The organism is Bacillus sp. S/N-304-OC-R1 (assembly GCF_019749375.1).
Taxonomy (GTDB): Bacteria; Bacillota; Bacilli; order Bacillales; family Cytobacillaceae; genus Cytobacillus.
Map to the genome: position 1 here is coordinate 57,672 of NZ_JACWFE010000022.1, position 108,612 is coordinate 166,283.

The following is a 108,612-nucleotide window of genomic DNA, read 5'->3' on the forward strand; positions in this document are numbered from 1 at the left end:
AGGAAACAAGGCAACATAAGTTCCGAAGTCAACCCAATTCCGCTGGGCTCTAGCACTTCCTCTATATACGTCAATAATGTAGGACATAGATTGAAACGTATAGAAAGATATTCCGATGGGGAGAGGCAGTTCTGTTGAATGAATATGTGTTCCGAGCAATGCGTTGACATTCTGTATAAGAAAATCCACGTATTTGAAATACGACAGAATCCCTAGGTTAGCGATAATGGATAATGTAACGATGAGCTTGCGCTTCCGGGGAGAAAGCTTCGGTCTATCGAGCAACAGACCGAAACTGTAATCCAGCATAGTGGATATCATCATAAGTACGATGTAAGCTGGTTCTCCCCACGCATAAAAGAGTAGGCTAGTTATAAATAAAATAAAATTTCGAAACCGGCGCGGCAAACAATAGTAAAGCACTAAAACAACCGGCAGAAACCAAAATAAAAAGATTAAGCTGCTAAATACCATGATCGTTTACTTTTGATCAAAGAAGCTATCGTAAACTTTCACAAGCTCGTCTGCTTCCTCTGAAATAACTAATAAAATATAATTTCCTTTCGTGATGAGCTTATAGTTTTTGGCATTCTCATATTGATCTGGCAGATACATTTCGAATTGCTTTTTCACATCTTCCGCTCTTTGTTTCACTGCTGATTCAACTTCAAGAACATCCTTCGCATCTTTCACTTTCAAAATGGCGATTTCATTGGTCTTGACGTTCATCATCGGAAATCTAATTTCATATTCCTCAAGCTTCGCCGGGTCTAAATGATAGAATGTTTTCACTTCATCAGCTTTCAATTCTATTTGAGCAGGCTGCGGCACCTTCTTCACCATCTGCTCCACCATTTCTTTCACAGGCAGCTTCGACTCGATCGCAGCCTCCTTATTGCTGGAACAGGCTGTCACTACAACGCCTAATACGATCGTTAACATAAGAACGATTATTCCTTTTTTCATAGTTATGTACTCTCCCTCTTCTAGTTGAAATTTCAAGTATACTGACGAGAGGTTATTTAATAATGTTACATAAATTTTTACGCAGTAAGGTCAGCGCGATTATTCAAAAAAGGGCTGAAGTACAAAACTCTTAAAATATTAATGATATTTCATTTCGGAATTATAATGGTTTCGCCTGATATTCTGAAGCAGCCATACTATTTTTATGACTCCAATAGTAATAAAAGAAAGTAGAGTAATGAGCAGTACACTAACTAAATCTGCCTGCACAAAGAACAAATATCCCCATGACGGTATTCCAAGCCATTTTGGTGCTGCAATTAATATTGAAACCGGCAAGAATAATTGTAATCCTGTTGAGATGACAAACCATTTTGTAATCGAAACGTGCGTTGCCTTTCTCTTTTTCAACTTAACAATATACAAAATAAAACTTGCTATTATGAGAGCTACAATTACATCAAAAATCATATAGTATTGTTCAAAACCTTGCTCCTCCCTATTCATAGGTTCTTTACCTATTAACAAGGAAATGACACCTTCTGTACTAATATGGGAGTCTCCAGGAGCAAAATTGCCGTTATTCGTATTAGATAAAACTATAACCCCCATTTCTTGCTCTGGAAGTATATACATATCCGTTCTTGCAGCAGAAAATAAATCGCCTGAATGACCGATTATTTTTGTTCCCTGAACCGTTCTCTCCCACCAGCCCATTGCATAGTTGCCAAAATATTGACCATCTAGAACCATTTTCGCTACTTTAGCCGGTGTCTGCAAAGTTTGAATACCTTTATCAGATAGAATCGATTGTCCTTGAAATTCCCCTTTATTCATATACATTAATAAGTATTTCCCCATATCCTCAGCGCTTGATATCATATATCCGCTTGCAAGAAAGTTCGGTAAATCACTTATCATTGTCCTCGTTGGTACTAGCATGCCGAACCATGAGGTGAAGTCTTTCGAAAGTCCATGTTTCCTTGCTTCCTCAACAGATGTGTAGGAATTATTCATTTGTAAAGGTGACAAAATTTCTGTTTGGATATAATCAGCAAGAGATTTACCTGTTACATGCTCAACAACTAAGCCCAAACTAACATAGTTCAAATTAGAGTACTCGAATTCTGTTCCAACTGGGTGAGATAGCCCGACCCTTTTCATCAATCTTACCGTTTCCTCTTGTGACTTGTTTAGTAGCTCAGTCCCCAAGACCAACTCTCCGTCAGATTGGATACCACTTGTTTGATTTAATAGATGCCTAATCGTTATGCCCTTTGATAAATCATTGTCTTTTAGTTGGAACCACGGTATATAGTTTCGCACTGGTGCATCTAGATCAATTTTCCCTTGATCAACTAATTGCATGACTGCTAATGCTGTAAAGGATTTGCTTAAAGACGCAAGTTTCATTGGTGTTTGAACAGACAATTCTGTCCCAATATCCGCCTTCCCAAAAGCCTTTGAGTGAACTATTTTATCTCCTTGAACGATTACATAAGCTAAACCAGCTATAGCTTGCTTATCCATCTGATCTTCTAAATAAGAATCAATGCGCTCAAAATTTATCGTTTTATTCTTCGCTACCACATTTATATTTACTCCGCTGATAAAAAATATAATCATGCATAAACATAATACTTTGAATTGCTTCACATGAATCCTTCCCCTTTACATATCGTCTAGCAAATTATCCGATATATATTGGGTTCAGAGTAGTGACTGCAGTCATAACATAAGGGCATTAAGAATGTTTGTGACTGCAGTCATACCATCCCTTCATCTACTGCTTTTCTAGCTACTTTTAAGCGGTCATGTAAGTCAAGCTTTGCATAGATGTTCGAGATGTAATTCTTAACAGTTCCTTCAGATAAGAATAAATGAGAAGAAATCTCTGCATTATTCATTCCTTCTGCCAAACAGCGCAATACTTCTGTTTCTCTTTCTGTCAAACCGTATCTTTTAGCTGCATTTTCTTCGGTCATTTTCCTTTTGCTTGGTTGATTCATCTGATCAATTAATAAATTGGCTATTTCCTTTGAGATGAATGTCCCGCCATAAGAAATCAGTTTAACCCCGGATATCAAGTCCATTGGATCAATAGCCTTTAGAAGATAACCCTCCGCTCCTGCTTTTAATGCTTCCGTCACAAATTGAATTTCTTGGAACGTTGTTAAGATTATTATTTTAATATGTGGCCACCTGTTTTTAATGATCTTCGTTGCCTCAACTCCATTCAAAACTGGCATACGAACGTCCATTAACAAAGTATCCGGATGTTCTTTCTCACAAAATTGGATAGCCTGTTCACCATTCTCTGCTAAACCAACAACCTGAATGTCTTCATCTAATAGAAAGATATCTTGTAGTCCTTCACGAATGATAGCTTGGTCATCCACGATTAGTAATTTAATCTTATTCATTAGAAATCCCCTTGAATTGGTATTTTGCATGTAACTTCCAAGCCAGAACCGGATGCGGCAGCAATATGTAAATAGCCATTTAACGAATGTAGTCTTTGTTTCATGCCATTTAATCCAAAACCTAATTCGATGTCCTCGCCCCCTTTTCCGTCATCTCGAATTGTTAAAGCTATCGATTCATTTCCATATTCTAATGTGACATATATGTTTTGAGCTTCTCCATGCCTTTTAGCATTCGTCAGACCTTCTTGCAGACAGCGCATCATTGTATGCTGCGCATGATAACTAGGATCCCGCTCTTGTCCATAGCACTTGAAATGAACGATTGTACCTGTATGTACTTCAAAATCATTTGCCAATGATGTCAATCTGCAAAGTAATGATTCTTCCTCTTCAGAGCCTGGCATCATGTGAATCGTTTTCCTAATTTCATCAAGACCTTTTCTAGTCAAATCTCTTAATATCTGCAGCTTATTCAATGCCTTTTCAGTATCTGAAAGCTTCAGATTAGCAATAATGCCATCAATCCCTACAATAACAGAAGTAAAAGTATGGCCAGTTGTATCATGCAGCTCACTAGCCATCCGGTTCCGTTCCTCTAACAGTGTTAAACTTTCAACCTTTTTTGCATACTGTTCCAAAACCGCCTTCTGATCTCTTATTAATAAATATTGCTTCTGATTTTCCCTTAATAGAAAGTAAATTCTATTAAATGCATAACCAACTCCTAATGCAATGATATTGTTTAATATATGTGTAAAAAGCACGATCAACGATTCACTTTGCAAATAAAAGCCGGCAAACGGGATCATCATTAAAAGTCCGGTCACAGCCAGCCATATTAAACTGCGAGAAAAATATAATCCAAGACTAATAAAGGGGATTAATATTAAAGAAGAGTCCGACCCGACAATTAATAATAAATAAACGTAAAGACTTCCTGATAAAAAAAACTCTAATAAGTAGTAAGTTAAGTATGATCGCGCAGCAGGCAACAAAAATATTTGGGGTAAAATATAGGAGAGTGTTAACCATAATAACAAAAATTCAAATGGGATCACTGTTTCGTGAAATACTCCATTAGAAGCAAAAATGATAATCCACAATAACACCCACATTACCCGTATTCCACTAAATACTTTATCAATCCAATTCAAATCTTTCAGTTTATCTTCCATACCTTCCTCCATGTCTTTCATGGTTTCTTTTTATTTATCTTAATCCTATTTCTGGATAATGACTAGGTCCTAATACTCTTATTCATAGAATATAAAATGAATAGCCCCTGGCTAAATATCATAGTTTCAATGCTAAATAATAATCTGATAAAATAAATAAAGGATTATATTTGAATTTTCGTGGGTGATAATATGAAAATTTCAGTAGAAGAAATAAGCAAAGAGCTTGGAGAAGAAATCCTCATTAGGTGTCATGAGGTAGATGAAGAAATATATGAAATCGTCAACAAGCTAAAAACCGAGGACCTCAATATACTCGGATATCAAAATGATAAAGTTCATCGTATTAAACTTAGTGATATCTATTATTTCGAGGCAGTTGACGGTAAGGTTTTTAGTTACTGCAAGGACAGCGTTTTTGAGGTCAAACAAAAGCTTTATGAGCTAGAGAAATTACTCAAGGAAAAAAACTGTTTTCGTGCATCGAAATCAACGATTTTGAACATAGCCAAGATCTCGTCTATTTATCCTTCCTTAAGCGGCCGATTCGAAGCAGTGCTTGATAACGGGGAACGTGCTGTTGTATCCAGACAGTATGTACCTGTACTGAAAAAAATGCTTGGATTGTAAAAGGAGGGATACTTATGAACCTGACTGAATTTGTACAAAAGACTATGAAGAATTTCTTAATCATCTTCGCATCGATCATCATAATCATGACAGTTTTGCGGCAAATGTATTATCCCGATTTGCCCTTTGATTTGAAGTCGATTTATATCATTATGGCATTTGCATTTTTAGGTGCATTGACAGGATTTATTTTGTATTCCCCTCATGATGAAACTAAGAAGAAAATGCGTATTAAAATGGCCATTCATTTTTTTACACTGGAGATTTTATTGATTTCCCTTGGCAGCATTTTCGGTATTGTGAACAATGCATTAGAGGCAAGCATTCTGACACTGCAAATTGCCGTAATTTATTTCCTAGTTCGCCTGCTGTCATGGCAAAAAGATAAAAAGGAAGCCCAAATCATCAACGAAAAATTAAAGGCATTGAAGAAAGATGCGTAAGATGCAGTCAATTAAATCATAAAGCTGAAGGTGTTCGGAACAAATAATTAGGCGGTGCTTACCGCCTTTTTTGCATCTTATTTGCTTATAGCTACAACTTACCGTTTTTCTATATACATCCTTTCTCCTTTTTTTTATGATAATTTCACAAACATAATTCAAAAGAGAAGGTGCATTACATTGGGAACTATACTATTAGTTATCACGTTGATTTTAGAGATTGCTTTTTCTGCCTATTGTCTCGGAACGAAGCAAAACCATAAAAAAATGAAAAATTGGATAAGAATTGCTATATTTATAGCATTTATCCTGCTTACCCTTACATCCGTGGTTGAGTGGAGCTTCCGCTGGATATTGCTGGCTGGGCTGCTTTTCATATTAGCGGTCATAGCGACGGTTTCTCTTATCCGTAACAAAACAAATACAAAAACATTCAAAGCTTCTAAAGTTGTTTGGAAATCTATCATGATGATATTCGTATTCGTGTTTGCACTCACTCCTGCTATTGTATTTCCTCAGCACAAGTCACCAAAAGTGACAGGTGAATATGAAGTTGGAACGGCTGCTTACACTTATACCGATAAAAACCGTATCGAAGAATTTACCGACAACGGTGACAACAGATTTGTAAATGTAGAATTTTGGTATCCTAAAAACGCTCATGAAACATATCCTCTACTCGTGTTCTCTCATGGGGCATCTGGGATTAAGACAAGCAATACCTCTACTTATACAGAGCTTGCAAGCCATGGCTATGTAGTCGTTTCAATCGATCACCCTTATCATTCCTTCTATACCGCTTCAGAGGACGGAAAGACGGCTTTGATGAATGACGAGTATAAAAGTGAAGTCGCCAATGCCAACAAAGACGGTGTGTACACGAACGAAGAAGTGTATGGACTTATTCAAAAATGGATGAAGCTGCGAACAGATGATATGAATTTTGTGATTGATACGATTCTTACAAAAGCCAAAAGTGACAACGACCCTATTTATCAGCTTATCAATACTGAGAAAATTGGTGTATTCGGGCACTCAATGGGCGGCGCTGCAAGTGTTTGGCTAGGCAGACAGCGCAGTGATATCGATGCTGTTGTCAATATTGATGCTCCGTTCTTTAGTGACCTTGTTTATAAGAAAGACATCAATGATTTTGTTGCGAGAGATGAAGATTTCAAGACACCTCTTTTTAACATTTATTCAGACGATGTTTGGGACCAGCTCGATAGCAACTCTACTTATGTAGCGAACAAAGCTGATAATGAACACTTCAAGGATGCTTATACAGTACATTTTAAAGGAGCAAAACATTTAAGCTTAACAGATTTACCGCTTTTCTCTCCTATCCTTGCAAACGTTATTCAAGGCGGAAAAGCAGACATTGAGCAATATTATTGCATTGAAACGGAAAATGAACTTATTCTTCAATTCTTTGACTATGAATTAAAGGGTATTGGCCATTTTGCTCCTGAAAAGACATATTGATTTTAATCTAGTAGTTATTAAGTAAAGCTTCATTCAGTGGGGGCGCCTTCATCCCCCGCTGTTTGTTGCATGTAATCCAAGCTGGTGTAAGTACTCAACCCCGCTTGTCGTAATTTTTGTACCGGATCTTCCCCGACCTTTCGTAATGAGGCCTTTAGATTCAAGGTAATCCAATCGTCTGCGAACTTGCTGTGGCGATAAGAAAGGACCCTCTTCCTCGGTAACCATTGAAATATGCTGTCGACTTGCCGGTTTACCATTATCATTACAATGTTTAATTGTTTCGAGGATTAATTTATATTCATGTATTTCTAATAAATTATTAGGAAGTGAATAGCACGTTACGCTCTCTTGTTTCTTACTTTTTTGAAGGCGATTGTGAGGAATATCTTTCAGTTCAATCTTATTTCCATCACAGATGGTGAGCATATAATCAATCGTGCTTTTTAATTCACGGATATTGCCTAACCATTCATGTTTTTTCAGCTGTTCTAGGAGATTCTCTTCAACCTTAACCCATTTCCCACTTTTCGTGATAAAGTGATTGACCAATAACGGAATATCTGTTATTCGAGCTCGAAGCGGAGGGACAGAAAGTGTAAGAACGTTCAAGCGGTAAAATAAATCTGAACGAAATGAGCCCTCTTCTGATTTTTGTTGAATGTCCTTATTTGTTGCTGCAATTACTCGAACATTTACGGGTATGACTTTACTTCCACCGATTCGCCGTAATTCTTTCTCCTGAAGAACTCGCAATAAATGGGATTGGACAGTAAAGCTAATATCGCCAATTTCATCCAAAAAAATCGTTCCATTATCCGCTAATTCGAATAAGCCCTTTTTTCCTCCTCTTTGCGCACCGGTAAAAGCCCCTTCCTCGTAGCCGAACAATTCACTTTCAAGTAAATTTTCACTTAAGGCGCTACAGTTAATAGCAATAAATGGTCCGTTTTTTCGCATTGAATGAAGATGGATTGAGTGAGCGAATAATTCTTTTCCCGTTCCTGTCTCCCCTTGAATTAATATGGGGTGCTCAGAGAGTGCTAGTTTTTTGGCAATTTGTTTCGTTTCTATGAGGAGCGGGTGTATCCCAATGATGTCATCAAAGTCGTATTTGGCGTAAAAGCCTTTGTTTTTCAATTCTCTTTGAGCCATTTTTCCAACTTCAAAAGCTTGATGAATACTTTTAAACGTTGCCACAATGGTGCTTTCCATTTCCATTTGATGACGGAAAACAACAAGATCCACTCCGTAAATCGTAAAAAATTTACTTTTTTCCTTACCATATAAGATAAAGTCGATAAGCTCTTGTTGAACGAACACTTCCTTCAATTGCTTATTGATGGCTTCATCTACAGGAAGCTGAAACAAGGCTCCTAAGCGCCGGTTAAAAACGGTGACTTGATGTTGTTTATTGATCGCTAAAATGCCGTCATCGACAGTGTTGACAACGTTTTGAATATGCAGCTTTATTTGCTTTGCATTTTGTTCCGCAAATAATAGCTCCCTCTGTAAATCAATGATGTTACGAATATATCTTTCTGAAATCATTGACGAGATTTTTTCACCTAAACAAAAATACTCTACTACTTTTAAAATGGTTGCCATATCAAATAGCCGAACTCCAATATCAATTACATTATTAATAGATGGCGGACAAAGATGAGTTTCACCAGGAGAGATGGCAATATCGATATTTTCATAAAAAATCTGGTCCTTCTTAAATGGGATGAACCGTAAATGATCAATGCCTAGCTGATAAAGCGATTCAATCACTTCAATCGTAGCGGAATCATCATCATTGACAATAAGAACTTCGGAATTTACCGGGATTTTTAACAGCTGGCCGATAAATCGGTGATGGATTGTCCGTTTTCCAACCATTATTTCTTTACCAGTCATCTGACACGCCTCATTCGCTTCTAGTCTTGTCACCTCGGATGAGAATAAAAAGAAATCATCTGACAATTGCGTGGGGAGTCCTTCATCAGAGGAGTAGGCTTCAATTTGGACATAATCTCCTAATAACTGATGCAGCTGTTCATGTAAAACTCGTTTTGTTTGCTTGCTTCCTGTGATTAAGGTGAGTGATTGTTTAATGATAGAGCCCCCCTTTTAGTTGCTTTTGGTTCTATTATCTTACCAAAATAGACCAAAAAAGACCAATAGTGGCTTTGTGATAATTAAATATTCTGAATTTATTAGATTTATAAATTGGCACACTATTTGCATATTAATAAAATGTACAAAAAAATTAAAAAAGGAGATGGTTTAATGAGTCAAGTGAACAAGGAGCTGGAACCTCTTGCCGCACCTAAAAAGAAGCCGTTACAAATCAATGCCTTTGCATTATTATTCGGAGTAGTTGTAATAGCGATGATTTTAACGTGGGTTTTGCCAGCGGGGGAATACACCAGAGTAGAAGTGGATGGCAGAACAACGGTCCTAGCGGATTCATTCACATGGACAGAATCTTCACCAGTTAATCCATTTGATATGATAAAAGCCATTCATAAAGGGATGGTGGAAGCCGGCGGTATTATTTTCTTTGTATTAATCATTGGCGGATTTTTTGGTGTATTTAGTGCAACTGGGACCATTGATGTCTTAATTGCGACAATGGCGCAAAAACTTGCGAAGCGGGAGAAACTGTTAATTCCTATTATGATGCTGTTCTTTGCAGCCGGCGGATCATTAATGGGGATGGCGGAAGAGGGGTTAGCCTATATACCTTTATTAATTCCGCTCGCCATCGCCCTTGGTTTTGATACGATCACAGGGATGGCGATTGTGCTCCTCGGTGCGGCAGCAGGTTTTACAACAGCTGTAATGAATCCATTTACAGTAGGAATTGCGCAGGGGATTGCGGAACTGCCATTATTCTCAGGGATTGGCTTACGCTTAATTTTATTTGTTGTTGTTTATCTTGTTTCTGTAATTTTTGTTTATCGTTATGCAATGAAAGTAAAACGAAATCCTGAATTAGGTTTTTATGGGAACTACGATAAGTCAGCTGCCGACAAGCTGCTGCAATCAAAAGTGAATTTAACAACAAAGCACAAGCTTATTCTTAGTGCATTTCTATTAACCTATGTAGTACTCGCCTATGGAGTTATCAAATACGAGTGGTATTTATCCGAGATTGCGGCATTATTTATTATTTTAACGATTGTGATTGGTATTATTGGCAGACTTTCTATTGATAATCTTGTGAAAAACTTTATGAGCGGTTCAGCTGCTTTAATAACGGGTGCGTTAATTATTGGGGTATCGCGTGCTACGTTAGTTGTCTTAAACCAAGGACATATTGTCGACCCGATGCTTCACGGTGTTTCAGAAGCGATTAAGCATGTACCGGGAACATTCAGTGTTATGGGCATGTATAGTTTCCAAACGGTCATTCACTTTATTTTAGCATCAGGAAGCGGCCATGCAATGTTAACGATGCCAATCATGACACCGCTCGCTGATTTGCTTGATATTACAAGACAGACAGCTGTTCTATCGTTTTCATTTGCTGATGGAATCGGAAATATTATCTTCCCAACTGCCGGGACTTTAATGGCTGGATTAGCCATCGCCGGGATTCCATGGACGAAATGGGCAAAATGGGTTCTGCCATTAGTCATTATTCAATTTATTATTGGCTTAATTGCAGTCGTTGTAGCACATTTTATCAATTATGGTCCGTTTTAAGATGTGTTCATCTAGAGTGTAACGTAGGAGGAGATTATCATGATTACTTTAATTAAAAATGGGGAAGTGTATGCACCTCATTATTTAGGCACGAAAGATCTTTTACTAGTTGATAGTAAAATCGGTTATATAAGAGAGCTGATTGAACAGCCCGACAATTTCGTTCCGATTACGGTTATCGATGCTACGGATAAAATCGTTGTTCCCGGATTTATCGATGCCCACGTTCATATCATTGGGGGAGGCGGCGAGGGCGGCTTCAAAACCCGTACACCGGAGTTGATGTTAACAGATGTAACCACTGCGGGCATTACGACGGTTGTCGGTCTTCTTGGTACAGACGGGACGACAAGAAGAATGGAAAGCCTGCTAGCAAAAGCAAACGGCTTAGAGGAAGAAGGCGTGACATGTTATATTCATTCAGGTTCATACCAGCTTCCAGTAAGAACAATCACGAACAAGATCGAAGAAGATCTCATTTTTATTGACAAAATTATCGGGGTAGGCGAAATTGCCATTGCCGATCATCGGTCTTCTGAACCAACGGTCGATGAAATCGCAAAAATTGCTACCGCTGCCCGAAATGGCGGATTATTATCAGGCAAGGCCGGCCTTGTTGAAATTCATGTCGGGGATGGGAAAGACATGCTTTCTTTACTCGAAGAAGTGGTTGAGAAGACGAATATTCCCATTTCGCATTTTCATCCAACCCATATTAACCGGAATGAAGAACTGTTTGAGGCAGGCATTCAATATGCCAAAAACGGTGGTTACGTTGATCTAACAACGAGTTCCGTCCCGCAGTTTTTTGAAGAAGGGGAAGTGAAATGCAGCAAGGGGCTGAAGCAAATGCTTGATGCCGGTGTGCCACTAGAGAATATTACTTTTTCGTCTGATGGCCAAGGCAGTCTGCCGTCTTTTAACAAAAGGGGAGAATTAGTTGGTCTTCAGGTAGCAGAAGTCTCCTCTTTATTTAAGGAAGTAAGAGATGCTGTCATCCAAGAGGGGATTTCGTTAGAAACGGCACTGCAAGTCATTACATTAAACCCAGCGAATGTGCTTAAGCTTTCAAACAAAGGCCGCATCGAGGAAGGAACAGATGCTGACATCGTTTTACTAGATAAAGAGACTCTCGAAATTAATACGGTCATCGCCAAAGGGAAAGTAATGGTCGAGAATAAAGTGCCGGTTGTAAAAGGGACATTTGAATAGGGATTTTACACAAAAAAGTGAGTGTCATCACTCACTTTTTTATCCTATTTACGAAGTGCTTCAAGTACTTCCTGAACATCATAGCCAACTTGAAAATCGTATAATTCACTAGTTTTTCCATCAATCGCCTTTATAAACTCATTAATTAATTCATTCCAAAAATGGTTATTTTCAATTTTAACCTCTAGGAACTCTTCGCCAGTCTTTCCAGCTTTCAATCTCATTAAGTCAATAAGAGATAATGTACCTTCCGTACCATAGGCTGTAAGATTTAGATGCTGTTCTTCTACACCTGCTGTCCCACTAATGCCATTGAACATGATTGGAACTCCATTTTCTAAGCGCATAGTTGATATGATTCCCGTTTCAGGAAGATGAGGATCTTCGGGAAATTCCAGTTCACTCTTTACATCTTTAATTGGACCGAAAAACCGTTGAATCAGTTGAATAAAATGTCCTGCTACTTCGAATACAAAGCCACCTTGTTCACGGGTGTTAATCCAACTATTTTCTTGCCAATGTCTTGGCCATGTTGGAAACTTCATTTGAAGATCAACTTTACGCAACTGCCCTATATATCCGTCGAGCAACAACTCCTCAAACTTACGTGTATTATGTAAATAATTTAGAGGAAAATTCATTGCATGAACTATATTGTATTCTTTTGCTAAGCGTAACATATTTTCTGCTTCATCCAATGAGTTTGCTAACGGCTTTTCGCATAAAATATGTTTTCCGGCGCGAATGACATCTACTGCAATATCATGATGCCATTTTGGCGGAACGGCAACATACACCATGTCAATATCTGTCTGTTCCAATAATTCCAGATGATTCGTGAATCCTTCAACATGAAAAAGAGAAGCGCATTGATCAACTTTTTCCGAATTAATATCACAAATAGCAACAAGTTCTACCAATGGGTGCTCCGCAAAGACTTTCACTATACCTTTTCCTAAAGCCCCAATTCCAATGATAGCTGCCTTTTTCTTACTCATCCTTGATTCACTAACTCCTTGCTTCGAAAAAAATTAGCCCAGTAATTTAAGTTATTTTCATTTGAAACTTGGGCAAGCCTGCAGACAGTTAATGCAAAGTCAACATAGTCCTCGCCTTTTGCGGTTACAATATGGCCATCAACGACTACACCTTCATCCACAAACTTACCGCCTTCAAATGTATTAAATAATTCCAAATCTGACGTTACCGTTGTAGTAAACTTTCTTTCTTTTAAAATTCCGGATTCCCCCAACAATAGTGGGCCATAGCAAATAGCACCTATTAATATATTTTTCTCGTCCAGCTTTTTTAGCAGCTCTTGCAGTTTCTCATTTCCAAGAATAGAAGGAGAATCGCCCCCCGGAACGATAAACGCATCTACATCGTTGGCATCGACTTCATCAATCGTAACATGAGGTTTCATAATAAAGCCCTCTGCGCTATGAATCTCTTGACCACCCAAAGAAACAGTCACTAGCTTGTCAGAACGGCCTTTCATCCATCCAATTAAATCTGCTTCAAAGTGAGCATATCCATCATAAATCAATACATATAAGTTCATTTCTTTTATCCCCTTTAAAAAATAAATTCTTTCTAAAGTTTAAATAAAGTTTGGATACCAAAAAAGACCCAATTTGTTATAATTTTACTAGCCCAATTTTTTAACAAAGAGAGAGGTTTTTCTATGGATCTATTTTCAACCTTAGATATCGAAAATAGTAAGTATCCATATAAATATCAAACCATCTATCATTTTTTAAAAGGATTGATTCTAGATGGGAAGGTAGAAGTAGGGATGAAGCTTCCTTCGAGCAGGGAAATGGCGAAAAGATATAGTGTTAACCGAAATACGATAAAACAGGTTTATGAAATGCTTTTTGCAGATGGATATGTCTCTTCTATTGAAGGAAGTGGAACATTTGTCGCTTATTCTCCAAAAAAATTGCGTTTAATGGAAAAATCGAATAAGAGTTTCCGCCTTTCAGATTGGGGATTACGGATTCCTACCGATGAAAGAAGGCCCTCAAAAAAAGGGGAAATAAATTTTAGTGGCTCAGGTTTTTCGCCAGATATAAGCCTGTTTCCAGTAGAAGAATGGAAAAATGCACTTTACCAGGCAACGCGAGACGTCGATTTCTTAATGAAGTCTGAGGATTATCATATACAAGGCTTGCTCACACTGCGAGAGGCGATCGCTGCTTATCTATATCGTACGCGCGGAATGTCCTCAAACCCAAGGGATATTGTGATTATTAACGGAGTCATGCAAGGGATCGGGATATTATCCCAATTATTAATAAATCCAGGCGATCAGGTCATTGTTGAAGATCCTTCCTTTCAATCGATTCAAGCGAATTTTATTGCTGCCGGTGCTTCCTTGATTCACGTACCAATTGAGCCAAAAGGAATGATGGTAAGTGATTGGAACAGCCGGATGGTTTATGTGACCCCTAGTCATCAATTTCCAACAGGGCATATCATGAAGTTAGAGGAACGCTTAAAGCTGCTGCAATGGGCCAAAGAAAACAACGCCATTATTATTGAGGATGATTATGATAGTGAGTTTCAAAGAAAAGGCCGGCCTATTGAGCCCTTAAAAGTATTAGATTACGAAGACCGAGTTGTTTATTTAGGAACCTTTGCGAAAAATATTCTTCCTTCATTAAGAATTGGATATGCGATCCTCCCTTCCGATCTTGTTCCTGAATTTTTAAAGGCCCGTAATTTATTCGGAGAGTACACAACCTCGATAATCGAGCAAATGGCGGCTGCCAATTTTATTAAAACAGGAAGGCTTGAACGCCATCTGCGCAAATTGAATCGTTCCTATACTCAAAAATACGAGGTTTTCAAACATTCATTAGCACACTACCAGTTTGATGCGTTTGATTGGATAGACACCCACGCCGGACTGCACTTATTCGGCAGCTGGAAGCATTCGCAAACTGAATATCAGCAATTTGAAATGGAATGTGCAAACGAGGGAGTAACTTGGGAACGTGCTGATTACTATTACAATCTGCCTCCCTCTCAATCAAAAGTAATCTTCGGATTCTCTCATCTAAGCGAGGATGACATCCAAATGGGAATTCGAACGATGAGCGAAGTTTTTGGGAAAATACGTAAATAGTTGAACTTAAAGTTAGGATTCATTTCATGCTATACTGAGACTAATATTTGTATAAAAATCCGATTACTGGCTGAACTATATAAATATAAATTGTGTATAGTTAGCCTTTATTTTTTTCGAGATAACCAATCAAAGCCAACATACTTAATTATGGTTGTGCAACATTCTTAAAATAAAGTATAGTTAATTAATCTAATAAACAATCCTCTATTAAGGTTGTGATCATATGCGTATTAATAAATATATAAGCGATTCTGGCGTAGCCTCTAGACGGGGTGCAGATAAATTAGTTGCCGAAGGAAGAGTAACGATAAACGGCAAACGTGCAACAATCGGCAGCCAAGTAAATCCCGGAGATCATGTTGTTGTTAACGGCAATCCCATCCGGGTAGCAAGGAATCATGTCTATATTGCTTTAAATAAACCTGTAGGCATTACGAGTACAACAGAAAAAGGCGTAAAGGGCAATATCGTTGATTTGGTCAACCATCCATTAAGAATATTTAATATTGGCCGCCTTGATAAAGACTCAGAGGGCTTAATACTTCTTACGAACGATGGCGACATTGTTAACGAGATTCTTCGTTCAGAAGGTAAGCATGAGAAGGAATATGTTGTTTCTGTAGACAAGCCCATTACTCCTGAATTCGTAAAGAAAATGTCAGAGGGCGTCAAAATTTTAGGGACAAAAACACTTCCTTGCAAAGTAACACAATTATCTAAATTTGATTTCCAAATCATTTTAACTCAAGGTCTAAATCGTCAAATTCGCCGCATGTGCGCTGAATTAGGCTACGAAGTTTACAGACTGCAAAGAATCCGAATCATGAATATTCATCTAGGCAACCTCCCTCCTGGACAATGGAGAGATTTATCTAAAAAAGAGAAAACTCAATTATTTAGAGAATTAAACTATGAACCGCAGGAATGGTAAAAACTAGGTAACATAAAGATTTAAAAGAATTATAATTGAATTCTTTTACGAGAAAAAAATAAATTAAGTGCTTCTTTCCAAGAGAGAAGCACTTAATTTATTTTAAATCAAATACTGGATCAATCTCTGCTCATTTTCTCTCGCATCGTCCAAATGAAATGTGTGAGAGGATTTATCCGACCATAGCAGCCTTTTTCCTTTTGGAGCATCGAGTTGTTCGAAATATTGCTTGATCAGTTCTGGCATGACATGTTTTTCTTTACTTCCGTGGATAAACATGACGGGCACTTGTAATGACGGGACTCCTGCAAAGAAGTCGAACGTATTAATATCGTTCAACATCTCTTCCGTATACGAAAGCTTAAATCCTCGAACAAGAGAATTGTAGATGTCCATTAGAGAATAGTCCTGTGACCGCAGCATAATTTTAAGACCTGAAAAAAACGTAGTGGACTTTTTATCTCCTGCGTCATGGAACATTGTTTTGTATTTTAATTGCCATTTTCGGATAACAGCCCATTGCTCAAAGCTTTCCAAATATGGAGGCTCTCCAACGGCAATTAGCTCCTGTAACGCTTTTTGATTATTCTTCTCCCTTGCTTTTTCCAGCAGCCACTTGTAACTCAGCTTGTCATTTTCAACCCAGTTCGTAATTTGTGAGAAACCGGTATAAGTATAGTATTTCTCAGGATACAATGATGCGAGCGACAGTCCGATCACACTCCCCCACGAATGGGCTGCAAGGTGGACTTTGTCTTGGTTAAACCGATTCCTTAAATAATCCGTAACCTCATTACCATCTTGAATGAATTGCTTCAAGTTCATCGTATTGTCGGGAATATCCTTAGAGTAGGATTTTCCTGTTCCACGCTGATCCCAGAAAACAACCGTAAAATGTTTAACCAATTCTTTTGTCGTCATGACCAAAGCGTAATCAGATCCTCGGTTGGATACACCAGGAACAGGCATGCTTGGACCCCCGTGAATAAAGAACAAAATAGGCGATCCGGGCTTCTCTGTCTGTATCAATAGACTTTGTTTTATCCCGCCAATATCAATGCTCTCCAAACTGCTTATTCCTTGCTTTGTTATCTCAAAATCCTTGCTGTGAAATAATTTCATAAGCCACCTCTAAATTATTTTTTAATCTTATGAAAGAAAAATAAAACGTGATCCTGCAATTGTTTTTCTATGCTTGAAGTGTCCCGTCCATCGAATTGCATGATTTGATACTGCGTAATGAGCGAAAAAACGGGATATTGATATTCAACAGCAAGTAGCCTAGCAGGATGATTATGGATATAGCCCAACTCTATAAATTTTGTAAACACAATTTCTAGAAATTTAATGTTTTGCTCATAGAGATCATCCAAGATAATCGTGCGTGCTCTAGGATGACTAAACTGCAAGGTGCTGATAATACGCGAGATTTTGGAAACTTTGGGACTGTCACATATATATGATTTGAACTTTTGCAAGCCTTGCTGTAAAAAAATCTCCGGAGGCGTTATAGCAAGAAGGTGATCCAGCACTTCAATCGGAGGGCATACCTTTTGAATTTCTTCTTGATAGATGTCAAAAATACAGTTCAATAGTTCTTCTTTACTCCTAAAATGATAGTATAAAGAGCTTTCTTTTATTCCTACTGCTTGTGTAATGTCCCGAATCGAAGCAGAGCTATAACTTGAATGAGAAAATAAATCAATTGCCGTATCCAATATTTTTTCTTTTGTTGAATTTGATTTTTTCATCGTTCCATCTCCTTGAGTAAGATTCTAACGAACGTTAGGTAAAATGTCAATAGTTGTAATACCAAAAGTGAAACCGGATATCCGTTAACCTTTTGCTTCAAATGATTCACCATCAGTATCATAAAATACAATAATGGGAATTATGGTAAAAAACGAATATAATTCTGAAAGGAGAACTACTCTATGATGTATGATGTAGTGATTATCGGTGGAGGACCTTGCGGTTTATCCGCTGGCCTTGCTCTGAAAGAAAAAGGCATTAGTTATGTCATTATTGAAAAAGAAGCAATCGTTAATTCCATAGTTAACTGTCCAACCGATATACGCTTCTATAGTACTTCTGATCGATTAGAGATTGGCGATATTCCATTCTTGTCCCAAGAAGTACGGCCAACACGAACAGAACTGCTTAAGTATTACCGGCTTGTAACAGAACGGCAAGATATTAATATTAATTGTTTTCAAAAGGTAGAAAGTATCACAAAGGATAATAACTCCTTTACAATAAATGCCACTGATCGTAAGGGGACCATTATTTCCTATCAAGCCAAGAAGATTATTATTGCTACAGGAATTTACGACCATCCGAAAAAAATGGGGGTTGAAGGAGAAGGATTACCTAAAGTAATGCATTACTACAAAGAAGGACATTACTATTACGGCCAGCAGGTAACCGTAGTTGGAGGAAAGAATTCTGCCATCGAGGCAGCAATTGATCTGTATCGTAATGGGGCACAAGTCACGCTTGTCCATCGCGGAGAGTCTGTTTATCAAGGAATTAAGCCATCTTTACTATTAGATATTCGGAATTTCATTGAAAAAGAAAAAATTAAATTTTATCCTAATTCAAGCGTTGCGAAAATCGATGAGTTAACTATTAGTCTACATACTCCAGAAGGAAATATTACTATACCAAATGACTATGTATTCTCACTGATTGGGTACCAGCCAGATTTAAATATGCTTCAAAGCCTTGGAATCCAAATGGATCCTTCCTCCTTCGTTCCAGCTTTTAATTCAGATACGTATGAAACGAACGTTCCAAATGTCTATTTAGCTGGTGTTGTAACGGGAGGGGTTACCAATCGTGTATTTATTGAAGATGGCCGTTTTCACGGGTTAAAAATTGCTGAAGACATTGAAAGGCGCTTGAATGCGTAATAGAGTTTTCTTTGAGAATAGACGCACGTTAGATACGTCTATTCTCATTTTCAAATTCAATGTGTTAAGAACATAATCCTGTGTTACAAAGGGCGGAGAGAACAAAGCATAAAGTTCTAATCTACATAAGCTAAGATTATCCGATTGTTACATTTTATTGTGCCCCCTAACGATCCAGAGGGGAATATCCGAGTCTATGAAAAGCTAATGCCATTTGATAATATCCCCTATTATTAGGATGAACTCCTCCCCTTGCTAGAAACTCTTTTTCATTCCCTTTAAAGACACTATAGATATCAGCTACTTCAGTATATTTATCCTGACCAAAACGGCTAATCATCGAATTAAACGCTTCAATCCCCTTCTCTGCTATAGAAATTTCAGGAAAGGGATTATATAAATTCATTATTCTTATAATATATTGGTCTTGTTTATCTATTTGGTGGATTCTTTCTAATATTTTGGCGTAATGAATTCGTGATTGTTCAAGAGTCTGAGAAAAAGTGTCTTCATTTTTATTTTTTAGAAATCCAAATGCTGCATTTATTAAATCATCCCCTCCAGCTGTTATCGTGATAATATTTGCAAATTTTAAAGCTTCTGTAACAGGCGGAGAACTAATCATTGTTAGTACATCCCCAGTTGTTGCTCCCGACTTTGCAAATTTGCAATATGGAATGGACGTATTTAAAGTTTCTTGACTTAGACAACTGTAATATTCAACAAAACCGGGGTCAAAAAGCGGGACACCTACACCAACTGTAAGGGAGTCACCCAACGCTAGATAACGTAAATGATTGTAACCCATAGGTCACCTCAATTTCATAAATAAATATATTGTTATCGTATTCACGTCATCCTACAAGTGAAATAAAAATGATTAAGATATATTTAATTTCGAACGTATCAGCCACTATTTCTTTTAAATAGATGTTGATTAATCAGCTATTTGTTATATCCGCCGTTCCTCTAGAAATGTACAAACATAAATTAATCAATATGATCCAAATAAGCAGATGTGAAAGCGGTGATAACACTTGTATCAAAAAGTGGGAAAACTAGAACAGTACAGACTATTAAACACTAGCCAACTAACCACCCGATGCCTTCCAACTACTGCTGAATATTCACTGAAAAATTTGGAGCTATTCTTATCAAAATTTGACGTCATCTACATTAAACACGATACTTCCGGCCAAGGCAGAGGGGTTTTCAAGGTCACTAAGGGGCAAAATAAATTTCATACACTAAAAGGTTTTTCGATGCAGGGAAAGGCGGTTAACCAAAAGCTCACAATTGAACAGATTCATAAGTTAATACAACCATTTGAAAGGTTGGGAAAATTTAATCCTTATATCATTCAGGAAGGGATCCAAAGTGTTCTAAAAAGTGGGCAGCCTTTCAGTGTTCGTGTTCATGTTCAATTTGTCAATGGCCAGTGGAGGGTTGCCGGCATGTATGCAATGATTAGTACTGAACAGCTAAAAGAAAATGGTATAGCGAATAACTATCGAGGTTCGAAGGTTTTCACTACTCAAGAACTGATGCAGCACTATCTTAAGTTAAAACCGACAAAAGAAAGAGAGCTATTAGCAAAAATAAGGGGAATTTCCATTCGCGCTTCTGAGGCAATGGCAAAAACATACCCTTCCAGAGAGTATGGAATAGATGTTGGGCTGAATGAATATCTAAACCCTATGATCTTCGAGGTGAATACTACGCCAAGTATTCGAGGATTTTATCATATAGATCCAGAACTTTGGCGCGATATTGTAAAAGTTCGAAAAAGCCTCTGATTCTGTCATTTGTTTATACCCCACCTTTCCCTTGTACTGCAGATTAAGAGTAAATCTCTACCAGGATCTACAAAAAGAGGATGTCCCAAAAGAATGACTTTTAGGGTCAGCCCCTTTTTAAGTTCCCAATAAAATCAATCATTTTTCATAAAGTTCTGCTTCTCCAAGTAATTCAGTACTGTTTGTGAAAACTCGATGTGGGATTCTTGCGTATATTTAGCAATCGAATAGACCTGAGCTAGATTCTGTAATCCCAATCGTTCTGTCATTTCCTTTAGTCTAGGAATGTCCATATAGCGTTTCCAACCCTTTTCATTTCTTTCTTTGTAGATTTCTAGAATTTCCTCATCTGAATAATCACGATACTGATCATAGTGAACAACTCCATGCCTTGGCAATCGATCACGCGGAGCAGGGTTTTCTGCGGGATATCCTAATGAATAACCCACAACTGGTACAACATTTGGCGGTAAGTTTAGTAGTTCACCAATCTGATCACAATTGGCAAGCGTTGAGCCCATATAACAAATACCTAGCCCAGCATTCTCTGCTGCTAAAGCACAGTTCTGTGCCACCAAAGTAGCATCAATAGCCCCTATCATAAAGCTCATAAAGTTATCAAAATGTACAGGTGCATCATTGAGCGAAAGCCATTTTCTCATTCTATTAAAGTCAGCACAAAAAGTTAATAGTACTGGTGCATCAACAACCATAGATTGTTCCATATGAGGGGCGTAAAGCTTCTGCTTAAGCTCTTTGTCTTTTGTGACGATAATCGAATACGTTTGCATATTCCCACTTGATGAAGCGCGGATGCCTGCATCTAATATTTGCCCTAAAAGCTCTTGACTTACTTCCCTATCTTCATATTCCCGAATGGATCTGTGTCCAAATATAACATCATTTAATTCCAAAGCAATCTCTCCTTATTAATCACGCATGTAAGAGCTTGTACAATTTTTTGCATAAAAAGTTCAATTCTATTCATTTGGTTTATACCGTCTCCTACTTCTGATATAGAAATATAAATAGACTCTAACTACTATTATAACATGGATTCTAAATTATCTGACAATACCTTAAAAGGAGTGTATTGGGAGGTGTCTGTAGGTTGAAGGCTAACGGGGCTGACTCGCAGTACAATAACAGTTTCAAATGAGGTTCCTGCCCCCTGATTGGTTAACGCTTGAATATTAGGGAGCAGGCAAAAATCAAAAATGTTCTTTAGCATTTTTCATATCTTAAAGACAGCCTTGCCCACCACTTTACGTGAATTGATTCTTTCGAAGGCATCTTCAAATTCTTCAAGTAAGAATGTTGAATCGATTGTTGGCCGAATATCAGCTTGCTTAGCCAACTTGAAAAGCTGAGCTAACGATTCACTTATGGCTTCATTAGAGTATTCCCAAAGATTAAATCCTGTCAACGTTGCCTGTTTGATGACAAGGTTAATAAGATTAATGTTTGCTTCATTTCCTGCAGAAAAGCTAATGGATACAACCCGGCCATAGGGTGCAACTGAAAGAAGCAATTGATTTGTCATTTCCCCGCCAATTGTATCAAGGATAAGATCGGCTCCATGGTCTCCAGTTATTCGGGCAATACCATCCTTAAGGTTCTCCTTCGATAAATCCACAACATGATTTTCGGTTGCATCTTTTATTTTTTCTGCTTTTTCTGTTGAAGAAACAATCGCAATTGGTTTTGCCCCTAGCGCTTTGGAAATTTGTATCGCAGCATAACCAACAGATCCAGCCGCCCCAGGGACTGCAATCCATTCTCCTCCCATTATCTTGCCCGCTCTTGTTAGAGCTAAGTATGCTGTCACATAAGAACTTGGGAAAGAAGCTCCTTCCTCAAAGCTAAAGTCATCTGGAAGCCTGAACAAATACGACTCTGGAACGACAATATATTCTTGGTATGTGCCATCTTTTCCCCTGCCTAAATTGTCACCAAATATCATGACACGACTTCCTTTTGGGAAAGTCGTTCCCGATTCAACAATACCGGCGCCTTCATTGCCTAGAACAAGTGGTAGCTCTTTCATGAATGGAGAACCCTCTGTCGCCATTTTAAGTGCAAAAGGATATAGCGGAGCAGCATGAATTCGTACGAGTGCTTCACCCTGTTTAGGAACAGGGATATCTATATTTTCAACAGTGATGGTTGGATTATCACCATATTCTTTTAAGACTAATGCTTTCATCTAATGGACCCCTTAGTGGAAAAATTTTTTAATCAAACGAAAATTTCTTAGCATTTGTTATTTATCATATCCATGAATTAATTACTCCCATACACTGGGGTCAATTACGAACTATTTACATTGTCTCCATCTAGCACTTTAAATAAGTTTCTAATGAAAAATTGTATAAATTTTGAAAGTAAACTAGAATATTAATGTTCAGAAACTTACATAAAAGGGGAAAGTTATGAAATTATTAATGGGGATTGGTTTATATGTTGTAATAGCATTGGTCGCTATTATTTTATTACTGCTCCTTCTCAGGGCATTTAAGCAATATCAGATTAATAGGGAATCTAAAGAGAATATTCAAAATGGAGGGATCAGTGAAATTAGGAAATTACCCATTGGTGGAATATCTCAATATATTTTAGTAGACGGACAAAGTAAAGAGAATCCATTCATCATTTTTCTACATGGAGGTCCAGGACAGCCATTTCCATTTGGGGTAAGTTCACGAAATCAATTCCCAATCATTACTGAGAAATTTAATGTCGTCTATTTTGACCAAAGAGGTTCAGGGAAAAGTTTTGATAAACATATTGATATGAAGACAATGAATGTTGAACAATTCATCTCTGATGCGAATGAGGTTATTGATTTTGTTCGTAAGGAATACAAACAGGACAAGGTGTACTTGGTTGGAATGTCCTGGGGGAGTATTATCGGATTGCAATTAGCAAATCGCCATCCGGAAAAATTCTATAGTTACATTGGAATGGACCAAATAGTAAATATTAAAGAAGGTCAAGTTCTAGGGAAGCAATGGCTGAAGGATATGGCGAAAGACGATAAGAAGCTTCTAGACCAAATAGAGTCCTTTGGAGAACCACCCTATTATGGGGAGCTAGAGTCCAAATATAGTGACATCGTTAATAAATATAATGGATTTAACTACAAGGATGAACATACGAAAGGTGCAAATCTTATTAAATTAGCTGGAAGATCGCTTGTTTCTCCCGACTATAGTTTGAGAGATATTTATGCAAGTTTTATTTCTGGGGCAACCTTTAGCTTAATAAAAAGCAAGGAATTGCAAAAGGAAATTATTAATACGGACTTTAATGAATTGACAATTTTTAAAACTCCAGTTTATATAATTCAGGGAAAACACGATAAGGTAGCAAACTTTGATTTAGCAAAAGGTTACTTTGATCGGCTTGATGCTCCGAAGAAAAAATTTATCTCTCTGGAAAACTCAGCACATATGCCAAATGAAGAAGACTTTGAAGTTTTAATCCAATCTATACTCCAGTTAAACGAACATTAATGTTACTGAACTACGCTTGTAAACATCCTTATAGGGATCATAAAACACAAAAGGGAAACCCACTCATAAAAAAGTGGGTTCTTTTTCCTGTTTATATTTTATATGAGCGACCTAGTACTCGGAGCCATTTTCTTCAATTCGTAAAACAATCTTTCCCAATTGCTTAGCTTACTCCAATTCTTCATAGGCTTCCTTGTATTTAAAAAACCACTTATTTAATCTGCAATTTTTTTCCTATTTAAACTTCAAAATAGATATAATTTTATTTTTTTAAAACTATGTCCGGTTGTTTTTATAAAACAAGGACAAAATATCCATGACAATCACAAATAATAGAGGTTCCTATGGAGGAAGAATGTACATAATGTTTAAATTCATCAGGAGGTAACATATGCGATATGGTATTTCAATTTTAGGTATTCTCGTTGTATTGTTTTTGGCTTGGTTGGCTAGCTCTAATCGAAAACAGATAAAATTTAAACCAATTATCATGATGCTTGTTATCCAAATTATTTTTTCAATATTACTGTTAAATACGGAATATGGCCTCATCACCATTAAGGGAATATCTGCTTTTTTTAACACACTGCTCGAATATGCAAGCGAAGGGGTTTCCTTTGTGTTTGGCGGTATGGCGAACAAGGGAGAGTCTCCATTCTTTTTAAATGTATTGCTGCCAATTATATTTATTTCTGTCTTAATTGGCATTCTTCAATACCTGAAAATTCTGCCGTTCCTCATGAAGGGAATAGGATTTCTATTAAGTAAAGTGAATGGAATGGGTAGACTTGAATCATATAATGCTGTTGCTTCGTTGATGGTCGGACAATCGGAGATCTTCCTTGCTTTAAAAAAACAACTAGGGCTGCTTTCAAAACAGCGTTTGTATACGCTATGTGCTTCGGCGATGTCGACCGTATCCATATCCATAGTTGGTGCTTATATGACGATGCTAGAGCCAAAATATGTGGTCACCGCTTTAGTTTTAAATTTATTTGGAGGTTTTATTATAGCTTCGATTATTAATCCGTACGAGGTCAAACCAAGTGAGGATATATTTGAAATACAGGGGCAAGAAAGACAATCTTTTTTTGAAATGTTGGGAGAATATATCATTGATGGATTTAAGGTTGCGATTATCGTCGGGGCTATGCTGATTGGGTTCATTGCTTTAATGACAGCCATCAATCATTTGTTTGCGTCAATATTTAGTATTTCCTTTCAGCAGCTCTTAGGTTATCTTTTTGCTCCATTTGCCCTTATTATGGGGATTCCATTATCAGAGGCGGTTCGGGCCGGGGGGATTATGGCGACTAAACTGGTGACCAATGAATTTGTTGCAATGTTGGATTTGTCAGGAGGCACTCATCACTTTAGTGCCCGTACACATGGAATTCTTTCTGTATTCTTAGTTTCCTTCGCCAACTTCTCATCTATTGGTATTATTACTGGGGCGGTCAAAAGTCTAAATGAAGAACAGGGGAATGTCGTCGCAAGGTTTGGGCTGAAACTCTTATATGGCGCTACGCTTGTGAGTATACTTTCAGGGATCATCGTTAGTTTTGTTTTATAATTTAAATGCATCTACAAAAGGGAAAACCCACTCCTTCTAAAATGAGTGGGTTCCTTGCTTAGTAATAGGAAACTGACACAGATGACTTAATAACCATTTACAAAGTCGGTGATGGTTAGCCTTTCGTCATCTGTAAGTTCCCTTTTTACGTAATTTTTGTATTCCTCAACTATTTTCTGCTCATCACCACCGCACATTTCTGTATACTTCGCAATGGTTCTAAGCATGGCCACTTCCTGATTATATTCCTCTTTTGATATCGGCTTTTGATGTGAAGGTATATATGTATCTGCATCAAATAATTCTAATTCATCTAACAGTCGAAGTGTTTCCTTGATGGTATAGTTTTCTTTTTCAGAAAAAATATCAGGATAAATGCAGTCACCGAGAAAGAGAATCTTTTCTTCTTTGATATATACGACTACTGAATCTGCAGCGTGATCCCCTCCAACGTGTTGTACGATACAGGTTACGCCACCAAGGTCAATTTCCACTCGTTTTTCAATCGTTATATCTGGCAAGACAATCTTGATATCTCGGTGATCGGTAAATTCCTGCTTAATGGCCTTCGCACAAAATTCAATTTCTGTTCCTTCTTTCACGCGTGCATCAATAGCCTCGTCTGACCATGAAAGCGGGATAAGCTTCTCCATTGCTTTTTTTGTTTCTTTGGAAGCAATCGAAACGGAATTAGATAACGCTGAAAGACCAAAGATATGATCCCAATGCCAATGAGTAAGAACAACTATATCGGGATTTGGAACTCCCTTTTTTAAAAGTTCATTTACAAAATAATCGGCATGGTCTTCCGAGTTGCCTGCATCAATCATTAATGTCTTGTTATTGCCCACTACCATTCCTAAAATGGGCCGGTCGGTCTCCGATATGGGAGTGATATACCAAAACCTCTTACCTATTTTGTTAATTGAGTGCATAATGGGATGCCTCCTTTCTTTATACTATTTTTAGTTGAATAGCGGTTATTTACTCATAGGGGGCATTTTAGATTTCATATTAATGTTTCTTGTTTACTTGTAATCATTTTTTGGTCCTTTATCCATTAAGACCTCTACCATATTTGAAGACCCCATCTTAAGTTTTGGCCTAAGCTCTGAGTTTGGCTTACTATATAGTTCTAATGGACTTATAATAACTCCATCTGGCGTATTATGAAGGATTCCAGGTACGCATGTATAAATTCGATCATTATTATTTGCATTCTTGGAGGAGATCGTAACGGAGGTTCCGTTATGATTATCAATACTCATGGATACCTTGTATCTGTAGAATGAGCCTGTTCCATTTGACTGAGCAGAATAAACAACAGGAACCACTGCGAGAATATCATTCGTTAATCTTAATTTAATGATTTCTGTCTTCGTTGATCCACCGCTTCTCCCAATATCCCCCATATGTTCCACTGCTCCGTTCCCATACCGGTAGAGAGGAGGTGTTCCTTTAGCTCCAAACGTAGCTACATCTATCTGCTTACCGTCCTTTGTATAGACTAAAGCATAAATATCATAATCTGTCCCAGTCTTCCAAGATACTGTGGCCGTAATTTCTGGTGTCTTCTCAATGATAACTGGCTTTTGACCTTTTTCGAGACTTACTTTTCCCTTTACTTTTTCAAGGCTTATCGTTGACAACGTGTTTTGCCTATTACTATTTCCAGGAACAGTTTTGGCCATCTCAGGTTCTTTTAGAGTTTGTTGTTGAATAGTTTTAGGTGCTGAGGGCTTGCTTTGCTCGTCAGGTTCAACCTCAACACCGTAATTTTTACATAACCCTTCAAGCCCGGAATCAAATCCGCGCCAGATGGATCTTACCTTTGTTTGGCCATTCCTTAGATATAATTCCAATACGACAATTCCATTTTCATTTTTGAAGCTAGATGGGGTTAACTGGATAATATTATGATCTGTACAGATCTCTGCCTTTAAATTCTTTACATTTGAAAAACCCGTGCTATTATCCTCAGTAAGCGTAATTGCTATTTTTGTAATGCCGACAGGGACTTTACTCATATCAAAGTCCATTTTATGAACTCTTGTATTTCCCACTGTTACAGCTGGTATTAGGGTAGCCACTCCAGAAGAACTTGTTGGTTGATTATAAAATATAATGCCGCTATCTCCTTGTACCTTATCTGAATCCGTTAAAAGGAAAGCGGTTAAGGAAATATCTATCGTATTAGAAATTTCGTAGCTAACAGTAACATTCCCTTTTGGAGAACTTAAAACAGTGTTTGCTCCCATCTGAAGAAATTGACTCATTTAAATCACTCCCTGCTCCTCTATCCATCTATCATCTAACAATGTTTTATTAACGTATCACTACTTATTAGCTTCATGTACCTTCAACTGCTTGCCTTTGATTGTTGTGCTCTTCATCTTTTTCAACACAATCGGACCTTTATCATTTAAAATTTCAACATATGAAACATTATCTAATATTGTAATGATACCAATATCCTCCACTGTTACTCCGTCGATTTTTGCAATCGTTCCAACAAAATCTACGGCTCTAAGCTTCTTTTTCTTCCCGCCATTAAAGTATAACTTCATGATTCCCTTGTTTAATTTATCACTTTTTGCTTGTTTAATTGTTGGTTCCACATCCATTTTTGATTCAAAGGCGGGCTTCTTATTTGAAACTTCCTCTTTTGAAGGAGCGGCCATTTTTGGAATCTCAAAACCAATATATTCTTCAATTTCACTTAAAAACCGATCTTCAAATGGTGTTACAAAAGTGATGGCTTTCCCTTTTTGACCAGCCCGTCCTGTTCTTCCCGTACGGTGGACATAGCTCTCTTTCTCTAACGGAAGGTCATAGTTGATGACATGTGTGATGTTATCAATATCAATTCCTCTAGCGGCTACATCTGTAGCAATCAAATAGCGAAATTCTCCTCTTCTAAAGTCATTCATCACGTCAAGCCGATCCTCTTGTATCATGCCTCCGTGAATTTTATCACAGCTATAGCCTAAATCGTCTAACTCATCACACAAAGTATCTACTCGGTCTTTTGTTCGACAGAAGATGATACAGCTATCTGGGTTTTCAACAATCGTTACATCTTTAAGCATAGAAAATTTATCGTCTTCTGCCACTTCAAAAAGAGAATGATCAATTTTTTCAGTCGTAAGTCCCGTCGCCTTAATTTCAATATCAATAGGTGTTTTCATATAGTTAAGTGAGAGGTTTTTAACCTCCTCTGGTAAAGTAGCTGAAAATAGCATGGTCACTCGTTTTCGAGGTAACTCTTTGATAATGGCTTCTACTTGTTCAATGAACCCCATGTTTAACATTTCGTCAGCTTCATCGATAACAAGATATTGAATCTGATCTAAGGCAAGAGTCCCTCTTTCAATATGATCTAACACACGGCCAGGTGTACCAACGACTACATGCGTTTTTTGCTTTAAATCTGTTTTTTGGATGGCGAAAGGTTGTTTTCCATAAACAGCTGTTGCTTTTATCCGTTTAAATCTGCCTATATTTATGAAATCCTCTTTCACTTGCACAGCCAGTTCTCTAGTTGGTGTCAAAATTAGCGCTTGAGGTTTATTTTCTTGCCAATGGATTAATTCACAAATGGGAATCCCGTATGAAGCCGTCTTCCCACTTCCTGTTTGTGATTTCACGACAAGATCTATTTTCTCTAACACAAGAGGGATTACTTTACTTTGAACGGCAGTTGGATTTACATATTCTAAGCTATCCAGCGCGTTTACTATTTCCTTACTTAATTGATAATCTTTAAAACTTTCTTTACACATAACGTAGCCTCATTTATTTTGGATTATTTACCTTATTATTTCCGTAGTGATTATTACCTTATTCAAACTACCATTATACGCGAACTTCGCTTTGTATAGGAGTTCTTGCTAAAATAGATTCTTTTGGCAGGTCAAGTGCTTCGTATTAAATTGATAAGAAGTCTTGTGCTTATAGTAATAAGCGAAAGAAAAATAAGCGGAGGTTTTCCGGTTAGATATGGAATGGAGCTCTTTTCGGGGTAAATAAGGGGAGGTTTTCCGGTTATGTAAGGTAATATCCACCTTTTTCACTTTTATTGAGTCAATAGACGGAATCACTCCGTCTATTTAAGCAATTTTTTATTTTATTTACTAAATAAGCGAAGGTTTTCCGTCTATTTATCAAATCGGGTGCTTAACCTGATCCCCTATCCGATAAGAGCGGATTCTCTTAATCCCAGATGCGGGAACCAACATCTTTTTATCGACTAATTGAGAAAGCACCTTTTTTATCGTCTTGTCACTTAGCTTCAAATACTTCTCGACTTCTATTGGGGATATGGCTTCTCCTTTTCGAATCGCTAGCCGAAGGACTTCTTTTTCGACAAGGGACAAAGAGGTATGGTCCAGTTCATCACCTAGCCATTGGCCAATTACTTGCTGAACAATCTGTTGGCATCGACGAGGCTTCTCTTTCACTTGGTCATAAGAAAAGCGTATCACGGTCCATCCGTCAATCACCAACTGATTTTGACGTTCCAGATTGTCGGAAAATTGCCATCTGCTTATATTCCTTAGGTGCGGGCCATACCCGTCAATCTCGAGGCAAATCCGGATGGCGGGACGAATATAAGCAAAATCCAAAAACCTTTTGCCATCCTTGAAATCATCGACTTCATATTCAGGATGAAGGTACTTGAAATGGTGAAATAATGGCCACCAAACTTGCTTCAAAAACAATCCTTCAGCCTGATTGTGACCTTCTTGTAAGCGCCGCAACCGTTCACCGGTTCTTGCCTGCAAGTGAGCGTTTAAAAAGGCCTGGTATTCTTCTTCAAAGCCCATAGCACCACCCTCTTCTTAATCAATGGTCATATCATTAAAACAAAATTCAGTGGATGAACGTTTACAAATTGGGAAACCTTTCTTTCCTCAATTTCTTCTACTATCAAATTTTGCATATATACTATCCAAACATAATTTAGTTCACTAAACTTAGGAAAAATTATTTAGATCATTAATGTGCGAGGAAAAATAGAGGTTTAATGTGGCTTCAATGGCAGAAATAGACTTGCGGAGGAGCTAATTAATATAGAATTTTTAGAGAAGAATTTGAGGTTAAACTATTTTAAGTTTAGTAGAATTCTTAAATTTGTCAATCATTTTTAAATATTCACAATATAATTTCTATTCCCTTTAAGAAAACTGTTCTAGTCTTCTCGACCTTACGTAGAGGCATTTGTCTAAAAACCTCATTCATGGTATGGTTCAACTTATCATTACTAACAAACATCTGAAACAAACTATCCCTTTTCATTTAGATTTTCCGCTTTTTGTTGATATTCAAGAATTTCACAAAAAACACCTTCAAAAAAGGATGTGAAAGAAGCATTCTTCACATCCTTAACTTATTATTGCAATCTTTCTAACTCTTGATAGTCTTTCATAAATCGACCATTATCCGCTACGGCTGAATGGTACAGCGCTTTAATGGCTAAATTTTTCTCTAAACCCATTTCTACTTTTATCTTCTTTAGCTCATCATGCAATTCGCGGTGCTCATTGATTAATTTCGTCATAATTATTTTATTATATTTCATATTGTCACATCCCTAGTGCATGATTTTAATAAACACGACTTTTAAATAGTTAAATTCAGGAAAATTATGCGGAACAGTAAAATCTTCTGGTAACTGATGCTCTTCTAAAATTTTGTAGCGTGTATTTGTTTCGGTAAAAGCTTTATCAATAAAGCTTTTAAACTTTTTCATGTTAAAGCTGGCATTATTGGTTGATGCAATAATGATCCCGCCATCATTCGTTATTTTTAGCGCATCTTTTAACAGCTTAGGATAGTCCTTGGCTGTACTGAATGTCATTTTTTTCGTACGTGCAAAGCTAGGTGGATCCAATACAACAACATCAAATTTCAAATCATGACGTGCCGCATAGCTAAAATAATCAAAGACATTCATCACTTTGATGTCCTGTGATTCATAATCGATCCCGTTGACCGCAAATTGTTCAATCGTTTTTGGCAGGCTACGCTTTGCTAAATCAACACTCGTTGTCCCTATAGAACCGCCAAGAGCGGCAGCTACAGAAAACGCACCTGTATAAGAAAACGTATTTAGCACCGTTTTCCCTTCTGAATACTTATCACGTAATGCTTTTCGAACATTGCGTTGATCTAAGAAAATTCCTGTCATGGCCCCGTCATTTAAATCCACTGCAAAGTTCATCCCATTTTCCAAAACGATTAATGGGAATTCACCTTTTTCACCTGACACGTAATCATCTTGCTCCACATATTGACCATTTGTATCAAAGCGTAATTTCTCATAAACGCCGCGCGTATTCACTACTTTGTCTAGTGCATTATATATGTCTTCACGGAAAGAATAAACCCCTTCACTATACCAGCTCACCATATAAAAGCCGTTAAAGAAATCAATGGTTAAGCCACCGATCCCATCTCCTTCACCGTTAAAAACGCGGAAAGCAGTTGTATCTTCAGATGCATAAAGATTAGCCCGTTTCTGTGCTGCCTCACTAATTTTTTTCACAAAAAACTTCATGTCGATTTTTTCTTTTTCTTTACGAGTTAAAACCCAGCCGATTCCTTTATTTTGCACTCCGTAATAACCCGTTGCGATATATCCACCATTTTTATCGACTAGGCGTAATAAGCTTCCTTCTTCAATCGTCGCATCAAACGTTTCAATCGCATCTTTTAAAATTAACGGATAGCCATTTGTAATATCTTTAATTGAGGTCGATTTTATTTGTATATCTACTAACTGTCTCATTTAGTCATCCTTACTATTAGTTAATCTATTCATTATGCCATTTTTCATCGGAATAAGCGAAAAAAGAGTGGGCAACTATTTAAATAATTTACCCACTCTCTTTATAAGTAATGTCTGCTTTACTATTATTTATGATAAGGTTATCTCCTCTTATCTCATTCAAGTTTTACGCAATGCCTAAGTAATCCAAGGTTCTTAATTTATTTTTTTCCTACTTGTAATGAAATTTCTCTAAAGATATCCGGCCAGCTATCTACATTTCCCATCGATTTACCCGTTCGTAAAATGACAATATTATTTTCTGGAGACATATATAGGAATTGACCATACTTTCCCATTGCAAAAAAGTCTAAACCACCTTTATTATTCGGTGTACTATACCACATGTATTTATATCCTATATTTTTATTTTCTAAAAATGATCCTTTATATTCATCCCTATTTAACGGGAAGTCGCTTAATGTTGACTGTTTTATCCAATTTTCATTTACTACATGCTGTCCATTCCACTTTCCATTATGAAGTAACATGCTTCCAATCTTCACAAAATCAATTGCATTAAAATTAATACCGCTCTCCATCTTTTCAAAACGAGTTTCTTCACTGTCTAGACTCCATGAAGCATTATGTTCAGCTCCGATTTTGTTCCAAATTTTCTGTTCAAAATATTCCGCTACAGATTTTCCCGTACTTCGCTCCAGGATGATTCCAAGTAATAAAGGGTGATAATTGTTATAATGAAACTTACCTTGGTATTTTTCCGTTAAATTGTTATGAGTCAACGCTAAATGACGTAAATCAGGCATATAATACGTCTTAGCATCGTCGCCAAACCAGATATTACCTTCCTCGTAGCTAATATTTGAACGCATCGAAAGTAAATCCTTAATTGTAATACTTTCCATACCTGTTCCTTTTAACTCGCTTATATAATCGGCAATAGACTGATTTACACTTTTAATAAAACCATCTTCAATCGCCATTCCAATTAATAGCGAATCTATTGATTTGGCCATTGAGAATGATGTATTAACCGTATCCTTGGCATATCCGTTGAAATATTCTTCAAGCACTACCATGTCATTATGGACAATGATAAAAGAAGTCGTGTTTGTTTCCTGCAAAAAAACTTCCAATGATTTTAATCTCCGTTCACCTCGATACATATAGTCAATGGACATAGATTTTAGCGATTCTTCTAAATTGTATTTGTAATAATAGGGCTGAGAGCTTTTTGGGATAATCCGCTCTGGAAATACTTTGTAATCCATTACATCAGAATTTCCATTTACAATCGTTCGAAAAACATATTGTGGAGAAAATATTAATGAGGAAACTATTACAAGAAGTACGGAACCTATCAGGGAAATTGTAAAAAAAATAAGTAATAGCTTGATAGTTTTCTTCTTCATTTTACCTCCTTATTATCAAAAAATAATGTGTTGAAAAGTTATTATCTAATTCATTTTATTAAAAAAGGGGACAATATCTTCACATCGGAAAATATTGCCCTCATAAGTAAAATATATTATTAACTTTAAGTTAAATATGCAATTGGACTTGATTATAAAATAAATAAACTTATTTACTTTTGATAAGGTTCATTGCACTAGTTTAACCGTCAGTTTTTTCACAAAACTTTACCCTATGCAATGAAATGAGACACAAGAATCATCCCCTTGTTTCCGTGACAGATCGCTGTTTTCGATGATAAAATACAGGTGTGATTTGATTATAAGGGATGGTTGTTCTGATGGAGATATTAGCAAAAACCGCAGCGTGTGAAAATGATTTGGAGCAACAATTTATCGAATGTAATGAGAACCTATTATTCGAGCGAATTAAGCATGTTTCCTACATGCTCATCTTCACCTATCCCTGTTTTTTTATTGTAGATTTTATCCTTTTGGCTAAACTGAACAACCCGATTTATAAATATATCCTTTCAACCGTTCATATCATAGGGCTATTGATCTCCTTTATCTTTTTTTTCCTCTATCGCCGTAGCAGGGACAACGCCAAAAGGCCGATCATTCTCACCTATTTATTTCTATATTTGTTTCTAGGCGCCGTCTCTTCGATCAACAGTCAGCTTAATAACGGTAATATCTATGCATATATTATTATTCTCTTAGCAGCTGCTGTTATTTTCCCGATTCAGCCGCGGCACCAGGCTGGCCTCATCACAGGAATTCATCTGCTTTTTATTACAGGGTTGTTCCTGCTTGAAAAAAATCACTTTTCGTTCCTATTTAAGATGGTGAATTCTACAGGTGCAGCTGTCATTTCATTTACGATTGCGTATGCTTTCTTTACATTTCGGAAAAGTAATTTTACAAACGAATGGAAGTTAAAGAAGAATGAAGAGAGCTTTCGCAGATTATTTCACATGAATCCTAATCCGTTGGTCCTTTTCAACCTTAAAACTGGCAACATTTTGCTCCTGAATCAGCAGGCCATCGAATACTTTCATTTGAAAAATAAAGACAGGACAAAGCTTGATGGATGGTTCATGCTAACTACGCCAGAGGAAAAACAAACGATAGTAAAATCACTCGAAGAACACCAGAGTTTAAAAAATTATATGGTCAAACATAAACAAAAATGGTCAATGCTCAATTTTGAACTGGTCAACTACTTAGGGGAGCGCTGTGTACTGATTGGAAGCACTGACATTACAGATTTGAAGGAAACGGAAGAAGAGCTTTATCATCATGCATCGCTTGACCCGCTTACCGGGGTCCTCAACAGAAGGCGAGGAATGGAAATCCTATCACAACACCTCATGGACGGAGCATCAGAATTCATCGTCTGCTATATTGATATAAACAATTTAAAAATGGTAAATGACAGGTACGGACATTCTGCAGGCGATGACCTGATTAATGCCTGCTGCCAAACAATCAAAATCCATATCAGAGAGAAGGATGTCCTTTTCCGCCTTGGCGGTGATGAATTTATCATTCTATTTTTCGAACAACAAATGGACGTTGCACAGGCAATCTGGTCCAGCATTCAAAGTGACTTTCAGAATGTGGTTATAACTGGCGAAAGGCCCTATCCAATCTCTGCCAGCCACGGTTTGTATCAATATAAACCTGGAACCAACTTTAGCCCTGAAGAAATCCTTGAACTGGCGGACCAGGAAATGTATAAAGAAAAGTCTAAGCACAGAATAAACTAAATGGCCATAACTAGACAGTCACAGCCAGAAAAGTCCCTCACTAAAACAGAAAAGTAGTGAGGGACTTTTTCTTCTTTATAAATTTATACTACTTGCACAACAATACCTTTTATATTTCCCTAGTTTCTTCCCTTAGCCATGCTCTCTCTTCTTCATTTAAATAAGGAGCTAGCTTTGTGTATACCTCTTGATGATAATTGTTTAACCATTGTTTTTCACTGTTTGTTAACATTTCTTTACTAATACCTGCTAAATCAATCGGACAATATGTGATTGCTTCAAACTTCATAAATTGACCAAACTCTGTTTTCTCGTCTTCAACTACTACCATCATATTTTCTATTCTAATTCCATATTTTCCTTCAAGGTATATTCCTGGTTCATTCGTAATAATCATGCCTTTTTCTAATTTTACATGATTATTATTCCGTATGCTTTGTGGCCCTTCATGAACATTCAAGAAAAAACCTACCCCATGTCCTGTCCCGCATTTATAGTCCAGACCATACTGCCAAATTGGCTGTCTTGCTAAAACATCTAAGTTAGAACCTGTTGCTCCGTATAAATATTTTACTGAGCTTAATGCAATAAATCCTTTTAACACCAAAGTAAAATCTCTTTTTTGTTCATCGGTAAGTTTTCCTAAAACTATCGTTCGTGTAATATCTGTTGTTCCATCATAATACTGTCCGCCTGAATCTATTAAAAAAAGACCTTCATTCTTAAGGGTATATTGCGTTGCTTTATTGGCCTTATAATGCATCATCGCAGCATGTTCTTTATAACCTGCTATCGTATCAAAGCTAGGACCAACAAATCCTTCCTGCTCTCTTCTGAAATCTTCTAATCTTTCTTCTGCCGTAATCTCTGTAATTTCTTCTTTATCTACAAAATTTTTTAGCCATTTTATAAATTTCACCATGGCTAAACCATCTTTTATTTCACACCATTTTAAATTTTTTATCTCTACTTCATTTTTAATAGCTTTTAAATTAGTCGTGATTTCAGGACTTTCAATTTTCTCTGTATGACTGTTAATGGCATTATATAAGCTGATATTTGTTTTATTCGCATCTAAAATAACTGCCTCTCCTCTTGGAAGATTTTCTAAGAAGGTTTTTATTTCTTGATGCTCTTTTAACTCGATTCCTTCAGCCTCTAGTTCTAATTTAACAAAAGAGGGAACCTTGCTAGAATCAATAAATAAATAACATTTATGCTCTGCTACGATTACATTAACTATTGCAACTGGATTGTTAGGCACATCGGCCCCTCTTATATTCAAAAGCCATGCAATGTCATCAAGGGAAGATAAAATATAATAATTTGCTCCCTTATTTTTCATTTCTTCTCTTACTTCATTTAATTTTTCTACTCGTGATTTGCCTGCATATTTTACGTCATGAGTAAAAATCGGTCCTTTAGGGATCTCCGGTCTATCTTCCCACAGATCACCAATTAAATCTTGGTTCATTTTTAATCCGATTCTCTTTCCCTTTAGATCTTCTTCTATCTTTTTAACCATATTGATTGAAAAAACATTTCCATCAAAGCCCACAATGCTTCCTTCTTTAAGAACATCTGCTAGCCATTCTGAATAAAATGGTACCCCTGGATCCGCCATTCTAAATAATCTGATTCCTGAATTCTCAAGCTGCTTTTCTGCTTGAATATAATATCTGCCATCTGTCCATAACCCAGCATCCTCTAATGTAATAACGACAGTACCCGCAGACCCTGTAAACCCTGATATCCATTGTCTACTTTTCCAATGTTCCGCTACATATTCACTCTGATGTGCATCAAAACTGGGAATGATATAAGCATCCATTTGATTTTCTTTCATTAGCTGTCTTAACTTTTCGACCCTATCCTTGATATTCATTACTAATACCTCCATTTTCCTTAAAACTAAATTCTTTAATTTCACGACCATATAGCCATATGGCTAATACTATACTAAAAATATTTTATGGTATGATGTTTAGGTTGTATATATACTATTTAACACAATTAAGAAAAGAGGTATTTATGCACCCTACAACATTATCCAAGCAACATTGGCTGCTCATCTTCACACTTTCATTATTAACGTTTGTTCTGGGAACAAGTGAATTTGTTATTGTTGGCATTTTAACAGATATTTCTTCAAGCCTTCATATTACAAATGCTAAAGCAGGCACGCTCGTTTCTGCGTTTGCCATTACGTTCGCCATCGCTACGCCACTAGTGATGTCCGCAACAAGCCATTTTCCAAAGCGTAAATGGATGTTGTTTTTAATAGGAACTTTTATCGTCTTGAATGCTTTGTGCGTAATTTCGACAAGCTACATCATGCTCCTTGGACTTCGGATTTTGAAGGCAATTGTAACAGGAGTATTAATCTCTCTAGCTATGATTGTTGCAAGTGAAACGATGCCGATTGAAAAAAGAGGACTTGCTATATCATTCGTTTTTGGTGGTTTCACACTTGCCAATGTTGTTGGTGTGCCAATTGGTACTGTCCTCGCTGGATGGTACGGCTGGAATGCCACTTTCATGCTAACTACTCTCCTAGGTGTTTTGGCATTTTGGGCATCCTTTTTCATGTTGCCTACTAAACTTAGCCAAATTCGTAGTTCGATACAGGATCAGTTTTCTTTATTAACCAATCCTAGAATTTTGATGGCATTTTTCATCCCCGCACTTGGTTTTGGTGCAACTTATACTGTCTTTACGTATCTTGTTCCTATCTTGAAGGGAATTGGCGCACCAAATCAATCAATCAGTATTATTTTATTTGGTTACGGATTTATCTCGATTTTCAGCAACATCCTTGCTGGAAAAATTGCCAGCTACAATGCTATCGGTCGTCTTCGTTTTGTTTTTCTCATTCAGGCAGTTGTTCTGACAAGTTTATTTTGGACGACAAATCATTTCATTTTAGGACTAATAAATATTGGCTTCATGTCATTAATGGCCATTCTCTTAACAACATCTACTCAGCTTTACTTAATAGACCTTGCCGGAATTTATCAGCCTAAAGCTACAGGACTCGCTGCTTCACTTATGCCAGTGGCAAGTAACGTAGGTATCGCCTTTGGTTCTGCTTTAGGTGGAATTGTATACCATCAAGGAAATTTAATGAATGTAGCATGGGTCGGTGGTTCAGTTGCTGTCTGTGCAAGTCTGCTAACTTTCTACAGTTATTTTTTAGACCAAAAAAAGAAATCAGCAGAAAAATAATAGGAGCAATTATAGATTCTTTAGTTGAAATACAATTGAAAAAAAGAAGTATCAAGGACGTTTAGTTAGTCTTTGATACTTCTTTAATAAAGTAGACTATTTGCTTTCTATAAGTAATACCTCATATGAATCCCATTACTTATACTAAATCTAAAGCTATTTCCACCATCTTTGTAAAAGAAGTTTGTCTCTCTTCTTGTGTTGTTTGTTCATGTGTAATCATATGGTCACTTACTGTTAAGATTGTTAATGCTTTAGCTCCAGCACTAGCAGCATTTAAATATAAACTTGTCGTTTCCATTTCTTCCGCTAATATTCCCATCTTAGCCCACTTTTCTGTTGCAGTTACATCAGCATTATAGAAAACATCACTAGATAGTACATTTCCTACATGAGCCTTATAATTCTTTTCATCAGCTATTTTCTTAGCTTTCTCTAATAATTCATAAGAGGCTGTAATTGGAAATTGACCTGGAAGATTAAATTGATGTGCAAAATTTGAATTTGTTGCTGCTCCCATAGCAAGAATAATATCATATAACTTAATATCATTTTGCATAGCCCCACATGAACCTATACGAATTAAATTTTTTACTCCAAAAATATTAATTAGTTCCCATGAATAAATCGCCATGCTTGGCGCCCCCATACCGGTACCCATAACAGAAACATTCTTTCCTTTATATTCGCCTGTGTATCCCAGCATGCCTCTAATTTCATTAAAAAGAACAGGTTTTTCTAAAAAGTTTTCAGCTATAAACTTTGCACGAAGTGGATCTCCTGGTAAAAGTATAGTTTCTGCTATTTCTACTCCATTTGGCTTAATATGTGGTGTTTCTTTTAATTCATTTTTCATTTGATTCTCTCCTTAACATCTTTATATTATTGTTAAACTATATCTTTTGTAATTTAAGGATTTTATATTTATATGTGACTTTTCTTTATTTAAATTTATGGTCTAGACATTGATAGCTCCCTGCTATAAGAGCAATTTACTTTAATTAGAAACATATCTCCAACGTCAAAGTAAAGCGCAGGTTGAAACAAAAGGACTTATCCCCCAAATTAGAGGAGAAGCTCCCTTGCTCTTGTCTATTTTTGCTCTTTTTCAATTCTATACAGTCTTAGATTAAGGTCAATGACGGCAGATACATCATAATAGGACATATGGTATAATCAAATCCGAGAATTCTGAATAACGAAAAAAAGAGGAGGAAGGCATGATTAAAAATGCAATTTATATTGTGTTCGCACTGGGAATCTTAAGTGGCTGCACAGCAACGACAGTGGAAAATAAAAATAAATCAGAAGAGGCTGTCGAATCCGTTAAAAATGGAATAGTAGATGGAAAAATACCAGAAAAATTAGAGTCCTATTGGCCAACAACGGATTGGAGAACGAGTTTACCTGAACAACAAGGAATTAGCTCAAGCAAACTTGCAGATTTATTTGAAAGTCTGGAAAAGAAAACAAATCTCTTAGCTGGATTGATTATTATTAGGAATGGTTATATTGTTGCAGAGCATTATCCGAACCCTGCATATAAGCAAGATACTAAACATGAAATTAATTCAGTCACGAAGAGTATCATGTCTGCTGTGACGGGAGTTGCTATTAATGAAGGGTACATTAAAAGCGTGGATGATCGGATATTTGATTACTTTCCTAACCGAACAGTGGCAAATATGGACGAACATAAAAAAAACTTAACGGTAAAGGATTTTTTAATGATGACGTCTGGTTTGGATTGGGGAGAGCTTGATAAGGAGAGATACAAACAACTTTGGGCTGATTTTGAATCCACTAAAGATACTGTACAATTTGTGCTTGATAAACCTACGGATCCAAAGTTAATTGATAAGTTTGATTACAACACTGGTTTATCACATATATTATCAGCTATTGTTCAACAAACCACAGGTAAGAAAACAGCTGAATATGCCCAAGAGAAAATCTTTAACAAAATTGGTATAACAACTGCGGTATGGCGTGAAACGCAAGGTGTGAATAAAGGTGGATATAGCATGGAAATGACTCCTCGAGATATGGCTAGATTTGGATATTTATATATGAATGAAGGTGAATGGGATGGTGAGCAAATCATTCCGAAAGAGTGGGTTCAGACGTCCATGAGTGAATTAGTTCCTACAGGAGTCACTGGAGGGGAACATTATGGCTATTATTTCTGGATTACTACAACTAAAGATGGTTATAAAGAAATATCAGCCATGGGAGATAGAGGGCAATATATTATTATGGTTCCTGAACTAGATCTACTTGTCATTCAAACATCAGGAGCTTATCTAAATACTGATATTTACGAAGATTATATCTACCCAGCCGTAGTGGCTTCAGAACCGATTCCCGTCGATGCAGAAGGAAATAAACGCTTGAAAAAATCAATGAAAAATAGTTTTTAATAAAGGATTACAGGGTATAGCATTCTTTAAAACTGCTGATTTTTTGAAGCAAAAAGACAAACCGGAGCCATCTGCGGGTGAATAAGGGTAAAGGGCTGTAAGGAAGCGACCTGATTTCATTTCCTATAGGTTCAAACGAAAGAAAAATAAAGGGAAGGTTCTCGATTCAAAACACGAGAACATCTCCCTTTCGCCAACATAACTTATCATGTTATGGTCTTAATAAAATTTTCCCTGTGCTTTTGCGGCTTTCTAGAAAACGATGCGCTTTGCCGCCATCTCGCAGTGCAAATACCGTAGGCTCAGATACCGTTACTTTCCCCTCTTCCATCCAGCGGAATAACTCGGCTGAACGTGCTGCCCGTTCCTCACGGGAAGTAAGGACATTCCAAAGATCCCCACCAGTCAAAGTCTTTGACGAATCCATCAACATTCTTGGGTCAACTGGAGAAGGGTCGCCCCCTGCCATTCCAAAAAATACGACCGTTCCCCCAATGCGAGTTGCTGCAAAACTGTCTTCGAGCGTGGAACCTACTGAGTCATAGACTACATCCACACCTTTTCCGCTTGTCGCCTCTAGAACCTTTCTCTTCCAATCATCCGAGTACAAGAAAACCTGATCCGCTCCTGCTTTCTTAGCTGCAGACGCCTTCTCAATAGAGGAGGTTAAACCAATGACCCTTCCACCGAGGAGCTTTGCAATTTGGACGAGCAGCTGACCAACGCCCCCTGCTGCCGCATGAACCAGAATTGTATCATCCTCCTTAACCGCATAACTATCTTTTGTTAAATAGTGGGCAGTCAAGCCTTGCAGCAAAACGGAAGCCGCCTCTTCAAATGAAATGGTCTCTGGAAGAGGAATAGCCTTTTCCATCGGAACAGCCACTAGTTCTGCGTTAGCATATGGGACATCAGCAAATGCAACAGGGTCGCCAACACTGATTCCTTGGACATTTGCTCCAGTCCTTTCAACGACTCCCGCACCTTCATAACCTAAAATAAATGGGGGATTCCCAGCTAGATGATAGTTCCCTTTTCTTCTATAAATATCTGCAAAATTCAATCCAATTGCTTTCATTCTTACTAATATTTCATCCGGCCCGATAATCGGATCCGCAATTTCAAGATATTCTAGTACTTCCGGTCCTCCGAATGTATTAAATACTAGTGCTTTCAAATGGACGACCCCCTCTTATATATTTTTTCGATACATTTTAATATAATTTAATTACGATTGAAAATGCAAATCAGTCTCTCTCCTTTTGGAAGGATAGGGTGATTGATAAAAACCTCATTTACTTATGATACGGTTCACCGCACCTACTATACCAGCGGTTTTTTTATCAACTGCTGAAAAACATATTAAAAATTCATGATTAATAATGAATTTTTATGACCATTTATACATTAATGGTTATTCTACTTCTCGTAACAGAAGGGCTTCCTTCGCCATAACCGCAAATTCAATTGTTTCAAGTGTTTTGCAATAATTATTTAAAATCTCCCCGTTGAAATTTGCTTCTTCATGAATATAATCCAGAACATGCCAATCCTCAAACCAGTCTCCACTCTTCGTTTCTTCATGGGGGGTTTTCGGCCAGGCATATTTTAAAGACGGACTGTACAGCCGATTAGCGCCCTCTTTTATCAAACAATTCTTGATCCGTCTTTTATAGAGGGAACGGGGTAAAGATTCATTTACATCATTAAACAAATCAGGACAATAATCTTTCCTTGAGCCGGTATGAGGGCATTTATGTGCCCATTTCAAGACCCCCGCCAGAATTTCTTCGCGCTGAAAAAGAATGGAATATAAATTTTTACCGAATAAAATTCTTTCGTGGAGCGAAGTGAAATGCCGTGCAGTGGCGCCGACAAGTGAAGTTTTCTCTATTTTTTCCCCCGCATAGTAGGGAAAAAGAATGTTATTCATTCGCAAAAAATCATACATTTTGAAACTAACCGAACCGGTTACGGTTTTTTTGAAATGATTATTTTGAATCAAATTGTTTTCCAAATAGCTTTGTTCGTTTATCACCAACGCAATTGCCAACGTATAGCTATCCCCGCTGCGCCAAAAATAACGCCATATCGTCTCCATGAAGGTAGAAGTATTAAAAAAAGGTAAAAGGTGAAACATTTCTTTGCTCCCCCTCACACTCAAATCATAAACCGAAAATTGAGGATATACATCTTGAAATATCAACCAACTGCCGCGTTCCAAAAAGGAAAAAAAAGCTTGCTGATCTCTTTCGGATAGAAGTTTTGTCAGCAAGTCCCCTTTTAAATCCGTCATGTTCCAACCGACGTTTCGCGATATCATATGTCCAAGAAGGGCCCAATGTACTTCAGGATACTGTAGGTAAAATTGTAAATAAGCTTGTGTCCTTGTTACATTGTTTTGGTTAAGTTGTCTCGTCTGTTCTCTTATAAGCTCAATACATTTTTTATCATTTTCTGATAAACTGGGCGGATGACAGGACGATTTTTTCTTCATCTTTTTTTTCAAATCTTTTTTTACATCGGATAAAGAGTCCAGCAAAATGGCATCATCCTTTTCAAAGCAATTTGACTGCTTCATTCCTACCCATCAAAGGAACATATTCATCTTGCTCACGGAATATGAATTTAAAAAATAATATTTTTGGGAGAGGATCAGTAAAATGAGGGATCGGGTATATAAGGAAATGAACAGAATCGCCAATCAATTGGTCCAAGACCAATCAGGGGACGGGGCCTGGCATTATCCTTTCGAGACCGGGATCGCATCGGACTGCAGTATGATCATCTTATTACGGACATTGGAGATAGAGGATGAGGAGGAGTTCATACAAGAATTGGTGAAACGTATCGCCGGAAAACAGCAGGAAGATGGGTCTTGGAAGCTGTTCCATGATCAGGAGAAAGGAAATCTAACCTCCACTGTGGAAGCCTATTATGCTCTTCTTTATTCTGGTTATCGTGATCGGAAGGACAAGGACATCCAAGCAGCCAGAAGGTTTATTCTGGCTAACGGCGGGGCCAATGAAGTCCACATGTTTTTAAAAATCTTGTTAGCCCTAACAGGACAATATCCATGGCCGCACTTCCCCATTAATATAGAAGTGATGCTATTACCAGACTCCTTTCCAATCAATCTCTTTGACCTTTCCGTTTATGGAAGAGCCAACCTAATCCCTTTTTTAATTCTTGCCAATACAAATTTTCGCAGGAGAACTAAAAAGTCACCCGATCTCTCCGATTTGTTTCAAAAAAGAGAAGTTCGTTTTTTTTCAGACGATCAAGAAGATGAGGCCCGGTCAGTAATCAAATTAATTAAACAAGGGATTCAGGCTCTGAAATACCATGGAAACCTTCGCGAATTAACATTATACCGGGCAGAAAAATATATGCTGGACCGGATTGAACCGGATGGCACCTTTCTTAATTATTTCAGCTCCACTACTCTCATGATTTATGCCTTACTGGCGAGGGGGTATTCGAATACACATCCAGTGATTACTCGTGCTGTAAAAGGTTTAAAAGCGATGTCCTGCCGGATCGATGGAGAACTTCACTGCCAGTACACGACTGCTTCAGTATGGAATACAACCTTAATCAATTATGCTCTGCAAGAAGCAGGTATTCCCTATTCATCCAACACGATCCAAAAAGCAAATCAATATATTCTCTCCCGCCAGCATCTCAAATACGGAGATTGGGTCATTCATGAACCGAACCTTTTACCAGGAGGCTGGGGGTTTGCAGATATGAACACGATCCACCCAGATATTGACGACACAACAGCTGCACTCCGGGCGATACGTATTTTGGCCATAGAGCAAGTAGATTGCCGTCAAGCATGGGATCGTGGAATAAACTGGCTCATTTCCATGCAAAACAGTGACGGCGGTTGGGCGGCATTTGAAAAAAATGTGGATAAAAAAGTGTTGAACTTGTTGCCGATAGAGGGGGGAAAAGATTTATTGATTGATCCGTCGACGGTTGATTTAACGGGAAGGACTTTAGAGTTCTTCGGAAACTATACCCATTTGGACCAACACCGTCCCATGGTGAAACGTGGGATTCGATGGCTGTTGCGGCAACAAAATGCAGATGGTTCCTGGGTTGGGCGATGGGGCGTGTATATTTATGGCACATGGGCGGCTGTAACGGGAATGATTGCGGTTGGGGTTTCTCCGAATCATCCAGCTATTCAAAAGGCTTTAACCTGGTTACAGAAAATTCAAAATCCCGACGGCGGGTGGGGAGAATCGTGTAAAAGTGATATCAAAAATTGTTATGTGCCATTAGGTGAAAGTACCCGTACTCATACCGCCTGGGCCCTTGACACACTCATCTCAGCTGCAACCGGCGTAACACCTGAAATTGAAAACGGTGCAGCTTTTTTAGTAGATAAAAAAGAAAAGGATTGGACGGCGACCTATCCAAAAGGAAGGGGAATGGCCGGATCCTTTTATATCAATTATCATTGTTATGAATATGTATTTCCATTGCTTTCCCTTGCCCATTATCAAAAATTAGTTGGCGGAGAGCTCCTAACAAATTTGTCATACAAGAACTTCACTTAAGAACTTATTTAATCAAAAAATCTCCTTTTTGTCATACTTTTATCTCTTGTCCCATAAAATGGACCAACCACTGTATATGGAAATATTGCAGAAGACGAAATCTAACCAACTAAAAGGAGGCAGTCAAAAGATGCTAGGAACTCTCCACCAATTTTTCGATCTCAAAACAATCATTTGGTTGCTTCCCATCATTTTTATTTTCCATGACTTAGAAGAAATCATAACCATTGAATCTTCCATGACTGCAAACAAATGCAAGTATTCGAAAACTAACTTCGTCAAACTAACATTAAGAATGAGGGAGAAACTAGGTTCAACTGCTGCCCAGCTTGCTGTTTCAGCTACATGGATTCTGCTAATTACCTCATTCATTGCCATAATGACCGCTCATTTTTCATCTAATGGTGGGGGCTTTCTTTTATTTACAGCCATGCTTAATTTATTTGTTTTGCAGGCATTCATGCATATTATTCAAACTATCATGTTTAGGGGCTACACACCTGGCATCATCACTTCACTGTTTCTTCTTATCCCCTACTGCCTCCTTACCTATTATTTTTTAGCTGAATATGGACAAATAGACTTGCCTTTAATATTGACTAGTCTCCCGGTTAGTCTGGTCTTGATCCCAATTAATCTAGTTGGCAATCTTTTAGGCCGTTATTTTATACGATAATTGTGCCAGACTTTTTTATAATGTCACTTGACCCTCATAATCATTAAGATGTGCTTAAGTCCGTTTATTTCTTCCATACTTCCAATATTTGAAGCTTGTAATATCTTAGTATGCAAGGGAAAACAAGACGTCCCTTGGCAATGTGGACAGAATCTAGAGAAGCCAGTAATATATAGAGGAAGCTTAAAAGATTAGTTCTAAGAACTAATCTTTTATTGTAATTGATAATATAAAAATTCGCAGTTATTTAGATACGGTTCACCGTAACGCCTCTAAATGAGGAATAAAAAATGGATCCCCATATGTATGAGAGATCCTCCCTTTTACTCGTTTCAATATATAAAAACGATACATTAGACAAAAAGACCATGGAGTGCTCCTAGTAAGGTAAAAATGATCAAATGGTCACCAATCGCAATTAAAGAGTTTCTCTTATTTACGAGTCCAAATAATGTATTTTTCAAATAAACAAGTGAAATAAGAATGCCAATAATACCTCCAACAGCAGCACCTTCTAACAAACTATTTGAACTAGTAACTTGAATGAGTATTGCAATAAAAATGGAACTTATAAAGGCAACAATTACTGAAATCACATATTTTAATGCACCTTTGCTTTGATTTTCCTTCCCTATTAATATGGAATAATAGATCGCCCCATAAATCATATACAAGATTCCACCAATAAGAATAGCAAGATAATTTAACGCACTTAAATCAATTGACATACATTTACCCCCGATTTATTTTGGCTCTATGGCTAAAGCGATTGCACTAATTCTGCAATTAAGATTGAATGTACCACTCACTTCGTCAATGTGCACAAGCTCAATCGGGTTTCCCAAATATTTGTACCCACTAATCGGTAACCAATAGCTATACAATTCTGAGTAACATTCAATCAACATACTTCTTTCACTATACTCAACAGGCTCATCAAAAGAATATAATACATATCTCCCACCATTAAAAGTATAGGCCATTTCGTCGTCTAGTCTTATCTCTGTAAGATTAGAAATGGCTATGCGGCAATCATAGCGACTTTTTTCTGGCAGTGTGATGTATGGGTTACTCCTCGGAACACCGAACATCATTGTATCCTGTTCAACTAGCCCTCTTGCATTCGACCATCGATAGAGTTCCTCCCACACATCTGGAATTCCATTCTTGTAAGAACCAATATTATACCTATTTACTGTTGTGCACATTGGAAATTGAACAACTTGTACTTTTGTTAAGTCTAGCCATTTGAATCCATTATAAGAGCTATGTTTATTTCCTGCTTTATTATTTGTGCTTACAAGTTTAGATTTCTTGCGATTATGATATTCACGTGGAAATCGTTGTAAATAAGCACCCTCTCTCCAGCCTTTTGGACTCGTTTTAAAATAGGCATTAAATGAATAAGAAAAAGCGGACAATGATGAATAGCCACTCATTAATGCAATTTGTGTGATTGGTAATTGTGGTTCATAAATTAATAAATGTGCCGCATTCTCCAAACGAATCCGTTTTACATAGCCAGCCGGAGTTTCGCCAATAATCCCTTTAAACAATCGTTGAAAATGAAAAGGAGAATACGTAGACACTTTGGCTAATTGTTCAAGTCGGAGAGGATCATAAATATGTTCTTCAATATACTCCACTACTTTATTGATTTGCATATGCTGAACTTTATCGTAATCCATTGATTTACTTTAACTCCTTTACAAGCTACTAGATCCTTATGTAATTTCAATTTTAACAGATGCACCCTCATTTGACATCATCTGGTCTATAGGCATAGTCATCACCCAAAGTATGTTGGGCTTCGTCAAAGATACCCATTTTTCACTAACCAAAAAAGTCAACTCAGAGTGAGCTGACTATCTATGTAGTAATGAAGGATTTCAACTCGAATCCGCTAATACAAATGATACCTATCAAACTGACACTTATTTCAGCTATCAGCCGTAGTTTGCCAATGACATATACCATTAACATAGGCGTCCTCACCATCATTCCAGATTAGTATACGAAATTGGAAACCCTTTAGACTACTTGCAAAACGGCTTTTACAAAGCTAAAAGAAACGGGGGAAATGGCGCTTTTCGAAGCCATATAGACGAACATCATAGTTTCATAATTGAGAACTTGACATCAAAAAAGCAGCTAATCTATGTTTCCGGAATATATCTACATTCGTTTAGCATATCTATAAATTTTTAATGCCTCATTTACTTATGGTACGGTTCCCCGTAATAACAATAAGCACATAATTGATTTTGAGAGTAAAATTTATATTAACATTTAAAGCCTACACCACTCCCTAAGCTGGAGTGGTTTCTTTGATAGGACTTCTCTTTTAATTTATTCTTTCTTGATTAGATACTATCTTTCAAAAGAGAAAATCACTATATTTTATCTCGGGAAAATCCTTTAATTCCTCTTCAAACACTTTCCACCACCGATGATTTTCGTCAAATATTATTTGACTTTCTAATTTTTTTACAATTACTTCATCTTTATTTTTTAGACCATCTTTAAAGAACCATTTTAGATAATGGTGTATATCTTGGGAATTTACTTCACAAATTTTATCCCAAAAATATTTTTCAACGTAATTTTTTTCCTCAGGGGTACCTTTTTGTATTTTATTTACTATCATAAATGTCCAATCATTAACATTTTCAAATTTCTTTAAATGTTCTGTTGTAATCCAAGTTCCCAGTGAACCAAATCTGCATGTTTTATTTGAAACATCATATTTACCAGACTTAACATTTTCATAAAGTATATTCTCTATCCTAATTTTTACAACCCTTTCAACTTTACCCCAATATTCATGTGGTAATATATGTATAATTGTGCGAATATCTTCATCTGAACTTGTATACTTTAATTCATCACTAACTACTTTATATACTTGTATCATATGATTCTCTTCCAACTTTTTAAAAAGAGCTTTCATAAAATAACTTAAATTATATATATCCCCTTTTTTCCTTTGTAAAATTACTGATATGGCAATATTTACTCTCTGGCGTTTTGGGATTTCATTTACTAATAAATCAGAATATTCTTCACTTCTTACATAATATTTTTCAAATACTCTTTTTAAAAACGTTGATTCTTCAAAATTAACTTTAGATTTACCAATAATTATTAATAAATACCCAATAAAATATATTATAGAATCTGCTTCTTCTTTAGTATCTATATATTTATCATGACTTCTCGGATTTCGAATTGCTGTATACAAGCCTCTAAGTATATCTTGCATCCCTTTTTGTATATTTTTTTCTGACTCAGTTTGTAATTTATTTAATTGTATCTTAGGATTTTCTCCACCAAAAGCTTGTCCTATTAAACTTGAACCGTCACCTTCTAAACCAGTTTTATTTCTAATTGTATCTGCTAATAAATGCATAGCATCTAAAATAGCACCAGAGTAATTTTCATTTTCATAATTTTTCTCTATAATCTCCCATAATTCTTGTTCAATACTTATTTTCAAGTCCATTAATTCTCACCCTATCCCCTATTGTTGGAGTGTAAATATGTATTTAAGTAGAATTTTAATGTTACTTTTAAAAACCTATACGTGTATACGTTATACTTTATTTAACTTTATATAATGTCATATTTACAAACAAAAGTATATTTACATAATTATACCATTTTTATTGCAATTTATTAGTCAATGTTGGGCTTTAGATGTATTACCACATCCCAAAGTACTACATCTCTATCAAAATACTGTAAACCATCCCCCTCTAACAAAAAGAACACCCACTATTATTAGTGAGTGTCAAAACAATTTCCTTTTTTAAGTTTTTTCTTTTCTCTATAATATAGCTTTTAACTTTCTGCTTTTCTTTTCTTGTTGGTGAAATAGTGTTGGCTATTCATTTTAGCAGTAACCCATTCTAAATTGGTAAAATGATTGTTTTTTTTATTAAAATCCTTATGATTTACATACTTATTTACTATCGGATTTGGATTTTCTACAAAATAAAATGCAACAAGTCTATGCAGGTACAAAACTTTATTTCCAACAGTCACTTGTACATAACCCTTATAATGTTCAATAAACTTATTTGCATTATACAAATAACTTAAGTTCCAAATTACTCTTCCATAATCACTAACATGCATCATATACTTTATATCCGCATCCCAATCCCCATCATATATAAATTGCCATCTTTCCCCCTCTATAAATTTCCCTCTTCCATTTCTTATTCTTTTAGTAAAAGAGTCTTCATTGAAAACTATATAGTCCGTGTCCACTTAATTATTACCTTACAATACTAATACTTCTCTTTTTTATTTCCCTATATATTGTAGCCTTAGATACATTTGTAATTTCTTCTATCTCTTTTACTTTATACTGCTCAGTGTCATATAGCTTCAAAGCCTTCTCTACTTGCTTATTATCCTTCTTAGGTCTACCACCTAAACGCCCTCTTGCTCTAGCACTCTCAAGACCCGCTCTAGTACGTTCTGAGATTAAGTCACGTTCCATTTCAGCCAAGACAGCTAACATCTTAAACATCGCCTTTCCGACTGCTGTAGTCGTGTCTATACTGTCTCTAATACTGACTAGTTCAATTCCTCTTTCTTGAAGTTCCTCTGATAGTTCAATCAATCTCTTTGTAGAACGACCAAGTCGGTCTAATTTATAGACAACTAATACATCACCCGCTCTAGCATATTCAATTAATTGTTTAAGCTGTGGTCTATCATCCTTCATTCCACTCATTTTCTCTTCATAAATCTTTTCACACCCAACTTGTTCTAGTGCGTCCAGCTGAAGGTCTAATGATTGCTCTAAAGTACTTACTCTCGCATATCCGATTTTCATATGTATCACATCCAGTATCATTTGTTACTTTAATTGTATCAAAAACGGTTAATCAAGTAAATATTGAGACGTTGTTTTTGAAACGAATTTTGATACTGACATTTAGCTTCAATTCTATTATTTTCCTAACTTTTTATTTTGTCTCATAAACATTCGTTTTTGATACACTCAGCTTTATTCAACCCTATTTAAGGTAATTTTTCTACATTATGAATCTTAAGTTAATAAAGGATACGAATGATTGTTAATGACAAACAGACGTTTTCATGTTTTATTCCATTCGTATCGTAAATTTTTTTACCCTATTTTTTTCTTAGAACACATCGTACTTACACTGTAACAGCCAATTCTCTCTCAGCTTTATGAGTCAACCAATTAAATATGCTTTCCTTCTTATTTTGATATAGCCGTTCAAAGGGAATCCGTTCTTCTTTTACTATTTGTTTCAATTCACTCTGAACCTTCCTGCCGTATCTAATCCATCTATCTTTATAAGCTCTTTTCAAGTGAAGACCCTTTTTTAAATTAATTAAACGATTAATATTCCATTTAGTTGTTTCCATACTTTCAGCATCTTCTATCACATTATACTTTGATAGCTCATTCATAATAAAATCGTCATCTATGTTATGAATCGAAGGTGCTATTGAAATTTTAGGTCTAATACGGAATTCAAATCTCGTTTTATATAAATGTTCAATATCTGTTTTCCTCGCTTGCTCTTTTTTGTTTCTATCATAGACAGCTAACTTGGACTTGCTGTAATTAGAACCAACATAATACCCACTCCAATCACTCCTGCTAAAAACCTTGGAATTTCCATGTGGCTTTAAAAAAACGTGTCTACTGTAATCTAATTTTGAATCAAAGGCTATATCCATCCGTTTTACTTTCCAATCAAATGCAAATAGTGTCTCTCTAATGCTCTCTGGCATATTTATTAATGTTTCATTTTGAAGAATCAACATTACGTTATAATATTTATAAGAATACATATTTCTTGGATTTAAATTTAAAACAAAAAAAGGCTTTTTACTTGTTATAGCGCTATAAAAGTAATCCGTTCTTCGATTGAATGTAAAATAATTTTTTAACTTCTGCTTCTCTATTAGTGTAAGTTTCGCTACTAAAGTTAATGTGTCAATACTAAGTTGAATATCATTTTTTGTTTCTATCTGTATCACCTTCTATATAATTTTCCGCTATTTAATCCTAATAGTTCATTACTAAATTCTAAGCAATACCTACAAAGTTAATTGCTATTAATATAGGATATTTATTTTCGGTAAATTTTAATTTCGGGTACCTCTAACACACCTTCTAACTGTGCAGGAAATTCTCTAATTACATTTCCCTCTTCATCATATTCATTCATTATTACATTAAAAACTGCCATATATTCTTGCTTTTTTTTAGGTCTTGTATTTCTTTTCGCCTTTGTTTCAACATCCGATTGAAAAAGATAATTACCTTCGTATAAAATTCCACTATCACAATACTTACTTATCACATCTCTACTGCATTTTAATATTTTCCCTTCATAAGCCATTGCAGGAACTTCTCTAAATGTTCTTTGTTTTATATTATAAGATGTGATAGGAATTGCTTTATCCTTTAACATATGTTCAAAATGCGGAAGAAAATTTATATTTTCTAGACAATAATCACCATTAGAATCTATTCTATCTATGGTAGGTCTATAGTTAGCATCTTTACCTTCATGCAAAAAATGTTTAGTCTGCTCTACCCATCTATCCCATAACTTTGGTTTCTGTTGTTGAATTAAACTCACTAATTCTATGCCAGAAGGCAAGTCATATTTAATTCCCTTCCTTATATAACTTTTACCTTGTTCCGTTCTTTTCTTAGCCGATATTCCGCTCCTAATTAATAATTCCTTTGCTTCTTCAATTATTTCCATTCTTCCTCATCCTCATTTCCATCAATGATAAATTTTATTGGTGTTTCTCCACCCCAATAATTTGTTAGTTCATCTGTATCAATATGCTCTTTACTCAGAAACTCCAATAAGATATCTGAAACAATCTCAACTATTGAAAGTCCAGTTTCTGTCTTAGATTTATCCATTCAACTCATCCTTATTTCTTTTGTTTCTATCATATTAATTATTTTTTATATCATTGTCAATGATATTTTTGATTTATGATAAATGATATGATAGAATAACTGTAATAACTAATTAGGAGGTATTTTATGAATAGTACTGAATTTGGAAAGGAAATAAAAAAAAGAAGAGAACATTTGGGTCTACGTTCTATGCCGTTGGCTGAGAAAATTGGAAGAGGCAAAGCATATGTTTCACAATTGGAAACAGGAGCAATAAAAAATCCAGATTATAATACTTGTTTTAAATTATTAAAAGAACTTTCATTTCCATTAGAGAAAATTGAGGATTACCTATACTCGTTTGGAATAATTTCTGAACGACGAAAAAAATTTGAACTTGAAAGTAGCATCAATAGAGACAAATCTAATGAACAAGCTCTCAATGATTCCGATGAAGAATACATTAAATATCACTATCCTTGGCTCTATAATGATGAAGCTTTAATTTCAAATCTTAAAAGGAAAAATGACTATCTATCATACGTATTTAATAATATAATTGAAACCGATTTTTCCAGAGCTGATGCTGTACTAACAAATATCAATAATTTAACCAAAAGCAAGGCTTCGTTTGATTTCTTTTGCTCTCTGTTTCAATATGATTTTTTCTCCATTACTACAGAACAAAGAAATGAACTTATAAAAATTATTGAAACCGTGAATCTCGACAAAAACAGTATTTTTGATTATAAGGGGGAGTGAAAATATAGATGAAGGTGGCGCTATATGTACGTGTATCCACAGAAGAACAGGCAGAGGAAGGGTATTCAATCGAAGGGCAAATTAAGACTCTTACTGACTACTGTAATAAGAATGACTTTGTAATTGCTCAAATCTATAAAGATGAAGGTTTCAGCGGAAAATCCACTAATAGATTAGGACTACAATCATTATTATCCGATTGTACTAATGCTATTTTTCAAAAAGTATTGGTTTGGAAAATATCACGCCTTTCACGTAAACAATTGGACTTTTTAAATATTATCGAGATTTTCAAACAAAATAATATTAACTTTTTTAGTCTTAGTGAAGCTATTGATGATTCCACCCCTACTGGAACAGCAATGCTTCAAATGATGGGGACATTTGCAGAACTAGAACGAAACCAAATCGTTGAAAATGTAAAAATGGGAATGCATCAACGTGCTAGAGAAGGAAAATGGAATGGTGGGTCTATTCTAGGATATAATTGTGAAAATAAAAGGCTTATAATTAATGAAAATGAAGCTATCATTGTTAGACGTATTTTTCACTTATATATATCTGGTAAAGGTTACAAGGCAATTGCACATCAGCTTAATCGAGAAGGCTATAAAACTAAAAGAAAGAAAGAATTTTCTATTACATCAGTACGTACTATTCTATTAAATCCTACTTATGCAGGATTTATACGCTTTGGTCAAGTTAATGATTGGTCTAGCAAACGAAGGAGCGGTACAAACAAAGAACCTATTATTGTTACAGGGGAACATGAGCCATTAATTTCATTAGAAACATGGCAAGCTACACAATGCCTTATAGAAAAGAAATCTCACAATCCAGCTAAATCCTTTACAGGTCATTTTCCTTTAACAACTTTATTGAGATGTCCTAGTTGCGGGCAAGGTATGATAGGACACCATTCAAAAAAATCTAAAAATAGTAATGAATATATACGTTACTATCAATGTGGGAACTTCCACTATAAAGGCTCTGCTGTTTGCAAATCTAACCTAATACAAGCAGATTATGCTGAACAATATGTATTCAATCAACTTGAAAAGATAACTTCTGACAAATCATATTTATTAGATATCACCAATAAGGTAAACAATAAAGTAACCAAATTAAAGATTCCTTTAAAAGAACAATTACAGTATATAGAAACAGAAATAAAAAACATTCAAACTAACATTGAAAAATATCTAAGTCTCTTTGAAGGAGACAAAATAGATGGTTCTATTCTTAAAAATAAAATTGCTACTTATGAGGAAGAATTATCTGAATTGGAATCTAAGAAATCTGAAATAGATTATCAGCTTAAACAACCAACTGTAAAAGAAATATCGTTCGATAGAATATATCATGCTTTATTTAGTTTTTCTAAGGTCTTAACCACTGTAGAGCCAGAAAAACTCAAACATTTCTTACACAACATCATTAAAGAAATCACAGTTAATAAAGGCTCTTCACCTAAAGAAAGAAGTATCAAAGACATTGTTCTGTTCTTTGATACTTCTATAAAAAACCCAAACCATGTGATTACTTATGGTACGGTTCCCCCCGATTTATCCTATAAGCCCGATAAACTTGCTCCAACAAAATCAGCTTCATCAACTGATGCGGGAACGTCATCTTCGAAAAGCTCAATTTCTCATCAGCCCGCTTCAACACATCTTCACTCAACCCCAGCGAACCGCCAATAACAAACGCCACCTTGCTCTTCCCATACGTAGCCAGCTTGTCCAGCGTATCAGCCAATTCCTCTGATGATTTCATTTTCCCTTCTATCGCTAGCGCAATGACATGAGCATCTGGATTAATTTTACCTAGAATCCGCTCGCCTTCTTTTTGCTTGACTTGCAGCATTTCGGTTTCGCTTAATTCTTCGGGGGCTTTTTCGTCAGAGACTTCGATGATTTCCATTTTGGCATAGGCGGATAATCGTTTTAGGTATTCATCAATTCCCTGCTTTAAATATTTTTCTTTCAGTTTTCCAACTGTAATAATCGAGATATTCACAAGTCATCCTCACTTTACAAACAAGATATCCACAGAAGTTATCCACATATCCACATTTTCTATCCACATATTGTGTGGGATCATTCGTTCGCCACAAGATATACTGCCTTATTTCGACAGAATTCACAGGCTGTTGATAACTTTTCTTCATCCTCTATCTTTGTTAAAACTGGAAAGGTTTCGTACTCATCAACAATTGTATCTATTGCTATATCAACATGTTCGTCGCAGCTATATATTAATTGGCTATTCTCTTGCATTTAAAAAACCACCTATTTCTCTAAAATGATATTGTGGATAATCATTCATCCACCATATTTATAAGTTATCCACATTTCATCTTAACAAAACAAAAACAAATACGAAAGCTTCCATGAAAAAAGTTATTCACAATACAAAAAAACAGGAAAGCTTCTATTTTCGCTTTCCTGTTCTAATCACTTATTAGAATGTCTCTCCACTTAGCTTCACTGTCGTTTCTTGTAGCTTTCCATCTCGATAGAACTTTACGTTCATTTGGTCGCCGACTTTCTTTTTATTATACAGATGTTTTCGAAGGTCTACGACATCCCTTATCTGTTCTCCGTCCATTTCTACAATGACGTCTAGCTCCTTAAGGCCAGCTTGAGAAGCAGGAGAATTTGGAACAACCTGTCTTAGGGCTACTCCATAGTTTACATCTCTAGGAAGCTTCAATGCCTCTTGCTGGTAGTAGGATGGAATTTCGTTAACAGATTTTAAATCAACACCCATATACGGGCGTTTAACGTCTCCGAATTTTTCTAGATCATTAATAATAGGTAGAGCAGCATTGATTGGAATGGCTAGGCCAATTCCTTCAACTGCATTTTGGGCAATTTTCATGGAATTGATTCCGATCACTTGCCCCTCAATATTGACTAATGCTCCACCGCTGTTACCAGGGTTAATCGCTGCATCTGTCTGTAATACTTCTGCATTCCAATCAATGACTCCGTCCCGGTTAATATCAACTGGAATTGTCCGCTGTAACCCCGAGATAATTCCTTGTGTGACAGATCCTGAGAATGTTGGACCAAGTGGATTTCCAATCGCTATTACTGGTTCTCCGACCTTTAAGGCATCGGAGTTTCCGAATTCAGCTATCTTTTTTACATCTTTCGCGTCAATTTCTAATACAGCAAGATCTGTCCAAATATCACTGCCTCGAAGCTCAGCTGGAATCTTTGTCCCATCGGCTAAAGTAACCTCTAGTCTACTTGCATCCTCTACTACGTGATGATTGGTTACAACAAATGCTTTATTCCCGGCCCTTTTATATATGACTCCTGATCCTGTACCAGCAGGTTCATCAGCACCCTCTTGACCCCAAAAGCTTGTCGTTTGAATATTGCTGATTCCGACAACCGCATCACCTGCTTTATCTACTGCCTTCGTTACATCGGAAGTGACATTTAGGGATACGTTTTGCGTTTTCACATTTGCATGATTATTAGTGGCACTTTCTTCTAATCCCTCGCCAGGCTGGACAGAATAAGGCAAAATATTTAAATCCGATATCATTGGGATGATAACAATAACAAGAATGGCACCTAGAATTGCACCAACAAGACTTGCTAAAAAATAGCCGCCCCTGTTCCCCTTTTGCCTTTTGTAACGGTTCTCATAATCTTGATCATAGTACCCCACACTGGACCATTCCTTTCCTTTTATTCATTTAGACTTAAGTATAAGTACTAAAAGGCGGAGTAAATATAAGTGCTAATTTCTATTATTCCACCTTAATAATTATTATACTCACACCATTTTAAGATTCTATTGAAAAACTAGCGGCATCAGCAATCTTACGAATTTGTTCATAGGTTAGCACCATTTTTTTCAAAAAGAACAAATGCGCAAGCGCCTTGCTCACCCCTGACAAGCACAAGACGATCCTCACGGAAAGGTGTTGTTTACCTTTTTGGGAGGATTGGCTTGTGACCTCGAGGGGGTAGGCGCTGGAGCTGAACGTAAACAAAATTATTCACAACGTTATACAAAGCGTGCGAATTTATATTTTCCTAAAAAAAAGGAATGAAAAGCTCTATAAAAAGCTCTTCATTCCTAATGATTTCTGTTTAAACGGCTGTTAGGGCCGTTGGGGTTTTAGGGTCCGTGTCATACAGATCAAACTGTTCTCCGACAATTATACCCTTGCTTTCAAGCGTCTGTGATACAGACATTCTAGCTAAATCCTTCATATTATTATCCTGGCTCAAGTGAGCTAAATAAATGCGCTTTGTCCTGTCACCTGCCACTTCGCTCATGGCAATTGCCGCATCCTCATTGGATACATGTCCAACATCGCTTAATATCCGTCTTTTAATGCTCCATGGGTAACGCCCCATTCTCAGCATTTGGACATCGTGATTGCTCTCAAACACATAAGCATCCGCATTCGAGATCAGTCCCTTCATCCGATCGCTTACATAGCCTGTATCCGTAATCAACACAAGCTTACTCCCCTGATGGTGAAATACATAGAACATCGGGTCAGCTGCATCATGTGAAACCCCAAAGGACTCTATATCAAGGGAACCAAATGATTTAACCGATTCCATATCAAAGGTGAATTTCTGCTCAACGGGTACCTGTCCAATCAGGCTATCCATAGCGTTCCAAGTCTTCTCATTTGCATAGACAGGCAGTTTATACTTTCTTGCAAGGATTCCGACACCTTTAATATGGTCACTATGCTCATGTGTGACTAAGATGCCGGAAAGCTTCCCCATTTCGCGGTCAATCTGTTGAAACAAGGTCTCCATTTGTTTCCCGCTCAAACCTGCATCCACAAGAAATGAATGCTCCTCCGTTTCAACAAAGACTGCATTCCCTGTACTACCGCTAGCGAGTACGCTGAATCGCATAATTTCTCACTCCACTATATTTTTCTCTTCGTTGTTTAATTGGATGATTTGCCCCTCGAAGGCATGGACAAATAAATCTTCATTGCCATTAATAACAAACCGCCAAGCAGGAGTCAGAACCTGTGAAGTACTTGTTTGCACAAAGGTAAAATATCCAAGCTCCACATTTGTGATCTTGCTCTTTGGCCTTAACGATCCATTTTCATATAGCGTTTCAATGGCTTTCAGAGGCTGTATAATCTTTTCTTCCTCTGATAACTCCTCTATGTCCTCTAACATCGTTTGCTTATAGGAAACAATATCGTTTTCTTCATTTAACAAGATGGTTAGTTCTCCACTCATATTATGATAGAAAACCTTATTATCAAATTGCTGATAATACGTAATCGCATTCTCTTCCTTCTTCCAAAAACGATATTGATCCCCAAACAAAATATTATTTTTTACAAATGAATTAATATCAGCTATTTCAAATTTATCATTGAGATCATATGGCTTATCTAGAACAAATGAAAGTACAGTACCGGAATTTACTTGCCCTTGCCCTTTCAGCTTCGTCTTCTTTAATGCTTCAATATCTTCATTAGTGAAGTTTTTCGGCTTGGCGCTTAAGTACCTATCCTTTACGTAGTTTTTTGGCAGCTCAACGTATTCAATTTCATCCGCCTTCAAACGTTTTTCAAACGATGTTTCTGTGCTGTATTCATACTGACTGGAATCCTTTAGCTTAAAAAACTCATACATTAAGTAAATATCAAGGACAAGAAAGGTCAAGATGAATATGGTTTTAATCCTACTCCAATCCATGATTTGCCCCTCCTATTGGCTCGTCCAAGGAAATATGAATCCATGTGCCATTATATAGATAAAACCAGGAGGGCTCTAAGTAGACTAGCCTTGAATCCTTTTCCATGGAATAGCCAAGAACAATGTCCTGAAGTTTGTCCATTTCCAAGCCTTTATTTTCAAGATACTGAATAACCTCATGCCCTGAAGGAAGACTCGTTTCGGTCGTTTCCATTCGGAGGCCAATTAAGAAGTTACTCCGGAAATATTGATAAATTTCATTTTGGCCCCATGTTTCACGAATTTCAGAAATTCCGCTGCCCTCGCTGAAAATTGGATACCCCTTGTCATCGTATAAACGGAAAAGCACTTGATGATTCAGTTCATCCATTTCTACAAAGCGATAATTATCTGTCCATCCTCCATGCTCATTAACAAAGTCAATGCTTCTCTTAAGAAGTCCTCTGGATGTTAATTGACTATCACTGCTGCCAACCGGATTCACATAAGAAAGTGTGTTCCGCTCCAAATTCACCCGCATTAAACTCGAGCCATTTGTATATTCCTCAATAGTTGAATGCTTGTTTTTCTGAACGACGGATGGATCTTTAAATAGAGCATTTTTAAATTTCTCAGAATCTAGCGGAGTTGATAAAAACTGATATTGAAGCATTTTAGTCGATTCTTCCGGTAAGAAAAATACCATGCCGTTAGAATTTTTATAAGGAAAGTATTTTGCATAACTAAGACTATATTCTGCATTATTAAAGAACCCATTTTTAAAATTCTGGATGAATGAAGCTGGAACTTGGCTTCTGTACGCCTGATTTTTTTCAGTTGAAATAAAATAAACAAATCCCTGATCCTTCTGAACTCCCTCTGTATCAATAACAATTCGATCAAAATAAAAATTAGGGATCTTTTTCTCTTTCATATCAATAATCGTACGGTAAAAGTCAATCGGAATTGAATCTTGATATAAAATAACTGCATTTCCGGCATTATGAATGAAAGAAGAGAAGTTTTTCACTTCATTTGATACGTTGACAAAATCAGTGAAGTTCCATCTGCTTATTTCAGTAATAATCTTATCAATTTCTTCCGAACTAGTTGTTCCTAAATGCTTATCTTTAGAATAATGGAAAATAACCCGATCGGGCTTAACAATTTCCTCCGCATCCTTTTTGGCACTAATCGCTACTTCTTGGACCGTTTTTGTCTTTTCCATCGTTTCTAAATTAGGCTGATACGTCCAGATGCTCCATGTTAAAAAAACACTAAAGAATACTAAAATGACCAATATGAGCGATTTAATATTTTCATATGTCATTCCCAATCATCCTCTTCAGTACGGTCATAAGGCAGGCTGAAAGAAATGGTCGTTCCCTTTCCTTCTTCGCTCCTTGCCCATATTTCTCCGCCGTGCGCTTCCACCATTTCCTTCGCGATTGCTAGACCGAGACCTGTGCCTCCAAGCTTTCTTGTCCGAGCTTTATCCACCCGGTAAAATCGTTCAAATATCTTATTGATATTTTCCTTCGGTATGCCAACTCCCTCATCCGATACACTGATGATCACAAAATCATTTTGTTCTTCAATACTGAAGGTGACTTTACCGCCCTCCGGAGAATATTTAAGCGCATTCGAAATGATATTATCAATGACTTGAGTAAGCTTGTCCCCATCAATTTCCACAAATGCTGAATGGCCTGGAAGCCTTCTTTCAAAGGTAACATTCTGATGCTTGGACATTTCAAAGCGGTCTATAATTCTGTTATAAAAAGAAATAATATCGATCCATTCTTTATTCAAGCGGTAATCCCTGCTGTCCATCTTTGAAAGCTGCAGCAAGTCATTAACAAGACGAATCATGCGCTCAGTCTCAGTCTGTGTAACATCTAAAAACTTGGGAGCAATTTCTTCATCCTGCCATGCACCTTCTGCTAAAGCCTCTAAATAGCTTCTCATTGTTGTCAGTGGTGTTCTAAGCTCATGAGAAACATTGGCAACAAACTCTCGGCGTTCCATATCAATCTTTTCCTGCTCGGTAATATCATGAAGAACGGCAATCAGTCCATTAACAAAACCTGTTTCCTTTTGAATAACAGACACATTTGCCCGTAGTATCAAGGTATTGGAGGGCTTACTGAAATCCAAAATGACAGAATCTCTCTCAGAAAGTAATTCTTCAAACGTGTAATCATCTTCAAGACCAAGAAGTGAAACAATTGGAGAAGATAAAACTGTTTCACGTGAAACATTTAGCATGTCAGCCGCAGGCTCATTAATGAGGATGACTCTCCCTTTCCGGTCCGTTGCAATCACACCATCTGTCATATGGGAGAGGACAGATGAAAGCTTCCGGCGTTCTCCTTCAGTAGTTGCCTGAGCTTCTTGCAGCTTTTTCGTTAAATTATTAAAGGTCATCGCTAATTGACCAATTTCATCATTGCCATAAATTTTAACCTTGCGCGAGAAGTTCCCCTTTGCCATGGCTAGTGCCTGTCTTCTCATATCAGACATTGGGCGAGTGATCGTTTGTGCAAGAAGAACTCCTAATATAGCTGTAATCGCAAGGGCAATCGCTGTCCCTGAAATAAAGATACTATTGATTTGCCTCATCTGTTCGAAAACATTTTCTATTTTTGCAACGAGGTAAATGGCGCCTCGTACTTCCCCATTATGCTTAATAGGCGTAACCAGCACCCAAATACGGTTTCCTGTGTGGGAATCGATGAGATCCTCACTTGCCTGCTGGGAGGTAGCAATCGTCATTCTCGTTAATGTATCCGTTGTCCTTTGGCCGACAACGCCTTGATTATCAGGGTCAGACGTACCAAGAATCTTTAAAGTATCCCCTTCAATGACTCTAACCTCTGTAATATCCTCTGAATAATAATCTCTTAACAGCCGGTAGACATCTTCCTCTAGAGTCGGGCCATCATCATCTGGCTGCCGCTCCTTCGTCATCTGTTCTTCCAAATAATAGGCAAGGAGATTCACACGATCCTGAATAGTCGTTTTAAAATTCTCCTTAAGTGTAAATTCTAATTGTCTAACAAAGTAGACTCCTATTATTTGCATGGCAATTAATATAAGCAACACATAAATGATGACAAACTTGAGATGAATAGAACGAAAAAAACCAACTTTTTTCATTGAATGTTCTTACTCCTGTTCAGGATTTCGCAGATAGTACCCAACTCCCCTTCTTGTCACAATCCATGTTGGATGACTTGGGTTATCCTCAATTTTCTCACGCAAGCGTCGAACCGTTACGTCAACTGTGCGCACATCACCATAGTAATCATAGCCCCAAACAGTCTGCAGGAGATGTTCCCGGGTCATAACTTGCCCTATATGCTTAGCTAAATAATGAAGAAGCTCAAATTCGCGATGAGTAAGCTCAATCGTTTCCCCGCGTTTTGACACAATATAAGCATCTGGATGAATCGTTAAAGTACCAACTGTAATTTCATTGGTCTCATCTTCTTCAGCCGTATTCGCAGCAATTTGCTGGTGACGTCTTAAATTGGCTTTAATTCGGGCAATCAGCTCTCTCGTACTGAAAGGCTTTGTGACATAGTCATCTGCACCAAGCTCTAGACCAATGACTTTGTCAATTTCAGAATCCTTTGCTGTAAGCATAATGATCGGCATATCGTATTTTTTCCGGACTTCTCGGCAGACTTCAATACCATCCCTTTGTGGAAGCATGATATCAAGAAGGATAAGGTCCGGTTTTATTTCCTCTACTTTTTCTAACGCATCATTTCCATCATAAGAACAAAATACTTCAAAGCCTTCTTTTTTTAGATTAAATTGCAAAATATCTGCAATTGGTTTCTCGTCGTCTACTACTAGAATTTTTCTTTCCATCTAATTCTCCTTTACGTAAGGTGATTTATTTTGATTCACTAGATTATCTTCATATTCATATGTTTTCAATTTTACTTTAACATGTAATAAAAGTGAATTCATCTATTTAGAAAAAACACTATATAGAGCAGGATGTCTAAGGCAAGAATGGATAATAATCAAAAACCCGCCTATAAGTGGCAATTGTATCTAATCAACCAGAAAAGTCTCTAGCAGAGACTAGAGACTTTTTCTTGTATTTATTAACGAATATAATTTAGTGGATTTTGCAGGCTGCCGTTTTTATATATTTCAAAATGTAGATGAACCCCTGTAGAATCTCCAGTTGAGCCCATGACTCCAATTTTTGAACCTTTTGATACAACTTGCCCTGAGCTTACATTAATCGAAGATAGATGGGCATAAATTGTACGATAGCCATTCTGATGGTCAATGACAATTTTATTTCCAAAGCTGCCATCATATCCTGCTGACACAACAACTCCATTATCCGCTGCTTTAATCGTATGGTCACTTGGTCTGGCAATGTCGATTCCTTTATGCATTCTTCCCCAGCGATATCCTACATGACTGGAAACATATCCGCCAACTGCAGGCCAAATAAAGCTGCCATCACCACGAGATGGAATTACCTTTGTCCCTTTAATAACAATATGCTTAACAGGCTCTTGAAGGATTTCCTCACTCACTACTTCCTTCTTCACCACTTGGCCATTCTGAACAGAGACTCGATAGGTTGCAGCACGTTTTCCATCTTTACCTTCCTGCTGTACCTTTGTATCTCCTTTGAACATTTTGTCACTTTCTACTACTTCTTTTTCAAATGGAATAACTTCTTTCTTGAAGTATTCTTTATCAATAATAACCTGAACAAATGGCTTTAGTATTGTTACGTTTATTTCCTGGTCAATTTGCAGAACGGAATTCTCTGTTAGCCCAGGGTTAATGTCAAGAAGCTGGTTGATTTTCAGGTTATGAGCATGAGCAATTCCGCCTAGCACATCTCCATCTTTTACCTTATACTTTACTTCTTCTAATGAGCCCTTTTCCAAAAGCTTTACAGTATCCTCTACAGAAAGGATATTGACTGGCTCTGTTTTTTCAGTTTTAACTAAAACTTCTTTTGAAAGTTTAACGTCCAATATACGAGTTTCATCTTCCTTTAACGGAGGCAAAGTATTATTATCAGAAGCCTTTCTAGCTTCAATTGCAACTAACTCTTCTTCCGAAACGTAACGCAGTTTAAGTTTTTTAATAACTTCATTTGCTTGATTAGTATTTTGAACATATGCAACTGGCTTTCCATCAATAATGATTGCGGAAGCCTCAGCTTGAACCTTAACTTCTTTCATAACTTCCTCTGCCACTTCTGTGTTATTGGCCACTGAATTTGCACGGAACACTTGCTCAGGCACATATGTTACTTCAGAGTTTAAGGAAAGTTGTACATTTTCTTTTGCAGATTGTGCTTCTTTTAGTTTGGAATCAAGTAACCCTTCAATTACATTTTTATCTGTAACTGTTCCAATATATTGTTTATCTACGTAAACATAGTAAACAGTCGTTAGCTTATCTGTATCGGCATGTGCTGAAATTTCTGCAGCAAAAGAGATCGCAGCAACTGTTAGGAACGTTAATGCGGTCTTTTTAAATGCCTTTTTGAATTTATTATATGTATGTTTTTTTATCTTCGTGAAGTTAATTGTCGAATCTTGCATTGTTACATCCTCCTAGACTACGGCAACACACTTTCATATAGTGCTATGTAACTATTATTCTAAATTACTAAAAATTTTCACTTCTATACTTTACCATAAAATCCATCTAATAGACTATTTGACTTCATAATGTAACATAATTGTATAATTGATGACAATTAACTGCCAAAAGGTTTTAAAAATAAAAAAGGATTATGTCGAATTGGAGAGGATAAATAGGAAAGAAAGCTTATCATGACTAGGATTTTACTACTATTTTTGTAAAAAAGGAGGATAAAAACAGAGTTACATAGTTTTAAGGTTAGCACAGCCAAAATATTACAGTAATGTAACAAAAAAAGAGCATAACATAGGTCATACTCTTTTTAGAGGATGGCTCAGGACGGAATCGAACCGCCGACACAAGGATTTTCAGTCCTTTGCTCTACCGACTGAGCTACTGAGCCGTATATATTACTCGTTCCTAAACTTTGATTAGCCTAAGAACCTTTGTTCCAAAGTCCTTTGGTCTTTGTCACAGATTTAAAAATTTCCTATTCTTGGGTGGCTGATTCTCTGTAGGCAAATTTTTAAATCTGCTCTACCGACTGAGCTACTGAGCCGTATTTAGTATTGTTTTCTAAAATAGTTTGTAGTCATAAGGTGCTCCAAATCTCTTTGTGATTTGTCGCAGATTTTAAAGTTTGCTATTCAAGGAGGATTAGCTTCGTGGCTGCAAGCTTTAAAATCCTCTACCGACTGAGCTACTGAGCCGTATATAGTACAACATCCAGTAAGGAGGCCGTGCTTGCCAGCCGCTTACTGGATGTTGTTTGCCTTGTCTAGCTACGGTGCCTAACCCCTCTAGGTCATAAGCCCATCCCTATCAGAAGGAAAATGCACCTTCTGCCAGGGCTCGTCTTATGCTTGTCGGGGCTAAACAGGCACCTCCGCTTTTCGTATGACCCGTACGGGATTCGAACCCGTGTTACCGCCGTGAAAGGGCGGTGTCTTAACCGCTTGACCAACGGGCCTAAAAAAATGGTGAGCCATGAAGGACTCGAACCTTCGACCCTCTGATTAAAAGTCAGATGCTCTACCGACTGAGCTAATGGCTCGTATAAAAAAAAGATTCCTCGATACTATCTCTAGTCGTACTGTGCTCCAAAGTCCTGTAGGCTTTGTTGCAGATTTCAAAGTTTGCTATTCGAGGAAGAATAGCATTGTTGCTGCAAGCTTTAAAATCCTCTACCGACTGAGCTAATGGCTCGTATAAAATCTGTTCGTTTATGACGACGCTTTTTATAATATCATAGGGAGATAATATTTTGCAATGAATTTTTTTAAAAAAATTTTGTTTTTTAGCATTGAGATTTATTATATTAGCCAAATAGGCAGTTACCTCACTCCCATCCTCTATCTGCACATACACTAAAAATGTAACTATTGGAGGAGGGATTTTACAATGGAAAGACAATTTTTAGGCGGTATGCCTCCTGGCATGGGGTATGGCGGTTACCCTGGCTATGGTACGGGTTATGGGGGCTATCCGGGACACGGTGGTGGTTATGGAGGTTATCCGGGCTATGGTGCGGGTTATGGAGGCTATCCCGGCCATGGTGGCGGTTACGGAGGTTATCCGGGACATAGCGGCGGTATGACTGGATACCCGGGTTATGGGGGCGGCCATGGAGGCTATCCGGGACACAGCGGTTATCCAGGACATCAACAACCTGGATACGGAGGTTATCCATCCCTTCCACCTGGATATGGCGGACAGCCAAGAGACTAGAAATAATTTAATTTCGGGAATTTGTGAAAAAAAAAATTATAGGGAAAGGGGAATGGGAGTAGATCTCCATTTCCCTTTCCCTATTTGAATGATTATTAATTTTGTCGCCACGGGCTTCGAACAACATTTGTCTGAGTCCGATCTGGTCCTACAGAGAAAATGGATAACGGGATACCCGTTAATTGAGAAACTCGTTCAATATAATGTCTTGCGTTGGAAGGAAGCTCATCTAATGTTTTGCAGCCGGTAATATCCTCATGCCAGCCTGGTAGCTCCTCATATACAGGTTCACATTCTGCTAGAACCTTTAAGCTTGCTGGGAATTCTTCAATCACTTCTCCTTTATAGCGGTAAGCTACACAGATTTTTAGCGTTTCAATTCCCGTTAAAACATCAATTGAATTTAGTGAAAGATCTGTTAGACCGCTAACTCGCCTTGCATGACGCACAACCACACTGTCAAACCAGCCTACACGGCGTGGACGACCTGTCGTCGTACCATATTCCCGGCCAACTTCACGAATTTGATGCCCAATTTCATTTTCAAGCTCTGTTGGGAAAGGGCCATCTCCTACACGAGTCGTATAAGCCTTACATACCCCCACAACATGCTTAATCTTTGAAGGGCCAACTCCGGAACCAATCGTCACTCCACCAGCAACTGGGTTTGACGAAGTCACAAATGGATATGTTCCTTGGTCAATATCTAGCATGACCCCTTGGGCTCCTTCAAATAACACTCTTCGTCCTTCATCAAGTGCATCGTTCAAAACGACTGATGTATCACAAACATAATGTTTAATCTGCTGCCCATATTCATAGTATTCATCTAAAATCTCTTCTATTGTAAAACCTTGAATTTCATAAATTCGTTCAAATAAACGATTTTTTTCCTCGAGATTACGTGCAAGCTTTTCTTCAAAAACTTCCTTATCTAATAAATCAGCAATCCGAATTCCTATACGCGCTGCTTTGTCCATATAAGCAGGGCCGATTCCCTTTTTCGTTGTTCCTATTTTATTCGCGCCTTTTCGCTCTTCTTCGATTTCATCAAGTTTAAGATGATATGGAAGTATTACATGAGCACGGTTGCTAATTCGGAGGTTATCGGTCGCCACACCTCTTTCATGCAGGTAAGCAAGTTCCGTTACAAGTGCTTTTGGGTCAACAACCATCCCATTTCCAATGACACTGATTTTATCACGATAGAAAATCCCCGAAGGAATTAAATGCAGCTTATAGGTTTCACCATTAAACTTGATCGTATGGCCTGCATTATTTCCTCCTTGATAACGAGCAATCACTTCAGCGTTTTCTGATAGGAAGTCGGTAATTTTCCCTTTTCCTTCATCTCCCCATTGTGTCCCTACTACAACTACTGATGACATAAAATAAGCACCTCCGAATTTACAAATCACTTATTCCCGATTGTTCAAAGTCATTTTATCAATTTTTTTTGATAAAAGTCAAAAAACACGAACGTTTATATTAAAATATATATTATTGTTCGCAAAACTATGAAAATATGAAAATAAAAAAAGAACCAGTCATCCAAAACTGGTTCTCCCTAATTATATTTATCTATGCACCTGGAGGGATCGATGAGTCATCAAATCTTCGCTCTATGTTAACGAACTTATTATACTCTTTAACAAAAGCAAGCTGAACAGTACCAACAGGACCGTTACGCTGTTTCGCAATAATGATTTCGATGATATTTTTATTCTCAGATTCTTTATCATAATAATCATCACGATAAAGGAATGCTACAATATCGGCATCCTGCTCAATACTTCCAGATTCACGGATATCGGACATCATTGGTCTTTTATCTTGACGCTGTTCCACTCCACGGGAGAGCTGGGATAAGGCAATGACTGGAACCTGCAGCTCACGGGCTAGTTGTTTCAAGGAACGAGATATTTCAGATACTTCTTGTTGGCGGTTTTCTCCTGAACGCCCGCTTCCTAAGATTAACTGCAAATAATCGATCAGAATCATCCCGAGACCATGCTCCTGCTTTAAGCGGCGGCATTTTGATCGGATATCCGTAATCCGCACACCAGGTGTATCATCTATGAAGATACCTGCATTTGAGAGGCTTCCCATCGCCATCGTCAGCTTGCCCCAGTCCTCATCTGTCAGGGATCCTGTACGCAGTCTTTGAGCATCGATATTACCTTCTGCACAAAGCATACGCATGACAAGCTGCTCGGCACCCATCTCTAGACTAAAAATGGCTATATTCTCACCAGTCTTTGTCGCCACATTTTGCGCAATGTTTAAAGCAAAGGCTGTTTTCCCTACTGAAGGACGTGCCCCAACAATAATCAAGTCGTTGCGTTGAAATCCGGCCGTCATCTTATCAAGCTCGGTAAAACCAGTCTCAAGCCCTGTAATGTCGCCCTTCCGGTTATGCATGACTTCGATATTATCGTAAGTACGAACGAGGACATCTTTAATATTATGAAAAGCTCCCGCATTTTTCCTTTGGGAAACTTCAAGAATGCTCTTTTCTGCTTCTCCTAAGAGAACATCTACCTCATCTTCACGGGAATATCCATCGGTGGCTATTCCTGTTGCAGTACGAATCAAACGGCGAAGAAGGGACTTTTCCTCTACAATTTTTGCATAATATTCAATATTAGCCGCTGTAGGAACAGATCCGGCAAGCTCACTCAAATAGCTGACTCCGCCAGTGTCCTCTAGAAGCTTTGCAGCTGCAAGCTCTTCCGTCACCGTAATTAAGTCAACTGCTTTTCCCTGATCATTTAGCTTTAACATCACATTGAAAATCTTTTGATGTGCTGCTCTGTAAAAGTCCTCAGGAATCAAAATTTCAGAAGCTAAAGTGAGGGAAGATGGCTCTAGAAAAATAGCACCTAATACCGCCTGCTCCGCTTCTATGTTTTGTGGTGGAAGGCGATCGGCAAATAAATCACTCATCTATTCAAACCTCCTTTATTTTTGTCCAGAGGGAAATTGAAAAGCGCAAGCCACTGGAGCTAGACACTTCTCAAACTTCAAAACTTATATTAGAAACAAATTCATTTTGTTTATATTTTTAACTAGAATAAAGCTTAGAAAAAATGTGACCAGCAGAAACCGATCACATTTTTTCCAACTCTTCTATTTTATCATGTTTATGCGCAAATGGAACTTCCAAAATTAGTTTGCTTCTTTTACATGAACCTTTAATGTAGATGTCACTTCAGTGTGCAGTTTCACTGGAACATTTGTATAACCTAATGCACGAATAGCATCTGGTAGTTCAATTTTACGCTTATCAATTTTGATATTATGCGCTTTTTGCAGCTCTTCCGCAATTTGCTTACTAGTAATGGAGCCAAATAAACGGCCGCCTTCTCCAGCTTTAGTTGAGAATTCCAATGTAATTTTATCCATCGTTTCTTTAAGTTTCTTGGCTTCTGCTAATTCTTCTGCAGCCAGCTTTTCTTCTTTCTTCTTTTGCGCACTTAAAGTACTGATATTCGCTTGAGATGCCTCAACAGCAAAGCCCTGTTTAATAAGGAAATTTTGTGCGTACCCGTCAGCCACGTTTTTTACTTCACCTTTTTTGCCTTTTCCTTTAACATCTTTTAAGAAAATAACTTTCATTCCTTTTTTCTCCCTTCCATATATTCATCTATGGCAACATGCAGGCGTTCCTGTGCTTCATCTAATGATAGATCCGTTAGCTGTGTTGCCGCATTCGTTAAGTGCCCTCCGCCATTCAGACTTTCCATGATAACTTGAACATTGATATCCCCTAGCGACCTGGCACTAATGCCTACTATATTTTCAGATCGTTTCGAAATAACAAAAGAAGCGAGAACGCCATCCATTGTCAACAGAGTATCGGCAGTTTGTGCAATTAACACTTGATGAATTTCTTCATCTGTATTCCCTTTGGCAATTGCAACCCCTTCCCGATAAAAATAGACATTTTCAATTAATTTTGCCCGTTTAATAAAGGTTTCTACATCTTCCTTTAAAAACTTCTGCACAAGAACTGTGTCCGCGCCTAAAGAACGTAAATAGGATGCCGCATCAAAGGTTCTAGAGCCTGTTCTTAGGCTAAAGCTCTTTGTATCAACCGTTATACCTGCTAATAACGCTGTAGCCTCAAGCATTTCAACCTTTCCGTTTTTCGGCTGGTATTCGAGAAGCTCCGTTACGAGCTCTGCCGTTGAGGAAGCGTAAGGCTCCATATAAACAAGCAGCGGATTATGAATAAATTCTTCTGCACGGCGATGATGATCGATGACGACAACGTGGTCGATCTTTTGTATTAGCTTTTCCTCAATGACCATTGACGGCTTATGGGTGTCAACAATGACTAAAAGTGTATCATCTGTTGCCATTTCTAGAGCCTGTGCGGGGGTAATAAATTTCGTAAATAAGGATTCATTCTTTTGTATTTCAGCCATGAGCCTTTGAATGCCTGTGTCAATATCCTGAGGATTAATGACAATATATCCTTCACGCTGATTCATTTGAGCAATTTTCCGAATCCCAATAGCTGCCCCGATGGCATCCATATCCGGATTTTTATGCCCCATAATAATGACTTTATCACTTTCGGTAATTAACTCTTTCAAAGCATGAGCAATCACACGAGCACGAACTCTAGTCCGCTTTTCAACAGGATTGGTTTTTCCGCCATAGAACTTAACCTTTCCGTTCGTCTGCTTAATAGCAACCTGGTCCCCTCCACGTCCGAGAGCTAGATCCAGACTGGACTGTGCAAGTAAGCCAAGCTCAGGCAGAGAGGAAACCCCTGTCCCTACACCAATACTCAAAGTTAATGGCAGGTTTCTCTTTGCTGTTATTTCCCTAATATCATCTAGAATTGAAAATTTCCCTTTTTCAAGCTGGTGGAGAATTTGCTCATTAAAGACAGCAATAAATCGATCTGATGATACCCTTTTTAAGAAAACACCATTATCAGTAGCCCATTTATTTAAGATCGATGTGACAATGTTGTTAAGGCTGCTCCTCGTCTGATCCTCCATCCCTTGTGTCAGTTCATCATAATTATCCAAGAAGATAATGGATATAACGGTTCTTTCCTCTTGATACATCTTTTCAATTTCAGTTTGTTCTGTTACATCAAAAAAGTAAAGCAGGCGCTCTTCAAGCTTCAATATGACTCGAAGCTTACGATCATGAAGCGTAATTACTTCTGTTTCCACTTCTTGTTTTATTAAGGGAATCAGTAAATCCGCTACATCATAAAGTGATCTTCCAACTAGCGTATCTTCATCAAAGCAAGAGGCAAGAAAAGGATTTGTCCATTCAATATAATAATCATCATTGATGAGCATGATCCCAATTGGCATTTCCATTAATGCCTCTTCGCCGACTTTTTTCACCCTGTAGGACAAGGTTGATATGTATTCTTCTGTTTCCTTTCTGCGCAAATAATCGACCTTGAAGACAAAATAATAAGGAAAAACAACAAGAATAAATCCAATTAAACTAAATAACCAACTATAATACGCCAAACTAATGAGAAGCACCACTGTTATGCCCATCAACCCATACATTGGATAGCGGATCGAGCGCTTTTCTAAATATGATGGCATGTTTTCAGCTCCTACACAGTAGTGTTTAGAGCATGTCCATAAATTAGGACATACATTTATTCACTCTTTTCAAATCTTTTTCTTAATTCAAACCCTAAATCAATTATACCTAATATCCTTACAATAGAAAGAAAAATTGGAATCAGAAACGTAAAGACCATTATGAAAATTGGCACAGTCTTAGACATTCCTTTTTTATGACAGAAGAAAAAAACTAATGATAAACCTTGAAGTATTAATAGCAATTGAAGAAGGAAACCCAAATTGATTAGAGCCGTGTACCAGTAGCTGCCCACTTCAGGATTTAAGACGAATGAAGCTAACATTGCTAATAAATAATACCATAAAATACTTTTAGGTAGGACCATCTCCCTAAAAGGTTTCCAGCGCCCAATCTCGATTCCAAATCGCTTTACAATCGGGAATGAGACGAGTTCGATTAATAACACACCAAAGAGGGCAATTAAAACAAATAAACTTGGTGTTATTGTTTCTAGCAGCTGCAGCGATTGTTCAAATTGTTGAATTACTTTCTCCCCTGATCCTTGCCCAATCGACTCGATGAGGCTTCTTGACTGCTGCAGTGAATCTCTTAGCACATCAATTGAATCTTTAATAAAATTTATCTTAAAGAAGACAATAGAGGCAGCATATTGGATCAAAACAGTTGCAAGAAATACAAGAGTAGCAGAGATAAATGAACTAATTCTGCTTCTTTTCTCTTTAATAAATTGACCGATCACAATACCTGTCAGACCATATGTAAATGTCAGAGGAACGGCAAGTAGTGTACCAACAATCAAAGAAATCAAAATGGCTGCGATCAAAAATACGAAAGAAAACATTCGAGTATTCTTCGCTCCAAACAAAATAAATGGTACAGCCAAAAACAAATTACTGACTAATCCTAGAACTGGCACATACATCGTAATTAAAATTAATACGGCAAAGGCGGCCAGCAAAACAGCCCCTTCAGTCAGCTTATGTACATTTTTCATTTTTACACCTCTTTTAACAGAACACCCATAAGCTCTATTTTATCTAGTATTAAAGTCAGGTTCAACTAGGAATCAGAAGCTTTACGACCTGCTCTTTCACCGAAAAGCTTAGAAATGTGCTTTTTTCTATTATACATCACCATAAAAAATACCCCGCAAATCGTAGTATAGTGTCTACCATTTACGAGGTAATATTATACAAAGCAAGTTTTAACCTTTAACAATTTTATCGCGAACTTTATTCGAGATTAATTCAACAATTAAAATCAATACCATTAATCCAATTAAAATTGAGCCAACTTCAGACCATTTATAACCATTCATCGCAAAAATCAGCGGAGCACCAATACCGCCGGCACCAACTAATCCAAGGATGGCTGCGTCACGTAAATTCATATCATAACGGTAAATAACAACTGACACAAACATCGCTGATAACTGCGGAATAATACCGAAGCGGATTTTTTCAAAAGGTGTACATCCGATTGATTCAAGTGATTCGAGTATATTTACCTCTAAATCTTCAATGATATCAACAAAAAGCTTTGAAAGCATACCTATTGAAGTTAATGCCATTGTTAATACGCCGGCAAACGGCCCAGGACCAGTAACACGAATAAACATTAAACCGTATACAATTGCAGGAATGGTCCGAACAAAAATTAATAATAAGCGAACTAGAGAAGCAACTGGTTTTGGGACAATGTTAGATGCGGATAAAAAAGCAAGAGGAACAGCAAGAATTGCCCCTACAATGGTTCCTAAAAAGGCAATTGCCATTGTCTCTACTAATAAGTACGGAACCCCTTTAGCATTAAATGTAAAGAGCAGATCTGTATTAGGTGTTACAATTCCTCGTAGAATGTTCTTAGCGATCGCTACGCCATTACTAGTAAAATTGGACAAATCGACTGCGGTTAAAGACCACATGATAAAGGCAATTAAAATACATGCGGTGATCACATTTTGTACAGTACGCTTAGGTTCATTTAAGAGTTGTTTCTCAATTGTATTCATCGTGATCACCCCTTACATTAATTTCTTTCTGAAGTATTCGCTAATCGTTTCAATGATAAATACTGCTACTACAAGTAAAAGCAGAATCATTCCGACATTAGCATAATTTCGCCAGCCAAGGCTTTCGTTAAGCAGGAGACCGATACCACCCGCACCAACGTAACCTAAAATGGCAGCATAACGTACATTTCCCTCGAAACAAAAGATTGCATTAGAGAGATAGTTTGGCAGAATTTGCGGCAAAACAGCAAAACGGAATGCTGAAATATTTGTATGCCCCATTGAATGCATCGCCTCAAATGCCTTTAAATCTGCATTTTCAATTTGCTCATATAAAAGCTTTCCGACATAGGCAACGGTGAAAATGAAAATAGCTACCGTTCCAGCCATTGTTCCAATACCAAAAATAAATGTTGCGATTAATGCTGCAACTAGGGTAGGCAATGTACGTAATATGCTCAATATAAGTTTGCTCACTGCAACAACAGACTTATTTTTAATCATATTAGATGAGGCTAAATAGGCTAGTGGCAATGCGAAAACGGAGCCTAAAATAGAGCCTAATAAAGACATTTTAATTGTGTCAAAGAGTGGTTGCCAAAGTTTATTCAGATACTTCCAGTTCGGTGGAATCATATCACCGATAATGATCCCTAACTGTCCGATTCTTTTGAATAACACCTGCAAGTCAAAACCTGTTATTTGAATAGAATAATAAAAACAAATCAGCAAGCCTAAAATAATCCAGGGAGCCTTTGAACGTTTAAAAGTAACGGATTTTCCATTTGGTAACGTAACAGATTGAGCTTTAAAAATGTTCAATTAGCACTCAGCTCCTCTTCAAGCTTACCATTGTATATGTGCTCTAAGATTTCTTCCGTTACTTCACTTGCTGGTCCATCATATACAATTTCACCACTTCGAATTCCAACCACACGCGTTGCATATTCTAACGCTAAATCTACGTGATGAATATTTATGATAATGGTCATATTTAATTCTTTATTAATTCTTTGAAAGTCTGTCATTACTTGCTTTGCAGTGATCGGGTCGAGTGATGCAACAGGTTCATCTGCTAGTATAATGCTCGGCTTTTGCGCAAGGGTCCGCGCTAAAGCTACACGCTGCTGCTGACCGCCGGAAAGATGATCGACACGGGTAAATGCTTTATCCAAAATATTCATTCGATCAAGCGCTTCCAAAGCTTCGATTTTTTGTTGTTTTGTATATAAGCCCAGTATCTTTCTCCAAACAGGCATATCAGGGACAAATGATACAAGAACATTTTTTAACGAAGAAATACGATTAACGAGATTAAACGATTGGAAAATCATCCCGATTCCTCGGCGAAGCTTTCGAATCCCTGTTCCCCTTAACTTTGAAACCTCAACACCATTAACCATAAGAGAACCAGTCGAAATATCGTGCATCCGATTGATACAGCGAAGAAGAGTAGATTTTCCCGCTCCGGATAGCCCGATAACTGCAACATATTCCCCTTGTTCAATCGTTAAATTAATATCCTTTAACGCTACGTATCCATTGTCATATTTTTTGTTTACGTTTTGGAATTTTATCATGCAGAAATCCTACCTTTGCTGAAAAAAAGGGAACACTCAACATGTTCCCTCTTTATTTCATTGTATTTAGTTAGAACTTAGTTCTTGAACTAGCTTTTGAGCCTTACGCTCGTTATCGTAATCAGAGTCTTTTGCGATTTGATAACCATCATGGCTATAGATTGCAATGACTTCTTTACCTTTTTCTGAATTACCAATGTTGATGAACGCTTTTTGTAGAGCAGCTTTCAAATCATCATCCATAATGTCAGAGTTTTTGCTAACACTGATTGTATCGTTGTAAATAGCTGGCATTACACCAATTACATCTGTATCATCCCAGATAGAAGTTGAACGACCGAATTCAGTAGTCCATTTATCAGCAAAGTCAATACGAGCATCAGCATATGTTACTAGCACGTCTGTTTGACCTGAAGCTAGACGAGCAAATGCACTTCCGTATGAATCAGCTTGAACAACTTTAGACAAATCTGTAATTGTTTTTCCGTAGTTTTCATCTAACCATAGAGCTGGGTAAATATAACCAGCTGGAGAAGATGATGACATAACATTCCAGTTTACATTATTTAAATCTTCGAAAGTAAGCTCTCCACCGTTATTTACTTTTTCAGCTAGCGCTCTACCTTTTTCAGATGGACCAGCAATTAGTAGTGCACGGTAAGAGTTTGCTTGTTTATCAGACTTTTCTGTAGGCTTGTTTTTATTCCAATCAACTGGATTTTCAGAATCATTGTTTAGTCCAGCACGAGTTGCAGTTAAAATAACTTCAGCACCATCATCATATAGGACATATGTACCACCAGGAATTAAACCAATATCTGTTGTACCAGCAGATAATGCTTCCCCAACAGCTTCATAGTTTGTTCCAACTGTGATGTCAACTTCACCAACATCATAGCCTTGAGCTTTTAATTCTGTTTTTAATAGATCTTTAAGTGGCTCAGTTGCTGTGATAATCTCATCTGGATCACGAGATGGAACGAAAGCGATAGATAGTTTATCTAATTTCTTTCCAGTTGCATTGTCACTGCCTTTGTTATCTGATTTGCTCTCACTTGAACCACATGCAGCAAGAGAAAGGCTCATTAAAAGAACAAGCACTAATGTAAATATTTTTTTCATGACTAACCTCCTATTTTTTGCAATACTAGACTAGTATAAATTATTTTTGTTAAAATCGGAAATAAATATGTTAGTTTTTTGTTTTTTTTTTGTAAAAAATTATATAAAAAAAATTTAATGCATAAATTATTGAGGTGTACGATGAAGAAAATTTCTGTTTTAGTTACAAGTGATGTCCATGGATATATAATGCCAACTGACTTTTCAGGTGATACTGACCTGCCATTAGGATTAGGCAAAATGGCAACAGTCATTGAGGAAGAGAGAAAACGAAATAATATCCTGTTAATTGAAAATGGGGATTTCATTCAAGGAAGTCCTTTAACCTACTACGAACAAAGCTTTAAAAAAGGAACGAATAATTCAGTAATTCGTTTAGCCAATGCCATGGAATACGATTTAGCGGTATTTGGAAACCATGAATTTAACTATGGCTTGCCTGTGTTAAATAAAGTAGTGGAGGAATCTAATCATCCTTGGCTTGCTGCCAATATTAAACGGGAGGATGGAAGCTATTTCACTCGGCCCTATCTTATAAAAGAAATTGATGGTGTAACTATTGCGATAGTAGGTGTTACAACGCAGTTTGTTCCTATTTGGGAAGAGGCTGAAAGGATTGAGGGTCTAGTATTTGAGGATGCCTTTGATGCTGCTCAAAGAGAAGTGAAATGGTTACATGATAATCATCAAATTGATGTCATGATCATTGCTTATCATGGTGGATTTGAGTCAGATTTATCATCCGGAGAAGTGCTTGAAAACACTAGGGAAAATGTCGGTTATCAAATATGCAAAGAAATTGATGGTGTTGACGTTGTGGTTACTGGCCACCAACATCGTGAGCTTGCCCAGCATCTCTTCGGGAAGGCCATTGTGCAGCCTGGTACAAAAGGAGTATGTCTAGGGAAAATTGAACTGACAATCAATGATAGCGGGAAATTAGAGAAAACCGAACCTTCCCTTATTTATATGGATGATGTTCCATTAAATGAGACGATAAGTCAATTAATTGCGCCTATTCATAGTGAAACGGAGAAATGGCTGGATCAGAGTATCGGAAAAATAGAAGGAGATATGCTCATTGGCAGCACATTTGATGCTAGATTAAACGGGCATCCTTATGTTGAATTTATTAACGATATTCAGAATAAAGTAGGAGATACCTCCATTTCATGCATGGCAATTTTTAGTGATAAATGCCGTGGCTTTAACCCGGAAGTAACAATGCGGGATATCGTAACGAACTATATCTATCCAAACACATTAAAAGTTTTAGAAGTAAAAGGGAAATATATTATTGAAGCACTTGAGCAGTCAGCTACGTATTTTAAATTAGAAAATGGAAAACCAGTTATTTCAGAAGCTTTTCAAATACCTAAAGAACAGCCATATAACTATGATCTTTGGAGCGGCATCGATTATACCCTTGATTTACGTGAACCTGTTGGAAAACGTGTAGTCGAAGTAACTCACAACGGAGAACCATTACAGCTTGATGAAAAATATGCAGTAGTTATGAATAATTATAGAGCCACTGGTGCGGGGAATTTTGATTATTTTAAGGACTGTCCAGTTATTAAAGATATCCAAACCGATATGACAGAATTGATCGCTGATTATCTGATGAACCATGGAACTATTCAAGCTAAACCAATGAGCAATATGAAAATCCTATATTAAAACCAAAATGATTTTGCTATAAATATATTATATTTTTTCATTGTATTAGCGGGCCAAAAACATACAAGTTTTATGCATGACTTGTATGTTTTTAGCCCTTTTCTGTTTTAAAAATTTTGAGGAAAAATTGACATTAATAGTCTCATTAAAAGAAAAAAACACAACAAGAATCATCTTGTTGTGTTTTTAATCATTCATTATTCACCTGCAACATATGGCAGTAATGCCATTTGGCGTGCACGCTTAATAGCAACTGTTAATTTACGTTGGTATTTAGCGTTAGTACCAGTTACACGACGAGGTAAGATTTTACCGCGTTCAGAAATGAACTTTTTAAGAAGATCTACATCTTTGTAATCGATGTGAGTGATTCCGTTTGCTGTAAAGAAGCAAACTTTACGACGTTTTGCACGTCCGCCTCTACGTCCTCCCATTGCCATGGTTATTTCCCTCCTTTAATATTTATTAATACCGTTCAAATAATCATGTTAGAATGGCAGATCATCATCTGAAATGTCGATTTGACCACCGTCATTAGCAAATGGATCATTATCTACCCTTGTATAACCCTGATTATTTCTGTTGTATTGTTGTTGTTGATTCTGATTGTTGTTATTTCCAAATGGGAAATCCTGATCTCTTGGAGCGCTATAATTTGCACCTTCACCTCTAGAGCTAGAGCTATTCCGAGGCTCAAGGAATTGAACACTTTCTGCCAATACCTCTGTTACATATACACGCTTTCCATCTTGTCCATCATAGCTGCGAGTTTGAATTCTTCCATCAACACCAGCAAGGCTGCCTTTTTTCAGGAAGTTCGCTACATTTTCTGCAGGCTTTCTCCAAATTACACAGTTAATGAAGTCCGCTTCCCTTTCCCCCTGTTGATTCGTAAACGTACGGTTTACAGCAAGAGTAAATGAAGCGACCGCTACACCATTAGGGGTGTATCGTAGCTCAGGATCCTTTGTTAAACGTCCAACAAGAACAACGCGGTTCATCATCAGAATCAACTCCTTTCTTCCAAATGTTTCACATGGAACATTTTGGAGATTAAAAATTTATCTATTATTTCTCATCTTTAACAACGATATGACGGATGATGTCTTCGCTGATTTTCGCTAAACGAGAGAACTCGTCAACAGCTGGAGTTTCAGCGTTAACATGGATTAATTGGTAGTAACCATCGCGGAAATCATTGATTTCGTAAGCAAGACGGCGCTTACCCCAATCCTTTGTTTCAGTCAATTCCGCACCATTTTCAGTTAAGATTGAGTTAAAACGCTCAACTAGAGCCTTTTTAGCTTCATCTTCAATGTTTGGGCGGATGATGTACATAATTTCGTACTTTCTCATCACTTTTACACCTCCTTTTGGTCTAAGCGGCCCTTACATAAGGGCAAGGAGCAATTGTTCATTACTCACAAGATGAAAGTATAGCATAAAGTAACTGTTTTTGCAATGTGCGATATGTTAATCAAAAACCAATTACTACTGAAGATGCCGATTAAAATGCTGCCTTATCCCTTCCCCAAGCAGATTAAACGTTAAAGTTGATACCACAATCGCTAGCATTGGATAGAAAGGAATCCAGAAAGCGGTCATCAAATCCCTCCGCGCCTCTCGAATCAGTGTTGACCAATCAAAGCTTTTATTCACAAACTCACTTGCCCCCGCCGCTTGCTGCACAAGCTCCTGTGAAAGAAAGATGTTAATTATAGCTAATTGACCAATCAGTATTGAAACACGTCCTGCATCAATGAAGAAATTTACAATGATGCTCGGAAAAAGGTTTGGAAGGTAATAAGATGTCATCATTTTTAACGGGCTAACTCCAACAGTAATCCCCGCTTCAATATATGTTTTTTTAGAAATGTAGTTAGCTTCCTGTTGAATGATTAAGCTAACTCTTCCTACTTCTATGAGTGCGATAATAATAATGGTCAAATAAAATCGATGTTCATGTAAAAGCAAGAAAGGTAAAGTAAGGGCCAATGCAATGGTAAAAATAATTGGGAAACTAGAAAACACTTGATTCCACCACTTAATCAACCATGAAATGAACCCTTTATTTCTCATTCCAAGAAGGCCTAAAGGGATTGATACGATATATCGAATAATGACAATCGAAAAAATGAGGGTAAACGTATCCTTTGCTCCTATGACTAATAGACTTAATAAATCTCGCCCATCTCGGTCAGAACCGAGTGGAAATTTTTCTGATGGAGGAAAGGGGGCTGAAATAATTTTACCTGGACCTGGGAAAATAACCCGTTCTGCCTTTAATTCAGTATCGACGAAAGGGAGATACGGCCCAAAAAATGTGAAAAACGCTAAAATTCCTGCCATTAATATACCTATAAATAAATAATAGTTTCGCAAAAGTATTTCCCCTTTTTTTATGGAATTCGGAAGCTTTTCTTTATGAGAGCTCCTAATAATTGAGCCATTACGACAAGTAGCAGAAAACATAAGCCAATTCCGATAATAACGCCAGGTTCCATACTGCGGAATGACCTCATCGTGACATTTAAGCTAAAACCGAGAGCTGTGAACAAGCGATAAGCCATTCCCTCATAGCCAATTAAATACTCAACAATCATTAAACTAGATAATAGATGGACCATAAGAGAAGTCATGTGAGCCGAAATGGTATTTAGACAATTACGGAAAATATGCTTATTCACTACTTTTGACATTGGAAACCCTTTTGACTTTGCAACTTGAATATAATATTGTCCATCTTCATTTGATAGAGCCGTAGAAGTAATTCGGGCCATATACATCATAGGATAAATGGAAACAAGAAGGGCTGGAACTATAAACCCATACCAATTTGATTGGCTAAAGAGACGTAAGGACGGAACTGCAAAGATTACGAGCCATTGAAGACAAACGACCAAGAAAAAATCTGGAATAGATTGCAAAAGCCAAGTCAAACCATTACCAATTACATTTGTCTTTTTGTCCCTATTTCGATAATCAAATATCCCTTTTCCTACTCCTATTAGAATGCTGAGAATGAAAGCCGGAATAACAAGTTTCAAGCTTTTTGGGAAAAATCTCTTTAGTTCATCCTCAACAGTTAATGTTTCAAAGCGAGTACCTCCCAAGCTTTTATCATTCCATACATTTTGGAGGTATTGAACGATATTATCTTTGTATTCATGGAAATAAAACTGATACTCTATATTTATTGTCGCTGCTCTTCCAACAGCAGAAACGGTTGGGTTTCTTGGAAACATGACAACTAATAGCAATCCAGCAACAATAATTGCATAAAACAATAGATTTTTAATCAGTATTCTAGTTACATTCATAGAAGATTTTCCTCTCCTTTTACTATTTTTATCCAATTATATCAAATTAATTACAAATTTTCTATTAATTTGATATATTCGTAATATACTTGCAATATCATTACCCTTTTATCCTTATTTAAGAGACAAAAAAACACTGCAGATCTTACTCTGCAGTGTTTCCTTTTATACGTTAAAACGGAAGTGAATAACATCTCCGTCTTGTACTATATACTCTTTTCCTTCTAAGCGAACCTTACCAGCTTCACGAGCTGCAACCATATTTCCACCAGCTAAAAGGTCATCATAAGAGACTGTTTCTGCTCTGATAAAACCTCGTTCAAAATCAGAATGAATAACTCCTGCACATTGTGGTGCTTTCATCCCTTTCTTAAATGTCCATGCGCGTACTTCCTGTACACCAGCGGTAAAATAAGTCGCTAAGCCTAGAAGGCTATAAGCTGAACGAATTAACTGATCAAGACCAGACTCCTCAATCCCTAGCTCTTGAAGGAACATTTCCTTTTCTTCTCCTTCAAGCTCCGCAATTTCCGATTCAATCTTTGCACAGATTACAATAACTTCAGCATTATCATTTTTTGCAAATTCTTTTACCTGCTGAACATATTCATTAGCATCTGGATTGGCAACATCGTCTTCACCAACGTTTGCCACATAAAGAACAGGCTTGATCGTTAATAAATGAAGTCCCTTTGCCACCTTCATTTGCTCTTCAGTAAACTCAACTGTTCGGGCAGGCTTGTCCGCTTCGAAAGCATCTTTTAACATTTCTAGAATTTCCATTTCAAACATGGATTCTTTATCTTTTTGTTTGGCCATTTTACCTACACGGGCAATACGCTTCTCCACTGATTCTAGATCAGCTAAAATTAATTCTAAGTTAATCGTTTCAATATCGGAAATAGGATCAACCTTACCTGCCACGTGTGTAATATTATCATCTGCAAAGCAGCGGACTACCTGGCAGATCGCATCTACTTCACGGATATGAGATAGGAACTTATTCCCTAAGCCTTCACCTTTACTCGCACCCTTAACAATTCCGGCAATATCTGTAAATTCAAAGGTTGTTGGAACTGTTTTCTTTGGCTGAACAAGCTCCGTTAATTTATTTAAGCGGATGTCAGGAACCTCTACAATCCCTACATTCGGATCAATCGTACAAAATGGGTAGTTTGCTGACTCTGCTCCCGCTTGGGTAATAGCGTTAAATAATGTTGACTTTCCAACATTCGGCAAACCTACAATACCAGCTGTTAATGCCATCCAAGTCACTCCTCAAATGAATAAAATATCTATTAAAAATCATTTACTATCAACACAATGAAGTCCCTCACAATTATAGAGATTTACAAAGAAAAGCGCAAGCGCCTCATTAGCGCAGTATGAACTGTCCTTATCCCCGTAACTGAACTCCCATGTACGCGTTTTTCGATCAGCCCCTACTAAAACCCGCACATTGAAACGCCCCATAGACAAAAAAAACGCAAGCCTCATAGCCGCGCTTTCTCATTCTTCCTCATGCTTAACGAGAATCTTTTTGATCTTTCTTGAAAATTCTCTTCGTGGAATTAATACACTATGGGAGCAGCCTTCACATTTAATTCGAATATCTGCTCCCATGCGGATAATTTTCCAGCGGTTTGTTCCGCAAGGATGCTGTTTTTTCATTTCGACAATATCATTTAAATTAAATTCCTTTTGTTCCACTATTAGCCCCCCATTTCTTTTTTTGTTTTCTTAAGCTCCTCTTCATTTCTCGAATACATGACAAGACGAGGAAACGGAACATCGACGCCATTCGCCTCCAAGCACTGCTTAATTTCTTTTCTTAATTGACGCGCAATATAGGAATGTTTCATAGGCAATGTTTCAGAGGTAACCCTGATGGTGACATTGGAGACGTCCAATGTTTGCACGCCTAGAATTTCAGGCGTTTTTACCATTTCTGCATACTTTTCCGGTAGTTTTTCCATTAGCTCCTGAAGGACCTTTTCCGCTTTGTTGATATCACTTTCATAAGCAATCACAACATCTACGACTGCCACACTATTATTTAAAGAAAAATTAGTTACTTGGTTAATTGTACCGTTTGGGAGAATATGAACTTCGCCCGTCCAATTTTTAATTTTAGTTGTCCGAAGTCCTATTTCCTCAACGGTTCCTGTAAATTGACCAACTTGGATATAATCTCCTACTGAAAACTGATCCTCAAAAATGATAAAAAATCCTGTTATGATATCCCGGACTAAGTTTTGGGCACCAAAGCCAACAGCTAAACCAACAATCCCCGCTCCCGCTAACAATGCCTTCACATCAATCGTTAATGTTTCTAAAATCATGATTAAAGCAAAGAAAAATGAGACATATGTAAGAATATTAACGAGCAATTTCAGTAAGGTTGCTTCACGGCGTTCTGAAATCCGAATAAGAGAACTGCTGTGATTCCTTAATTTGAAAATCCGATGAATTACCGTTTTTCCAATTTTTATAAAAACACTTGTCAAAATAATAATAAAAATGATCTTTATTGCCCCTTCTCCAATATCCATCCACATTTGTTCATTAGAGAATTCCGCGATTTTCTTATTAATAAATGTTTCAATGTGTTTTATCTTTTTCACCTTCTTCAAGGTTTATTTAAGTTATGGCATCTATTTGGGGCAAGCCAAACATAGATTTAGAGTAACAGAAATAAAATAAGTTACGGCAAATTTATTTTAACAATTTATCCCCTAATTTTGTACCCCTCCACAGCAGGATTTAACCCTATTCCTGTTGTTATGTATAGATTATTAAAATTTTCCGTATACTGTTACTACTCAGAAAAGCATTATACCCTTCTCTGCAAGGAAGTCTCGTATTAATTCATTTTTAATTTCCTGTTTCGACAAAAGGAGTGGAACCAATGAATTTTAAATCACAGCTATTCGAAAAAAAAAGCAATCCTTCAAGGATTATGCATGATGAAGTAAATGCTTCTCATCAGCTCGCCATGCAAATTAATGAATTATTGCCGGCAGGCTTTAAAAACCGTCCAATTGTGTTTGTTTGTATCGGAACTGACCGGTCAACAGGAGATTCATTGGGGCCACTTGTTGGAACACTTCTAGAAGAAAAAAAGCTGTCCTCCTTTTTTGTATACGGAACGTTAGAAAATCCGATTCATGCTGTCAATATGGCAGACAAATTAGAGGAAATCAATAAAAGGCACTTTAATCCTTTTATTATTGGCATCGATGCCTGCTTAGGGCGATTGAAAAGTGTTGGTGTCATTCAGGTTGGTGATGGCCCGGTGAAGCCGGGTGCCGGTGTAAATAAAGAGCTTCCTGACGTAGGTCACATGCATATAACCGGAATTGTCAATGTGAGCGGATTTATGGAGTTTTTCGTCCTGCAGAATACAAGACTTCACCTTGTACTGAATATGGCAAAAACGATCGCTAATGGAATATATAAAGCCAACTTGCTCTACAAACCTGGACATGAGCTATCCAAATTGGAGCTGGACGCAGAACAAGAACAAGTAAGATAAGGAGAGGAAGCGATTTCCTCTCCTTTTCAATTAGAATACTAATTGATAATAATAAATAATTGTGACAATCAAGCCTACAACAACAATACCTGGAAGAAGATTAGCAACACGGATTTTTATAATCCCAGAAAGATTTAATCCGATGGCAAAAATCATCACTCCTCCGGTAGCTGTCATTTCTTTTATAAAGCTATCCATCAGGACAGGTGGAACAAATTGATCAATTTGAGTAGCAAACAGCGCAATTAACCCTTGATAAACCATAACAGGAATAGCTGAAAAAATAACGCCGATTCCTAAAGTAGTTGTTAATATAAGTGCTGTAAATCCATCAATAATCGATTTTGTATAAAGCACATCATGGTCCCCTCTAATACCGCTATCTAGAGCGCCAATGATGGCCATTGCCCCAATAACAAAAATAAGTGTGGCTGTAACAAATCCTTGTGAGATGCTGCCTTGTCCGTTTGAACCAATCCTTCTTTCTAACCAATCCCCAAGGGCATTAAGCTTGTTTTCTAGAGCAAAATATTCTCCAATAACAGCCCCAAATACAAGGCTGATAATGACCACTAAGAAATTTTCTCCTTTAAAAGCCATTTGAAGGCCTAAAACCATAACAGCCAATCCAATGGCATGCATAACCGTCCCCTTCATATTTTCTGGGATTCGGTGAAGCAATTTGCCTAATAGTGTGCCGACTATTATCAATAATCCATTTACGAGAGTACCTAGTAGAAACATCATTTTCACCTATTTTAGTTAAAATTTCGATATACGAATGAATTTATAGATACACTACCATGAAGAATAGAGCGATGACAATCTTTTTTTAAAATTTCGTTAATTTATCATTTTAGACGACTTAAACAAAATTCATGATCTAAAAAAATAAACCATCTTAATGATGGCTTAAGAGGAATACTTATTTGACTCTAGCAATTCTAAAATTCGGTCTAAATCGTCTTTAGAAAAGAATTCTATTTCTATTTTCCCTTTATTATTTAATTGTTTAATATGAACGGTTGTGCCAAATCTTTCTCGTAAAAATGATTCCTGCTCCCGAATGAAAACATCCTTCTTAAGAACGGGCTTCTTTGTTTCACGTGGAACATTATTAAGCTGCTGAATTAATTGTTCTAGTTGACGGACATTTAAGTTGTCTTTCATCGTTTTCTCAACTAAAGCTATCAGCTTGTCTTTATTTCTTAACCCTAATAGAGCACGTCCATGCCCCATCGATATTTTTCCATCAGAGATTAGTGCCTGTATTTTTGGCGGCAAAGAAAGTAAACGAATATGATTTGCGATATGTGGACGGCTTTTTCCGAGACGCTTTGCCAGTTCTTCCTGGGTAATTTTTAATTTTTCCATCAGAAGCTGGTAAGCGGCACCTTCCTCAATGGGCGTTAAATCCTCACGCTGCAGATTTTCTAATACAGCTAATTCCATCATCTGCTGTTCAGTTAATTCTCTTACAACAACTGGAACTGTTTCGAGCTTGGCTGCTTTTGCTGCGCGATATCGTCTTTCTCCAACAACAATTTCATACCCTTTTAAACTTTTCCGTGCAATGATTGGCTGTAGAATTCCATGCTCAAGAATAGATTGAGTTAACTCTTCAATTGCTTCCTTCTCAAATATTTTTCGTGGTTGATAAGGATTAGGCCGCAGCTCTTTTAAATTTATTTCCCTTACGGATTCCTCTTTGGTTTCCATGTTTGAAAAAAAAGCATTAAGCCCCTTCCCTAAACCTTTAGCCATTCGAAACCACTTCCTTTGCTAAATCTAAATACACCTCGGCACCGCGGGATTTAGGATCATACGTAATAATAGGCTCACCATGACTTGGCGCTTCACTAAGCCGGATATTTCTCGGAATAATGGTTTGGTATACTTTATCCTGAAAGTATTTCTTAACCTCTTCGATCACTTGAATTCCCAGATTTGTTCGGGCATCAAGCATTGTGAGTAATACACCTTCTATTTTTAAATCATGATTTAAATGTTTTTGAACGAGGCGGACTGTGTTAAGTAGCTGGCTAAGTCCTTCAAGAGCGTAATATTCACATTGTACAGGAATAATTACAGCATCAGATGCTGTTAATGAATTTAACGTTAGTAAGCCAAGGGATGGCGGACAATCAATAATAATATAGTCAAAATTCTCTTTGACTTCCTCTAAAGCCCGTTTTAGGCGGACTTCTCTTGAAATCGTCGGCACTAATTCGATTTCTGCTCCAGCTAGTTGAATCGTTGCAGGAATAGCATATAAATTCTCAACGGAAGTCGGACGAATCACCTTTACTGCCTCAACATCATCTACCAGCATATCATAAATACATTGATTAACATCCGCTTTTTCTATTCCTACCCCACTTGTTGCATTTCCTTGAGGATCAATATCTACAAGCAGTACTTTTTTCCCTATGTATGCTAAACATGCACCAAGATTTACAGAAGTAGTTGTCTTTCCTACCCCGCCTTTTTGGTTTGCAATCGCAATTACTTTGCCCACGATATCACCTACTTTCTTCTACAAATCATTTTATTTTAAACTATCAGGCAATTTAATTGTTAAAATACTGACAAACTATTATTAAAGCAATCATGTATTCTATTTTACCATGAAATAGTCAAGAGAATAAATTTAATTACTAAAATGTTAACCTTCAATTATTCGAGTAAGGTAAAGTAAAACCGTCTGTTAATTTGCGATTAAGGGGAGGACAAAATGATTAGGGGGAACTCCTAAAAGTTGAATTTTGGCAAAAAAAAAGAGAAATCAAACATGACTCGACTGTTTAATTTCTCATTGACCTCTATTTATATGAAGTTATTTCTTCTTTGGAATTTTAATCGTAATTTGATAGAAATCATCAAACTCTTCTTCTTGCGAATCTAAATTAATGCCACTATCGGAAACCATTGATAAGGATTGACGGATCGTATTAACAGCAATTCGCATATCCTTGCTGAAGGCTTTCCTTTTCGGCTTTGGCCTTGCATTATTTTGCTCTAAAAGACGAACAACTCGGTCTTCAGTTTGCTTTACATTAAGATTTTTTTCAATAATTTCTGTTAGCAGCTTTACTTGCTTTTCAGGGTCTTTCAGCGGAATGAGTGACCTTGCATGGCGCTCTGTAATCGCCTTGCATAATAAAGCATCCTGAACTTCTTGCGGCAGCTTTAATAGCCGAAGCTTGTTCGCGACGGTTGATTGCCCTTTCCCTAGACGTTGAGCTAACGCTTCCTGGGTTAAATTATGTAACTCTAATAGCTTCCCGTATGCTATTGCTTCTTCAATTGGAGATAATTCTTCTCTTTGCAGATTTTCAATTAATGCAACTGAGGCTGTTTCAGTATCATTTAAATTTTTGATAATAGCAGGAACTTCCTCCCAGCCAAGCTTTTTCATTGCCCGCCATCTGCGTTCACCTGCGATAATTTCAAACTGACCATTTTCAAATTCACGAACGACAATAGGCTGAATAATCCCATGCGTATGAATCGTACGAGACAGCTCTTCAATTCTATCTTCATCAAATACCGTTCTCGGCTGAAAACGGTTAGGAACAATATGATCAATGGGGATTTTCTTAATTTCCTCATGCTCCCCCATTTTCTCAATATCAATTTCTTCCTGTTTTTCTAATTCAACTTGGTCTCCCTTTTCGCCTAGGCCAAAAAAGCGTGAAAAAGAATGCTTCATCACCCTGCACCACCTTTACGAAACTCCCTATTACATATTCTCTATAAAATTGACAAGTCCTGCCGAATATCAGCAATAATTAAGTTTTTCAATGAAAGTTATCTATTATTACATTTATTTTTCTACAGCATACACATATAAGGCTTTGTCTTTATGAGAAACAATTATAATAATTATGCCATAATTTTTTAAAAAGTGTAATCCTATTCGATAGGAGTCTTGTTCGGAGTACCAGGTTTTCTTGGGTACTTTTTAGGTGTAGCCTTTTCTTTTTCTATGATTAATATATTCCGTTCACTATCTTCTTGAGGGAGTGTAAAAGAAAATGACTGCTGCAGTTTTCCGCCCAAAATGGTAATGGCTTTCTTCCCAACATCTAATTCTTCTCCAGCACTAGCGCCCTTCATAGCAATAAAGGTACCGCCAACCTTAACAAGCGGCATACAAAGCTCACTGAGTACAGATAATCTCGCCACCGCTCGAGCCGTCACGACATCATATGCTTCACGATGCTCTTTCTTCTGGCCAAATGTTTCTGCACGGTCATGAATTAATTGGACATTCTCTAAACCAAGCTCCTTCGATAAATGCTCTAAAAAGCCAATTCGCTTATTAAGAGAGTCAACGATCGTTACCTTTATTTCCGGAAAAGCAATTTTAATTGGAAGACTTGGAAAACCCGCTCCTGCCCCTACATCGCAAATATGTAATGGCCTGTTAAAATCAAAATAAAATGCAGCGGTAATTGAATCATAAAAATGCTTTAAATAGACCTCAGGCTTGTCCGTTATCGCCGTAAGGTTCATTTTCTCATTCCATTCCACTAATAAAGAATAATATGTCTCATATTGATCTAATTGCTTTGGCGAAAGGGATATTCCCTTCGCCAAAAGCGCATCTTTAAATTGTTCTATATTCATTCGCTATTCCTTTCTCAAGCTATGAATTTTTAAGTGCTTAGTCATTTGTAACCTTTGCAATCCTTCCTTGTTCAATATAAACAAGCAGGATTGAAATATCAGCTGGGTTTACACCCGAAATTCTAGAAGCTTGTGCAATAGATAATGGCATAACCTCTTTCAGGTTATGTCTTGCCTCTTTTGCAAGACCGGTAATCGCGTCATAATCGATATTTTCTGGAATCTTCTTATCTTCCATTTTTTTAAGACGTTCCACCTGCTGAAGGGACTTATCAATATAACCCTCATATTTGATTTGGATCTCCACTTGCTCTTCGACTTCGTGATCCAGCTTCACTTCTCCGGGAGCAAGCTGCCAAATATGTTCATATGACATTTCCGGTCTTTTTAGTAAATCAGATGCGCGAATTCCGTCCTTTAATTCGGTTCCGCCAATACTTTTAATTAATTCCTGAACGTCCTTTGAAGGCTTGAGGATAATTCCTTTTAGGCGTTCAATTTCTTGTTCAATCGCTTCTTTTTTTGCGATGAATTTTTGATAACGTTCTTCACTAATTAGCCCAACCTTGTAGCCAAGCTCTGTTAATCTTAAATCTGCATTATCATGACGAAGCAGTAAACGGTATTCAGCACGAGATGTTAACAAACGGTATGGCTCTTGGGTTCCCTTTGTAATCAGGTCATCAATCATTACCCCGATATACGCATCCGAACGGTTAAGGATCAACTCGTCCTTGCCAAATACATTCATAGCAGCGTTAATTCCGGCAATCAGCCCTTGTGCGCCTGCTTCTTCGTATCCGGACGTACCGTTTATTTGGCCCGCAGTATATAAGTTCTTCACCTTTTTTGTCTCTAATGTTGGCCATAGCTGTGTCGGTCTTACAGAATCATATTCAATCGCATATCCTGCACGCATCATTTGAGCGTTTTCAAGGCCTGGTACACTGCGAATTAGATCATGCTGCACTTCCTCAGGCAAGCTAGTTGATAGTCCTTGAACATACACCTCTTGCGTATTTCTTCCTTCCGGCTCTAAGAAAATTTGGTGACGCGGCTTATCATTAAAACGAACAATCTTATCTTCAATTGAAGGACAGTAACGCGGCCCCTTCCCTTTTATCATTCCTGAATACATAGGGGAACGATGGAGATTAGCCTCGATAATTTGATGTGTTTTTTCACTAGTATATGTTAGCCAGCATGGCAGCTGATCGGTAATAAATTTTGTTGTTTCATACGAAAATGCCAGCGGTTCATCATCGCCAGGCTGTATTTCCGTTTTGCTGTAATCAATCGTATTGCTGTTTACACGAGGAGGCGTTCCTGTTTTAAAGCGCTCGAGTTCAAAGCCAATTTCCTCTAAATGCTCTGAAAGCTTAATAGACGGCTGCTGATTATTCGGCCCGCTAGAATATTTCAGTTCTCCTAAAATAATTTCCCCTCTTAAAAATGTACCTGTTGTAATAATAACGGCTTTTGAGTGATAGACTGCACCGGTTTTCGTAATAACCCCTTTGCATACGCCATCTTCAACAATAAGCCTCTCAACCATTCCTTGAATAAGGGTAAGGTTTGGTTCATTTTCAAGTGTCTTTTTCATTTCATGCTGATACGCAAATTTATCAGCCTGGGCTCTTAAGGCACGAACAGCTGGCCCCTTCCCTGTATTCAGCATCCGCATTTGGATATAGGTTTTATCCAGGTTCTTTGCCATTTCTCCACCCAATGCGTCAATTTCTCTCACAACCGTTCCCTTTGCCGGACCTCCGATTGACGGATTACATGGCATAAAGGCAACCATATCTAAATTGATCGTTACGACTAATGTCTTTGCGCCAATGCGGGCAGACGCAAGGCCAGCCTCACAGCCTGCATGACCAGCCCCGACCACAATGACATCATATGTTCCAGCTTCATATGGCATGATGCTGCCTCCTTTTTATATTTCATAAGCTTGTGCTTTCTTTTTGTCTATCTCTAGTATTCAAGGCAATTCCGCTTTTCTTATTGTCTAGCTCCAGCGCCTAGCCCCTCGAGGTCATAAGTCAATCCTCTTAGATAGGTAAAGTACACCTTTCCAAGAGGCTCGCCTTATGCTTGTCGGGGCTGACCAAGGCGCTTCCGCTTTTCTTATTGTCTAGCTTCGAGTGCCATCGGCTCGAGGTCTTAAGCCATTCCATCATGAAGGTAAAGTACAACCTCCACGACGGACTGTCTTAAGCTTGTCGCCGATAAACAGGTACTCTCCGCTTTTCTTATTTCCCCAAACAGAATTGCGCGAATAACTGATCGATTAAGCTTTCATGTACACTGTCACCAATGATTTCACCTAGGAGCTCCCATGTTCTAGTAAAGTCAATTTGCACGATATCAATAGGCGTACCCATTTCAACAGCCATTAACGCATCTTCCATTGCATGTAATGCCTGATTTAACAATGCGATATGACGTGAATTTGAAACATAGGTCATATCTCTTGCTTCTATCGAGCCTTCAAAAAATAGAGAGGCAATAGCTTCTTCGAGTTCATCTACTCCCCTATCCTCTAATAAGGATGTTGTTACGAGCTTATGGTTCTGAGTTAGGCTCCGAACACGCTCCATATCAATCTTTTGAGGCAAATCTGTTTTATTTACAATGACAATAACATCCATGCCTTCAACAGCTTTAAATAAATTTTCATCTTCTTCTGTTAAGTCATCCGAATAATTTAGAACAAGCAAAATAAGGTCCGCTTCTTTTAAAACCTGGCGGGACCTTTCTACGCCGATTCGTTCGACTATATCCTCTGTTTCTCTTATCCCTGCTGTATCCAATAAACGCAGCGGCACACCCCGCACGTTCACGTACTCTTCAATCACATCTCGAGTTGTCCCCGGAATATCAGTAACAATTGCTTTATTTTCCTGAACAAGACTATTCAATAACGATGATTTCCCTACATTAGGACGTCCAACAATAACAGTTGATAAGCCTTCACGTAAAATTTTTCCCTGTTGAGAGGTCCGAAGCAGTTTTTCTATTTCCTCCTTCACGAAGGAGCCCTTTTCTAATAGAAGCCCATGCGTCATTTCTTCTACATCATCATATTCAGGATAATCTATATTCACTTCGACATGTGCAAGTGTTTCCAATATTTCTTGACGAAGCTTCCGAATAAGCTTCGAAAGTCTGCCTTCCATTTGACCGAGGGCTACATTCATAGCTCGATCTGTTTTAGCACGGATAAGATCCATAACGGCCTCCGCCTGAGATAAATCAATCCGTCCATTTAAAAACGCTCGCTTCGTAAATTCACCTGGCTCTGCAAGTCTTGCTCCGTAACTTAATACGAGCTGCAGCACCCGATTGACAGATGCAATTCCTCCGTGGCAATTGATTTCAACGACATCCTCTTTCGTAAACGTTCTCGGAGCCTTCATAACCGAAACCATGACTTCTTCCGCAATTTCCTGCGTTTTTGGATCGAGCATATGCCCATAATGAATCGTATGAGATGCTACTTCTTTTAGTCTTTTTCCGCCTACACCTCTAAACATATTATCAGCAATCGCAATGGCTTCATCTCCACTCAAACGAACAATGGCAATTGCCCCTTCACCCATCGGCGTCGAAATTGCAGCAATCGTATCAAACTCCATTAAACTCCACCTCTTTTCATCCTAACATCCATTATCTATAAAAATGATTTCATGTAATTTCTACAAAATAATAGAATATCATATGCCTTTTTATTAGAAAACAAGTTTGCCTTTCTCATTCTTCATTTCAACTTGTCCACAGAATCATTTATTTAATTTTTCATCTTTTTATCCACAGCCAACTAATTGAGTATACTATATTTTAGCTTATCCACATGTGAATAACAATAACAGCCATCACGAAACAAATTCTAAAATGAACAAAAAAAGAACCCAATCATAATGATTGGGTTCTCATCTTATTTAACTGGTGTAATCACAAGATGACGATACGGATCGTTTCCGCTTGAAAATGTTTTAATTCGTTTATTATCTGCTAGAGCGGTATGAATAACCTTTCTTTCATAAGAAGGCATCGGCTCTAATTTAACAGCTTGACCTGTTCTTATGGCCTTTTGCGCAAGCCGCTCGGCTAATTGGATAAGAGTTTCATTGCGTCTTTTCCGGTAATCCTCGGCATCCAACAATACATTAATATATTGTTCTGAATATCGATTGATAACTAACTGTGTTAAAAATTGCAAAGAATTTAAAGTCTGGCCCCTTTTTCCAATAAGAAGAGCAATCTTTTCTCCTGTTAAGATAAACTCAATGTTCCGGCCGCTTCCAATTGTATCAATTTCAATAGCTGCGCCCATTTTTTCGCTTACCTCTATAAGGAACTTCTTCCCTTCTTCAATTGGATCCATCTTCATAACAGCTTTTACAATCGCTGGCCGTGAACCAAAAATTCCAAATAAACCCTTTTTACCTTCATCGACGATTGTAATTTCTGTACGTTCTTTTGTTGTCTGCAACTGAGCTAGAGCCGACTTTACTGCTTCCTCGACGGTCTGTCCTGTAGCAGTGACCTGTTTCACTTTTTAGCTCCTCCTGCTTTACCGGCTGCTGCTTGCTTCAGCTCCGGACCTTTAATAAAATACGTCTGAACAATCATGAAGATATTACCTACTACCCAGTACAATGAAAGAGCAGCTGGGAAATTAATAGCAAAAACAACAATCATAATTGGCATAAGCCATAGCATCATCGCCATTTGCGGATTTTGATTAGCATTACCTGCCATCATCATTTTTTGCTGAATAAAAGTAGTTACACCCGCAACCAGAGGCAATAAGTAGATTGGATCTGGCGCACCTAGTTCAAACCATAAAAAGGAATGAGCCTTTATTTCCTGAGTACGTGAAATTGCATGATAGAATCCAATCAGGACTGGCATTTGAATCACTAACGGAAAACATCCAGCTAATGGGTTTACCCCATGCTGTTGAAATAATGCCATTGTTTCCTGCTGCAGCTTTTGCTGGGTTTTTTGATCTTTTGAGCTGTATTTCTCTCTTAATTTTTGCATTTCAGGCTGTAATGCCTGCATAGCTTTTGAGCTTTTTGTTTGCTTAATCATTAGAGGCAGCATGAACAAACGCACGATAATGGTTACAATAATAATAGATAAACCAAAATTGCCTCCAAAAAACTCAGCAACTTTTATGATAAAAAGTGAAAGCGGATAAACGATATACTCGTTCCAAAAGCCTACACTTTCAGATGTAATCGGTTTATTAATATCAGTACAGCCTGATAAGAGCGCCATTAAGAAGATTAAACCGACTACAAGTAATATTCTTTTCTTCAAACGTCTTTTCCTCCTAACTGCTACGAAAATTAATATGTATTTCCAAGCTTGTCTCCTTCTAAATAGCTAAACTAATTCAGAAGATTATGGAAAACCAAATTAAATATATTTTACCATTTTTACTAATGCATGTCTTTAATGAAAAATCTTATACATTAGGCTGTTTATCATTTGTCTTTGGTTTCTGTCTAATTAATACTTTGGATAGTTTTAAAACATGAATTAAACTGTTTTTAATTTCAAGAAATCCCATATCTGCTACAGGTTTCCTTGCAATAATAATATAATCAAATTCATGTTTTAACTCATGCTCAATCTCATGAAAAGCCTGACGAACATATCGTTTAATTTGATTTCTTGTGACAGCGTTGCCAATTTTCTTACTGACTGACAGACCAATGCGAAAATGATCCTGCCCAGGCTTGCTTAATGAATACACCACAAATTGGCGATTTGCAAATGATGTGCCTTTTTTAAAAGCATCTTGGAATTCTTTATTCTTCTTCACTCTAAATTCTTTTTTCATCGTCCTATATCCTCTCAAGAAATGATCCAGTATCTAGAACAGCTTTGAAACTGGACAATAGATAAGCGGAAGACTATGTTTTCTAGAAAATCTATTAGATTATGGAAAAAAAGACCACTGACGTTTCAGTGGCCTAAGCAGATAATACTTTTCTTCCTTTACGACGACGACGAGCTAGGACGTTGCGTCCGTTTGGAGTACTCATGCGACTGCGGAATCCATGAACCTTGCTTCTTTTACGTTTGCTTGGTTGGTAAGTTCTTTTCATTATATGACACCTCCCTGAGGAATAGCTGTTAAAGACAGTCTTTATAATTATAAAGATGTAAATAGTTAATTGTCAACTCGCGTTTAAAAAACCCACTTAGAAAGTTTAACCTCTTTCGAGATCATTGTCACTAAAAAATTTTTGCTTAAATACACAAAATTCCCATTCCGTATTATAACGAAGATTCATTTCAAAAAAAAAAGCAAATCCTCTATTACATCGAGAATTATGCCACTCTCTCTATCTTTTTTTAGCTGTGGATATTTTTTCGACATATTTTTTATTATCCACAACACATATTGACAGCTTTTTCACACAAACACCCCTTGTGGACAATTTAAATCCACATCTACTTAAGCTTGTGGATAAAATCTTAAAAACCATTGCACCTCTTAGGAATATCTGTTATCATATTTGTGTTTTCACACTTAATTAATCATTGTGTACAACTGCATTATCCACAGATTGTGGATAACATGTGGATGAGTTATTCTCATAGGTTGTAAAACCTTGTCCACAGCTAGTGGATATTGTCGAAATCCTTCTTTCTTTCCTTATTATATGTTTTTCCACATACGAGACATTGTATATTTATTAATACGTAGGTTGTACTGGTTGTATAACCTATATTTTTTTGGCGCCTATCATTCTTTTATACTTAAAAAAGTGATTGTTGGCCTAGTACGTTTTATCTAATCTTATTAAATTTTCTTTAAAAGTAACCGGTAAAGGAGGGCTATCAATTGGAGAACATTGCGGATCTTTGGAATAATGCTCTAGCCAACATAGAAAAGAAAATAAGCAAACCTAGCTATGAAACCTGGCTGAAGTCGACAAAAGCTCACTCTCTCCAAGGTGACACTTTAACGATTACTGCGCCTAATGAGTTTGCACGTGATTGGCTAGAGGAACGTTATTCCCAATTGATCTCTGGAATTCTCTATGACATTACTGGAGAAGAATTAGGGATAAAATTTATTATTCCTCAGAATCAAAACGATGAAGGGCTTAATTTTCCCAATTCGCCTAAAAAAGCGGAAAGAGAAGATGATCATCCTGAGCTGCCATTAAACATGCTTAATCCTAAATACACTTTTGATACATTTGTTATTGGTTCAGGAAACAGATTCGCACATGCTGCATCATTAGCTGTGGCTGAAGCTCCGGCAAAAGCATATAATCCCTTATTTATTTATGGGGGAGTTGGACTCGGGAAAACTCACCTTATGCACGCAATTGGCCATTATGTATTAGATCATAACCCGTCTGCAAAGGTCGTTTACTTATCATCCGAAAAGTTTACTAACGAGTTCATTAACTCGATTCGGGATAATAAAGCCGTTGATTTCCGCAATAAATATCGCAAGGTAGATGTGCTGTTAATTGATGATATTCAATTTCTAGCCGGAAAAGAATCAACACAAGAGGAATTTTTCCATACCTTTAATACTCTACATGAGGAAAGCAAGCAAATTGTTATATCCAGTGATCGTCCACCGAAGGAAATCCCAACACTTGAAGACAGGCTTCGTTCTAGATTTGAATGGGGACTTATTACAGATATTACACCGCCTGATCTAGAGACAAGGATTGCCATTCTTCGTAAGAAAGCAAAAGCGGAAGGCCTGGATATTCCAAATGAAGTAATGTTATACATTGCTAATCAAATTGATTCTAATATTCGTGAATTAGAGGGGGCTCTTATTCGCGTTGTTGCCTATTCCTCTTTAATTAACAAGGACATTAATGCTGATTTGGCAGCTGAGGCACTTAAAGATATTATTCCAAGCTCGAAACCAAAGGTCATTACAATCCTTGATATCCAGCGAGTTGTTGGAGAACACTACAATGTGAAATTAGAAGATTTTAAAGCAAAGAAAAGAACAAAATCAGTTGCTTTTCCGCGACAAATTGCCATGTATTTGTCTAGAGAATTAACCGACTTCTCATTGCCGAAGATTGGAGAGGAATTCGGAGGAAGAGATCATACTACTGTTATTCATGCACATGAAAAGATCTCTAAACTTATTCAAACGGATACTCAATTCCAAAAGCAAATTAAAGAAATTCATGAAATACTAAAAATATAATGTGCATAACATTGATTAGCTTACACACAGTCTGTCCACATGTGGATAGGCTGTGTTTCCATTAAAAAATTGAGTTATCCACATGTTAACAGGCCCTACTAGTACTTCTAGTATTTTTTTTATAAAAAATAATATAACTAACAAAATAAAAAATGCTTATACGGAGGATTAAGAAATGAGATTTATAATCCAACGGGATCGATTAGTTCAAAGTGTACAAGATGTCATGAAGGCAGTAACGAGCAGAACAACTATTCCGATTTTGACAGGGATTAAAATTGTTGCCACAACTGAAGGTGTTACTTTAACGGGAAGTGATTCTGATATTTCGATTGAATCATTTATTCCTAAAGAAGAATCTGGTGATGAAATTGCGGAAATTAAGCAAACAGGCTCTATTGTGCTTCAGGCTAAGTTTTTTAGCGAAATCGTTAAAAAACTTCCTACAGACACAGTAGAAATTCACGTTGAAAATCAATTACAAACTGTTATCCGTTCTGGAAAGTCTGAATTTAAATTAAATGGGCTAGATGCTGAGGAGTATCCGCTATTACCGCAGATCTCTGAAGAAAATGTATTTAAAGTCCCAACAGACCTTCTAAAAGCGATGATTCGCCAAACAGTATTTTCAGTGTCCACCTCAGAAACACGCCCGATCTTGACAGGTGTAAACTGGCGGGTGGAAAATGGGGAATTAACCTGTATTGCAACAGATAGCCATCGACTTGCTTTAAGAAAAGCACTAATCGAAACTGAAACGGCTGAAAATTACAATGTTGTTATTCCTGGAAAAAGCTTGAGCGAATTAAGCAAAATTCTCGATGATCATAATGATCCTGTTGAAATCGTTATTACGGAGAATCAAGTTTTATTTAAGGCGAAGCATTTATTATTTTTCTCAAGATTACTTGAAGGAAATTATCCTGATACATCAAGACTTATTCCAACGGAAAGCAAAACAGATATTGTTGTGGGTACGAAGGAATTTTTACATGCGATTGATCGTGCTTCTCTATTAGCAAGAGAGGGTCGAAATAATGTTGTAAAGTTTACGACGATAGAAGATGGGGTAATTGAAATTTCTTCCAATACACCAGAGGTTGGACATGTTGTTGAAGAAGTGCAAAGCCAATCAATTGAAGGTGAGGATTTAAAAATTTCCTTCAGCGCCAAATTTATGATGGATGCATTAAAGACACTAGAAGGTTCAGAAATAAAGATTAGTTTTACAGGTGCGATGAGACCATTTGTCATTCGTCCGATTAATGATGATTCCATTCTGCAGTTGATTTTGCCTGTAAGAACGTACTAAATAAAGTGAAGGGCTGCCAGCGATAGCTGGTAGCTTTTGCTTTTCAAAATTAGTTTTCTTTGTGTAAAAGCTAAATATTTAGTAAAATAGAACTTTAGAGTACATTCTAGAAATTGTTTTGATTTTATGGGGAAAATAAGTGAAATGAATGGTTTTCCTTTTTTAAAATGTGAAAAATCAAACAATCGAGGAAGTGAAAACATGACAGAAATAAAAATAGATACAGAATATATTACATTAGGCCAATTTCTTAAATTGGCTGATTGTGTTCAGTCTGGCGGTATGGCCAAATGGTTTTTAGATGAGTATGAAGTATTTATCAATGGAGAACAGGATCAGAGAAGAGGAAGAAAGCTCCGAGTGGGAGATGAAATTAAAATCCCGGGACTTGGTTCATTTGTGATCACTTAATTTATAGGCCCACTGCGGCTAAGAGCCATACTAAAAGGATGTAGGTCCATGTATATTGAGCAATTGCAATTAAAAAATTATCGGAATTATGATGAGCTTGAAGTCCAGTTTGAAAATAAAGTAAATGTCATTTTAGGAGAGAATGCTCAAGGAAAAACAAATGTGATGGAATCAATCTATGTTTTAGCCATGGCTAAATCACATCGCACCTCAAATGATAAAGATCTTATTCGCTGGGACCAAGAGTATGCTAAAATAGAAGGTAGGGTCCAAAAGATAAGAGGGCCATTACCGATGCAATTAGTAATTTCAAAAAAGGGAAAAAAAGCAAAATGCAATCATATTGAACAGCAAAAATTAAGCCAATATGTTGGAAATATGAATGTTGTTATGTTTGCACCAGAAGATCTTCATCTGGTAAAAGGCAGCCCTCAGGTCAGGCGGCGCTTTATCGATATGGAAATTGGGCAAGTCTCTCCCATCTATCTTCATGATATTAGCCAGTATCAAAAAATACTGCAGCAGCGGAATCATTATTTAAAGCAGCTTCAAATAAAAAAGCAGACAGATCATACAATGCTGGACATATTAACAGAGCAATTTATTCAAACTGCGGTAAAGATTGTTACAAAGCGCTTTGAATTTCTTCATCTGCTGGAAAATTGGGCAAAGCCGATTCATGAAGGCATATCCAGAGGGCTTGAATCGCTGAAAATAGAGTACAAGCCATCAGCAGATGTATCAGAAGAGCAAGATTTGTCGAAAATGATAAACGTATACGAAGAAAAATTCCTTAAAATAAAAAATAGAGAAATTGAACGCGGCGTGACAATGTTCGGTCCTCATCGGGACGATCTTATTTTTCATGTAAATGGGCGCGATGTGCAAACATTTGGTTCACAAGGACAGCAGCGGACAACCGCTTTATCAGTTAAGCTGGCTGAAATTGAGCTTATTCATTCGGAGATTGGCGAATATCCTTTATTACTACTGGATGATGTCCTTTCTGAGCTTGATGATTATCGGCAATCTCATTTGCTAAATACAATTCAAGGTAAAGTGCAAACCTTTGTCACAACGACAAGTGTTGATGGAATTGATCATCAGACGCTAAAAGAGGCAGCTGCTTTCAGCGTAGAAGCCGGAAGTATGAAAAAGATTCAATGAGGTGAGCATTTGTACATCCATGTCGGTGAAGATATTTTAGTTCGGTCTAAGGATATTGTGGCTATTATAGATAGACAAAGTGTTCACTCTTCTAAAATGGTAGAAGAGTTTTTAGAGCGCCAAAAGCACTCGGTTATTAACCTCTCCAAAGGGTCTTACAAATCAGTGGTAATTACGACGAAGGAAATTTACTTTTCCCCACTGGCTTCAGGTACATTGAAAAAACGTTCCACAAAATCGGCTATTTAAACAAAAAGATAATAGTTTGGCAAAATCAATTAGGCCAGGCTTTTTTATAGATGATTGATAAAGTAATGCAAACGAAAGTGTAGGTGATCGGTGTGTCAATGGAGCAAAAGGCAGTGCAGGAACAGTCTTATGATGCCAATCAGATACAGGTTTTAGAAGGTCTTGAAGCAGTTCGTAAGCGTCCAGGAATGTATATTGGTTCTACAAGTGCGAAAGGTCTCCATCATCTTGTGTGGGAGATTGTAGATAACAGTATTGATGAAGCATTAGCCGGATATTGTTCAGAAATAAATGTGTGCATCGAGAAAGATAATAGTATAACGGTCGTTGATAATGGACGCGGAATTCCTGTAGATATTCAGGAGAAAATGGGACGCCCGGCTGTTGAGGTTATTATGACTGTTCTCCATGCTGGAGGAAAGTTTGGCGGTGGAGGCTATAAAGTTTCCGGAGGTCTGCATGGTGTTGGTGCTTCTGTTGTTAATGCCCTTTCCACGGAATTAGAAGTATTTGTTCACCGTGATGGTCATATTCACTATATTAAATTTGAACGTGGTGTAACATGTGGGGATTTAAAAGTCATTGGTGAGACAGACCATACTGGAACAACTATTCACTTTCAGCCAGATCCTGAAATTTTCACAGAAACGACTGTTTATGACTTTGAAACACTGGCAAACCGGATTCGGGAATTAGCTTTCTTAAATCGAGGTCTTAAGATTACAATTGAGGACAAACGTGAGGAAGGCAAAAAGCTTGAATACATGTATGAAGGCGGAATTAAATCGTATGTCGAGCATTTGAACCGTTCAAAAGAGGTTTTACATGAGGAGCCAATCTATATTGATGGCGAGCGGGAAGGCATTACGGTTGAAGTGTCTATTCAGTACAATGATGGCTACACAAGCAATATTTATTCTTTTGCCAATAATATTAATACGTATGAAGGCGGTACCCATGAAGTGGGCTTTAAAACAGCCTTAACAAGGGTTATCAATGATTATGCTAGAAAAAACGGGATTTTTAAAGAAAGTGATGCTAATCTTTCAGGGGAAGATGTCCGTGAAGGATTAACTGCGATTATTTCCATCAAACATCCTGATCCACAATTTGAAGGGCAAACAAAAACAAAGCTCGGAAACTCTGAAGCCCGTGCAATCACAGATACTGTTTTTTCTGAAGCATTAGAAAAGTTCTTATTAGAGAACCCTACTGTAGCTAGAAAAATCGTTGATAAAGGTCTTATGGCTGCCCGTGCAAGACTAGCAGCGAAAAAGGCCCGTGAATTAACAAGAAGAAAGAGTGCATTGGAAGTTTCGAGCTTGCCAGGAAAATTGGCAGACTGTTCGTCTAAGGATGCCGCTATCTCAGAGCTATATATCGTTGAGGGTGACTCTGCCGGCGGATCGGCAAAACAGGGGCGTGATCGTCATTTCCAAGCGATCCTCCCATTGAGAGGGAAAATCCTCAACGTAGAAAAAGCAAGACTGGATCGTATTCTTTCAAACAATGAAGTTAGAGCGATGATCACTGCTGCTGGTACGGGTATTGGTGAAGATTTTGATATTTCGAAAGCTAGATATCACAAGATAGTCATTATGACGGATGCCGATGTCGATGGCGCCCATATTCGAACTTTATTATTAACGTTCTTCTATCGCTATATGAGACAGATTATTGAGGCTGGATATATTTATATTGCACAGCCGCCATTATATAAAGTCCAACAAGGTAAAAGAATTGAATATGCATACAATGAACGTCAGCTGGAAGAAATCATGGGATCATTGCCAAGCAATCCAAAGCCAAATGTTCAGCGTTATAAAGGGTTAGGGGAAATGAACCCAGATCAGTTATGGGAAACAACGATGAATCCTGAAACGAGAACTCTTCTTCAAGTAAATCTTGAAGATGCAATTGAAGCGGACGAGACTTTTGAAATCTTAATGGGTGACAAAGTTGAACCTCGCCGCCAGTTCATCGAAGAAAATGCATTGTATGTTAAAAATCTAGATATTTAATTAAGCGAAAGGACCCTCGTGCCAAAAGCAGGGACAGTCCTTATAACAAGAATCCAATTTTTGGGCCAGGATAGATAACTAATATTCTATCCTGGTTTTATATACGTGAAGTCCAAACGGTTACTTTGGTAATTAGACTACCTGTTTAAATAAAAACTATTCATCCTGATTTTTTTCGCGATGAAAGCCTAGGAAAAAGCTTTTCACTTAAAGGAGGTTCTTTACATGGCTGAAACTCCGAAGCCCCAAGTAAGAGAGATAAATATTAGCCAAGAGATGCGTTCATCTTTTCTTGACTATGCGATGAGTGTAATTGTTTCACGTGCTTTACCGGATGTCCGCGATGGCTTAAAACCGGTTCACCGCAGGATTTTATACGCAATGCATGATCTTGGCATGCATTCAGATAAACCTTATAAGAAATCAGCACGTATCGTTGGTGATGTTATTGGTAAATACCACCCGCACGGTGACTCTGCTGTCTATGAAACAATGGTGCGGATGGCGCAAGACTTTAACTATCGTTATATGCTGGTGGACGGACATGGGAACTTTGGTTCTGTCGATGGAGACTCCGCAGCGGCAATGCGTTATACGGAAGCTCGTATGTCCAAAATTTCGATGGAGCTTCTAAGAGACATCAATAAAGATACGATTGATTATCAGGATAACTATGACGGTGAAGAGAAAGAGCCTGTAGTATTGCCTGCAAGGTTCCCGAATTTATTAGTAAATGGTACGTCTGGAATAGCTGTAGGAATGGCAACAAATATTCCCCCTCATCAGCTTGGTGAAGTAATTGATGGGGTATTAGCTATTAGTAAGGACCCTGATATTACAATTGCTGAATTAATGGATATTATTCCTGGCCCAGATTTCCCGACTGCTGGAATGATTCTAGGCAGAAGCGGGATTCGAAAGGCATATGAAACGGGAAGAGGCTCTATTACATTAAGAGCCAAAGTTGAAATTGAACAAAAGTCAAATGGCAGAGAAGTCATTATCGTTAACGAAATTCCTTATCAAGTAAACAAAGCAAAGCTGATTGAAAGAATTGCTGAGCTTGTACGAGATAAAAAGATTGATGGTATTACGGATCTTCGGGATGAATCTGACCGTAATGGTATGCGTATTGTCATTGAAGTCCGCAGAGATGCGAACGCTAGTGTTTTATTAAATAATCTATATAAGCAAACTGCCATGCAAACAAGCTTTGGGATCAATTTACTTGCATTAGTAGATGGGGAGCCTAAAGTATTAAACTTGAAGCAGTGCTTAGAGTATTATTTAAATCACCAAAAGGTCGTTATTCGCCGAAGAACAGAGTTCGAATTAAGAAAAGCGGAAGCCCGTGCACATATTTTAGAGGGTTTACGAATTGCACTTGACCACTTGGATGAAGTTATTGCATTAATCCGCAGTTCTCAGACTACCGATATTGCAAGAGAAGGATTAATGACTAAATTTAATCTTTCAGATAAACAAGCACAGGCTATCCTTGATATGCGTCTTCAACGTTTAACTGGTTTAGAACGAGAAAAAATTGAAGATGAATATGCAAGCTTAGTAAAATTAATAGCTGAATTGAAAGCTATTTTAGCGGATGAAGAGAAGGTTCTTGAAATTATCCGTGAAGAGCTGCTTGAAATAAAAGAAAGATTTAACGATGAGCGTCGGACAGAAATTGTTTCCGGAGGCATTGAGCAAATTGAAGATGAAGACTTAATTCCACGTGAGAATATCGTCATTACCCTGACTCATAAGGGGTATATTAAGCGTCTCCCTGTATCGACTTACCGTGCACAAAAACGCGGTGGCCGTGGAATTCAGGGGATGGGGACAAATGAGGATGATTTTGTCGAGCATTTAATGACAACATCTACCCATGATACGATTCTATTCTTCACGAATAAAGGGAAGGTTTATCGAGCGAAGGGGTACGAAATTCCTGAATTTAGCCGTACAGCTAAAGGGATTCCAATTGTGAACCTCCTAAGCGGTATTGAGAAGGATGAATGGGTAAATGCGATTATTCCAATTGAGGAATTCGTAGATGACTGGTTCTTATTCTTAACAACTAGAAAAGGAATTTCTAAGCGATCTCCTCTAACTTCATTTGGAAATATTAGAAACAACGGTCTAATTGCTATCAATCTTCGAGAAGATGATGAATTGATTTCAGTTCGTCTAACAGATGGAACTAAGGAAATTATTATTGGAACTCAAAATGGGCTGCTTATTCGCTTCCCAGAAGGGGATGTTCGTTCAATGGGACGTACTGCGACTGGTGTTAAGGGAATTAGCTTAAGTGAAGATGATGAAGTAGTAGGCATGGAAGTATTAGAAGAGAAATCCCAAATTCTAATTGTTACGAAGAATGGTTATGGTAAACGCACGCCTTCTGAAGAATACCGTATTCAAGGAAGAGGCGGTAAAGGGATAAAAACATGTAATATTACAGAGAAAAATGGCCCTCTTGTCTCGATGAGAGCTGTTACCGGTGAAGAAGACTTAATGTTAATTACAACTGGCGGTGTCCTTATTCGTATGGCAGTGAGTGATATCTCCTTGATGGGACGTAACACTCAAGGTGTAAGACTGATTCGTTTAGATGAAAGCCTAGATGAATATGTTGCAACAGTTGCCAAGGTTGAAAAAGAAGAGGATAAGCCTGAGGAAGAATTAACGAAACCATTAGAAAGTGCAGAGTCCCTTCCAGAAGAAGATGTTGTGGAAGATGACCAGGAATAGTCTGTTTAAAGGAGGAACACAAATTTTGTGTTCCTCCTTTTTAATACAATGGAGTATAATGGTAAAAACGACTCACAACATTTGGGGTGGAAGATTGTGCGTGTTCATATTAATGAGTTGCAAGAAGGATGTATTGTAGCAGATGATATTTTTAGTCTGACAAATCGGCCCATTGTAGCAAAAAAAACAATACTAACTCATGAGTTAATAAATATTTTAAAGATGTTTCTGATCGAAGAAATTCCAGTAGAAAAATTAAAGGTGGATGGGGCATCATTTATTCCTGATGAACCGGTTTATGATCCAAGAGATGAAATTAAAGACACTGCCAATAGAAGTAGTGAATCTCTTGAAGATATGTTTTTAAAAGGGGTACAGGATTATAAAAAAGAGTTTAAAAACTGGCAATCAGGCATGCAGATTGATATTTCAAAAATAAGAAATATTATGCTTCCATTAATTGAAAAATCAGAGAGTCATCCATCCGATTTATTTTCCTTACATCACCTATCTACTAATGATGAATACATGCATCAGCACTCAGTAGCAGTTGGGCTATTAAGCGCCTTCATTGGAAGGAAGCTAAAATATACTAAAGGGGACATTGTGCAGCTAGCTCTTGGGGGATGTCTTTCTGATTCAGGGATGGCAAAGATAAAGCCTTCCATTCTTTTTAAGAATTCTACATTAACCTTGCAAGAATTTGAGGAAATCAAAAAACATCCAGCTTATAGTTATAAAATGGTGCAAAATATTTCTCTTTTAAGAGAAACAACTAAGCTTGGCATTTTTCAGCATCATGAACGATTAGATGGAAGTGGCTATCCATTTGGGGAACAAAATAATAAAATTAATACATTTGCCAAAATTATTGCTGTAGCAGATACATTTCATGCCATGACTAGCAATCGACTTTACCGAAAAAAGCAATCTCCTTTTAAAGTGCTAGAAATGATGCTTCAAGACATGTTTGGAAAATACGATATTGCAGCAATGCAAGCAATCGGATCAGGCTTTATGACATTTTCAATTGGCAGCACTGTAAAACTATCAGACGGACAGATTGCTGAAATTTTATTTATTGAAGAAAAATTCCCAACAAGACCGTTAGTTAAAATCCAGCAAACCGGGGAAATTCTCCATTTAGAAAAGTACCGGCAATTGTACATAGAGGAAGTATTAAAATAGACCAGAACGGTCTATTTTTTATTTCACGTACTAAAAGAATTTCCAGGGAGAAATAACAGACCTTATTCTAAAATAGTACTTGAAAAATCAGTACACGCTTGTTATACTAATTCAAGTCAGTAATTTTAAGAAAGCATATCAATTATTTTTTTAAAAAAAGTTATTGACTATACAACTTCAAAATGTTATATTAATAAAGTCGCCTATGAGCGATAAAATAGTTCTTTGAAAACTGAACGAACAAAAAAACGTCAACGTTTTAGTCTTTTTACTTAAAAAAGACATTTATGAGCTAAAATCAACTCACAATTTATTGGAGAGTTTGATC

The 108,612-nt window shown here is 37.3% G+C and carries 97 protein-coding genes, 3 tRNA genes and 1 pseudogene (1 of these 101 cut by a window edge); 29 read left to right on the forward strand and 72 right to left on the reverse strand.

Features of this window, described 5'->3' with window-relative positions:
• The 5 genes from H0173_RS17000 to H0173_RS17020 all read right to left on the reverse strand — a co-directional run.
• Positions 1-474: the start of an MBOAT family O-acyltransferase gene (locus H0173_RS17000; RefSeq protein WP_221847706.1), read on the reverse strand. Its footprint begins 900 nt before the window's first position; only the first 474 of its 1,374 coding nucleotides appear in the window; it begins with the start codon at positions 472-474; the stop codon falls past the left edge of the window.
• Positions 475-480: 6 nt separating this feature from the next.
• Positions 481-966: a DUF4358 domain-containing protein gene (locus H0173_RS17005; protein ID WP_221847707.1), complete on the reverse strand. Its 486-nt coding sequence runs from the start codon at positions 964-966 to the stop codon at positions 481-483.
• Positions 967-1,104: 138 nt separating this feature from the next.
• A complete protein-coding gene (locus H0173_RS17010; protein ID WP_221847708.1) occupies positions 1,105-2,556 on the reverse strand; it encodes a serine hydrolase domain-containing protein in 1,452 nt (483 codons plus the stop codon).
• Positions 2,557-2,732: 176 nt separating this feature from the next.
• Entirely contained in the window at positions 2,733-3,389 is a 657-nt protein-coding gene (locus H0173_RS17015) for a response regulator transcription factor (protein ID WP_221847709.1), read from the reverse strand.
• Positions 3,389-4,567 carry a sensor histidine kinase gene (locus tag H0173_RS17020; protein WP_221847710.1) on the reverse strand — a complete coding sequence of 393 codons (1,179 nt, stop codon included), beginning with the start codon at positions 4,565-4,567 and terminating at the stop codon, positions 3,389-3,391. Before H0173_RS17020 ends, H0173_RS17015 begins: the two co-directional genes overlap by 1 nt.
• A gap of 192 nt (positions 4,568-4,759) precedes the next feature.
• On the opposite strand from H0173_RS17020, the gene H0173_RS17025 reads away from it, so the two are divergent.
• From H0173_RS17025 to H0173_RS17035, 3 genes are all read left to right on the forward strand, one after another.
• The gene (locus tag H0173_RS17025) at positions 4,760-5,197 is read left to right on the forward strand and encodes a LytTR family DNA-binding domain-containing protein (RefSeq protein ID WP_221847711.1); all 438 of its coding nucleotides are present in this window, start codon (positions 4,760-4,762) and stop codon (positions 5,195-5,197) included.
• Positions 5,198-5,211: 14 nt separating this feature from the next.
• Complete coding sequence (locus H0173_RS17030) at positions 5,212-5,640, forward strand: DUF3021 family protein (RefSeq protein WP_221847712.1); 429 nt, start codon at positions 5,212-5,214, stop codon at positions 5,638-5,640.
• A gap of 180 nt (positions 5,641-5,820) precedes the next feature.
• Positions 5,821-7,125, forward strand: a complete 1,305-nt coding sequence (locus H0173_RS17035) for an alpha/beta hydrolase family protein (RefSeq protein WP_221847713.1) — start codon at positions 5,821-5,823, stop codon at positions 7,123-7,125.
• Between the two features lie 48 nt (positions 7,126-7,173).
• Here the strand turns inward: H0173_RS17035 and H0173_RS17040 are convergent, their stop codons facing one another.
• Positions 7,174-9,228, reverse strand: a complete 2,055-nt coding sequence (locus H0173_RS17040; protein WP_313770666.1) for a sigma-54 interaction domain-containing protein — start codon at positions 9,226-9,228, stop codon at positions 7,174-7,176.
• Positions 9,229-9,399: 171 nt separating this feature from the next.
• Here H0173_RS17040 and H0173_RS17045 point away from each other — a divergent pair, with 171 nt between their 5' ends.
• Both H0173_RS17045 and iadA read left to right on the forward strand, forming a co-directional pair.
• Complete coding sequence (locus tag H0173_RS17045; protein WP_221847715.1) at positions 9,400-10,821, forward strand: YfcC family protein; 1,422 nt, start codon at positions 9,400-9,402, stop codon at positions 10,819-10,821.
• Between the two features lie 39 nt (positions 10,822-10,860).
• Positions 10,861-12,033, forward strand: coding sequence for a beta-aspartyl-peptidase (gene iadA / locus H0173_RS17050; RefSeq protein WP_221847716.1), 1,173 nt, complete (start codon positions 10,861-10,863; stop codon positions 12,031-12,033).
• 44 nt (positions 12,034-12,077) lie between these two features.
• Here iadA and H0173_RS17055 read toward each other — a convergent pair whose 3' ends face one another.
• Together H0173_RS17055 and H0173_RS17060 are read right to left on the reverse strand one after the other, a co-directional pair.
• Positions 12,078-13,031, reverse strand: a complete 954-nt coding sequence (locus H0173_RS17055) for a Gfo/Idh/MocA family protein (RefSeq protein WP_221847717.1) — start codon at positions 13,029-13,031, stop codon at positions 12,078-12,080.
• Positions 13,028-13,594 (reverse strand): DJ-1/PfpI family protein, encoded by a 567-nt coding sequence (locus H0173_RS17060; protein WP_221847718.1) that lies wholly within the window; start codon positions 13,592-13,594, stop codon positions 13,028-13,030. The genes H0173_RS17055 and H0173_RS17060 overlap by 4 nt, the downstream gene beginning before the upstream one ends.
• Positions 13,595-13,717: 123 nt before the next feature.
• On the opposite strand from H0173_RS17060, the gene pdxR reads away from it, so the two are divergent.
• Positions 13,718-15,163 carry a MocR-like pyridoxine biosynthesis transcription factor PdxR gene (gene pdxR / locus H0173_RS17065; protein ID WP_221847719.1) on the forward strand — a complete coding sequence of 482 codons (1,446 nt, stop codon included), beginning with the start codon at positions 13,718-13,720 and terminating at the stop codon, positions 15,161-15,163.
• 226 nt (positions 15,164-15,389) lie between these two features.
• A complete protein-coding gene (gene rluF, locus H0173_RS17070; protein WP_221847720.1) occupies positions 15,390-16,097 on the forward strand; it encodes a 23S rRNA pseudouridine(2604) synthase RluF in 708 nt (235 codons plus the stop codon).
• Positions 16,098-16,199: 102 nt separating this feature from the next.
• Here rluF and H0173_RS17075 read toward each other — a convergent pair whose 3' ends face one another.
• Both H0173_RS17075 and H0173_RS17080 read right to left on the reverse strand, forming a co-directional pair.
• On the reverse strand, positions 16,200-17,219 hold the full coding sequence (locus tag H0173_RS17075) for an alpha/beta fold hydrolase (protein ID WP_221847721.1): 1,020 nt from the start codon (positions 17,217-17,219) through the stop codon (positions 16,200-16,202).
• Between the two features lie 14 nt (positions 17,220-17,233).
• Complete coding sequence (locus tag H0173_RS17080) at positions 17,234-17,848, reverse strand: TetR/AcrR family transcriptional regulator (protein WP_221847722.1); 615 nt, start codon at positions 17,846-17,848, stop codon at positions 17,234-17,236.
• A 183-nt stretch (positions 17,849-18,031) separates the two neighbouring features.
• Between H0173_RS17080 and H0173_RS17085 the strand changes: the two genes are divergently transcribed.
• On the forward strand, positions 18,032-19,009 hold the full coding sequence (locus H0173_RS17085) for a YpdA family putative bacillithiol disulfide reductase (RefSeq protein WP_221847723.1): 978 nt from the start codon (positions 18,032-18,034) through the stop codon (positions 19,007-19,009).
• Between the two features lie 166 nt (positions 19,010-19,175).
• Here the strand turns inward: H0173_RS17085 and H0173_RS17090 are convergent, their stop codons facing one another.
• On the reverse strand, positions 19,176-19,817 hold the full coding sequence (locus tag H0173_RS17090; RefSeq protein ID WP_221847724.1) for a GDSL-type esterase/lipase family protein: 642 nt from the start codon (positions 19,815-19,817) through the stop codon (positions 19,176-19,178).
• A gap of 229 nt (positions 19,818-20,046) precedes the next feature.
• Here H0173_RS17090 and H0173_RS17095 point away from each other — a divergent pair, with 229 nt between their 5' ends.
• Positions 20,047-20,805 (forward strand): YheC/YheD family protein, encoded by a 759-nt coding sequence (locus H0173_RS17095; RefSeq protein ID WP_221847725.1) that lies wholly within the window; start codon positions 20,047-20,049, stop codon positions 20,803-20,805.
• A gap of 134 nt (positions 20,806-20,939) precedes the next feature.
• Here the strand turns inward: H0173_RS17095 and H0173_RS17100 are convergent, their stop codons facing one another.
• On the reverse strand, positions 20,940-21,719 hold the full coding sequence (locus H0173_RS17100) for a nitroreductase family protein (RefSeq protein ID WP_221847726.1): 780 nt from the start codon (positions 21,717-21,719) through the stop codon (positions 20,940-20,942).
• A 320-nt stretch (positions 21,720-22,039) separates the two neighbouring features.
• Positions 22,040-23,011, reverse strand: coding sequence for a quinone oxidoreductase family protein (locus tag H0173_RS17105; RefSeq protein WP_221847727.1), 972 nt, complete (start codon positions 23,009-23,011; stop codon positions 22,040-22,042).
• A 226-nt stretch (positions 23,012-23,237) separates the two neighbouring features.
• Here H0173_RS17105 and H0173_RS17110 point away from each other — a divergent pair, with 226 nt between their 5' ends.
• Positions 23,238-24,320 carry an alpha/beta fold hydrolase gene (locus H0173_RS17110; RefSeq protein ID WP_221847728.1) on the forward strand — a complete coding sequence of 361 codons (1,083 nt, stop codon included), beginning with the start codon at positions 23,238-23,240 and terminating at the stop codon, positions 24,318-24,320.
• Positions 24,321-24,711: 391 nt separating this feature from the next.
• Positions 24,712-25,893 (forward strand): NupC/NupG family nucleoside CNT transporter, encoded by a 1,182-nt coding sequence (locus tag H0173_RS17115; RefSeq protein WP_221847729.1) that lies wholly within the window; start codon positions 24,712-24,714, stop codon positions 25,891-25,893.
• 86 nt (positions 25,894-25,979) lie between these two features.
• On the opposite strand, the gene H0173_RS17120 is transcribed toward H0173_RS17115, so the two are convergent.
• The 7 genes from H0173_RS17120 to H0173_RS17150 form a co-directional block, all read right to left on the reverse strand.
• A complete protein-coding gene (locus tag H0173_RS17120) occupies positions 25,980-26,828 on the reverse strand; it encodes an MBL fold metallo-hydrolase (protein WP_221847730.1) in 849 nt (282 codons plus the stop codon).
• Positions 26,829-26,921: 93 nt separating this feature from the next.
• On the reverse strand, positions 26,922-28,169 hold the full coding sequence (locus H0173_RS17125) for a TerD family protein (protein WP_221847731.1): 1,248 nt from the start codon (positions 28,167-28,169) through the stop codon (positions 26,922-26,924).
• A gap of 60 nt (positions 28,170-28,229) precedes the next feature.
• Positions 28,230-29,675, reverse strand: a complete 1,446-nt coding sequence (locus H0173_RS17130; RefSeq protein WP_221847732.1) for a DEAD/DEAH box helicase — start codon at positions 29,673-29,675, stop codon at positions 28,230-28,232.
• 381 nt (positions 29,676-30,056) lie between these two features.
• Positions 30,057-30,719: a DNA-binding response regulator gene (locus H0173_RS17135; protein WP_221847733.1), complete on the reverse strand. Its 663-nt coding sequence runs from the start codon at positions 30,717-30,719 to the stop codon at positions 30,057-30,059.
• A 566-nt stretch (positions 30,720-31,285) separates the two neighbouring features.
• On the reverse strand, positions 31,286-31,474 hold the full coding sequence (locus H0173_RS17140) for a hypothetical protein (RefSeq protein WP_221847734.1): 189 nt from the start codon (positions 31,472-31,474) through the stop codon (positions 31,286-31,288).
• Positions 31,475-31,486: 12 nt separating this feature from the next.
• On the reverse strand, positions 31,487-32,683 hold the full coding sequence (locus H0173_RS17145) for a class I SAM-dependent rRNA methyltransferase (RefSeq protein ID WP_221847735.1): 1,197 nt from the start codon (positions 32,681-32,683) through the stop codon (positions 31,487-31,489).
• A gap of 200 nt (positions 32,684-32,883) precedes the next feature.
• Positions 32,884-34,095, reverse strand: coding sequence for a serine hydrolase domain-containing protein (locus H0173_RS17150; protein ID WP_221847736.1), 1,212 nt, complete (start codon positions 34,093-34,095; stop codon positions 32,884-32,886).
• A 341-nt stretch (positions 34,096-34,436) separates the two neighbouring features.
• Here H0173_RS17150 and H0173_RS17155 point away from each other — a divergent pair, with 341 nt between their 5' ends.
• Positions 34,437-35,867, forward strand: coding sequence for a sensor domain-containing diguanylate cyclase (locus H0173_RS17155; RefSeq protein WP_221847737.1), 1,431 nt, complete (start codon positions 34,437-34,439; stop codon positions 35,865-35,867).
• Positions 35,868-35,976: 109 nt separating this feature from the next.
• On the opposite strand, the gene H0173_RS17160 is transcribed toward H0173_RS17155, so the two are convergent.
• Positions 35,977-37,752: an aminopeptidase P family protein gene (locus H0173_RS17160; RefSeq protein WP_221847738.1), complete on the reverse strand. Its 1,776-nt coding sequence runs from the start codon at positions 37,750-37,752 to the stop codon at positions 35,977-35,979.
• Between the two features lie 146 nt (positions 37,753-37,898).
• Between H0173_RS17160 and H0173_RS17165 the strand changes: the two genes are divergently transcribed.
• The gene (locus H0173_RS17165) at positions 37,899-39,092 is read left to right on the forward strand and encodes an MFS transporter (RefSeq protein ID WP_221847739.1); all 1,194 of its coding nucleotides are present in this window, start codon (positions 37,899-37,901) and stop codon (positions 39,090-39,092) included.
• A 139-nt stretch (positions 39,093-39,231) separates the two neighbouring features.
• Here the strand turns inward: H0173_RS17165 and deoD are convergent, their stop codons facing one another.
• Entirely contained in the window at positions 39,232-39,948 is a 717-nt protein-coding gene (gene deoD, locus H0173_RS17170; protein ID WP_221847740.1) for a purine-nucleoside phosphorylase, read from the reverse strand.
• A 364-nt stretch (positions 39,949-40,312) separates the two neighbouring features.
• Here deoD and H0173_RS17175 point away from each other — a divergent pair, with 364 nt between their 5' ends.
• Positions 40,313-41,512, forward strand: a complete 1,200-nt coding sequence (locus H0173_RS17175; protein WP_221847741.1) for a serine hydrolase domain-containing protein — start codon at positions 40,313-40,315, stop codon at positions 41,510-41,512.
• 211 nt (positions 41,513-41,723) lie between these two features.
• On the opposite strand, the gene H0173_RS17180 is transcribed toward H0173_RS17175, so the two are convergent.
• Both H0173_RS17180 and H0173_RS17185 read right to left on the reverse strand, forming a co-directional pair.
• Positions 41,724-42,689, reverse strand: coding sequence for a quinone oxidoreductase family protein (locus H0173_RS17180; protein ID WP_221847742.1), 966 nt, complete (start codon positions 42,687-42,689; stop codon positions 41,724-41,726).
• 237 nt (positions 42,690-42,926) lie between these two features.
• Complete coding sequence (locus H0173_RS17185; protein WP_221847743.1) at positions 42,927-44,093, reverse strand: DUF2515 family protein; 1,167 nt, start codon at positions 44,091-44,093, stop codon at positions 42,927-42,929.
• 82 nt (positions 44,094-44,175) lie between these two features.
• Here H0173_RS17185 and shc point away from each other — a divergent pair, with 82 nt between their 5' ends.
• On the forward strand, positions 44,176-46,083 hold the full coding sequence (gene shc / locus H0173_RS17190; RefSeq protein WP_221847744.1) for a squalene--hopene cyclase: 1,908 nt from the start codon (positions 44,176-44,178) through the stop codon (positions 46,081-46,083).
• Between the two features lie 130 nt (positions 46,084-46,213).
• Complete coding sequence (locus tag H0173_RS17195) at positions 46,214-46,759, forward strand: HXXEE domain-containing protein (protein WP_221847745.1); 546 nt, start codon at positions 46,214-46,216, stop codon at positions 46,757-46,759.
• Positions 46,760-47,112: 353 nt separating this feature from the next.
• Here H0173_RS17195 and H0173_RS17200 read toward each other — a convergent pair whose 3' ends face one another.
• The 8 genes from H0173_RS17200 to H0173_RS17235 form a co-directional block, all read right to left on the reverse strand.
• Entirely contained in the window at positions 47,113-47,487 is a 375-nt protein-coding gene (locus tag H0173_RS17200) for a DUF1761 domain-containing protein (RefSeq protein WP_221847746.1), read from the reverse strand.
• A gap of 15 nt (positions 47,488-47,502) precedes the next feature.
• The gene (locus tag H0173_RS17205; RefSeq protein ID WP_221847747.1) at positions 47,503-48,447 is read right to left on the reverse strand and encodes an AraC family transcriptional regulator; all 945 of its coding nucleotides are present in this window, start codon (positions 48,445-48,447) and stop codon (positions 47,503-47,505) included.
• A gap of 689 nt (positions 48,448-49,136) precedes the next feature.
• Positions 49,137-50,261, reverse strand: coding sequence for a TIGR02391 family protein (locus tag H0173_RS17210; protein WP_221847748.1), 1,125 nt, complete (start codon positions 50,259-50,261; stop codon positions 49,137-49,139).
• Between the two features lie 338 nt (positions 50,262-50,599).
• Complete coding sequence (locus H0173_RS17215) at positions 50,600-51,031, reverse strand: HNH endonuclease (RefSeq protein WP_221847749.1); 432 nt, start codon at positions 51,029-51,031, stop codon at positions 50,600-50,602.
• A gap of 7 nt (positions 51,032-51,038) precedes the next feature.
• Positions 51,039-51,605, reverse strand: coding sequence for a recombinase family protein (locus H0173_RS17220; RefSeq protein WP_221847750.1), 567 nt, complete (start codon positions 51,603-51,605; stop codon positions 51,039-51,041).
• Positions 51,606-51,934: 329 nt separating this feature from the next.
• Positions 51,935-52,789, reverse strand: coding sequence for a hypothetical protein (locus tag H0173_RS17225; RefSeq protein ID WP_221847751.1), 855 nt, complete (start codon positions 52,787-52,789; stop codon positions 51,935-51,937).
• A 92-nt stretch (positions 52,790-52,881) separates the two neighbouring features.
• Entirely contained in the window at positions 52,882-53,526 is a 645-nt protein-coding gene (locus H0173_RS17230; protein ID WP_221847752.1) for a hypothetical protein, read from the reverse strand.
• Positions 53,517-53,693, reverse strand: a complete 177-nt coding sequence (locus H0173_RS17235) for a hypothetical protein (RefSeq protein ID WP_221847753.1) — start codon at positions 53,691-53,693, stop codon at positions 53,517-53,519. Before H0173_RS17235 ends, H0173_RS17230 begins: the two co-directional genes overlap by 10 nt.
• 126 nt (positions 53,694-53,819) lie before the next feature.
• Between H0173_RS17235 and H0173_RS17240 the strand changes: the two genes are divergently transcribed.
• A complete protein-coding gene (locus H0173_RS17240; RefSeq protein WP_221847754.1) occupies positions 53,820-54,434 on the forward strand; it encodes a helix-turn-helix domain-containing protein in 615 nt (204 codons plus the stop codon).
• Between the two features lie 8 nt (positions 54,435-54,442).
• Positions 54,443-55,477, forward strand: a pseudogene (locus H0173_RS22390) (recombinase family protein); the annotation flags it as partial.
• Positions 55,478-55,973: 496 nt separating this feature from the next.
• Here H0173_RS22390 and rlmH read toward each other — a convergent pair.
• From rlmH to H0173_RS17300, 12 genes are all read right to left on the reverse strand, one after another.
• Positions 55,974-56,453, reverse strand: a complete 480-nt coding sequence (rlmH, locus tag H0173_RS22395; RefSeq protein WP_313770662.1) for a 23S rRNA (pseudouridine(1915)-N(3))-methyltransferase RlmH — start codon at positions 56,451-56,453, stop codon at positions 55,974-55,976.
• An 80-nt stretch (positions 56,454-56,533) separates the two neighbouring features.
• The gene (locus H0173_RS17250) at positions 56,534-56,713 is read right to left on the reverse strand and encodes a CxxH/CxxC protein (protein WP_221847756.1); all 180 of its coding nucleotides are present in this window, start codon (positions 56,711-56,713) and stop codon (positions 56,534-56,536) included.
• Between the two features lie 184 nt (positions 56,714-56,897).
• Positions 56,898-58,121: a S1C family serine protease gene (locus H0173_RS17255; RefSeq protein WP_313770663.1), complete on the reverse strand. Its 1,224-nt coding sequence runs from the start codon at positions 58,119-58,121 to the stop codon at positions 56,898-56,900.
• A 428-nt stretch (positions 58,122-58,549) separates the two neighbouring features.
• Positions 58,550-59,338 carry an MBL fold metallo-hydrolase gene (locus tag H0173_RS17260; protein ID WP_221847757.1) on the reverse strand — a complete coding sequence of 263 codons (789 nt, stop codon included), beginning with the start codon at positions 59,336-59,338 and terminating at the stop codon, positions 58,550-58,552.
• A gap of 6 nt (positions 59,339-59,344) precedes the next feature.
• The gene (locus H0173_RS17265; RefSeq protein ID WP_221847758.1) at positions 59,345-60,145 is read right to left on the reverse strand and encodes a two-component system regulatory protein YycI; all 801 of its coding nucleotides are present in this window, start codon (positions 60,143-60,145) and stop codon (positions 59,345-59,347) included.
• Positions 60,132-61,454, reverse strand: coding sequence for a YycH family regulatory protein (locus H0173_RS17270; protein ID WP_221847759.1), 1,323 nt, complete (start codon positions 61,452-61,454; stop codon positions 60,132-60,134). The genes H0173_RS17265 and H0173_RS17270 overlap by 14 nt, the downstream gene beginning before the upstream one ends.
• Positions 61,451-63,283, reverse strand: a complete 1,833-nt coding sequence (gene walK, locus H0173_RS17275) for a cell wall metabolism sensor histidine kinase WalK (RefSeq protein ID WP_221847760.1) — start codon at positions 63,281-63,283, stop codon at positions 61,451-61,453. Before walK ends, H0173_RS17270 begins: the two co-directional genes overlap by 4 nt.
• A 9-nt stretch (positions 63,284-63,292) precedes the next feature.
• Positions 63,293-64,003: a response regulator YycF gene (yycF, locus tag H0173_RS17280; protein WP_221847761.1), complete on the reverse strand. Its 711-nt coding sequence runs from the start codon at positions 64,001-64,003 to the stop codon at positions 63,293-63,295.
• A 242-nt stretch (positions 64,004-64,245) separates the two neighbouring features.
• Positions 64,246-65,721: a peptidoglycan DD-metalloendopeptidase family protein gene (locus tag H0173_RS17285; protein ID WP_221847762.1), complete on the reverse strand. Its 1,476-nt coding sequence runs from the start codon at positions 65,719-65,721 to the stop codon at positions 64,246-64,248.
• 373 nt (positions 65,722-66,094) lie between these two features.
• Positions 66,095-66,167 (reverse strand) — tRNA-Phe (locus H0173_RS17290).
• A gap of 495 nt (positions 66,168-66,662) precedes the next feature.
• A tRNA-Glu gene (locus H0173_RS17295) sits at positions 66,663-66,734 on the reverse strand.
• A gap of 8 nt (positions 66,735-66,742) precedes the next feature.
• Positions 66,743-66,818 (reverse strand) — tRNA-Lys (locus H0173_RS17300).
• Between the two features lie 347 nt (positions 66,819-67,165).
• Between H0173_RS17300 and H0173_RS17305 the strand changes: the two genes are divergently transcribed.
• Entirely contained in the window at positions 67,166-67,492 is a 327-nt protein-coding gene (locus H0173_RS17305; RefSeq protein WP_221847763.1) for a hypothetical protein, read from the forward strand.
• Positions 67,493-67,587: 95 nt separating this feature from the next.
• Here H0173_RS17305 and H0173_RS17310 read toward each other — a convergent pair whose 3' ends face one another.
• From H0173_RS17310 to H0173_RS17350, 9 genes are all read right to left on the reverse strand, one after another.
• A complete protein-coding gene (locus H0173_RS17310; protein WP_221847764.1) occupies positions 67,588-68,880 on the reverse strand; it encodes an adenylosuccinate synthase in 1,293 nt (430 codons plus the stop codon).
• 193 nt (positions 68,881-69,073) lie between these two features.
• The gene (dnaB, locus tag H0173_RS17315) at positions 69,074-70,438 is read right to left on the reverse strand and encodes a replicative DNA helicase (RefSeq protein WP_221847765.1); all 1,365 of its coding nucleotides are present in this window, start codon (positions 70,436-70,438) and stop codon (positions 69,074-69,076) included.
• A gap of 222 nt (positions 70,439-70,660) precedes the next feature.
• Positions 70,661-71,110 (reverse strand): 50S ribosomal protein L9, encoded by a 450-nt coding sequence (gene rplI / locus H0173_RS17320; RefSeq protein ID WP_221847766.1) that lies wholly within the window; start codon positions 71,108-71,110, stop codon positions 70,661-70,663.
• A complete protein-coding gene (locus tag H0173_RS17325; RefSeq protein ID WP_221847767.1) occupies positions 71,107-73,080 on the reverse strand; it encodes a DHH family phosphoesterase in 1,974 nt (657 codons plus the stop codon). Before H0173_RS17325 ends, rplI begins: the two co-directional genes overlap by 4 nt.
• A gap of 56 nt (positions 73,081-73,136) precedes the next feature.
• On the reverse strand, positions 73,137-74,078 hold the full coding sequence (locus H0173_RS17330) for a YybS family protein (RefSeq protein WP_221847768.1): 942 nt from the start codon (positions 74,076-74,078) through the stop codon (positions 73,137-73,139).
• Positions 74,079-74,288: 210 nt separating this feature from the next.
• On the reverse strand, positions 74,289-75,095 hold the full coding sequence (phnE, locus tag H0173_RS17335; protein ID WP_221847769.1) for a phosphonate ABC transporter, permease protein PhnE: 807 nt from the start codon (positions 75,093-75,095) through the stop codon (positions 74,289-74,291).
• Positions 75,096-75,107: 12 nt separating this feature from the next.
• Entirely contained in the window at positions 75,108-75,911 is an 804-nt protein-coding gene (gene phnE, locus H0173_RS17340; RefSeq protein WP_221847802.1) for a phosphonate ABC transporter, permease protein PhnE, read from the reverse strand.
• A gap of 2 nt (positions 75,912-75,913) precedes the next feature.
• Positions 75,914-76,675 (reverse strand): phosphonate ABC transporter ATP-binding protein, encoded by a 762-nt coding sequence (gene phnC / locus H0173_RS17345; RefSeq protein ID WP_221847770.1) that lies wholly within the window; start codon positions 76,673-76,675, stop codon positions 75,914-75,916.
• Positions 76,676-76,741: 66 nt separating this feature from the next.
• Positions 76,742-77,797 (reverse strand): phosphate/phosphite/phosphonate ABC transporter substrate-binding protein, encoded by a 1,056-nt coding sequence (locus H0173_RS17350; RefSeq protein ID WP_221847771.1) that lies wholly within the window; start codon positions 77,795-77,797, stop codon positions 76,742-76,744.
• A 141-nt stretch (positions 77,798-77,938) separates the two neighbouring features.
• Between H0173_RS17350 and H0173_RS17355 the strand changes: the two genes are divergently transcribed.
• The gene (locus H0173_RS17355) at positions 77,939-79,477 is read left to right on the forward strand and encodes a bifunctional metallophosphatase/5'-nucleotidase (protein WP_260631239.1); all 1,539 of its coding nucleotides are present in this window, start codon (positions 77,939-77,941) and stop codon (positions 79,475-79,477) included.
• A gap of 197 nt (positions 79,478-79,674) precedes the next feature.
• Here H0173_RS17355 and rpsR read toward each other — a convergent pair whose 3' ends face one another.
• The 8 genes from rpsR to H0173_RS17395 form a co-directional block, all read right to left on the reverse strand.
• Positions 79,675-79,911: a 30S ribosomal protein S18 gene (gene rpsR, locus H0173_RS17360; RefSeq protein ID WP_221847803.1), complete on the reverse strand. Its 237-nt coding sequence runs from the start codon at positions 79,909-79,911 to the stop codon at positions 79,675-79,677.
• Positions 79,912-79,965: 54 nt separating this feature from the next.
• Positions 79,966-80,481, reverse strand: coding sequence for a single-stranded DNA-binding protein (ssb, locus tag H0173_RS17365; protein WP_221847773.1), 516 nt, complete (start codon positions 80,479-80,481; stop codon positions 79,966-79,968).
• 64 nt (positions 80,482-80,545) lie between these two features.
• Positions 80,546-80,833 (reverse strand): 30S ribosomal protein S6, encoded by a 288-nt coding sequence (rpsF, locus tag H0173_RS17370; RefSeq protein ID WP_221847804.1) that lies wholly within the window; start codon positions 80,831-80,833, stop codon positions 80,546-80,548.
• A gap of 135 nt (positions 80,834-80,968) precedes the next feature.
• On the reverse strand, positions 80,969-81,859 hold the full coding sequence (locus H0173_RS17375) for an ABC transporter permease (protein ID WP_221847774.1): 891 nt from the start codon (positions 81,857-81,859) through the stop codon (positions 80,969-80,971).
• 17 nt (positions 81,860-81,876) lie between these two features.
• The gene (locus H0173_RS17380) at positions 81,877-82,797 is read right to left on the reverse strand and encodes an ABC transporter permease subunit (protein WP_221847775.1); all 921 of its coding nucleotides are present in this window, start codon (positions 82,795-82,797) and stop codon (positions 81,877-81,879) included.
• A 165-nt stretch (positions 82,798-82,962) separates the two neighbouring features.
• A complete protein-coding gene (ychF, locus tag H0173_RS17385; protein ID WP_221847776.1) occupies positions 82,963-84,063 on the reverse strand; it encodes a redox-regulated ATPase YchF in 1,101 nt (366 codons plus the stop codon).
• 243 nt (positions 84,064-84,306) lie between these two features.
• Entirely contained in the window at positions 84,307-84,507 is a 201-nt protein-coding gene (locus H0173_RS17390) for a DUF951 domain-containing protein (protein WP_221847777.1), read from the reverse strand.
• A 2-nt stretch (positions 84,508-84,509) separates the two neighbouring features.
• Entirely contained in the window at positions 84,510-85,355 is an 846-nt protein-coding gene (locus H0173_RS17395) for a mechanosensitive ion channel family protein (protein ID WP_221847805.1), read from the reverse strand.
• Between the two features lie 350 nt (positions 85,356-85,705).
• Between H0173_RS17395 and yyaC the strand changes: the two genes are divergently transcribed.
• On the forward strand, positions 85,706-86,332 hold the full coding sequence (gene yyaC, locus H0173_RS17400; protein ID WP_221847778.1) for a spore protease YyaC: 627 nt from the start codon (positions 85,706-85,708) through the stop codon (positions 86,330-86,332).
• 30 nt (positions 86,333-86,362) lie between these two features.
• Here the strand turns inward: yyaC and H0173_RS17405 are convergent, their stop codons facing one another.
• From H0173_RS17405 to rpmH, 11 genes are all read right to left on the reverse strand, one after another.
• Positions 86,363-87,076, reverse strand: a complete 714-nt coding sequence (locus H0173_RS17405; RefSeq protein WP_221847779.1) for a DUF554 domain-containing protein — start codon at positions 87,074-87,076, stop codon at positions 86,363-86,365.
• A gap of 168 nt (positions 87,077-87,244) precedes the next feature.
• Positions 87,245-88,096, reverse strand: a complete 852-nt coding sequence (locus H0173_RS17410; RefSeq protein WP_221847780.1) for a ParB/RepB/Spo0J family partition protein — start codon at positions 88,094-88,096, stop codon at positions 87,245-87,247.
• Positions 88,089-88,850, reverse strand: a complete 762-nt coding sequence (locus H0173_RS17415; protein WP_221847781.1) for a ParA family protein — start codon at positions 88,848-88,850, stop codon at positions 88,089-88,091. The genes H0173_RS17410 and H0173_RS17415 overlap by 8 nt, the downstream gene beginning before the upstream one ends.
• A gap of 318 nt (positions 88,851-89,168) precedes the next feature.
• Positions 89,169-90,044 (reverse strand): nucleoid occlusion protein, encoded by an 876-nt coding sequence (gene noc / locus H0173_RS17420; protein WP_221847782.1) that lies wholly within the window; start codon positions 90,042-90,044, stop codon positions 89,169-89,171.
• A 203-nt stretch (positions 90,045-90,247) separates the two neighbouring features.
• Positions 90,248-90,964, reverse strand: coding sequence for a 16S rRNA (guanine(527)-N(7))-methyltransferase RsmG (gene rsmG, locus H0173_RS17425; RefSeq protein WP_221847783.1), 717 nt, complete (start codon positions 90,962-90,964; stop codon positions 90,248-90,250).
• A 37-nt stretch (positions 90,965-91,001) separates the two neighbouring features.
• Entirely contained in the window at positions 91,002-92,891 is a 1,890-nt protein-coding gene (gene mnmG / locus H0173_RS17430; RefSeq protein WP_221847784.1) for a tRNA uridine-5-carboxymethylaminomethyl(34) synthesis enzyme MnmG, read from the reverse strand.
• Between the two features lie 331 nt (positions 92,892-93,222).
• Positions 93,223-94,608 (reverse strand): tRNA uridine-5-carboxymethylaminomethyl(34) synthesis GTPase MnmE, encoded by a 1,386-nt coding sequence (mnmE, locus tag H0173_RS17435; protein ID WP_221847785.1) that lies wholly within the window; start codon positions 94,606-94,608, stop codon positions 93,223-93,225.
• Between the two features lie 299 nt (positions 94,609-94,907).
• The gene (gene jag, locus H0173_RS17440; RefSeq protein WP_221847786.1) at positions 94,908-95,528 is read right to left on the reverse strand and encodes an RNA-binding cell elongation regulator Jag/EloR; all 621 of its coding nucleotides are present in this window, start codon (positions 95,526-95,528) and stop codon (positions 94,908-94,910) included.
• On the reverse strand, positions 95,525-96,301 hold the full coding sequence (gene spoIIIJ / locus H0173_RS17445) for a YidC family membrane integrase SpoIIIJ (RefSeq protein WP_221847787.1): 777 nt from the start codon (positions 96,299-96,301) through the stop codon (positions 95,525-95,527). The genes jag and spoIIIJ overlap by 4 nt, the downstream gene beginning before the upstream one ends.
• Positions 96,302-96,449: 148 nt before the next feature.
• Complete coding sequence (gene rnpA / locus H0173_RS17450) at positions 96,450-96,827, reverse strand: ribonuclease P protein component (protein WP_221847788.1); 378 nt, start codon at positions 96,825-96,827, stop codon at positions 96,450-96,452.
• Positions 96,828-96,960: 133 nt separating this feature from the next.
• Entirely contained in the window at positions 96,961-97,095 is a 135-nt protein-coding gene (gene rpmH, locus H0173_RS17455) for a 50S ribosomal protein L34 (protein WP_053478303.1), read from the reverse strand.
• Positions 97,096-97,838: 743 nt separating this feature from the next.
• Here rpmH and dnaA point away from each other — a divergent pair.
• The 8 genes from dnaA to H0173_RS17495 all read left to right on the forward strand — a co-directional run bounded on the left by dnaA (position 97,839) and on the right by H0173_RS17495 (position 108,284).
• Positions 97,839-99,185: a chromosomal replication initiator protein DnaA gene (dnaA, locus tag H0173_RS17460; protein WP_221847789.1), complete on the forward strand. Its 1,347-nt coding sequence runs from the start codon at positions 97,839-97,841 to the stop codon at positions 99,183-99,185.
• A gap of 175 nt (positions 99,186-99,360) precedes the next feature.
• Positions 99,361-100,497, forward strand: a complete 1,137-nt coding sequence (gene dnaN / locus H0173_RS17465) for a DNA polymerase III subunit beta (RefSeq protein ID WP_221847790.1) — start codon at positions 99,361-99,363, stop codon at positions 100,495-100,497.
• A 201-nt stretch (positions 100,498-100,698) separates the two neighbouring features.
• Positions 100,699-100,908, forward strand: a complete 210-nt coding sequence (gene yaaA, locus H0173_RS17470) for a S4 domain-containing protein YaaA (RefSeq protein WP_221847791.1) — start codon at positions 100,699-100,701, stop codon at positions 100,906-100,908.
• Between the two features lie 48 nt (positions 100,909-100,956).
• On the forward strand, positions 100,957-102,075 hold the full coding sequence (recF, locus tag H0173_RS17475) for a DNA replication/repair protein RecF (protein WP_221847792.1): 1,119 nt from the start codon (positions 100,957-100,959) through the stop codon (positions 102,073-102,075).
• Positions 102,076-102,084: 9 nt separating this feature from the next.
• Positions 102,085-102,324 carry an extracellular matrix regulator RemB gene (gene remB, locus H0173_RS17480; RefSeq protein ID WP_221847793.1) on the forward strand — a complete coding sequence of 80 codons (240 nt, stop codon included), beginning with the start codon at positions 102,085-102,087 and terminating at the stop codon, positions 102,322-102,324.
• Between the two features lie 98 nt (positions 102,325-102,422).
• Complete coding sequence (gene gyrB / locus H0173_RS17485; RefSeq protein ID WP_221847794.1) at positions 102,423-104,345, forward strand: DNA topoisomerase (ATP-hydrolyzing) subunit B; 1,923 nt, start codon at positions 102,423-102,425, stop codon at positions 104,343-104,345.
• Positions 104,346-104,570: 225 nt separating this feature from the next.
• Positions 104,571-107,096 (forward strand): DNA gyrase subunit A, encoded by a 2,526-nt coding sequence (gyrA, locus tag H0173_RS17490; RefSeq protein ID WP_221847795.1) that lies wholly within the window; start codon positions 104,571-104,573, stop codon positions 107,094-107,096.
• A 96-nt stretch (positions 107,097-107,192) separates the two neighbouring features.
• Positions 107,193-108,284, forward strand: coding sequence for an HD-GYP domain-containing protein (locus H0173_RS17495; protein WP_313770664.1), 1,092 nt, complete (start codon positions 107,193-107,195; stop codon positions 108,282-108,284).
• Positions 108,285-108,612 lie beyond the last annotated feature (328 nt).

What these genes read in the sequence shown, in the direction of transcription:
- H0173_RS17085 (WP_221847723.1), top strand. Translation starts at nt 18,032, where the DNA reads ATGATGTATGATGTAGTGATTATCGGTGGAGGACCTTGCGGTTTATCC.
- noc (WP_221847782.1), bottom strand. Translation starts at nt 90,044, where the DNA reads ATGAAGCATTCTTTTTCACGCTTTTTTGGCCTAGGCGAAAAGGGAGAC.
- H0173_RS17395 (WP_221847805.1), bottom strand. Translation starts at nt 85,355, where the DNA reads ATGTGGATGGATATTGGAGAAGGGGCAATAAAGATCATTTTTATTATT.
- H0173_RS17165 (WP_221847739.1), top strand. Translation starts at nt 37,899, where the DNA reads ATGCACCCTACAACATTATCCAAGCAACATTGGCTGCTCATCTTCACA.
- H0173_RS17325 (WP_221847767.1), bottom strand. Translation starts at nt 73,080, where the DNA reads ATGCCATCATATTTAGAAAAGCGCTCGATCCGCTATCCAATGTATGGG.
- H0173_RS17090 (WP_221847724.1), bottom strand. Translation starts at nt 19,817, where the DNA reads ATGGGTTACAATCATTTACGTTATCTAGCGTTGGGTGACTCCCTTACA.
- H0173_RS17130 (WP_221847732.1), bottom strand. Translation starts at nt 29,675, where the DNA reads ATGTGTAAAGAAAGTTTTAAAGATTATCAATTAAGTAAGGAAATAGTA.
- dnaN (WP_221847790.1), top strand. Translation starts at nt 99,361, where the DNA reads ATGAGATTTATAATCCAACGGGATCGATTAGTTCAAAGTGTACAAGAT.
- rpmH (WP_053478303.1), bottom strand. Translation starts at nt 97,095, where the DNA reads ATGAAAAGAACTTACCAACCAAGCAAACGTAAAAGAAGCAAGGTTCAT.
- H0173_RS17195 (WP_221847745.1), top strand. Translation starts at nt 46,214, where the DNA reads ATGCTAGGAACTCTCCACCAATTTTTCGATCTCAAAACAATCATTTGG.
- H0173_RS17410 (WP_221847780.1), bottom strand. Translation starts at nt 88,096, where the DNA reads ATGGCTAAAGGTTTAGGGAAGGGGCTTAATGCTTTTTTTTCAAACATG.
- ychF (WP_221847776.1), bottom strand. Translation starts at nt 84,063, where the DNA reads ATGGCATTAACAGCTGGTATTGTAGGTTTGCCGAATGTTGGAAAGTCA.
- rpsR (WP_221847803.1), bottom strand. Translation starts at nt 79,911, where the DNA reads ATGGGAGGACGTAGAGGCGGACGTGCAAAACGTCGTAAAGTTTGCTTC.
- ssb (WP_221847773.1), bottom strand. Translation starts at nt 80,481, where the DNA reads ATGATGAACCGCGTTGTTCTTGTTGGACGTTTAACAAAGGATCCTGAG.
- phnC (WP_221847770.1), bottom strand. Translation starts at nt 76,675, where the DNA reads ATGATAAAATTCCAAAACGTAAACAAAAAATATGACAATGGATACGTA.
- rnpA (WP_221847788.1), bottom strand. Translation starts at nt 96,827, where the DNA reads ATGAAAAAAGAATTTAGAGTGAAGAAGAATAAAGAATTCCAAGATGCT.
- mnmE (WP_221847785.1), bottom strand. Translation starts at nt 94,608, where the DNA reads ATGGAGTTTGATACGATTGCTGCAATTTCGACGCCGATGGGTGAAGGG.
- recF (WP_221847792.1), top strand. Translation starts at nt 100,957, where the DNA reads ATGTATATTGAGCAATTGCAATTAAAAAATTATCGGAATTATGATGAG.
- H0173_RS17205 (WP_221847747.1), bottom strand. Translation starts at nt 48,447, where the DNA reads ATGGATTACGATAAAGTTCAGCATATGCAAATCAATAAAGTAGTGGAG.
- H0173_RS17230 (WP_221847752.1), bottom strand. Translation starts at nt 53,526, where the DNA reads ATGGAAATAATTGAAGAAGCAAAGGAATTATTAATTAGGAGCGGAATA.
- walK (WP_221847760.1), bottom strand. Translation starts at nt 63,283, where the DNA reads ATGAAAAAAGTTGGTTTTTTTCGTTCTATTCATCTCAAGTTTGTCATC.
- shc (WP_221847744.1), top strand. Translation starts at nt 44,176, where the DNA reads ATGAGGGATCGGGTATATAAGGAAATGAACAGAATCGCCAATCAATTG.
- H0173_RS17060 (WP_221847718.1), bottom strand. Translation starts at nt 13,594, where the DNA reads ATGAACTTATATGTATTGATTTATGATGGATATGCTCACTTTGAAGCA.
- rpsF (WP_221847804.1), bottom strand. Translation starts at nt 80,833, where the DNA reads ATGAGAAAGTACGAAATTATGTACATCATCCGCCCAAACATTGAAGAT.
- H0173_RS17135 (WP_221847733.1), bottom strand. Translation starts at nt 30,719, where the DNA reads ATGGGCTTTGAAGAAGAATACCAGGCCTTTTTAAACGCTCACTTGCAG.
- H0173_RS17005 (WP_221847707.1), bottom strand. Translation starts at nt 966, where the DNA reads ATGAAAAAAGGAATAATCGTTCTTATGTTAACGATCGTATTAGGCGTT.
- H0173_RS17140 (WP_221847734.1), bottom strand. Translation starts at nt 31,474, where the DNA reads ATGAAATATAATAAAATAATTATGACGAAATTAATCAATGAGCACCGC.
- rsmG (WP_221847783.1), bottom strand. Translation starts at nt 90,964, where the DNA reads ATGAATATAGAACAATTTAAAGATGCGCTTTTGGCGAAGGGAATATCC.
- H0173_RS17405 (WP_221847779.1), bottom strand. Translation starts at nt 87,076, where the DNA reads ATGTTTCTACTAGGTACTCTCGTAAATGGATTATTGATAATAGTCGGC.
- H0173_RS17240 (WP_221847754.1), top strand. Translation starts at nt 53,820, where the DNA reads ATGAATAGTACTGAATTTGGAAAGGAAATAAAAAAAAGAAGAGAACAT.
- H0173_RS17030 (WP_221847712.1), top strand. Translation starts at nt 5,212, where the DNA reads ATGAACCTGACTGAATTTGTACAAAAGACTATGAAGAATTTCTTAATC.
- H0173_RS17220 (WP_221847750.1), bottom strand. Translation starts at nt 51,605, where the DNA reads ATGAAAATCGGATATGCGAGAGTAAGTACTTTAGAGCAATCATTAGAC.
- H0173_RS17260 (WP_221847757.1), bottom strand. Translation starts at nt 59,338, where the DNA reads ATGCGATTCAGCGTACTCGCTAGCGGTAGTACAGGGAATGCAGTCTTT.
- gyrB (WP_221847794.1), top strand. Translation starts at nt 102,423, where the DNA reads ATGGAGCAAAAGGCAGTGCAGGAACAGTCTTATGATGCCAATCAGATA.
- H0173_RS17110 (WP_221847728.1), top strand. Translation starts at nt 23,238, where the DNA reads ATGAAATTATTAATGGGGATTGGTTTATATGTTGTAATAGCATTGGTC.
- H0173_RS17305 (WP_221847763.1), top strand. Translation starts at nt 67,166, where the DNA reads ATGGAAAGACAATTTTTAGGCGGTATGCCTCCTGGCATGGGGTATGGC.
- H0173_RS17185 (WP_221847743.1), bottom strand. Translation starts at nt 44,093, where the DNA reads ATGAAGCAGTCAAATTGCTTTGAAAAGGATGATGCCATTTTGCTGGAC.
- H0173_RS17160 (WP_221847738.1), bottom strand. Translation starts at nt 37,752, where the DNA reads ATGAATATCAAGGATAGGGTCGAAAAGTTAAGACAGCTAATGAAAGAA.
- H0173_RS17310 (WP_221847764.1), bottom strand. Translation starts at nt 68,880, where the DNA reads ATGTCATCAGTAGTTGTAGTAGGGACACAATGGGGAGATGAAGGAAAA.
- H0173_RS17200 (WP_221847746.1), bottom strand. Translation starts at nt 47,487, where the DNA reads ATGTCAATTGATTTAAGTGCGTTAAATTATCTTGCTATTCTTATTGGT.
- H0173_RS17105 (WP_221847727.1), bottom strand. Translation starts at nt 23,011, where the DNA reads ATGAAAGCATTAGTCTTAAAAGAATATGGTGATAATCCAACCATCACT.
- dnaB (WP_221847765.1), bottom strand. Translation starts at nt 70,438, where the DNA reads ATGAGTGATTTATTTGCCGATCGCCTTCCACCACAAAACATAGAAGCG.
- pdxR (WP_221847719.1), top strand. Translation starts at nt 13,718, where the DNA reads ATGGATCTATTTTCAACCTTAGATATCGAAAATAGTAAGTATCCATAT.
- H0173_RS17155 (WP_221847737.1), top strand. Translation starts at nt 34,437, where the DNA reads ATGGAGATATTAGCAAAAACCGCAGCGTGTGAAAATGATTTGGAGCAA.
- H0173_RS17025 (WP_221847711.1), top strand. Translation starts at nt 4,760, where the DNA reads ATGAAAATTTCAGTAGAAGAAATAAGCAAAGAGCTTGGAGAAGAAATC.
- H0173_RS17055 (WP_221847717.1), bottom strand. Translation starts at nt 13,031, where the DNA reads ATGAGTAAGAAAAAGGCAGCTATCATTGGAATTGGGGCTTTAGGAAAA.
- H0173_RS17125 (WP_221847731.1), bottom strand. Translation starts at nt 28,169, where the DNA reads ATGAGTCAATTTCTTCAGATGGGAGCAAACACTGTTTTAAGTTCTCCA.
- H0173_RS17080 (WP_221847722.1), bottom strand. Translation starts at nt 17,848, where the DNA reads ATGAAAAAATCAAATTCAACAAAAGAAAAAATATTGGATACGGCAATT.
- mnmG (WP_221847784.1), bottom strand. Translation starts at nt 92,891, where the DNA reads ATGCCATATGAAGCTGGAACATATGATGTCATTGTGGTCGGGGCTGGT.
- yycF (WP_221847761.1), bottom strand. Translation starts at nt 64,003, where the DNA reads ATGGAAAGAAAAATTCTAGTAGTAGACGACGAGAAACCAATTGCAGAT.
- H0173_RS17175 (WP_221847741.1), top strand. Translation starts at nt 40,313, where the DNA reads ATGATTAAAAATGCAATTTATATTGTGTTCGCACTGGGAATCTTAAGT.
- gyrA (WP_221847795.1), top strand. Translation starts at nt 104,571, where the DNA reads ATGGCTGAAACTCCGAAGCCCCAAGTAAGAGAGATAAATATTAGCCAA.
- H0173_RS17355 (WP_260631239.1), top strand. Translation starts at nt 77,939, where the DNA reads ATGAAGAAAATTTCTGTTTTAGTTACAAGTGATGTCCATGGATATATA.
- H0173_RS17380 (WP_221847775.1), bottom strand. Translation starts at nt 82,797, where the DNA reads ATGAATGTAACTAGAATACTGATTAAAAATCTATTGTTTTATGCAATT.
- H0173_RS17045 (WP_221847715.1), top strand. Translation starts at nt 9,400, where the DNA reads ATGAGTCAAGTGAACAAGGAGCTGGAACCTCTTGCCGCACCTAAAAAG.
- rluF (WP_221847720.1), top strand. Translation starts at nt 15,390, where the DNA reads ATGCGTATTAATAAATATATAAGCGATTCTGGCGTAGCCTCTAGACGG.
- phnE (WP_221847769.1), bottom strand. Translation starts at nt 75,095, where the DNA reads ATGAATACAATTGAGAAACAACTCTTAAATGAACCTAAGCGTACTGTA.
- H0173_RS17330 (WP_221847768.1), bottom strand. Translation starts at nt 74,078, where the DNA reads ATGAAAAATGTACATAAGCTGACTGAAGGGGCTGTTTTGCTGGCCGCC.
- H0173_RS17210 (WP_221847748.1), bottom strand. Translation starts at nt 50,261, where the DNA reads ATGGACTTGAAAATAAGTATTGAACAAGAATTATGGGAGATTATAGAG.
- iadA (WP_221847716.1), top strand. Translation starts at nt 10,861, where the DNA reads ATGATTACTTTAATTAAAAATGGGGAAGTGTATGCACCTCATTATTTA.
- H0173_RS17350 (WP_221847771.1), bottom strand. Translation starts at nt 77,797, where the DNA reads ATGAAAAAAATATTTACATTAGTGCTTGTTCTTTTAATGAGCCTTTCT.
- H0173_RS17285 (WP_221847762.1), bottom strand. Translation starts at nt 65,721, where the DNA reads ATGCAAGATTCGACAATTAACTTCACGAAGATAAAAAAACATACATAT.
- H0173_RS17075 (WP_221847721.1), bottom strand. Translation starts at nt 17,219, where the DNA reads ATGAAATTATTTCACAGCAAGGATTTTGAGATAACAAAGCAAGGAATA.
- H0173_RS17020 (WP_221847710.1), bottom strand. Translation starts at nt 4,567, where the DNA reads ATGGAAGATAAACTGAAAGATTTGAATTGGATTGATAAAGTATTTAGT.
- yaaA (WP_221847791.1), top strand. Translation starts at nt 100,699, where the DNA reads ATGACAGAAATAAAAATAGATACAGAATATATTACATTAGGCCAATTT.
- deoD (WP_221847740.1), bottom strand. Translation starts at nt 39,948, where the DNA reads ATGAAAAATGAATTAAAAGAAACACCACATATTAAGCCAAATGGAGTA.
- H0173_RS17015 (WP_221847709.1), bottom strand. Translation starts at nt 3,389, where the DNA reads ATGAATAAGATTAAATTACTAATCGTGGATGACCAAGCTATCATTCGT.
- H0173_RS17115 (WP_221847729.1), top strand. Translation starts at nt 24,712, where the DNA reads ATGCGATATGGTATTTCAATTTTAGGTATTCTCGTTGTATTGTTTTTG.
- H0173_RS17250 (WP_221847756.1), bottom strand. Translation starts at nt 56,713, where the DNA reads ATGCAAGAGAATAGCCAATTAATATATAGCTGCGACGAACATGTTGAT.
- rplI (WP_221847766.1), bottom strand. Translation starts at nt 71,110, where the DNA reads ATGAAAGTTATTTTCTTAAAAGATGTTAAAGGAAAAGGCAAAAAAGGT.
- H0173_RS17120 (WP_221847730.1), bottom strand. Translation starts at nt 26,828, where the DNA reads ATGCACTCAATTAACAAAATAGGTAAGAGGTTTTGGTATATCACTCCC.
- yyaC (WP_221847778.1), top strand. Translation starts at nt 85,706, where the DNA reads ATGAATTTTAAATCACAGCTATTCGAAAAAAAAAGCAATCCTTCAAGG.
- H0173_RS17145 (WP_221847735.1), bottom strand. Translation starts at nt 32,683, where the DNA reads ATGAGACAGTTAGTAGATATACAAATAAAATCGACCTCAATTAAAGAT.
- H0173_RS17270 (WP_221847759.1), bottom strand. Translation starts at nt 61,454, where the DNA reads ATGACATATGAAAATATTAAATCGCTCATATTGGTCATTTTAGTATTC.
- H0173_RS17265 (WP_221847758.1), bottom strand. Translation starts at nt 60,145, where the DNA reads ATGGATTGGAGTAGGATTAAAACCATATTCATCTTGACCTTTCTTGTC.
- H0173_RS17150 (WP_221847736.1), bottom strand. Translation starts at nt 34,095, where the DNA reads ATGAAGAAGAAAACTATCAAGCTATTACTTATTTTTTTTACAATTTCC.
- H0173_RS17235 (WP_221847753.1), bottom strand. Translation starts at nt 53,693, where the DNA reads ATGGATAAATCTAAGACAGAAACTGGACTTTCAATAGTTGAGATTGTT.